A 113,578-nucleotide genomic window follows, 5' to 3' on the forward strand; every position below is an offset into this window, starting at 1 on the left:
CTTTTGCGTGTGGGGACACGGTGCGAGCGGAGCGCGATGTTTGCCGCGCTTTCGTGGCGGCCCCGGCGTGCCGCGACTTCGGCGTGCGGTAAACGTAGCGGAACGGTCTTAGTGGTTCATAAGCCATATACGGGCCTTGGATTTACAGGGTGCCTTATCTGTTGGATGTCGCGATTCTAGCGAAATGCGGATGACACTCTTGAGGGTCGATGCACCGTTTCTGTGCGAGGTTCATGGCACTCAGTGCCTAAGCCGCGCTGAACTGCCCATACTGCGGCTGGAGATGCCCGCGAGGTGGGGCGATGGACCTTGGAAAGGCAGGCAGTGCTGAGTAAGTTGCCTTGTCTGCCGCTTTCCTGGCGTTTTGGTGCAAGTGAGGCAAGCGCCACACCGCGAAATTGGGCACGGAGTGACCCGTAGTCTCCGGACCAGTGCTTTCTCTTGATCGACTTCCTATTTGCCTGTTTCGTTTACCGGTAACGCGGCCCACACGGGGTGTAGTCGGCGATATAAGCTGCAATTCCTTCGGAACGATCGTGCTCGACACCAGCTGGGGGCGCGAACGTCTTCACGGAAGCGGGACCGAATCCCGTGTGGCTATCGCTCCGGCAGGCGCGGTAGGAAGGGGACGGTCTTGAAGATCCTCATGGGGAAGATTCGAGATCGTTGGAAGAAGCACGTGGCACCCAAGATCACCGCACCGCGAGTATCGGCAGTCACGGCCGTCGGTCTGTTCGTGTTCGCGGTGGTCGACAGGGTGCCCAAGTGGTTCTGAGTACGAAAGGCCCCAGCCGAGTGATCGGCTAGAGCCTTTCGACAACGGTTCGTGAGGGGCTCCGCTCTGATCCCCCGAGTTCCAGCTCGGGAGGGCGGGGCTCCTCGCGCATATCACCCGTTCGGGTGACCGTGCACCGAAAGCTACCATCGCTAGTAGTTCCTCGGCGAGGGAACAATCCGACCTCATGGAGCCCTCGTGAGGCCCTTCTGGCTATCTGACCTGCGCTTTCCTTCTGACAAAATGGCAACAGTGAATCCACTCACGAGTGTGACGGGCCGAGACTATGTCTACTCGCAGGTCGACAGCGGTCGCGGACATGCATAGTCCCGCACGCACAGCTGCCGAGCCGGGTGCGGAGTGTTGGCTTGAGGTAACCGTCAACCGGGCAGCCGCGGCTCACGCCGGCTGCTGCGGTGGCTCGTCATACTCCGTGAACAGCTTGCCCACCAGCTCGCCGCGGCTCGACACGTTCAGCTTGGCGAAGATGGCCTTGATGTGGTCGCGGACCGTGTGTGGGGACAGGTGGAGTTCCTCGGCTATGCGGCCGGTGGGGAGGCCGCGGGCCACGCGTTGGGTTACTTCCAGTTCGCGTTCGGAGAGTTCGTAGGCCTGGACGATCAGGGGGGTGACCTCGGAGACCGGGGCGCGTTCGATGACCACCGCGGACACGCCGAGTCTGCCGTCCGCCTCGCGGAGGCAGGAGGCGTGGCAGATCAGCCAGTGGCCCGTGCGGCTGCGCATCCGGATGCGCGCCGTCCCGCGCTCGCGCTCCTCCGCTATCGCCCGCGCCCGCATCGCCGTGTTGTGCACCCACAGGGGGATGCGGATGCCCAGGCCCACCACGGCCGTCGGGCCCTCCGGCATCTCCTCCAGGTGGCGCCTCGCCTCGTCGTTCGCCGAGATCAGGGAGCCGTCCGTGCCGAAGAGGAGCAGGCCCGTCCCGGTCAGGTGCTCCGTGGTGCGTTCGGGGCGCTGCTTCGCGTACGAACGGAGCCTGCGGGCGATCGGTGTCGCGAGGCCCTCGATGAAACGGCGCTCCACCGCGCTGAACGGGGGCCTGCCCGCGACCCGGAACAGGCTCACGTACCCGTGCGGCCTGCCGTCCACCCGCAGCACCGCGCGCAGCTCGTCGTGCACCCCGCGCGGCGCGAGGAAACCCTTGTACAGGGTGGAACGGTTCAGCTCGCCGCCCGTGCTCTCCCACAGGGCCGCCACCGGCACCGGCGCCCGCACCAGGTCGCGGAAGAGGTTGATCTTCTCGCCGAACAGTTCGTACTGCCAGTACACGGCGCAGCTGCGGTCGTCGATGTTCTCCGCGACGATCGGCGACGTCATCATGCCCGTGTCCGGGTCCGTCGCACGCCAGACCGCCGCGTCGTACGGCACCGCCGTACGCAGCTGCGCCGCCAGTGTGCTGAACAGGGTCTGCGCGGACTCGGCGCGGCCGACACGTGAGATGAGTTCCTCGCGACCGTTCACAGTGGACATGCTCCGGAGCTCCGTTCCGGGGTCGCCTTCGGATGTCCGAGCCGCCACCGTTCTCCCGCACGCGTGCACGATCCCACGCCTGCGACAGCCTCAGTTTCAGCTCGGAACCTAGGCTCACGGTACGCCATCCGGCCATCCATGGCTGTGTTCGTCGCCACCAACATCCCGCCGTCCGCGTCGAGTTCACCGGAGGCTTCAGCTCCCTTCAGCGGCCTCCGCCCTCTTGCCGGCCTCGGTCCTCTTGCCGGCCTCGGTCCTCTCGGCGGCCTCAGTCCTCGTCGCGCGCCTCGGCTCCCGCAGTCGCCTCACCACACCTCGTCCGGTACCCATTGCGCCTGACGTTCCCCCGCGGTCATCAGCGGGCCGTAGTCGAGTACGTCAGCCGTCGGCATCTGCGGGCCGACGTACACCGGGTCGAGCCTGACGTCCACGATGCCCAGCGGGCGCAGCAGCGCCAGCAGGGCCGGCCTTGACAGCCTCGTCCACCGCTGGGTCTCGCCGAGCGCCGCGCGCAGGCGTTCCTCGTCCGTGAAGGCGAGGCCCACGCGCGGCTCCCCGGCACCCGGCCGTGCCGTGCGGACGGCGAACGCACCGGCCGCGTTGGTCTGTACGGGGACGCAGAGGAGTCCGTCGTCCGCCGGGCCTGACCCGCCCACTACGTCTCGAGGCAGAACTCGGCCAGCGGATAGCCGACGTGCCGGTCCTCGGTCGGCAGATATCCGAGCACCTTGTCGCCGGGCTTGAGTTCGGTGCTGTTGAGGACCTTGGCGCCCGGACCGAGGACCCGTACGTGCCAGTCGTCCTGGAGGATCAGGTTGGCCTCGCGGCCGTCGGCGGCGACGGCGTTCACCGAGATCAGCGGGCGGGTCTCGATCTTGACGCGGCCCACGGTGACGAGCCGGGTGCGGCCCTCCGTGTCGACGGCCACGATCTTGCTGCCCGCCTTCAGCTCGCTGAGGTAGTTGGTGCGGCCGTTCTGGGACATCGTGTACGAGTGGATGGCGCCCGCGTTCACGCGGAACGGCCGGGTGGGCATGTACGGCAGCGGGTGCGTCTCGCTGACGCACAGCACCATGCCCTTGGAGTGCGAGCCGACCAGGATGCCCTCGTCCTTGCGGAAGTAGGTGCAGGTGTCGACGCAGGCGCGCTCGCCCATGCCGACGTGCTCGGTGGAGACGACCTCCAGTTCCACCAGGCCCAGGTCCGGGGTCTCGGCCTCCACCACGGTCTTGAGGGCCGCCGCGTCACCGACCTTGCGCGGCGCCATCATGACTCCGTCGGAGCCGAGTTCGAGCACGCCGAAGATGATCTCGGCCTCCTCGACGTCCGCGGCCACCGTGATCAGGCTGCCGGGGGAGCCCGTGGACGCCGCGATCACGATCTCCAGCGGGATCTTGGTGGGGTCGCGGAAGAGCAGCAGGCTCCACCGCTCCGTACGGGCCGACTGGCAGGCGTCCTCCAGGGTCGGCGCGTCGATGATCTCCACGAACCGGCCGAACTCGATGTCGGGGTGGGCGATCGCCAGCTCGGCGGGGGTCACGCCGTGGAACGCCGGGTCGACGATGACCACGTTCGCCTCGCCGAAGTCCTCGGGCAGCGCCCGTCCGCGCGGGAACAGCACTTTCTTGACCGTCGGGGGCAGGCCCGCGAGGTCCGCCGGGTCCGCGGCGACGATGCCGTCGAGCCGGTAGTGCAGGGCCTCCTGGACGATGGCGTCCTTGGCCTCGCCGAGGTCCCGGATGTCCAGCCAGCTGAGCTTCATGAGGTCAGGGCTCCTAAGTTTCCGTGCGTTCAGGGGTTCGCGTGCGTTCAGGGGTTCGCGTGCGTTCAGGGATTCGAGTGCGTTCAGGAGTTCGCGTGCGTTCAGGGATTCGTGCGTGAGTGGGTGCCGCGCCGCGCGGTGAGCGGGGGCAGGCTGCGCGAGCCGGCCGGGCACCGCGCCCGGTGACGTGGTCACGTACCGGCGGACGTGGCGGACATGGTCGTACGCGTCACTCGCCATGAGTCAGGCGTCACACGCCGTGGATGAGGTCGGCCAGCTTCCCCGCCATCGCTCCGGGATCCGGCGCCTCGAACACGTTGCGGCCCATGGCCACGCCCGCGACCCCCGAGTTCAGCGCCTCGGCGACATGGGCGAGCACCTGGCCCTCGTCGTCGTTGCGCGGCCCGCCGACCGTGACGACGGGGACCGGCGCGCAGGCCACGATCTCCTTCATCTCCGCGACCGAGCCGACGTAGGGGGTCTTCACCAGGTCGGCCCCGAGGTCGGCGGCGACCGTCACCGCGTGCTGGACGAGGGCCGGGTCGCGCGGGTTGCTGATCCTCGGTCCGCGCGGGTACATCATCGCGAGGAGTGGGACGTTCCAGCGGTCGCAGGCCTCGGCGACGGCGGCCAGGTCGGCAATCTGCCGCTGCTCGCCGTCCGAGCCCAGGTTGACGTGGACGCTCACCGCGTCGGCACCGAGGCGCAGGCTCTCCTCGACGCCGGCGACCAGATACTTGGCGTCGGGGTCGGGGGCGAGCACGGTGCTCGCGCTCAGATGGACGATGAGCGAGGTGGCGCTGAACCACTCCGGGTCGACGTGCCTGAGGGCGCCCTTGTGCAGCACGATCGCGTCCACCCTGTTGGTGGCGAGCCGCCCCACCAGCGCGTCGATGCCCGTGCCGCCGGTGACCGGTCCCTGGGTCACCGAATGGTCGAGCGGCACGATCAGCAGCCGTTCGGAATCGTTTCGGTAGAGGCGTCGCAGGCGGAGTCGCCTGCCGAACGCACCATTGGAGATCATGGGGTTTCCGCTCCCTCCGTGCCTTTCCTGGGGCAACTCTGGGCCGGGCGCGCATTTTTGCTGTCTCGTCCGGATATCAGGCGTGCGCGAGAAGGGATATCGGTGGGAAACACCGGCTCTCAAGACTCTTGAGCAACCGGCGAGAAAGGTGTCCACCAGTGACCACCACCACCATTGACGGGCATGAACTGACCATCGGCGAAGTCATGGCCGCGGCGTCCCGTACGGGGTCGGAATTCGCGATCTCCGAGGACGCCCTGAAGGCGATGCACGCCTCCCGGAACCTCAAGCTGGAGATCCTGCTGACCGGCAAGCCCATCTACGGGGTGACCACCGGCTTCGGCGACAGTGTCATCCGGCAGATCTCGCCGGAGAAGACCGCACGGCTGCAGAGCGAGCTGATCCGCTACCACCTGAACGGGACCGGGCCGCTGGCCTCCGACGAGATCGTGCGCGCCACTCTGCTGATCCGCGCCAACTGCCTCGCCCGGGGCAACTCCGGCGTCAGCACCCCGGTCGTGGAGCGGCTCCTCGACTTCCTCCAGCACGACATCCTGCCGACCATTCCCGAGCGCGGCTCGGTCGGCGCGAGCGGGGACCTCGTACCGCTCTGCTATCTCGCGTACGCGCTGACGGGCGAGGGCAAGGTGCGCCACCGCGGCGAGGTGCGCGACGCCGCGGACGTGTTCGCCGAGCTGGGCCTCGAACCCGTACAGCTGGAGTCCAAGGACGGGCTCGCGCTGATCAACGGCACGTCGTTCAGTTCCGCGATCGCCTCCCTGAACACCGAGGAGGCAGCGCAGCTGGCCGAGGTCGCCGACATCTGCACCGCGCTCGCCAGCGAGGGCATGCTCGGCAACCGCGGGCACTACGCGCCGTTCATCCACGACGAGAAGCCGCACGACGGGCAGCGCGCGAGCGCCGGGTTCATCCACGACCTGCTCGACGGGTCGGCCCTGTCCATGACCCACGACCAGGTCGTCGACCTCAACGACCCGCTGGACGGCCGGCACTTCCAGAAGCTCACCCGCTCCATCCAGGACCGCTACTCGCTGCGCTGCGCGCCGCACGTCACGGGCGTCCTGCGGGACCTGCTCGACTGGACCCGCAAGTGGCTGACCGTGGAGATCAACTCCTCCAGCGACAACCCGCTGTTCGACCCGTCCACGGGCCGGGTGTACAGCGGCGGCAACTTCTACGGCGGCCATGTCGTCACCGCCATGGACTCGCTGAAGACGGCCGTCGCGGGCATCGCCGACCTGCTCGACCGGCAGCTCGCGCTGCTCGTGGACGAGAAGTTCAACAACGGCCTGACCCCGAACCTGATCGCCCCGGTGGCCGACGACGACACCGAGGCCGGGCTCCAGCACGGGTTCAAGGGCATGCAGATCGCGTGCTCGGCGCTCACCGCGGAGGCGCTCAAGAGCGCGGGCCCCGTCAGTACGTTCTCGCGCTCGACGGAGGCGCACAACCAGGACAAGGTCAGCATGGCCCCGATCGCGGCGCGCGACGCCCGTACCATCATCGAGCTGACCCGTGAGGTCGCGGCCATCCACCTCATCGCCGCCTGCCAGGCCGTCGAGCTGCGCGGCCTCGACGAGATGAGCCCGCGCACCCGGGCCGTGCACGACGTCGTCCGGGCGAAGGTGCCCTTCGCCGCCAAGGACCGGCAGATGGACGGGGACATCGCCGCCGTCGTCGCCCTGATCTCCTCGGGTGCGATCACCGAGGCCGCCCGGACGGAGGCCCTGGTGTGACCGTGTCCGTCGACACCGCGGTGAACGGCGACGCGCACACCGCGAGGACCCGCAGCGCCCTGCCCGCCCTCGGCGACTGGACCACCTTCGACGGACTGCGGGCTCTCCAGGAGGACCGGGTCGGGCCCATGCTCCGCGGGGCCGCGAACTCACCGTTCTACGCGGCCCGCCTGGACGGCGCGCGGGGCCTCGGCGACGTCGGGCTCACCAGCAAGGCGGACCTGCGCGCCAGCTACCCGTTCGGGATGCTCGGGGTGCCCAAGGAGCGGCTGGCGACCTATCACGAGTCCAGCGGCAGCACGGGCAATCCGACCCCCGCGTACTTCACGGAGGCGGAGTGGACGGACCTCGCCGACCGGTTCGTGCGCAAGACCGTGGGGATCGGGCCCGAGGACACCATGCTCGTGCGCATCCCCTACGGGCTCGTCCTCGCCGGGCACATGGCCCACTGGGCCGCCATGCGCAGCGGCGCGACCGTCGTCCCCGGCGACTGCCGTTCCCTCGCGGTGCCCTATCCGCGGGTGGTGCGGGTCCTGCGCGACCTGGAGGTGACGCTGACCTGGTCGACGCCGAGCGAGAGCCTGCTCTGGGTCGCCGCGGCGCGGGCCGCGGGCCACGGCGCGAACCCCTTCCCCGCGCTGCGGGCGCTGTACGTGGCGGGGGAGCCGCTCAGCGGGGCGCGCCGCCGCCGCATCGAGGAGATCATCGGGGCCCCGGTCATCGAGGAGTACGGCTGCACCGAGGTCGGCCCGCTGGGCAGCGACTGCGTGCACGGCCGGATGCACTTCTGGGCGGACCGGGTGCTGCCGGAGGTGTACGACCCGCAGACCGGGGAGCTCGCCCCCGAGGGCACCGGGCAGCTCGTCATCACCCCGCTGTACCGCGAGGCGATGCCGCTCCTGCGCTACAACCTGGAAGACCTGGTGGAGCTGCGGTACGACGACTGCCCGTGCGGCTGGAAACTGCCGACGGTACGGGTGCTCGGGCGGCTCGGACAGGGCTACACGGTCGACGCCAAGCGCCTCGGGCAGGTCCAGGTGGAGGAGCTCGTCTACCGCCTCCCGGCGGCGTACGGCGTGCTGTTCTGGCGGGCCAGGGCCGAGCACGAGCGGCTCGTCGTGCAGATCGAGGTACCCGGCGGGGGCGGCGGCAAGGCCGCGGCGCTGCTCGCCGAGATGATCGCGGGAGAGCTGGGGGTGCGCTGCGAGGTCGGCGTGGTCCCCGAGGGCACGCTCGTGCCCAGCGGCCTGCTGTCCCGGCGTCTGGACGCGATGAAGCCGCGCAGGCTGTTCGGTCCCGACGAGGACTGGGACAACGCCGTCGTCCGGGGCTGACGCCCGGTGACCGTGACCAACAGCCCGGCCGTACGGGAGTGCCCAGCGCGGGCCGCCCGCCGCGGCCGTACGGCGACGCCCTCTTCCGCCCCGTTGGGAGGCGTCGTCCCGAGGGGCGGCCGCCGGGTCCGGAACCCCGGCGGTCGCCCCCGCTCCGGTTGCTCCCGCTCCGCTTGACGCCTCAAACGAGGGATGTCGCCGGTGTGCCCGCGGTTGGCAGAGTCCGCAGCGTCTGGGCACACAGGTTCGGGGCCGGGGAGGACTGAGGATGACGACGAGCGAGGGCATCGCGCGCCCGGTGGCGGCAGACTCGTCCCGCGCACCGGGGCCGGCCCCCACCGGCCCTACAGCACCGCCCGGCCCTTCGGGCCTCGCCGCACCGTCCGGCCCTTCGGGCCTCGCCGCACCGTCCGGCCCTTCGGGCCTCGCCGGGCTGCTCAGAGGGCGTGGGCTGCGGCGCGGGCAGGACGACTTCGCGGTGGAGCTCGACGGGTTCAACCTGATCACCGAGCACGACCCGGACCTGATCGCGGTCGTCGCCGACGCCGCTGACGTGCGCGCCGCCGTGGCGTACGCCGCCGCCCGTGAGCTGCCGATCGCCGTCCAGGCCACCGGCCACGGCCCCTCCAACCCCGCCGACCGCGGGCTGCTGATCAGCACCCGCAAGCTGCGGGGCGTGACGATCGACCCGCTCGCGCGGTCGGCGCGGGCGGAGGGCGGCGTCCAGTGGTACGAGGTGGTGCAGGCGGCAGCCGAGTACGGCCTCGCCCCGCTCAGCGGATCGTCGCCGCTCACCGGCGTCACCGGCTACACGCTCGGCGGCGGCCTCGGCCTGCTGGCACGCAGATACGGCTACGCGGCGGACCTCGTGACCGCCGTCGAGGTCGTCACCGCCGACGGGCGGGCGCACCGGGCCACCGCGGACCGCGACACCGACCTGTTCTGGGCGCTGCGCGGCGGCACCGGCAACTTCGGCGTGGTGACCGCCCTGGAGTTCGGCCTCGTACCGGTGGCGCGGCTCTACGGCGGCGGTCTCTTCTTCCCGGGCGACGCTGCGGCGGACGTGCTGCACGCCTGGCGCGTCTGGACCGGGTCCGTGCCGGACGAACTGACCTCGTCGTTCGCGCTGTTGCGGCTGCCGGACATCGAGGCGGTCCCCGACTTCCTGCGCGGCCGGCTCACCGCGCACATCCGGATCGCCCACCTGGGTTCCGCCGACTCCGGGGCCGACCTGGTCGCGCCGCTGCGCGCGGCGGCGCCACTCGTCGTCGACACCCTCGCCGAGATCCCGTACACCCGCTCCGGCGAGATCCACACCGACCCGATCGAGCCGATGCCGTACCACGCGCGGTCGTTGATGCTCCGCGAGCTCGACGAGACGGCGGCGGACGGGCTGCTCGCGCTCGCGGGGCCCGGCGCCGACTGTATCGACCTGGTGGTGGAGCTAAGGCAGTTGGGCGGCGCGCTGGGCCGTCCCGCGCCGGTGCCGAACGCGGTCGACCACCGGGACGCCGCGTTCGCCCTGTCGACGGTGTCGCTGCCGGACGGCAGGCCGCCGCTGGTGGTCGACGGCATGGCGCCCTGGGGCACGGGCCGCAGGCTGCTCAACCTCCTCGCCAGCCCCGACACCGCGCACCTGGCGAGGACCGGCTACGAGCCCGCCACCTACGCCCGGCTCGCCGACGTCAAGGCCCGGGTCGACCCGAAGAATCTGTTCCGCTTCAACCACAATATTCCGCCACTCGCCCAGCCCGCCCGACCGCTGTGAATGCGGTGTGGACGGCTCGTGACGAGCAGCGCGCACACGACCGCGCACAGAGCTCTGAGCAGGTGCGACGGCCTTGATCCCGGCAATGTTCCGCGGCGCGGGCGGAGCGCTGGTAAAGCCGCGCGGTACCCGCGATATCCCGTCGATACGCCCCGCTCGCAAGCTAAGCGGGAGCCTTCGGCGACCCCTTGGTCGATGAGTACAGGAGGACGACAGTGAAACGACGCAACGTGGTGAAGGGCGTGGCCGGCGGAGTCGCCGCCGCCGCGGTCCCCTTCGGCATCATCGAGGCGGGCAGGGACCGGTTCGGCGCGCAGGACGGCGCCGGCGACAGCGCGGACGCCCAGGCGGCCGCGGCACCCGGGGGCCCGTACTCCGAGACGTACAAAGGCCGCACGATCACCGTGTCCGACGCCGACGACACGGTGCACATAGACGGCAAGCAGCTGCACCTCATGAAGATGGGCGAAGGCGCCTATCTGAGCGCGATGTGCCACTACCGCATGGCTCCCACCCCGCTGGCCGCGGGGCGGCAGGCGGTCGACGAGCTGCGCGGCGCCAATCTGCTGCCGGGGGGCGGCAGCCACCACGCCTGAACCGGGCCGCGTGCCCGCGCAGGCCACCACCGAGAGATCCGCGAGAACCGCAGGAGGGGAAGACCCCATGGTCCATGTGCGGAAGAACCACCTCGACATGTCCGCCACTGAGAAAAGACGATTCGTCCGCGCGCTGCGCAAGGTCAAGGAAGTCGGGATCTACGACGAGCTCGTCGGGATACACATCCGGATCAACTCGGGCGACTACCTGGACAAGGACAAGGGCAAGCGCTGGGGCCACATGAGCCCGGGACTCTTCCCCTGGCACCGGCAGTACCTGCTGCTCCTGGAGCGGGCGATGCAGCGTTTCGACCCCACCGTCACGCTGCCGTACTGGGACTGGACCAAGGACCAGAGCCAGGACTCGCCGCTGTGGGGCGACGACTTCATGGGCGGCAACGGGCGCCCCGGCGACCGCCAGGTCATGACCGGGCCCTTCGCCCGCGTCAACGGCTGGAAGCTCAACATCAGCGTCGTCCCGGTCGGTGACGAGCACCCCGCGTTCAACGGCCACTACACCGCGGACGACCGGGACTTCCTCGTACGCGACATGGGCACCGTGAATCCGAATCTGCCGACGGTCAAGGAACTGGAGGACACCCTCGCGCTCACCACCTACGACACTCCGCCTTTCAACTACACCTCCGGTTACGGCAGTGAGCCGCAATCCCTGCGCAATCACCTGGAGGGCTACGCGAAGTTCCCGCACGAGGCGGAACTCGGCAAGCTGCACGGCGCGGGACACACCTGGGTGGGCGGCCACATGCTGTACATAGGCTCGCCGAACGACCCCATCTTCTTCCTGCACCACTGTTTCATCGACAAGCTCTGGACGATCTGGCAGGAGACGCACCCCGACGTCCCGCAGTACCTGCCCGTCGAGAAGCACCCGGAGGTGCCGTCACTGCACACCAAGCTCGCCCCCTGGTACACCATGTCTCCCGCTGACCTGCTGAACCACAAGAAGTTCTACCGCTACGCCTGACCAACCCGTAGCGCAGCAGCAAATGGCGGCCGCGGTTTGCTTTTCGGCAGCCGTTCCGTGACGCCGATATAGTTTCCCGACGACTTCAGGACCGGTGGGAAGCTATATCGGCATTACCGACGTGCTCGTCCTTGCGCTTTTCCTTGAGTGGTTCAACGGGGGTTAATCAGAAATGCGTAATGACTATGCCTTCCGGATCTTGGGTCCGCTCGTCGTCATGAACGGCGACGAGCGGATCGAGATCAGTGGGATCCGGAGGCAGAAACTACTGGCAACGCTGCTCCTACAAGTGCAACAAGTCGTCAGTCTCGACCGTCTCGTCGACGCGATCTGGGACGACGAACCACCCGCGTCCGCCCACGGGCAGGTGCGGATCTGCGTGTCCGGTCTGCGCCGTCTGCTGCGGACCCACGAACGCGAAAGCGTCATAGAGACCCGGCCCTCCGGCTACCGCATCCGTGTGCTCGACGACGACGCCCTCGACCTCTTCAAGTTCGAGAAGCTGGTCGCGCGGGCGCGGGCCATGCTGCGGGACGACCATCTGGAAGCCGCCGAGGTGCTGTTCAAGGAGGCCCTGGAGCTGTGGCGGGGCCCGGTCGCGGCCGGCCTCGACAGCAGGGCGCTCGCCTCGCTGGCCGTGAAGCACAACGAGGACCGCCTCACGGTGAGCGAGGAGTACTTCGAAGTGGCGCTGAAGCTGGGCAGGCACCGGCAGATCATCGGTGACCTGACGGGCTTCGTCGCCGAGAACCCGTTCCGGGAACGCGCCTGTGCCCAGCTGATGCTGGCGCTGTGCCACTCGGGCCGCCAGGCCGACGCCCTGGAGACCTTCCGCCACCTCAGGCGGCGCTTCTCCGAGGACCTCGGCATAGAGCCCGCGCAGGACCTGCACGCCCTGCACCAGTCGATACTGGTCGGTGAGCTGACCTCGCTGACCCCGGTGCCCCGCGACATCCCCGCGCCGCGCCCCGCCCGCCGCCCTTCGGGGCTGCGGGGCCGCACGGCGAGGCTCGCCCTCGTCGAACCGGCCAGGCCCGCGGCGGTCAGGGCGGACTCGGTGGAGCAACTGCGGCTAGAGAACGATCTGTTGCGCATCGAGCGTGACACCCTCCGCCAGGTGATGCTGTTATGGCTGAACTCCGAGGAGGAGAGCCCCGGGGCCTGACTGACACAGGCCTCCGGCGCAGGCCGGCGCGACGGACTCGTCGCGCCGGCCTGTCCCCCGTTCCCTCGCCGTCGCCTCCCGGTCAGTCGTCCCCGTGGTCCCGGTCCCAGTGGTCGAGAACCAGTCGTCGGACGTGTTCCGGGTAGGCCTGGGCGAAGGAGCTGTGCGGCAGCCGGCTGCCGTCCGGGACGGGCTGGAGCCCGTCGTGGAAGACGATGGGCCCGTACTGCGCGGCGCGTTCCTGCGGGGTGTAGCAGTTCAGCAGGGGGTGGACGAAGCCTTCCCAGGCCTCGGCCTTGTCCAGCGGGTGGATGCGGGTGGCGAGCGCCCACAGCAGGTCGGTGTCGTCGGCCGGGTCGATGTCGTCGTCGAGGACGAAGGTGGCCGCGGTGGCCCGTCCCGAGTGGGAGTCCGAGAGGACCTGGCCGATGCGGTGCGTGAACTCGGCCGAGTCGACACCGGGAAGCCGCTCCCGCCAGTCCTGCGGGACGGTGACCACCATCCAGTGCGCCGCCGCGCGCAGCGGCGACCAGGCCGTCGTGATGGGCAGCCCGGCGGCGCGCAGCTCCGCGAGCACCTCGGCGGCCTGTCCGACGCCGGTCACGGTGTGGAACTCGTCCACGGGGCGGCCCTCGGCGACGATCGGCCAGATCGGGTCGTCCCGGTGGGTGATGGCCTCGACCGAGTACACCGGCTGCATCGAGGTGCGGGTGGTGGCGTAGCCCGCGAACTCGCCGAAGGGGCCCTCCTCGGCGTCGCGGCTGATCGACAGGTGCCCCTCGATGACGATCTCCGCGTCCGCCGGCACCTCCAGGTCGACGGTCTCGCACGGCACGACCTCGACCGGCTCCCCGTACAGCGCCCCGATGTATCCGGCCTCGTCCATGCCCGGCGGCAGCGGGATGCCCCCGACGAACGGGACGGCCGGGTCGCCGCCCTGCACCAGGGCGTACGGCATGGGCTCGCCGCGCTCGACCCACTCCTGCCAGATCATCCCGATGTGCTGGGCGGGTATCACCAGGCCCGTCATGTGCTTGCCGTCGACCATCATGATCCGGGCGATGGACCAGTTGGTCCACCGGCCGTCCGGGGTCTTCGCGACGATGATCCCCCACGTGTTGGGGTAGCGCCCGCCGTCGAAGTCGTGCACCCGCGGCACCGGGAAGCGGTCCAGGGTGGCGTCGTCGCCGAGCAGCACGTTCTGCTTGCAGGCGGCCTCGGCACGGCCGACGGTCTTGGGCGGTACGGGGGCCGCGTCGCGGGCCCGCGCCAGGTGCTCGACCAGTTCGGCGGCGGTCGTCCCGGCGGGCAGCCCCACCGAAAGGGCGACCCGCGCCAGCGGCCTGCCCGGCGCGGCGCTCAGCCCGGCGGGTGCGCCGAGCAGCCGGAACCCGGGCGCGACCCCCGGAACGTTCTCGAACAGCGGCGCGGGCGACTGCCGTTCGTAGGACAGCCGGGTGAAGGCCGCGGCCTCCAGGTCGGCGCTCACGGGCCGCCGGACGCGCCGGAGGTCGCCGAGGGCGTCCAGGGCGTCCAGATAGCTCCGCAGGTCCTTGTAGTGGTGCGGCCCGCTCGGGCCGCCGGGGCCGAGCACATCGGGTCCGGTCGTCGGAGAGGTCATGAACGGACGCTCCTTTGGTCCAGGCCGTGCTGGTGTTCCGGGGAAGAGGGAGAGGCTGGGGAAGAGGAAGGCGAAGAGGAAGGCGAAGTGGCGCGAGGTACGGAAGTGATCGGTGAGACCGCCGACACCGGGGCGACCGAGGACACCGGGGCGGCCGACGGCAGCGGGGCGGCCGAGGACACCGGGGCGACCGATGGCAGCGGGGCGGCAGAGGACACCGGGGCGGCCGAGGACACCGGGGCGGCCGACGGCAGCGGGGCGGCCGAGGACACCGGGGCGGCCGACGGCAGCGGGGCGACCGAGGACACCGGGGTGACCGACGGCGCCGGAGCGACCGACGGCAGCGGCGGCACGGCGGCCACCGGCGCCACAGGCCCCGCGGGCCCGCCCGGCGCACCGCCGGGCACCCCCGCCCCGCGCGGCAGCCCCTCCCAGCGCCGCGCCCCCGCGACATCGATCCCGAACTGGTCGAGGACCCGGGCCACGATGTGGTCGACGATGTCGTCCACCGAGGCGGGGTGGTTGTAGAAGGCGGGCATGGGCGGCACGATCGCGGCGCCCATGCGGGCGAGCGCGAGCATGTTCTCCAGGTGGATCTCGCTGAGCGGAGTCTCGCGCGGTACGAGGACGAGGCGGCGGCGCTCCTTCAGCGTGACGTCCGCCGCGCGGGCCACGAGCCCCTCCGCGTACCCCGTGCGGATACCGGCGAGCGTCTTCATGCTGCACGGCACGATCACCATGCCGTCGGCGCGGAAGGAGCCCGAGGAGATCGACGCCCCCTGGTCGCCGGGGGAGTGGCAGACGTCCGCGAGCGCGGCCACCTCGCGCGCGCTCAGCCCCGTCTCCAGCTCCACCGTGGCGCGGGCCCAGCGGGTGAGTACCAGATGCGTCTCCACGTCGGGGTGCCCGCGCAACTCGGTGAGCAGCCTGACGCCCAGAATCGCGCCGGTGGCGCCGGTCATGCCCACGATCAGCCGCATCAAGGTCCCCCAACCTTCCGTGTACGGAATATCCTTGTACTGAATACACTGCCATCATGACGAGCACAAGCCCCCGCCGCCGGCCGCATCTGGACGAGGCGCTGCCGCATCAGCTCCGCCGGGCCGCCCAGGCGTGGACGGTCATGTGGCAACAGCGCATTCCGGACCTGACCAATCCGCAGTTCGCCGTGCTGCTCGTCCTGGACGACCACGGCAGCCTCGACCAGTCCGCGCTCGGCGCCCTGACCGCGATCGACCGGTCCACGCTCACCCCGCTCCTGGACCGCCTCGAAGCCCTCGGCCTGGTGACCAAGGAGATCGACCCGGCCAACCGCAGGCGCCGCATCGTCACGCTCACCGAGCCGGGCCGCGAGCGCCTCGCGACGGCGGGCAAGGAGGCCCGCGCGCTGTTCGACCAGGTGCAGGCACTGCTCGGAGAACGCCAGTTGGGAGAGCTGATCGGCATGCTGCGAGCGGTGGGCGACATGTCGGGGCGGCCCGGCGCGCCCTGAGTCCCCGCGCCCTCGTCCGGCAGCCCCGGAACCCCCGCCCCCCCCCGCAAAGAGGGGGTATCCCGACTCCCCTCAAAGGGGGGATAGGTCCGGGCGGCGCCCGCTGGGAGTGTGATCAGCGACCCGAGTTGGGGTGGGCTTGGAGGGCTGACACATGTTCGAATCCGCAGTGGCGCGACGCCTCGTGGAACGCGTCACCGGACCGGTACTCGGACCGGACGACGACGGGTACGCGGCCGAGGTCGCGGGGTTCAACCGGATCGTGGAGCACAGTCCCGCGATCGCTGTAGGCGTGCGGGACGCGCTGGAGGTACGGGAAGTCATCGACTTCGCTGCCGAGGCCGTCGTACCGGTGGCGGTGCAGGGGACCGGACACGGTCCGTCGACCGCTGCCGAAGGCACCGGACTGCTTCTCAACACCCGCCGGATGACCGACGTGTCGATCGACCCCGGCGCCCGGATCGCCCGCGCCGGGGCCGGAGCGCAGTGGCGGCACGTCATCGAGGCGGCCGCCGCCCACGGCCTCGCGCCGCTCAACGGCTCGTCGCCGCTCGTGGGCGTGGTCGGCTACACGCTCGGTGGCGGCCTCGCGCTGATGTCACGCAAGTACGGCTTCGCCGCCGACCACGTCACCGCGATCGAAGTGGTCACCGCCGACGCCCGGTTGCGCATCGCCACCGCCGAGCAGAACGAGGACCTGTTCTGGGCGCTGCGCGGCGGCAAGGGCAACTTCGGCGTGGTCACCGCGATCGAGTTCGGCCTCGTGCCCGTCACGCAGATCTACGGCGGCGGCCTCTTCTTCCCCGGCGAGGCTGCCGCGGACGTGCTGCACGGCTGGCGCTCGTGGGTCGAGACGGTGCCCGACGAGATGTCCTCCTCGCTGGCGCTGATGCGGATGCCGGACATGGACCCGATCCCGGAGTTCCTGCGCGGCAAGCTCGTGGCGCACGTACGCGTCCTGCACCTGGGCCCCGCCGACGAGGGGGAGCGCCTGGTCAAACCGTTGCGGGAGGTCGCCGACGCGATGGTGGACACGCTCGCGGAGATGCCGTACACGCGCTGCGCGGAGATCCACAACGACCCGACGTTCCCGATCCCGTACCACGAGCGCTCGGTGATGCTGCGCGAGCTCGGCGACGACGCGGCGGCCGAACTGCTCGCCCTCGCCGGGCCCGAGAGCGGCTGCGTGGACCTCGCGGTGGAGCTGCGGCACATGGGCGGCGCCCTGACGCGACCGCCCGCCGTGCCCAACGCCGTCGACCACAGGGACGCCGCGTTCTGCCTGTCCACGCTCGCCCTGCCGGGACCCGGCGCGCGCCCCGCGCAGGTCGTGGAGGGCATGGCGGCCTGGACCACGGGCCGCCGCTACCTCAACTTCTGCGCGGGCGCGGAGATGGGCGCCCTCGCCGAAGAGGGCTACGGAGCCGACACCTACGCACGACTGCGCGACATCAAGACCCAGTACGACCCGGACAACCTCTTCCGGTTCAACCACAACATCCCGCCCCGCACGGACGCCTGACGCCCGGTGGAGCCGACAACCAGAGGACCACGTGGACCCGGAGGGTCCAGAGGATGGGGAGAACGACAGTGTCGATGACGACGGACGACGCGGTGCGGGCGCAGCCGCAGACCACACCGGGTGCGGGGCTGATCGGGCTCCGCCTTGGCGCCCTGTTCGGCCCTGTGATCTTCGGTGTCACCGCCGCGGGTGTGGCGCTGCCCGATGTCGCCATGGCGATGGAGGTCCGGCCGGCCGTCGCCGCCTGGGTCCTCACCTCCCACGCCCTCGCGCTCGGCGTGGGCACCGCGCTCTTCGGCCGGCTCTCGGAGAAATGGGGGGTGCGCAACACGGTCCTTGTCGGTTCGGCGCTCCTCGCCGTGGGCGCGGTCCTGATCCTGGTCGCGTCCGAGTTCGGGCTCCTGATCGCGGGCCGGTTCGTGCAGGCCGCGGGTTCCGGCGCCATCACGTCCAGCGCCCTCACCCTCGCCGCCGCGACCGCCCCCGCGATCCGGCCCAAGATCCTCGCGATCTTCGGCGCGACCATGGCGCTGTTCTCGTCCAGCGCCACGCTGATGGGCGGCATGGTCACCGACTGGTGGCACTGGCGGGTCACCCTGGTCCTGCCCGCGCTCTCCCTGGCCGTCGTGCCCTTCTGCCTGAAGCTCGCGGCCACCCGGCCCGGCTTCGGCAAGGCCGTCGACCTGGTCGGCGGCACCCTCCTCGGTACCGGCGCGACCTCGCTCCTGCTGCTGATCCAGGCCTCCACGCTCGACCTCTCGACCCCGCTCGTCATCACCCTCGCGGTGCTGCTCGCGGTGTCGGTGGTGGGCCTGTTCTGGCACATCAACCGGCGGCCCGACGGCTTCGTGCCGAAGCCCCTGGCCACCGACCGCACGTTCCTGATCGCCGCCGTGGTGGGTCTCGGCGGGTACGCGGGTCTGTTCGCGGCGATGTACGCGGTGCCGCAGATCCTGGCCATGCAGTACGGCTGGGGCGTCTTCAAGATCGGTGCCTGGCTGCTGCCCGGCGCGGTCGTCGGCGCCGTGTGCTCCCGCCTCGCCAGCAAGCTGACGCTGACCAAGGGCGGCAGCTTCCTGCTCTCGGGTGTCGCCCTCAGCTCCGCGGTGTTCCTCGCGATCGTCGGCATGGTCGAGGGCGGCATCGTCGTCATGCTGATCGGTACGTCGATGGGCATGGCCACGTTCGCCGTCACGCAGGTCGTCGCCACCGCGGTGCTCTCCAGCCGCCTTGAGCCGCTTCAGCGCGGCGGGGCCATGGGCGTCCTGAACCTGCTGTTCTTCGTCGGCGGCGGCATCGGCTCCGCGGCCGCCGGAACGCTCTCCGAGCACATGCAGATCACCAGCGCCCTCGCCTGGCTCGCGATCCTGCCGCTCGTCGGCGCCCTGTTCGCCCTCCTGCTGCCGCCCGCGCGGCCCCAGCAGGAGGCCTGACCCGGCTCGGCCGGCTCTCCACCCCCGGCGAGGCCGGCCGGCCGTCCAGTGGTGGGGTGTGGCCCGGGTCGTGTGCCCGGGCCATGCCCCACCCGTACCCCGTACCCCGTAGACGCGTCTGCCCCAGGCCCTGCAGACGCGTCTGCGGCCTTTTTGTGGCTGGTCGCGCAGTTCCCCGCGCCCCTTGCGGGGCGCATACGTGCGGCTACATCCACACCCCGCCCAGGAACGGATACGCGTCCGTCAGCTTGGTGGCGCCCTGGATGAGCTTGCCGGGGCTCACGATCACGAACTCCTCGCCCTTGACGAGGAAGAAGTGCATCTCGTCGTCGAAGGGGGCGGACGTGACCGTGTCCAGGCCGGTCAGGAAGTCGACGGGAGCGTGCTCCAGGCGGAACTCGCCGACGAGGTTGCCGCGCGGGTCGAGCAGCTTGGCGCCCTCGTCGTAGAACAGGGCGATCTTCTCGCCCTTGGTGTCGGCCGTGGTCGCCGCCCTGATCGGGCGGAACTCCCCCTCGTCCGTGGCAAGCGACAGCGAACTCCGGCTCGCCGAGCGCTCCGAGAACTCCACGAGCCCGTCGTGGATCACGGCCGCGTGCGTGTTGCTGCTCCCCTTGCGCGCGTTCAGGACGTCCTCCTTGCGGGAGAAGCCCGTCGGCAGCTGCGGGAACTGCTCACTGATCTTCTTCGGGCCCGACTCGATACCGAGGCGCGGCGAGAAGCGGATGAACTCGTCCCCGCGGAAGCCGTCGAACCGCAGGTAGGGCGCCCTCGGGTCCGGCACCGTCTTCGCCATCGTCTCGAAGACCCCGCCGCCCGCGTCCAGGATGCCCTTGAGCGCCGACGTGATCACGTGCCCCGGCGCCGACAGGGCCCCCGGCGACACGATCCTCGCCGTCAGCGCGTCGAACGCCTTCGACTCGCCCCGATCCTGCACCCTCTCCAGGGCCCACACCTGCGTGCCCCGGTCGTCCTCCTCCTTCGGCTCCGCCTGCTCCAGCTCCGCGTTCGCCTCCAGGCGCTCACCGCGCACCCCGAGGTGCTTCCCGCTGTTCACGTTCACCCACACGAACCGGTCCTCACCGACGTGCTCGGGCCGCCACAACTGCGTGAGCAGCAGGTCCTCCCGCGACTCCGGCGGGCACTGCTGCACCGCCGCGCCCGCCCTGCCCCTGTTCACCATGATGTCCATGCGCAGGGTGGAGTGGACGTTCTGGAGCGTCCACGCACCCTCCCTCGCGCTGTGCGGCTTCACATGCCAGAACTGCCGGTGCCGTTCCGCCCCCTCCGCCTGCAGTTCGGCAAGGACGACCTTCGCCCCCTGTTTCGCCCCTCCTCCCGGCTGCACCCCCGCGTACAGTCCACTCGCCTCGCTCTTGATGAGGTAGATGCCCTCAGACAGTGCCGCCACGGTCGACCTCCCGGAACGTCGGGTCGCGCACGCACCCGCGGTGCGTCGCGGCACAGCCTAGGAGCGGGTGCCGTGATCCCGATACGGCCCTGTTTCAGCCGTTATTGCCCCCTCAACTACGGGATCATCCAGTCACTGCCGTAGCGCGCCGCCTTCCGGCACAGCCACGTGTACATCTCGTGCTCCTCGACCGGTGTCGCCGGACGCAGGTCGTCAGCCTTGATCGTCGCCACGAAGTGGGTGAACCTGACCCGCCGGAAGTCGCCGTCCACGTACAGGACCTTGCCGGGCCCGTAGATGTCCGTATGCGCGTGCGCCACGTACGCGCCCTGCGCATGGTGCTGGATGGGGTCGTCCATCGTGCTGCCTCTCGCTCTGTGTGCCGTTCCGGTCACACAGTGCGGTCGGCGTCGCTACGCTCGCCAGTAGGCGCGGGGTGACAAGTGTTGTCGCACGTGAGGAGCTTGCCGGTGGCCATTGAGGACAACCCCGAGTCCCGTCTGCGGTACGGGGAGGAGCTCCGCGCGCGGCGCGAGGGCGCGGGGCTCACCCAGGAGGAGTTGAGTGTGCGGGCGATCATGTCTCGTACGCACATCGCCCATATCGAGGCGGGACGACGGCGACCTGCGGTCGAGGATGCGCGGCGTCTGGATGATGTTCTGGAGGCGGGGGGTGTGTTGGTCCGATTCCTTCCGTCCGTGGGTGAGGGGCGCGTAGCTGAGCGTTTCGCGGAGGCCATGGAGTTGGAGAAGCGGGCGACGATGCTTCGTACGTACGCTCCAAAGCTGGTCCCTGGCCTCCTTCAGACGAAGGCTTACGCCCACGGGATCTTGAGCACCTGGTTTCCCCCGAAGTCAGCCGATGAGCGGGACGCTCTGCGCGACACTCGGCTGGCGCGAGCCAAGATCTTCGACGACTTCGAGTCGCCCGTGGCGTGGTATCTGCTGGACGAGGCCGTGCTCCGCAGGCCAGTTGGAGGGCCCGCAGTGATGTGCGAGCAGTTGCGTCACATCGCGAACCTGGGGGACAGCGGGCGTATCCGGGTGCACGTGCTGCCGTTCGCGGTGGGCCCGCACAACCTCCTGGAAGGTTTCGTCACGCTGATGTGGTTCAGTGACCTGCCTCCAGTCGCGTACGTGGAGGGGCTGAACACGGGCATGGTGTTGGAGAACCCGAGCGTGGTGCGTAATTGCCAAGTCTCCTACGAGCACGCGTTGGGCGACGCGTTGTCGCACAATGAGTCCCTTGCGCTGCTCAGGTCGGTGGCGGACGATTACGAGCATGGTGAGCAATCGTGAGCGACGAATCAGCTTCCCGGATGCGTCGGTACTGGGCGCGTGGCGCAAGTCGACGTACAGCGGTGGTGACGGCGCCGACTGCCTCGAAGTCCACGATGCCTGGCACAAGTCACCGTACAGCGGAGGCGAAAGCGGGGACTGCGTCGAAGTCGGCTCCGCCCACAGCCAGGTGGCCTTCGTCCCCGTACGGGACAGCAAGAACCCCCACGGCCCCGCCGTCCTGGTCGGCGCCCCCGCCTGGCAGGCCTTCGTGACCCACCTGGCCGGGTAGCAGCTGCGCCCTACTTGGTGGTGTGCGTGGGGTACACCTCGACGTCGGTGTAGGCACCCTTGATGGCCCCCGCGCCCGCGGGCCAGTCGAGGGTCACGCTGTGGGTCTCGTTCGGGGGCGTCACGATGAGGTTCGTGGGGGACGCGAGGCTCTCGCCGGAGTCGTCGATGGTGTAGGCCAGGTTGAAGACGGCGGCGTCACCCGGCTTCAGGGTGGTGACGCGGGGCTGGGCGGGGCCGCGCTGGATAGGGCTGGAGGTGTTGTCGGCGTCCTTGATGTCGACGCCCGCGAAGCCCGTCGCCGAGCAGGTGGTCGAACCCCGGTTGACCATGGTGACGTCGATACGGCCGGCTTCCTGGTCCGGGGCGGCGTCGACGGCGTCGATGGCAAGGTCGGCCGTCTTGCAGAAGGTGACCTTGTTGCCGGTTGCCGCTGTCCCGGCGGGGGTGTCGCTGCCGGAGCCGGACGTGGAGCTGCCGGTGTCCGAGGGGCCGGTGCCCGAGCCGCCCTGCGGCTTCGAGCCGCTGTCGGAGGAGTCCGAGGAGTCCGAGGAGTCCGAAGAACCCGACGAGGAGGATGACGAGGACGAGGAGGACGACGAGCCCTTGGAGGACGACTTCTTCCCAGAGCCGTCGCCGTCGCCGCCGCAAGCGGTGAGAGAGAGGGTGGCGGCGAGGCTGAGGGCGGCGAAAGCGGAGACGCGGGTGTACTTCACGGTGATACCCCCAAGGAGTGACGCGGTGCGTGCTGTCGGAGATATTTGTATCCCGCACTGAGTTACAGGCCGTCTCCCGCGACGTCTTCGTTCGGTCACAGACACGTTCGACGCCGTACCCGGCTGTCCGAGGGGCTCCGGCTTGATGCGTCCACCTGTCCGGTCGGGCCGGAACACGCGTCGCCCGTCGCCGAGTTGGGTACGGTCCGACCGGCGGACCGGGTCCGGCTGCGGAGGCGAATCGTGAAGAGTACGCAGGCGGGGTTCGCGGCGTTCGAGGGCAGAGCGGGTCAGGCCGCCTGGACCTTGCTGCGCAACCAGGGGCACGACGGCGGGTGGGGCCTCACCCTGACCTCCGTTTCTTCGATCGTGAACACCAGCGAGGTCCTGCACGTGCTGCGGGCAGCCGGCATCGCAGGCCAGCCGGTGCGCCGGGGTCTCGACTTCCTCACCGGCGCCATCCCGGAGCACTCGCGGCCCCGACCCAAAGGCGGTCGTGGTGAGCACACCAGGTTCATCGCTTTCGGGCTGTCCGGGCTGCTGTCCCACCCTCGCTTCCTTCATCACAGCGGTGTCGCAGAGGCTGCGGCCTGGTGTGTCGGCTGGCTGGAGGACCATCAGGTCGACCATGGCTGGCCCGAGGTCCTCGGGCTGGACGACACCTCACTGCACCAGACCGCCCTGGTGGTGCACCGGCTCGCCGAGCTGCGAGGTGTTCTCCACGACCTGGGCCCCGGTCTCCGCCTGCCAGGCGGGGTGGGGACCACTGATCTGCTGGAGCGCGTCGGACCGCTGATCGACCATGGAGCACGCGGCTTGCTCTACCACCGGCGCCGCAGCGGTGCCTGGGGATGGCGCACCTATGTCGACACGGACCCGAGCCCGAGCAAGACCGCGCTGTGCCTGCTCGCGCTGTCGGCCGTCCGCGCCGGAACGGGGCCTGACGGCGGGCCCGCGTACCGGGACGACCCCCAGGAGACGGGCGGAGTGCACGGATCGGCGCAGCACAAGCGGCTGTCCGACGTCGTCGCCGAGGCCGGGCAGTGGCTTCTTCACAACCACCACCGGTGGGAGACGTTCGTCGAGGACGACAAGGACGTCCAGGGCACAGCCTGGGAACACATGGCGTACGCGCTCTGCGCCCAGGCCGCCGTCCGGGCCGGTGCGGGTCCGCGTGATCCCCGGCTCGCCACAGCATGGAAGCTGATGAACGGCTTGTGGGACACGGAGGCCGGCTTGTGGAACGAGCCGGGTGCCTCGGGCAAGCGGGCCACCATCCGGGCTGCGTACTACACGGTCTCAGCCTACGAGGAGGCGGTGCAGCGTCTGGCCCGGATGAGCCTCGCCGACAGCGCCTGTGCCGACGCGGGTGAGGCTTCGGCCGAGACGGTCATCACGCGCATCGCATTCGGGCGTGGCCGGACCGTCCTCGTCGACGCACGCGACAGCGAGGGAAGCGTGGCGTGTGAGTTGTCGGACCGCTTGTTCGACGTGGTGAAGGCTGTGCACGGTGCGCCCGAAGGCAGGCTGACGACCGAGCGGATCGCCGCGGCGCTCTTCGTCGCTCCCTCGTCGGTGCCCAAGTACGTCCAGCGCATCAACCAGGCCGTCTCCGCTGCCTTTGGCGGCGCCCCGGCCCGGCTGCTGGTCGCCTGCACGGTGGACGGGGTTGGCGGGTACCGCCTGGCGGGACGGTAGGCCGCCGCCTACGATGCGGCCCGCTCCCCGGCCACCGGATAGTTCGACAGGGCGAACCGGGCCAGAGAACGGACCTGGTCGAACGTCTTGAGGGTGTCGAGGTCCTCCGGACCGAACCAAGCGGCTCCGTGCACCTCTTCAAGCTGTGCCCGCACGGACTGCTCCCGGGCACCCGGTTGCCGCTGGACGTAGAAGAACTGCACCAGCGCCGGGGTGGCGAAACCCTCCCGCTCGATGTCGACGTAGAACGGCACCGGCTCGGGCGTGGCATTGGCGTCGGCGGGGTGGATCTCCGGCTGGCTCGAGACGGCCTCCACCAGCAGGCCGGTCTCCTCCTTGAACTCACGCACCGCCGTGGCGGCGAAGGACTCGCCCGGCTCGATATGGCCACCCGGCGGTACCCACCTGTCGAAGCGGTTGTGGTGCACGAGCAGCACCCTGCCGCGCTCTACGAGGTAGCCGGAGCAGATGAGGACGAAGCCGGTGTCCCGGGACGTCCGGCCGTCTTGGATCAGAATCGAGCGAGGCACGCTCGCCACGATAGCCCACCGCACCACGCCCGAACTGTGATGCGAATATCGCGACTTGGGGATGTCATCGTGTCGCCGATGACATGTCATCGCTCATGACAAGGCGATGTCATCGGGTGCACGTCACGGAGGGGCGGAGGGTGGTCGCATCCTGGTCCGCAGCTCTCCCGCTCGCAGCCGGGATGTCTCTGTCCGCTGAGGAGAGGACTCCGATGCGCTCTCACCCGTCCCCGTGGCGTACCCGGTACCGGCAGCGCTTCGCGGCACCGCAGACCGTGGTGGTCCAGCCCACGACGTGGTGCAACCTGGACTGCCGATACTGCTATCTGCCGTTGCGCAAGCTGAAGCACCAGATGCCGGTGGAGGTGGCCGAGACCCTGGCTCAGGCGCTGGCCCGGCTCGACGGCAGCGGCGGCGATGCGATCGGCCTCGTCTGGCACGGCGGGGAACCGCTCGCTGTCGGCCCGCAGAAGTTCGAGTGCCTGCTCGCGCCCTTCGAGGGCCTGCGCCGCACGGGCCGGGTCCACCACTACGTACAGACCAACGCGACGCTCCTCACCGGGAGGTGGTGCGAGCTCCTGACTGCGTACGGCGTCCGCGTCGGAGTGAGCATCGACGGACCTGCGGCCTTGAACGCGGAGCGCGTCGACCTCCGCGGCAAGCCCGCCTTCGACCGGATCATGCGTGGCATCGCACACCTGTGTGAGCACGGCGTCCCCTTCTCCGTCATCTCGGTGGTCGGCACCCTGGGCATCACGATGCCCGAGGAGCTGCTGGACTTCCTGTCCTCCCTGGGATGCCATTCGGTGGGCTTCAACATCGAGGAGATCGAAGGGGTCAACACCGGCAGACAGCCGCCCACCGCGGTCCAGGCCGAGGAGTTCTGGCGCCGCACTCTCACCTGGTCCCGCGAACATCCCGACGCGCCGGCGGTTCGGGAGGTGGTACGCCTCGCCGAGTACCTCCACCTGATCCGTTCCGGCCGCAGAGCCGAGTGGGAACGACGGCGCCTCGACCCCATCCCCACGGTCTCCTGGAAGGGCGACGTGGTCCTGCTCTCTCCCGAACTGGCGGACGCGAAGGCACCCGAGCACGCCGACTTCGTCGCCGGGAACATCCTCGAACAGTCCCTGGCCGAGATCCTCCGTGAGGCACACCGTCTGGGCTACGTACGCGACTTCCTCACCGGCCTGGACCGCTGCCAGGCCGGTTGTCAGTTCTTCGACTTCTGCCGCGGAGCCCAGGCCGCGAACCGCTATTTCGAGAACGGCAGCCTTCGGTCCACCGAGACCAACTACTGCCGGGTCTCCCGGCAGGCCCTGGTCAAGGCCCTTTCCGCGCTCGCAACGAAGGAGTCAGCCGCATGACCGCCCTGGACCGCCTCGCCACATCCGACACCCCCGTCGTGATGGAGTTGATGGCCACGTACGACGCCCCGGTCCCGATGCTCGTTGGAACGCTGTGGGACAACCAGCCCACATGGGACAACTGGGCGAAGACCCCAGCCCCCTTCGACAACCGTCCGACCTGGGACAACTGGAACAAGAAGGAGCCGCCCGGTGCTGTCGGCAACCCACCGGACGCCGACAGCACCCGGCGTCCGAGTCACCGTGCGCCCGGCGCCCGGGGCACCGCGCTGAAAGGCTGTTGATGGACACCCGCACGATCCGCCGTACGAGCGTCACCCTCCCCGCCCTGAACGCGTCGGGCTTCCACCTCTCCCACGTCACCTCGCTCGACGGTGGCCGGGGGCGGCTGGCGGAGTTCCAGTACGGCGACGCCGATCTGCGGGACCTCGATCTGGTCGACGCCCACCTCCTCGACGGGCGGATCACCGGTCTGAAGGCCCGGCGCACTCGCCTGGAGAAGCTTCGCGTCGACTCCGTGGAGTTCATCGGGTGCGATCTGCCCTCGCTGTGGTGGAGCGACAGCAAGATCTCACGGGCCGCTTTCCGCGATTGCCGGTTCATGGGCGCCACCCTCGAAGACATCACGCTCGACAACGTGCTGTTCGAGGACTGCAAGTTCGACTACAGCAGCCTCGCCCGGGTCCGGGCCACCGGTCCCGTGATCTTCTCCGGATGCTCGCTCCGCGAGACCACCTTCATCGCCGCCGACCTGGGAGCCGTCCTCATCGACGACTGCGATCTGCGGTTGACCGAGTTCGAGGGCGGGCAGTGCCGCGGCCTGGACCTGCGAGGCAACGACCTCTCCGGGCTCCGCGGCCTCGCCTCGCTCAAGCAGGTCGTCATCGGCCGGTCGCAGACGCTCCAGCTGGCCGAGGCCCTGACTGCCGAGCTGGACGTCACCTTCGGTGAGGACCGCGACGGGGAGTAGCCCTCCGTCCCCCTCCACGGCTCGACGCCGTACCCGGACTACCTGTCCAGGTAGGCCAGAACAGCCAGCACCCGCCGGTTCGCCGACTCCGAAGGGGGCAGCCCCAGCTTCATGAAGATGTTGCCGACGTGCTTGGCCACCGCCTTCTCGGTGATGAACAAGGACTCCGCTGTGCCCGCGTTGGACAAGCCCTGGGCCAGGCATTCGAGTACTTCGCGCTCGCGCGGGGTCAGGGAGGCGAGGGGCTCGTCGCGGGACTTGCCGGTGACGAGTTTGGACACCACCTCGGGGTCCATTGCCGTGCCGCCGGCCGCCACGCGCTCGATCGTCGCGATGAACTCCGCGCCGTCGGACACGCGTTCCTTCAGGACGTAGCCGATGCCTTCGGACCCTGTGGCCAGCAACTCGTGGGCGTACAGCGGTTCCACGTACTGGGACAGCAGGAGTACCGGGAGTCCGGGCACCCGCGTGCGGGCGAAGACCGCGGCGCGCAGGCCCTCGTCGCTGAACGTGGGCGGGAGACGGACGTCCACCACGGCGACGTCGGGGCGCAGGGACAGGAGCGCTTCGAGGAGGAGAGGGCCGGTGTCGACGGCCGCCAGGACCTCGTGGCCGAAGGCTTCGAGGAGGCGGGTGACCCCGTCCCTCAGGAGGAAGTGGTCTTCGGCGAGGACAACACGCACGGCAGCTCCAGGGTCATCAGGGTCGGACCGCCCGGCGGGCTGTTCACGGCGAGGACGCCGTCGAAGTGGGCGAGGCGCCGCTCGACACCGCGCAGACCGGTACCGGTACCGGCGCGGACGTCCGCGCCGCCCTGCCCGTCGTCGGTGACCGACACCCGCAGCGAGCCCCTCTCGTACCGCAGGTCGATCCAGCAGCGCTCGGCCCCGGAGTGCTTCGCCGCGTTGGTGAGGAGTTCGGAGACGGCGAAGTACACGGCGGACTCGACGGGCGGTTCGGGGCGGGCCGGGAGGTCGACGACGACCTCGGTGCGCAGCGGGCTGATCATCGCCAGGGAGCGTACGGCATCGGCGAGACCGCGGTCCGCGAGGATCGGCGGGTGGATGCCCTTCACCAGGTCGCGCAGCTCCTTGAGGGCGGCGGTGGAGGACTGCCGGGCCTCGACGAGCAGGTCGCGGACCGCCTCGGGGTCGGTCGCGAGCAGATGCTCGGCGGCGTTCAGGGTCATGCCCATCGCCACCAGGCGGGCCTGCGCGCCGTCGTGCAGGTCGCGCTCGATGCGGCGGATCTCCGACATCTGGGTGTCCACGGCGTCCGAGCGGGTCGTCCTGAGGTGCTCTACGCGGGCCGCGAGGAGCTCGGACTCGCTCGGGGCGAGGACGAGCCGGAGGTAGCGGGCGTGCAGGCGCAGGGTACGCCGGGGCGCCCAGAAGACAGCGAGAAGCAGGCACAGTACGCCCAGCGCACCTGCCAGGAACGCCGTGTCCGGGTCGCCGACCGGGACGAACAGGAACCAGACGCTGTCCCACTCACGAGGCAGCTCCGTACCGATCGACGCGGTCCACAGGCCCCACACGCCGGTCAGGCCCAGCAGCACAGGACCGGCGGCGATCGCGCCGCCCGCGAACCAGTCGATGTGCACCCAGCGCCAGTCGCGGTGCACCTGGTTGCCCTTGTCGAGGAGCTGGGACCGCAGGGCCTTGCCCCGGGCCCTGCCGGTCGCGGGCAGCTCCGCGTACACGGCGGGGACCTCGACGCCCGACCACCGGGCGGCCAGCTCGCGCTGCCGGTCGGCCAGGGCCCGCACCCTGCGCTCCGTACCCGGAAGCAGCTTCACGCCGAGCGGGCCGCGCAGCACGGAGGACACCATGACGCACCACAGCGACACGAAGAACGCGCGGTGGGCGAGACCCCACAGGGTCAGGGTGCGCCGGAAAGCGGTCGGGCCGCTCACGGGCGGCGGGGCGGCCCCCTCGGCCTGTCGTGTGGTGTTCATGCCGTCATTATCGAAAGCCGCACGTCGCGAAGGCAGTGGTGAAAACTCCCCTCTTCGCGGCGCCTCCGGCTGCCCACCGCGGCCCCGCACTACGGGAATTGGCGCAGCAACGCTGGTGCCGCGTCTCGTCTTCCGCCGCGCACCACCGCGCTTTAGCCTCGAAAGGAGAGCGCAAGTCCGCGCGGCGGCCGAGGCAGCGGCCGTGCGCCGGCGGACGCTCTCGGTCCCCAGCCCCCGGACGCGCACACAACACCGAGCTCCCGGGCCGCCCGATTCGGCCCGCGAGCGGGGCGGAGCCGCAGCACCCGCGCAGCTCCGGCCCGTGCCCAGCGGTTTGTCCAGCCGGGGCCGTCTCCCGCACGCCCCGACGCCGCACGGGCAGGTACGCGCCGGCATGCGGGTGCACCACGCGGCGCCGGCGCCGTCCCACGGCCACCGCCGGTACCAGCCGCCCCACGCCCCGGCGGTGGCCGCCACACCAGGCCCCTTGGGTGGCCGCCACGCCAGGCCCCTCGGGTGGCCCCGCGCCCTCAGCCGAGCCGGGCCAGCCAGTCGCGCACCGCCGCGTTGAACTCCTCGGGCCGCTCCAGGTTCGGCAGATGCCCCGCCCGCTCGACGACGCACAGCCGCGAGTCCGGGAGCGCCTCGTGCAGTGCCCGCACCCCCGCCACCGGCGTGTACACGTCGTCCCTGCCCACGACCACCAGGACCGGCACGGCCACCTCCGCCAACCCCGCCTCGTAGTCCGGGCGTTCGGCCCGCGCCCGCAGAGCCGCCGCCGCGCCGTCGGGCGACGACGCCAGCATCATCCGCTGCACCTTGACGGCGGCCTCCTCGTTGTACGGCGCCACCATCTTGTACAGGACCTCCTCGGTGTACCCCCGCATGCCCTCGGCCAGGAGCCGGTCCGCGAGTTCGTTGCGGGTCACCTTGCCCTCGGGCGTCTCGGCCTGCGGCGACGTGTCGGCGAGCAGCAGCCCCGCTATCCGGTCCGGGAAGCGCGCGTACGTGTCGAGAGCGATCTGGCCGCCCATGGAGACGCCGCCGAGCGCGCACCGCTCCACGCCCAGGTGGTCGAGGAGCGCCATCAGGTCCCTGGCGAAGTCCCCGAAGTCGGTCACGGGCGGCGCGTCCCGGGGGGCCGACGCCCCGTATCCCCGCAGGTCGAACGTGATCACGCGGCGTTCGGCGGCGAACGCCGCCACCTGTGCGTCCCAGGAGGACCTGTTGAAGGGGTGGCCGTGCACGAGAACGAGGGGGACCAGGGGGCCGGGGGTGCTCGTCTCCGGTCCCGCGTGGTCGTCGTAGGCGAGCTGGACTCCGTTGCTGAGCTGCGTAGTCGGCATGGGCCCCAGGTTAGGCGGGCTACCGGACCGGCTCTGGCCCGGCTCCCGGCCCGGCTCTCAGTCGGGCTACTGGCCCGGCTCCCGGGCGAGGAGTTCCCGCAGGGCCGCCGTGACCTCCTTCGGCGCCTCCTCCGCCATGAAGTGGCCGCACGACACCGTGCGGTGCGCGAGGTCAGGCGCCCACCTGCGCCACAGCTCCGCCGCGTCGAAGCCGAGCGCCGCGCCCCAGTCCTGCTGGAGGACCGCGACCGGCATCCGCAGGGCGTTGCCCGCGCGCCGGTCCGCCGTGTCGTGCTCGACGTCCGCGAACGCCGACGCGCGGTAGTCGGCCACGATGGACGGCACCGCCTCGCGGCACGCCCGCAGATACGCGGCCCGCACCTCGGCCGGGACCGCGTCCGGGGCGGCGGCCCACAGGTCGAGGAAGTGGCCGAAGAACGCGTCCGGGTCCGCGGAGATCATCCGCTCCGGCAGGCCCGGCGGCTGCGCCATCAGATACAGGTGGAAGCCGACCGCCGCGGTGGTGCCCCGCATGACGTCCCACATGTCCAGGGTCGGCAGGACGTCGAGTGACAGCAGGTGTGTCACGGTGTCCGGGTGGTCGAGGCCCGCGCGGATCGCGACGAGCGCGCCCCGGTCGTGCCCCGCGAGCGCGAACCGCTCGTGCCCGAGGGCCCGCGCGAGCGCCACCACGTCCGCGGCCATCGTCCGCTTGGCGTACGTGAGCCCGTCCGCCGCCTCCGCGGGCTTGTCGCTCGCCCCGTAACCCCGCAGGTCCGGGCAGATCACATGGTGGTCGGCGGCGAGGTCCGCGGCCACGTGCCGCCACATGAGGTGCGTCTGCGGGAAGCCGTGCAGGAGCACCACGGGGGTGGCCGCCGGGTCGCCGCCGACGGCCACGTTCAGATGGACACCGCCGTCGGCCACGGGCACACGGCGGTAGGAGAAGCCTTCGATACGGGGTTCGCGCTGAGTCATGACACCAAGCGTGTGGGGGGTGGATCAGTAACGGATCAGTGGACGGGTGCGGAGGTACGTTGAAGGGGTGCCGGAGGTGAATGAGGTCCCGCGGGGCGCCGGCCCCGGGCCAGGTCGCGACCCCGGGCCAGGTCCCGTCCCCGGGTCAGGTCCCGTCCTCGGGCCCGTGACGTTCGAGGTGCTCGGGGCGCTCGTCGCGCGTCGCGGTGCCGAGGGGCCGCCCCTGGACCTGAAGGGCCCGCGGCACCGGGCCGTCCTCGCCCGGCTCCTGCTCGCCCGCCGCCGCACCGTCCCGGTGGCCCGGCTCGTCGACGACTTCTGGGCCGATCCGCCGCCCACCGCCGTCGGCGCGATCCGCACCTTCGTCGGCGACCTCCGCAAGGCCCTCGAACCCGACCGCCCCCGGCGCGCCCCCGCCCGGCTCCTGGTGACGTCCGGGCCCGGCTACGCGCTGCTCGCGGGGGACGCGGAGGTGGACGCGTGGCGGTTCGAGGGGGCGGTGGGGGAGGCGGGGCGGCTGCTCGGGGCGGCTTCCGGTGGGGCGGGGGCCGGGTTCGGCGCTCGTGCGGGTGCGGGTGCGGGTGCCGGTGTCGGGCTGGGTGCCGGTGCCGGTGCCGGTGTCGGGCTGGGTGCGGGTGCGGGTGCGGGTGCGGGTGCCGGTCCCGGTGTCGGTGCCGGGCGCGGTGCCGGTGCCGCCGACACCGCGCTCGCCCTGCTCGACGGCGCGCTCGCCCTGTGGCGGGGGCCCGCCTACGCCGAGTGGGCGGACCACGACTGGGCCCGCGCGGAGGCCGCCCGCCTGGACGGGCTGCGGCTGCTGGCCGTGGAGCGCCGCGCCACCGCGGCCCTCGCCCTCGGCCGCCCCGCCGAGGCCGCCCTCGACCTGGAACCGCACGTCGAACGGCACCCGTCGCGGGAGGACGCGTGGGGGCTGCTCGCCATCGCCCTGCACCGCGCGGGGCGGCGGGGCGACGCCCTCGCCGTACTGCGCCGGGCCCGCGAACGGCTGGCCCGGGAGCTGGGGATGGAGCCGGGGGGCGGGTTGCGGCGGGCGGAGGAGGAGATCCTGACGTCGGGGGACGCGGTCGCCCCCGGTTCCGTGCCCGGGTTCGCGCCCGGTTCCGCACTCGGCCTCGCGCCGGTTCCCGGGTCCCCGCCCGCCCCGGCAACGCGCGGCAACCCGGCATCGGGCGGTACCCCAGCAACGGGCGCCCCGGCGCAGTCGCTGCCGCGTGAGGACGTCGCCCCGGGGCCGGGGCGCGAACTGGTCGGCCGGGAGCGGGAGTCGGAGGCCCTGGCCGCCGCCGCGCGTGCCGCCGTGCGGGACCGGCGGTTCACCCTCGCGCTGGTCGCCGGGGAAGCAGGGGCGGGCAAGACGGCCCTCGTGCGGGAGCTCGCGGTGCGGCTCGGCGCCGAGGGGTGGACGACGGCGTGGGCGCGGGTGCCGGAGCAGGGCGGGGTGCCTGCCGGATGGCCTTGGGGTGAGGTGCTGGGGGACCTCGGCCTCGCGGAAGGACTGGCGGGGGACTCGGGCCGCACTGGCGCGGGCGCCGCCGGAAGCGGAAGCGGAAGCGGGAACGGTAACGGTAACGGGAGCGAGAACGGGAGCAGGAGCAGGAGCAGGAGCAGGAGCAGGAGCAGGAGCGAGAACGGGACTGGGAGTGGGAGTGGGGACGGCGGCCGGTTCCGGTGGTACCGGTCGGTGGGCGACGAGATCGTGCGGGTCGCCGACCGCGGCCGGCCCCTGCTCCTCGTACTCGACGATCTGCACTGGGCCGACACCGGGACCCGGGAACTGCTCGCCGCCCTCGCGGACGCGCCGGTCGAGCGTGCCGTGCTCGTCGCCGTGACCTACCGTGACACCGAAGAGCGCCCCGGCGTACGGGAGTTCCTCGGCCGTGTCGCCCGCGCCGAACCCGCGCGCGTACGGGTCGGACCGCTGTCCGAGGACGCGGTGGGCGACCTCGTGCGGTCCCTCACCGGGCACGACGTCGGGCATGACGTCGGGCCCGCCGCCCTGCGCACCGTGCACCGCCGCAGCGGCGGCAACCCCTTCTTCGTACGCGAGATCGCCCGCCTGTACGCCACCGAGGGGCCCACCGCGCTCGACCGGGTGCCCGACGGCGTACGGGACATCGTCCGGCGGCGGGCCGGAGCGCTGCCGCCACCGGCCCGCGCCGTGCTGGGGCAGGCCGCGGTGCTCGGCGCCGAGGTCGACCTGGAGGTCCTGTCCCGGCTCGTCGGGGACGAGGACGCCGTCCTCGACGCGGTCGACGCGGGGGTGGCGGCCGGGTTCCTCGTGGGTGCGGACGCCGGTGCGGGCACGGGTGCCGACCGGGTCGAGTTCGCGCACGCGCTCGTACGGGAAGCGCTGTACGGGGACCTGTCCGGTCCCCGCCGCGCCCGCCTGCACACCAGGGCCGGGGAGGTCATCGAACGGTTGCGGCCCGACGCCGTCGAAGCGGTCGCGCACCACTATGTCGCCGCGGGCACCCGTGAAGTCGCCGCCCGCGCGGCCGACTTCGCCGTGCGGGCGGCACGGCGCGCCGAGGCCGCGTTCGCCCCGCACCGGGCAGCTGGGCTCTGGCGTGCGGCCCTCGACGCGTACGACCGCGTGGGTCCGCGGGGGCGGGTGCCCGGCGGCGCCCCGGAGTGGCTGCCCGATGGCGCCCCGGAGTGGCTGCCCGGGGGTGACGGGGAGTGGTTGCCCGGGGGTGACGGGGAGTGGTTGCCCGGCGGTGACCGGGAGCAAGTACCCGGCGGCGGACGCGAGCGGCTCGGGATCGTCATGGGGCTCGTCCGTACGCTCGCCGTCACCGGCGGCCTCGCCGAGGCCCGCCGGTACCGGACCGACGCGCTCGTCGCCGCCGAGGCCACCGGCGACCCCGAGCTGACCGCGCGCGTCATCGGCGCCTTCGACGTACCCGGCATCTGGGCCCGCAACGACGACGAGGCCCTCTCCCGCCGCATCGTCGCCGCCGCCCTGCGCACCCTCGACGCCCTCCCGGACGACGGGTCCCGCGCCCGCCGCGCCACGCGCTGCCGACTGCTCAGCACCGTGGCCATGGAGACCCGGGGCACCCGCACCGGCATCGGCGCGGACGCGGCACGGGAGGCGGAGACGCTCGCACGGGCGTTGGGGGACGCCGGGCTCGGCGGGTTCGCCGGGCTCGGCGGGGTCGCCGGACCCAGCGGGGACATCGGGCGTGGCGGGGACGCCGGACTAGGCGGGGTCGCCGGACCCAGCGGGGACGCCGGACTAGGCGGGGTCGCCGGACCCAGCGGGGTCGCCGGACTCGCCGGGGACGCCGGACCCAGCGGGGTCGCCGGACTCGCCGGGGACGCCGGGCCCGGCAGCGGTGACGGAGAGGGCGGCGACCCGGACCGGGGCGAGGACGCCGCGCTGCTCGCCTTCGCCCTCAACGGGCGCTTCCTGCACACCTTCCACCGCGCCGGGCTCGCCCCCGAACGCGCCCTCATCGGCGCGGAGCTGACCTCCCTCGCCGCCCGCCACGGCCTCGTCGCCTTCGAGGTGCTGGGCCACCTGATGCTGCTCCAGGCGCACGCCGCCCTCGCGGACTTCGACAGCGCCGACAAGGCCGCCGCCACCGCCGACCGGCTCGCCGAACTGCACGGGCTGCCCCTGGTGGGCGTGTTCACGGACTGGTACGCGGCGCTGCGTGCCGCCGTGGCCGGGCGGACCGCGGAGGCGGAGGCCGCGTGCCGGGCCGCGGCACAGCGGATGCGGGGCTCGGGCATGACCGGCATGACCGGCATCGGTGCCGAGGGCGGGCTCCTGGAACTGGCCCTGCTGTGCCTGCGGGTGCAGAGCGGGGACGCGGCGGACGAAGGCGGCGGTGGCGCGCGGGCGGGCAGCGGGCCCCTGCCCGGGGACCAGTTGCTGGAGGCCCGGTTGTGCCTGCGCGCACGCGCGGCCCTGCGGTCCGGAGCCGACGCTCCGCGCGACTCGGAGTCCCTGGCGGTATTGGACGGCCTCTACCGCGAACTGCTGCCCGCGTGCGGCGAGTTGGGCGGCGCGGGGAGCGGGGCGCTCACCTTGGAGCCGGTGGCCCGGTACGCGGCCCGGCTCGCGGAAGCCCTCGGCCGCCCCACCGCCGCGGCCACGCACCACCGCCAGGCCGACGCCCTCGCCGACCGGGCCCGCGCGCCCCACTGGCGGGACCCGGATGCGAGGATGCGCCGGTGACCGCAGCGACGAGAGTGACGAGTACAGACACGAGCACAGGCCCGGGTACGGACACGAGTACGGGCCCGAGTACGGGCACGAATACGCAGGCATACGTCCGGTTCGAGTCCCCCGAACTGCACGAACGCGGGCTCCGCCCCGGTGTGTTCTTCCTGGTGAACCGGCTCGCCCGCGAAGGCAGACTCACCCCGGAGCAGGAGCGCTTCCGGCGTGCCAACAACGACTGGTACGACGCCGCGTACACCACGCCCTCGCACGTGGACCCCACCGTCTACGACCCCGAGGTGAACCCGGGCGCCGTGGCCTGGTTCAAGTCCACCGCCACGCACCTCATCGAGCGCGTACCCGGCTACCTCGACATCCTCGCCGCCCACGGCGTCCCGTGCCACGCCGTGCACTCCGCCGACCCGGGCCGCGTCGTCTACGAGGACGACGTGCAGATCGTCGTCGTACCGCACGCGCGCAAGCCGTAGGGCACGCGGCGCGCCCCGCTCACGCCCCGGGCGCCCCCGTGCCGTCCCCCGTCGCGAGCCGCTCCAGGGCCGCCGCGTGCCGGGCCCGGAACCCGTCGCCCGCCGTGACCCGCAGCAGCGCCTCCAGGGCCTGCACCGCGCCCTCGTCGAAGCCCGTCGCCTCCGCGGCGCGCGCGGCCTCGTCGAGGCGGCGGATGCCCTCGGGTTCGTCGCCGAGGCCGAGCAGCGCCTCGCCGGTCGCCATGACGAGGAGGACACGGGACGCGCTCGGGGTGTCCGGCGGTTCGGCGGAGGCAAGGGCGAGGGCGGCGGTCGCCGTGTCCAGGGCCGAACGCCAGTCCCGCGCGGTGAGGCGGTGCCGTGCCAGGTGGTGCAGGGCGAGGCGTTCGGTGTGCGCGTCCCCCGCCGACCGGGCAAGCTCCGCGGCCCGTACGCAGCCGTGCACCGCCTCGTCCGTGTCGCCCGCGGCGGCCTGCGCGAGCGACAGGTTGACCAGGGCGGTCGCCTCCCCGCTCGGGTCGCCCGCCCGCGCCGCGAGCGGCGGCGCCGCCTCTAGGCACGCGAGGGCCTCCGCCGTGCGGCCCTCCTCGTTGAGGACCCAGCCGAGGAGGGCGAGCACCCGCGACTCGGCGTACGGGTCACCGGCGGTCCGCGCCGCCCGCAGCGCCGTCTGGAGCAGCGGCGTCCAGCCGTCCCTGGCCCGCCACACGACCAGCGGCCACAGGGCGAGGACGATCCGCCACGCACGGTCGGGCAGACCGGCGGCGGCCGCCGCCTCCGCCGCGAGCGCGAGGTTCTCCCGTTCGGCAGCGAACCAGTCCATGGCGGCGGCCCGGTCGCCGAACTCCCGTACCGTGTGCGGCGCCCGGAAGCCGTCGGGGAGCGCGAAGCACGCCTCGTCGCCCGGCTCGGCCGCCCGAGCCGCCGCGAGGGCGGTGGCCACGCACTGGTCCAGGACGCGGGGCAGCGCCTCCGGATCGGCGTCCAGGCTGCGGGCGTAGAGCCGCACCAGGTCGTGCGGCGTCCAGCGGTCCGCCGCGCACCGCGTCAGGAGGTGCGCGGCCCGCATCCGCTCCAGGGCGCTCTCGGCGGTGTCCGGGTCGGTGCCTGCCAGGGCCGCGGCGAAGTACTGGTCCACATGGGTGCCGGGGTGGCGGCCGAGCTGCGCGAAGTGGTGCGCGACGGCCGGGGGCAGATGCCGCAGCGTCAGCCTGAGGGCCGCCCTGACCCCGGTGTCCTCCACGTCCAGGAGCGCCAACCGGCGTGACTCGTCGGACAGTTCGGCGGCCATCGCGGCCAGCGTGACCTGGGGGCGGTCCGCGAGCCGGGCCGCGACCACCCGCAGCGCGAGCGGGAGTCCGCCGCACAGCTCCGCGAGGCGCCGCGCGGCCACCGGCTCGGCGTGCACCCGCTCCGTGCCGAGCACCCCGGAGAGCAGGGCCGTGCCGTCGTCCGGTCCGAGGACGTCCACGGGCAGCGGCCGGGCCGCGTCGCTGGCGATCAGACCGCGCAGCCGGTACCGGCTTGTGACGACGGTGACGCAGCGGGCCCCGCCCGGCAGCAGCGGCCTGACCTGCTCGGACTCCCGTACGTTGTCCAGGACGACCAGGAGCTGCCGGTCGGCGGCCAGGGAGCGGAAGAGGGCGGCCGCGCCGTTCGCCGTCTCGGGTATGCGGCGCGGCGCGACACCGAGGGCGAGCAGGAACTCGCGGAGCACGTCCAGGAGCGAGGGCTCGCCGGTGTCGGCGAAGCCGCGCAGATCGGCGTACAGGCGGCCGTCGGGGAAGGCCGCGCGGTTGCGGTGCGCCCACTGCACGACGAACGCCGTCTTGCCCACGCCCGCCGGCCCGGTCACCAGACACACCGGCGCCTCGCCCGCCGCCGCCCGCGACAGCTCCGTGAACTCGCCCGCCCGGCCGTGGAAGCCGCGGGGGGCGCGGGGGAGGAGGTCCGTGCCGGGGTACGTGGTGCCGAGGTACGTGGTGCCGGAGTGGGTGGTGCCGGAGTGGGTGGTGCCGGCGTGCGCGGGGTGGGCCTCCGCGCGGGGGGCCGGGACCGGTGCGGCCGGGTGCGGTGCGGCCGGGTGCGGGGGGTCGTCGGTCTCCCCGCGGAGCGCGAGCACGTACGCGTCCGCGAGTTCCGGGCCCGGGTCGAGGCCCAGTTCGTCGGCGAGGAGGCGGCGGGTGCGGTGGAACCAGTCGAGGGCCTCCGAGCGCCGGCCCGCCCGCCGCAGCGCCGTCACCAGAGCCGCCGACAGGGACTCGCGCAGGGGGTGCGCGGTGGCCTCCGCGCGCAGCAGCGCCGCCGCGCGCGCGTGCTCGCCCAGCTCCCCGTACCCGGCGGCCAGGCGCTCCACGGACGCGAGCCTGGTCTCCTCCAGGGCCTGCGCCGCCGCCTGGAGGACGGGGCTCGGGTGCGCCCCGGTCAGGGCGGGCCCCTGCCACAGCGCGAGGGCCTCCTCGTACATCGCCACCGCGTCGGCGCTCGCACGCTGCCCGCGGGCCAGGGCCACCAGTTCCTCGAAGCGGTGCGCGTCCAGGAGCGACTCCGGCATCCGCAGCAGATAGGCGGGGCCCTGGGTGACCAGCTCGACGCCGTACATCGCCGCGTCCGCCGCGACCAGCAGGGTGCGCAGGCGCGACACATGCCCCTGGATGACGCCGCGGGCGCGCGGCGGCGGCTCGTCGTCCCACAGGGCTTCGGTCAGCCGCTGCACGGGCACGGGATGGTTGGGGCGAAGGAGCAGAGCGGCGAGGAGGCTACGGCGCTTCGCGGGACCGAGAGCCAGATCACCGGCCTCGGTGGCCACGGACACCGCTCCGAGCAGCCGGAACTCCACTGGCGCGCGACCTCCCCGTACGAAAGATCCCAGAATAACCGGCGGCGGGCGTCCCGGTTGCGGGGCCAGTTGTGTGATTCCTGTCAGGGCCTCTCCGCGGCGGCTGTGGACGACGGAGGTCCACTTATGCTCGGGCGCATGTGCGCTTTTGTCCTGGTCGCGGAGGACGACGAGAAACAGGCCGAGCTCATCCGCCGCTACCTGGAGCGCGAGGGGCACACGGTCGGCGTCGTCCACGACGGCCGCGCCGCCCTGGAGCAGGTGCGGCGGCACGAGCCCGACCTGCTGATCCTCGACGTGATGATGCCGGAGGTCGACGGCCTCGGCGTGACCCGGGTGCTGCGCGCCGCCCCCCGGCCCGGAGAGTTCCCCCCTGCGTCCGGCGCGGCCCCCGGGCGCCCGCCGGGACCGAGCACACTCCCCATCCTGATGCTCACCGCCCGCTCCACCGAGGACGATCTGCTGCTCGGGCTCGACCTGGGCGCCGACGACTACCTCACCAAGCCCTACAGCCCCCGCGAACTCATGGCCCGCGTACGTACGCTGCTGCGGCGGGCCGGCGGCGGCGTCCACCAGCCGCAGCAGCCGCCGCCGGACCCGGACGCCCGGGTGCTGCGGGCCGGGGGGCTCGTCGTGGACGAGCGGCGGCACGAGGTGACGGTGGACGGGCGCCGGGTCGAGTGCACCCCCGGCGAGTTCGAGCTCCTCGCGACGATGGCCGCGGAGCCGGAGCGTGTGTTCACGCGGCCGCAGCTCCTCGACCGCATCCACGGCTCCTCCGGGTACATATCCGCGCGCACCGTCGACGTGCACGTCCTGAACCTGCGCAAGAAGATCGAGGCCAATCCGCGCACGCCGCGGCGGCTCGTGACGGTCTTCGGGGTGGGGTACAAGCTGGTGGCGCCGCCCGAGCCAGAGCTCGCGGAGGAGGCGGGGCGGCGTGGGGCGTGAGGGGCGTACTCGTGGCGGCGGGGACGGTGCGGGGGCGTCGCGTGGTCGCGTACCCGGTAGTCGCGTACCGGGTGGTCGCGAACCCGGTAGTCGCGTACCAAGTGGTCGCGAACCCGGTGGTCGCGAACCCGGCAGTCGCGTACCCGTCCGGAAGAGTCTCCTGACCCGGCTGCTCGTCGTCTCCGTCCTCGTCTCCGTCATGTCGATCGCCGCCACCGCCTGGCTCGCGGCGCAGACCACGTCGGGGGCGATCCGGCAGGAGCAGGGGCAGGTGCTCGCCGACGACGCCCGCATCTACGACAAGCTCCTCGACCTCGCCGCGACCCGCCCCAGTTGGCGCGGCGCCGACCGGACGGTGCGGGATCTCGCCGCCGAGACCGGCCGCCGGATCGCCCTCACCACCCAGGACCGCAAGGTCATCGCCGACTCAGCGGGGCGGGCGCCGAAGAGCGGGGCCCGCCTGCCGGCACGCGCGTCCGCCGTCGTCGACCCGCTCGCCGTCGACTCGACGCTCGCGGCGGCGAGTTCGCGTACGGCGCGATCCGGCTCCGGCGGCTCCGGCGGCTCCGGTGCGGGCGACTACGCGAGGGAGGGCGGGCTCGGCACCGGCACGGGCAGCGACGCCGTCGACCGCATCGACCCGCGCGCCGTCGGCCCCTTCCGGCTGACCGCCTCCGAACGCAAGGAGCTGCGGCAGATCGCGGACAAGTCCGTCGGCTGTCTGCGCGAACGCGGTGTCGACGCGAAGGTCGCCGTGGGCCCGAACGGCCGCCCCTACGTCACATCGCCCGACGACTCCGAGGTCACCGTCACCGAGTACGGCTGCGACCCCGGGCTCGTGAGCGGCTACACCCCCACCGAACGCAAGGCCCTCGACAAGATCAACACGCTCGCCGAGGCCTGTCTGCGCCGCAAGGGCGGCGACAAGCCCGTGAAGCTCGGCCTCAGCATCAGCCGCGACGGCACGCCCCGGCTGTACCAGTCCCTCGTCACGCCCACGCCGATGCCCGCACGGGACGAGGGCGCCGGCGGGGCGACGCCCCAGGAGCCGCCCGCGCCCACCACGACACCCGAGGAGGCCGTCGCCGGCGGGGCGGCTGAGGACCCGGCGGCGGAGGACCGGGCGGCGCTGGACGCGGCGGCGAAGAAGGAGGCGGCGGAGCGGGAGGCGGCCGCGAGGGGCGGAGCGGCGAAGGTCCCCGAGGGCGACCCGCGGCTCCTCGACGAAGGGGCCCGGCGCGCGGAGGCCGTGCGCAGGCAGGAACAGGCCGAGGCCGCCCAGGCGCTCGCCGCCAACTGCGTGGACAGCGCCCGCCGCGAGCAGCTCGGCCCGTACGTGTCCTCGCCCGCGCTCCTGTTCATCACCAGCCCCGACGGCTCCCGCCCCTCCGAGAGCGGATTCCGGCTCTCCGGTGCCAACACCACGCGCCTGGTGGGGCTCGCCGCGGCGGTCCTCGCCGTCACCGTCGCCGCCACCGCGCTCGCGGCGACCCGGCTGACCCGGCCGCTGCGGGCGCTGACCATGGCGACGCAGCGGATGAAGACCGGTGAGGCGACGGAGCCGGTGCCCGCGCGCTCGGCCGGTGAGATCAGCCAGCTCGCCGCCGCCTTCAACGACATGGCCGCGCACCGCAAGGCGCTGGAGGAGCAGCGCAAGGCGATGGTCAGCGACGTCGCGCACGAGCTGCGGACGCCGCTGTCCAACATCCGCGGGTGGCTGGAGGCCGCGGAGGACGGGGTCGTCGCCACCGACCCCGAACTCGTCACCTCGCTCCTGGAGGAGGCCCTGCTCCTCCAGCACATCGTCAACGACCTCCAGGACCTCGCGGCGGCCGACGCCGGGACGCTGCGGCTGCACCGGGAGCCCGTGTGCGCCGTCGACCTCGCCGAACAGGTCGTCGCCGCCCACCAGGCGCGCGCCGACGCCGCCGGGGTACGGCTCACCGCCGCCGCGGAGGGCGACCCGTGGCTGACGGCGGACCCCCTGCGGCTGCGCCAGGCCATCGGCAACCTCGTCTCCAACGCCATCCGGCACACCCCCCAGGGCGGCAGCGTGACCGTCCTGTGCCGACCGGTGGACGGATCGTCCGTGGTCATCGAGGTCACCGACACCGGCACCGGCATCTCCGCCGAGGACCTTCCCCATGTCTTCGACCGCTTCTGGCGCGCCGACAAGTCCCGCACCCGCGCCACCGGAGGCAGCGGCCTGGGCCTCGCCATAGTCCGCAACCTCACCCAGGCCCACGGCGGCACGGTCCAGGCAACCAGCACCTTGGGCAAGGGCACGAGCTTCACGGTGACGCTGCCGGTGACGTAGGAGCTTGTAGTTCAGCCCGTCCGGCGTTTGAGGACGAGCGCGCAGCGCGATGGGGCGGTGCGCGTCCGCCGCCGGAGGTCTGTGTTCAAGCCCGTCCGCTCCCGGGGACGGGTAGTTCAGCCCGTCCGGCGTTTGAGGACGAGCGCGGAGCGCGATGAGCCGGTGCGCGTCCGCCGCGCGGGGGCGGGTAATCCAGCCCGTCCGGCGTTCGAGGACGAGCGCGCAGCGCGAAAGAGCCTGGGCCCCGCACGGGATCAAACCGCACAAGGCCCAGGGGCCAGACCAGGTCCACGCAGGTGACACTCCCCCGAGCCACGCGTATGAACGCGAGCACCGGCGGGACCGGGTCCGATGTTGTGATCACATCAGGCCACGCCAACAGATGGCTAACATGTGGCCAACGCTCCCTCCGGCCCGCGCGCATGGCCGGAACCGAGCGGTCCGGGTGCGAAGGGGGAGTGGGGCGCGCATGACGGACGAGCTCCGCTTCGGGCTCCTCGGCGTGCCCGCGCTGTACGGGCCCGACGGCGAGCCGCACCCCGTACGCAGCCCCAAGGGCCGGGCCCTGCTCACCGCGCTGCTCCTGGAGCCCGGCCGTGTGGTCTCCGCGGACGCCCTGAAGGAGGCGCTGTGGACGGAAGGCCCGCCCGCGTCCGCGCACGCCTCCCTCCAGAACCACGTCACCCGGCTGCGCCGCCTGCTCGACGACCCCGGCAGGCTGCGCGCCGTGCCGCCCGGCTACCGGCTGCGGGTGGACGAAGGCGAGCTGGACGTACGCGTCTTCGAGCGCCGCTGCGCGCAGGCGCGGGCCGCGCACGCCGAGCGGGACTGGACCACCGTGGAGCGGGCGGCCGGTGCGGCCCTCGCGCTGTGGCGCGGCACCCCGCTGTCCGGCCTGCCGGCAGCGGCCGGGCACGCCCTCGTGCAACGCCTGGAAGAGGCGCGGCTGCTGCTCCTGGAGTGCCGTTTCGACGCGCTCCTCGCGGCGGCGGTGGACCCCCGGGGGGCCTCCGCCGTCGAGCTGGGCGCGCTCACGCCGGAGCTGACCTCCCTGGTGGCCGAGCATCCGCTGCGCGAGAACTTCCACCGCCAGCTGATGCTCGTACTGCACCGCACCGGCCGCCAGGCGGAGGCCCTCGCCGTGCACCGGGCCCTGCGCCGCCACCTCGTCGAGGAACTCGGCGTGGAGCCGGGCGGGGCGGTGCGGGAGGCGCACGAGGAGGTGCTCCGCACCGGGGCAGGGGCGGGTGAGGGCGGGTCGCCCGCACCGCCGGACGAGCACGGGGCCGACGGCGGCGCACCCCCCGCCCCGGCCCCGGGACCGCCCCCGGCCGTGGACGACACCGGCCCGCCCGCCTCCGCACCGGACAAAGCCCCACCCCGGATACCTGTGGACCCGCCCCCTGCGGGCGCCGCCTCTGCGGATGCCGCCCGTGCGGATGCCGCCCGTGCGGATGTCGCCCGTGCGGGTGCTGCCCCTGCGGGCGCCGCCTCTGCGGATGCCGCCCCCGTACCCCCGCTGCCCGCAGGCCCTCCAATACCCGTAGGCCCCCTGAGCCCCCTGAGCCCCCAGAACCCCACCCCTCCCCCGCGCACCCCCCGCCCAGCCCAACTCCCGCCCAAACCCCTGCACTTCACCGGCCGCACGGACGAGACCCGGCGGCTTCGGGAGCTGTTCGGCGAGGAGGGGGCGCGGCGCTCCGCGGCGCCGCGTGTCGCCGTGCTCGCCGGTATGGCGGGCGTCGGCAAGAGCGCGCTCGCCCTGCACGCCGCGCACGAGCTGCGGGACGTGTTCCCCGACGGGCAGCTCTACCTCAACCTGCACGGCGCCACCTCGGCGCTCACCCCCGGCCAGGCCCTCGCCGCGCTCCTGCGCGACCTCGGTGCCGGTGCGCGGCACACCCCCGACGACCCGCACGCCTCCGCCGCGCTGCTGCGCTCGCTGCTCGCCCCCACCCGCACCCTCCTGGTGCTCGACGACGCGGCCTCCGCCGCGCAGGTGCGTCCGCTGCTGCCCGGCGGTCCGGGCTGCGCCGTCATCGTGACCAGCCGCTCCCAGCTCACCGCGCTGGACGGCGCGGCCCGCTTCCCGCTGCGCCCGCTGTCCGACACGGACAGCGCCGCGCTGCTCCGCGCCGCGTCCGGGCGTACCGGCCTCGACGCGGCCCACCCGCTTGTGGCCCTCGCGGGGCGGCTCCCGCTCGCCCTGCGCATCGTCGCCGCCCGTCTCGCCGCGCGCCGCGCGCTCACCCCGGACGCCCTCGCCCACCTCCTCGCGGACCGCGGCGGACGGCTGCACCACCTGGAACACGACGACCTGAGCGTCCGCAGCTCCCTCGACGTCGCCCTCGCCTCGCTGCGCGACTCCGACCGCGCGGGCGACCGCGACGCCGCCCGCGCGCTGTGCGCCGTCGGCGCCCTCGACCTGCCGGAGTACGGCGCCCCGCTGCTCGCCCGGGTGCTGCGGCTGCCGGACCGCCGCACCCAGGCCGCCCTCGACCGCCTCGTCGACGTCGCTCTCCTCGACGAGACCGCGTACGGCCGCTACGTACCCCACGACCTGGTGCGCGCCTTCGCCCGCGAACACGCGGAGCCCTCCGCGGCCTCCGCCGACCGCTCGGCGCTGACCTGGTACGACGCGATGGCCCGCCGGACCCTCCTGGCGATCGTGCCGGACGGCAGGGACAAACAGGACCGCCTCGGGCCCGCCGCCCGGCCCGCGCCCCCGGCGGACGCCCCCGCCGAGGCCTGTGCCACCATCGGCGTCGTCACCCCCGCCTTCGCCACCGTCGAGGACGCCTTCGGCTGGGCCGACCAGGAACTGGCCAACATCGTCGTGCTCGCCGAGCGGAACCGGCACGACGCCACGGGCCTGGTGCCCGCCCTCGTCCGGCACCTGTTCCCCTACCTCCAGCGGCGCGGCCGCCTCACGGAACTGGCCCGGCTCGGGGCCGTCGCCGTGGCGGCGGCCCGGCGCGCGGGGGACCCGCGGGCGCAGGCGCAGGCCCTGACGGACCTCGCGGGGCACCGGTTCATGGCGGGCCGCGCGAGCGAGGCCCTGACCCTGAACGACGAGGCCCTCGCCCTGTGGTGGGCCCTCGACGAGGTGTCCTGCGTACGCCGCGGCCTGAACCACCGAGGTCTCCTCCTGGAGGGCCTCGGCCACCACGCCGAGTCCGCGGGCGCCCTCCACCAGGCCCTCGACCTGGCCCGCACCCTCGACGACCCGCTGAGCGAGGCCACCACCTACAGCCACCTCGGCAACCTCTACGAGCACACCGACGCCCGCACCGCCATCGCCCACCACGAACGCAGCCTCGCCATCGGCGACCGCATCGGGAACCTGATCCTCCGGCAGTCCGCGCACTGCAACATCGGCTACGCCCGCCTCACCCTCGGCGAACCCGCCGCCGCCCTCGCCCACTTCGAGAAGAGCCTGCGGCTGCACGGCGAGTACACCGACTGGCACGGCGAGTCCCAGTCCCGCCTCGGCCTGGTCAGGGCCCTGCGCGAACTGGCGCGACACGAGGAGGCCGCCCGCGAGGGCACCGTCCTCCTGGACCGCGCCGAACACCGCGGCGACACCCACATGGGCGGCCTCGCCCGCCACCAGCTCGGGCTTCTGCTGCATACGTGGGGCCGTACAGGGGAGGCGTACGCGCAGTGGGAGGCGGCGCTCGCCGCCCTGGAGTCCCTGGACGGCGTGAACGCCAAGGTCGTGGACGAGCTGAAGGGCCTGCTGGGCCCCCGGCCCTAGCCCTCCGGGCCCCCGGGCCCTAGCCCTCCGGGCCCCCGGGCCCTAGCCCTCCGGGCCCCCGGGCCCTAGCCCTCCGGGCCCCCGGACCTGGCCCTTCGCGCCTCAGGCCCCAGCCTCGGCGAGAACCTCCCGCAGCCGTCCGGTCGCCACGTCGAAGACGAAGCCGCGCACGGACTCGGTATGCGGGACGAAGGGGCTGCGCTCGATCCTGCGGACGGACTGCCGCACGTCCTCCTCCAGGTCGGGGAACGCCTCCGCCGACCACGTGGGCCGCAGCCCCGTCCCGTCCTCCAGGCGCTGCTTGAAGTCGGCGTCGGTGAACGTGAGCATCCCGCAGTCGGTGTGGTGGATGAGGATGATCTCGCGGGTGCCGAGGAGGTGCTGGCTGATCGCGAGGGAGCGGATCGCGTCGTCCGTGACGACCCCGCCCGCGTTGCGGATGACGTGCGCCTCGCCCTCGGCGACGCCGAGGACCCCGTACACGTTCAGACGGGCGTCCATGCAGGCCACCACGGCCACCTGCCGGGACGGCGGCAGTGGCAGCGGGCCCTTGAACGACTGCGCGTACTCGGCGTTGTTCCTGAGGTATTCGTCGGTCACCGACATGCCGTTCCTCGCCTTCCGAGCCTTCCGAGTCTTCCGGGCTTTCCGAGCCTTCCGAACCGCCTAGTGAACCGCTTGGCGTCAGCACCGTAGGGTCCGCGCGCGGATCCACGTAATCGAACAGTCCACATGTCCACACGCCTGCAACGCCCTGGCAACGTAGGGCCCTCGGACGGCCGCTGGACGTCGGCACGGCTACTTGGCGTCGGCGTAGCACTCCACCACGGCCACCGTGAACGGGAACCGCACCGGGGTCTCGCCGAACGCGATCCGCCCCGCGAGGTCCCCGGCCTCGCGCACCGCCGCGACGACGGCCTCCGCCTCCTCGTCGGGGCAGTGCACGATCACCTCGTCGTGCTGGAAGAAGACCAGCTCGGCACGCATCCCCGCGGTGGCCCTGCGCAGCGCGGCCAGGAGCAGCAGCGCCCAGTCGGCGGCGCTGCCCTGCACGACGAAGTTACGAGTGAAGCGGCCCCGGGCACGGGCGTCGGAGGAGGCGTACCCGGGGGTGAACTCGCCCTGGGCGGCGGACGCTTCGCCGAGGGGCGCCTCCTGGGGCAGCCCCGCTTCGCCGCCGCTGTCATCGTCGCCGCTGCCCACGGCCGGGGGACTGGTCCGCCCCAGCCACGTCCGGACGAGCCGGCCCTCTTCGCCCGCCTTCGCCGCGTCGTCCACGTACGCGACGGCGAGCGGGAAGCGGCGGCGCAGCGCCGCCAGGTTCTTCAGGCCGTCGCCGGAGGTCTGTCCGTACACCGCGCCGAGCAGCGCCAGCTTGGCGTGCTCGCGGTCACCGGCGAACGCCCGGTCGGACAGCCGCGTGTACAGGTCCTCCGAGCTGCCCGCGACGTCCATCAGGCCGCGGTCGCGGGAGATCGCGGCGAGGACGCGGGGCTCCATCTGGTCGGCGTCGGCGACGACCAGGCGCCAGCCCGGGTCGGCGACCACGGCCCGCCGGATGACCTTGGGGATCTGGAGGGCGCCGCCGCCGTTGGTGGTCCAGCGGCCGGACACGGTGCCGCCCGGGGTGTACTCGGGGCGGAAGCGGCCGTCGCGCACCCAGTCCTGGAGCCAGGACCAGCCGTGCGCGGTCCAGATGCGGTACAGCGTCTTGTACCGCAGCAGCGGCTCGACCGCCGGGTGGTCGATCTCCTCAAGCTCCCACTTGCGCGTCGACTTGAGCCGGATGCCGGCGCGCGCGAACGCCTTGACGACCTCCGCGGGCAGATCCGGGCGCACACGGTGACCGAACGCCGCGGACACCTCGTCCGCGAGCTCGGCGAGTCTGCGGGGCTCGCCGCTGCCGCCGTACCGGTCGCCGAGCAGTTCGTGCAGGACCTCCCTGTGGGTGTCGGCGCGCCACGGCAGCCCCGCCGCGTTCATCTCGGCGGCCACGAGCATGCCCGCCGACTCGGCCGCCGTGAGCAGGCGCATCCGGCCCGGGTGCGCGGTGGCGTCGTGCCGGGTGAGCTGGTCCGCGTACACCTCCAGGAGGGCCTCCAGGGGGAGGTGGGCGGACGGGGACGGCTCGAAGAGGGAGTCCTGCGCGCCCGGTTCGGCCGCGCGGGGCGGGGGGTCCTTCGGTACGGGTCTTCGGTGCAGTCTGGCCCAGGCCGCGGCGGCCGAGCGGGGTTCGCCGAGGCGGCCCTCGTGTCCGAGGAGCAGGAGCTCCGCCGTCTCCACGTCGTAGCACCGCTCCACGCGGACGCCCGCGGCGAGCAGCCTCGGATACACCGCGGCCGTCGACCGCCACACCCACCGGCCCACCTCCGGGCGCGCCCGCACCGCCGCGACCAGATCCGCCTCCCGGCGCACGTCCCCCACGGCCCGCCCGTCCTCCCCCACCGGCACGAGAGCCGCACCCCCACCCGCCTTCTCGACCACCACCCACCGCTCACCACCCATACCCCCGACGATGCCACCCCCCACTGACAACACCCCTCTCCCCGATCCTGGGGCTCCGCCCCAGACCCCGTATCGGCGCTCCGCGCCTCGTCCTCAAACGCCGGACGGGCTGGAAAACCCAGCCACCTGGGCTGGAAAACCGCGCTATCCGGGCTGGAAAACCTCGCCGCACCGGCGAAAGCCCGAGCCCGTCCGGCGTTTGAGGACGAGGCGCGGAGCGCCGACAGGGCTGGGGTCCAGGGGGCGCAGCGCCCCTGGTTACGGAGAAGGGGTGGGCCTGGGGCGCCCCGCGAGGCCCACGCCCAGCACCGCGGCGCCCACACCCACCACCCCGCACACCCCCACGCACACCCCCATCACCCCCCAGGGCACCACCACCCCCGCAGGAGCGGAAAGACGGGCCAGCCCGGCACTCAACCCCCCGAGCCCCACCCCCACCACCCCGAGCCCGAGCACCACCCCCACCCCCACGGCAAACCCGGCCTCCACCCCCACCACGACCCGGATCTGCCCGGGGGTGGCCCCCACGAGCCGCAGCGCACGCAGCTCGGCTCCCCGCACGGGCGCCGTCATGAGCTGCGTCCCGGCCAGCGAGATCGCCGTGTAGGCGAGGCAGATGCCGAGGAGCATGAGCAGCCCGAGCCGGGTCTGCCGCCGCATGCCGGGGTACTCGGCGGCCACCCACTCCCGGGCGGACCGCACCTCGCCCCCGGTGGCCTCCCGCAGCGCCGCCGCGACGGCAGCCCGATCGGCCCCGGCCCGCAGCCGTACGTCCAGGCGGTCGACGGGCGCGGCGGGCGCGTTGCGGGACGTGACGTACGCCCCGTTGTCACCGGTACCCCGCGCGAGCACCGCGACGATCCGCAGCCGCGCCCGCCGCCCGTCACCGAGCCGGACGTCCACCCGCTCACCGACGCGGTGCCGCTCCCACTCCTCGTTGACGACGAGGGAACGGTCGTCGAGGCGGCGCACGTCACCGGCGACGACGGGCAGCCGCGTCAGCGCGGCGAACGCCCGCGGGTCGGCCACCGCACGGGCCTCGGACCGTACGAGCGCGGTGCCGCCGTCCTCGCGTACGTAGACGGCGGTGGCCGCGGACGCGGTGACCACGGCCCCGGGGACACCGCCCGCGGGGACCGGCCGCAGCCGGTCACCGGTGACGACGAGATCCGCGGCGGTACGGGCCCGCGCCTCCTCGGCCTTGGCCCGCCCCACCGTCGCGGCGGACCCGAGCAGACACCCCGCCAGAGCCACGGTGACGAGCACCGGCGCGGCCACGGCACCGGTGCGCCGCACGGCCCCGGTCATGTTGGTCCGAGCCACCCGGACGAGGGCGCGCCATCCCCCGCGGGAAGCGGATCGACCACCCCGGGGGGCGGTGCCCCCGCAGGCCAGGGCGACCCGGTCCACGTACCGCACCACCACGGGCACGAGCGCCGCCGCCGCACCGGCGAGCACCATCCCCTCGACCACGTAGAACTTCCGTTTCATCAGCTCGGCGGGCGCGGCCCAGAGCGTCCACAGCAGCCACGCGCCCCCGCCGAGGAGCAGCCCGGCCCCCACCACCCGCCGGGCGAGCGGCATGACCCCCACGTCGAGCGAGGCCTCCCGCAGGGCCTCCACGGGACTGACGCGCCCGGCCCGGCGCGCCGCGGCCCACGCGCCGCCGACCGCCACCACGAGCCCGGACCAGAAGGCGACCTGGTACGGCCACCAGAACCACAGGGAGCCCGAGAACCCCTCGGCGACCGTGAACCACGGCGGCGCCACCCCCGCGTCCACGAGCGTCCGGGCGAGCACGGGCGCGGCCCACGCCCCGCCCGCACACCCCGTCGCCGACGCCACCGCGCCCACGGCCAGCGCCTCCCCGAGCAGCCACCGCCGCACCTGCCCCCGGCTCGCCCCGGCGGCCCGCAGCAGTCCGAACTCGCGCCGCCGCAGAGCCACCACGAACGCGAACGTGGACGCGGTCACGAAGGCGGCCACGAACGCGGCGACCGCGCCCGCCGTGCCGAGGAACGCGTTCACCGCCACCAGGGCTCGGGCGTCCCGCTCGGTGGCGGGGTCGACGAGGCGCCGGTCGGCGCCGGTCAGGATCCGCGCGCCGGTGCCGGACGCGGCGACGGCGGCCCGCACGGCCCGCACGGGAGCGTCCACACCCACCGCGTCCACGCCCGCAGAGCCCGCGGGTATGCCGCCTGTATTGCCCGTACTGCCCGTACTGCCCGTACTGCCCGTACTGCCCGTAGTGACTCGCCCAAGACGCCGAAGCTCGCGCAGCAGTTCGTTGTCCACAGGGTGTGGATGGGCGAGCTTCTCGGTCGCCCGCCCCGTCCCCGGCCCCCGCCGGACCGGCACCGTCAGCGTGTCCTGCCCCGCGACCACCACCGGCGAATCCGCGAACCGCACCGGCGCGCGCACCGGCGGATCCAGGCTCGCCGCCAGTCCCACCCCCATGGCGGCCACCAGGGTCACCCCGAGGGCGACGGCGACGAAGGCGCCGAGGAATCCGGCCCACCGGGCCCGTAGCGACGAAAGAACCATGCCCCCGAGCCAACCGCCCCGGGCCCTCGCGCTCACGACCACTGGCGGGCCGGTCGGGGGTAGGGCCAGGCCTACCCTTAGGGGTATGGAATCGGTGATCGACAGGGCGTTCGCGGCGGCGCTGTACGGGCCGGAGGCGGACGCTGGACCCGCGGGCGGGGCCACGCACGGCCTCGACACCGGCGCGTCCCTGCTGGCGGCCGACCCCACGGCGGACGCGGAACTGGCGAGGCGGGGCGAGGAGTTGGCGCGGCGGGCCTGGGAGCGCGGCTGGCAGCCCGCCGACGTCCTGCGCCTGGTGCGCCGCGACCTGGACGAGCCCCACGTACGCCTGGCCGCCTCCCTGATCCGCTCCGAGACCCGGGCGTACGTCCCTGAGGCGCTGCCCGCGCGCTGGCGGGCGCAGCTCGCCGACCTGGCCGCCCACGAGCCCTGGCGCGCGCCCGACCGCTTCGCCCACGCCACCGCCGTGCTCGCCCTCTACCGCCTGCTGCTGCGGCTGCCCCGAATAGAGGCCGTGGGCCCGGTCCCCGGCACCCCGGTGCACGCGCCCCCGCCGCGCCCCGGCGACGAACCGCGCGCCCTCACCCGTATCCGCGCCCTGCTCGCCAAGGCCGAGGCGACCGGGTACCCGCAGGAGGCGGAGGCGCTCACCGCCAAGGCGCAGGAGCTGATGGCCCGGTACAGCGTCGACGAGGCCGTGCTCGCCGCCCGCACGCACGCCGCCGACGTGCCCGGGGCCTGCCGCATCGGCGTGGACGCCCCGTACGAGACGGCCAAGGCGATCCTTCTGGACGCGGTCGCCGGCGCGAACCGCTGCCGCGCGGTGTGGAACGAGGCGTACTCCTTCTCCACGGTCGTCGGCTTCGACCCCGACCTGGAAGTGGTGGACCTCCTCTACACCTCCCTGCTCGTGCAGGGCACGGCGGCGATGACCAAGGCGGAGCAGGGCCAGCGTGCGGGCGGGCGCAAGCGTACGAAGACGTTCCGGCAGGCCTTCCTGATGGCGTACGCGCAGCGGATGGGCGCCCGCCTGGAGGCCGCCGCGGCCCCCGTGACCCGCTCCGGCACCGGCACCGACAGCCTGCTCCCGGTGCTCGCCGCCCGCGACGTCGCCGTCACCGACCGGACGGAGCGGATGTTCCCCGAGACGTCCACGACCCGGGTACGCGGGGTGCGGGACGGCGAGGGCTGGGAGCAGGGCGCGGCGGCCGCGGACCGTGCCCAGATGGCGCACCGCGCACCCGTGGAGGGCTGAGGGCCGATGCGCATCGGGGAACTCTCGGAACGCACCGGCACGTCCCGCAGGCTGCTGCGCTACTACGAGGAGCAGGGCCTGATCGTCGCCGACAGGGCCGCCAACGGCTACCGGGACTACGACGAGTTCTCCGTGGACCGCGTCGTGCAGATCCGCGGCCTCCTGGACGCGGGCCTGCCGACGAGGATCATCAAGCAGATACTCCCGTGCCTGGACAAGCCCCGCGCCATCCACTTCCCCGACGCCACCCCGGAGATGCTGGCGACGCTGGAGCGGGAGCTGGACCGCATGACGCACCGCGCCGAGTGCCTGCTGCGCAACAGGGACGCGATCGCCGAGTACTTGGATGCGGTACGGGTTACCCGGGACGTGGGAGGTCGGGGAGGCCGGAGAGGCCAGGGTCAAGGGATCGAGTGACCAAAGCAGCGCACCGATCCACCCCATATGCCCCGTACTATCACTGAATGACCTGGTGGCGAGCCCTGAAGCAGACGGGACGTTCGGGTCTGGCCGTGGAACGGCGGCGGCTCGAACCCCTGGTGGCGCTGCGCGGCGCGGTGGGTCTGGCGATCGTGATCGGGCTGAGCCTGACGCTGTTCGGCCCGGCGGTCGCGGCGAGCTCGGCGTTCGGCGCGTTCCAGGCGGCCATCGCCACGTTCCAGCGGAGCTGGCGCCCGCGCCCCGAGCTGGCCCTGGCCTCCGGCACCAGCCTGGCCGTCTCCACGTTCCTCGGCTACGTGACCGGCAGCCACCTCCTCCTCTTCCTGGCCCTGCTGGCCCTGTGGACCTTCCTGGCGGGCCTGAGCTGGGCGGCGGGGCCGACGATCGGCCTGATCGCCACCTCCAACGTGGCGATCATGCTGGTCACGATCACCCTGCCGACGTCCGTCGCCGCCGCGGCCGGGCACGCGGCGATGATGGTCGTGGGAGGCGCCGTGCAGGCCGTCCTGGTGATCGTCTTCCCGGTACGCCGCTGGGGCGCCCACCGCGACGCCCTCGCCGACGCGCTGGCCGCCGAGGCGGACTACGCGCGCAGGCTGCGCCACGACCCGGTGGCGCCCTTCGACCCGGTCCCGCTGATGACGGCACGCGCCGCCGCCCACATCACCCCGCGCCAGGCCCGCAAACGCCCCGCCGAACTCCACGGCGCCCGCGGCGTCGCCGAACGCATCCGCCCGGTCCTCGCCTCCCTGGCGGACCCGGCCCTGGGGGTCCCCGCGGACGGCCCGGAACGCGACCGGGTCCGGGAACTCCTGAGTGCCGCGGGCATCATCCTCGACGCGGCGGCCCGCGCCATCCGCCACGGCGACCCGGTGGACCTCACCCCGTCGGCGATCGCGGCCTTCCGCACCCCGGACACCGGAGCGGTCCTCTCGGGCCCGCCCCAGCGGGCCGCCCGCCGCCTCGGCACGCTCCTGCGGGACGTGGTGGAGGTGGCGGGCGGAACCTCGGACACGGACGACGACAGCGAGCCGGCCACGAACACCAACCTCGTCAGGCCCGGCCTCACGGCCCTGGTCCCGGCGGCCCTGAAGGCCATGCGCCAGGAGCTGAGGCAGCGGCACACGGCGGTGACCCGGCACGCCCTGCGCGTGACCACGGTGGCGGTCGCGGGCTACGTCCTCGGCACGTATCTGCCCCTCGGCCACCCCTACTGGGCGCCGATGGCCTCGGTCATGGTGATGCGCCCGGACTTCTCCCAGACCTACACCCGCGCGGTGGGCCGCTTCGCCGGAACCCTGGTGGGAGTGACCCTCGCCACCGCCCTGGTCCAGCTCACGCACCCGGGCACCCATCTGTCCGGCGCACTCGCGGTGACGTCGGCGGGCCTGATGTACCTCCTGATGCGCACGGGCCAGATCGCCGCCCAGGCCTGCGTCGCCGCGTATGTGGTCTTCCTCCTCGGCATGGGCGGCGAGCAGTGGACGCAGACGGTCCCCGAACGCGTCGTCCTGACCCTCATCGGCGGACTCCTCGCCATGGCGGCGTACGCCTCGTACCCGGCGTGGGAGACCCCGCGCCTGCGCACCCGCCTCGCGGACTGGCTGACGGCGGACGGCAAGTACGCGGCGGCGGTCGCCGCGCACTACGCGGATCCGGCGGGCGCGTCCTGCCCCGACGTCCGCGGGACCCTCCTCGCGGCCCGCGACGCCCGCGCCGCCTGGCAGGAGGCCCTGGAGCGGGCCGAGCACGAACCCGTGCGCCACCGCGGTCTCTCGCGCGCGGCGGCAGCGGAGGCCGAGGACGCCCTGGCCCAGTTCGGCCGCGTCGCCATGCTCCTGGAGGCACACCTGCCCGACCGCGACACACCGCCCGTTCCCGCCGCCGAGCACCTCGCCGAGGCCCTGCGCACGACCACCGAGCAGGGCGCGAAGGCCGTACGGGACCGCCGGGTCCCGCACTGGGACGAGATCCGCGAGGTCCTCGACGACTGGGAGCCCGAGGACGCCCCCGAGCGCGTGGTGCGCCGCGGCGGCACCCTCCTGCGCAAGGCCCTGGACGACCTCTCCGAGGCCCTGGACACGTCACCGCCACCGATGCTGGTGGACGGCGCCGACAGCCACGTACGCAAGGAGAACCGCGCCCGAGGGACAGGGACCCAGGGCACATGAGTCGGTCCGGGGCACATGAGTCGGTCCAGGGGACATCAACCCGCAGCGCATGAGCCCAGTGCGCATGCGCCGAGGGGAGGGTCCTCAGGACCGGGGCAGCCCGGCGGTGGCGAGTCCCTCAGGCAGCTTTCCGCCCTCCGTCTTCAGGAACTCGTCCTTCCCGAAGCCCTGCCAGGCGACCTTCAGCGTCTTGTCGTCGACGGACTCGACCCGCCCCTGCGAGCGGTCCATGTCCCCGTCGGCGCACTTCAGCTCGATCGTCCGCGAGCCCGCCTTCTCACCGGCGGAGCCGTTGCACACGTGCTCGCCGACCAGCGTCGCGCGCTTGCCGCTGACGACGAGCGCGACGGGCTTGCCGCCGGTGGTGGCGACCCAGCTGCCCTCCAGGCTGCCACCACCCGCACCACTGGAACCGTCCGCACCGTCGGAGTCGCCGGAACCGGAACCCCCGGGCGTCCTGGACGCACTGTCCGAGCCCTTGTCGGCCTTGTCCTCGCCGCCGGCACTGTCACTGTCACCGTCACTGCTGCAACCGGTGAGAACGAGGCCGACGGCCACCGAGGCGCAGATGGCCATGGAACGGACACGCATACGCACTGAAGTCCCCCTGTGTGGAGCGCTGTGCCGGGCCCGGGGCCCGCTGAATCGCGCGCCAAGCTACCAGGAGGATTTGCGCACGCCGGGCAGGAAACCGGCGTGCGCGAGCTCGCGCAGTCGCACCCGGGAGAGCCCGAAGGCCCCCACGTAGCCGCGCGGCCGCCCGTCGACGCTGTCGCGGTTGCGGACCCGCGTGGCGCTGGCGTCCCGAGGCTGACGAGCCAACTCCTTCCGGGCGGCGATCCGTTCGGCCTCCGGCGTCGAGGCTCGCCGGAGGACTGCCGTCAACTCGGCCCGCCGGGCCGCGTACCGGGCGACGGCAAGACGCCGCTGCTCGTTCTTCGCGATCTTGCTCTTCTTCGCCATCAGACCTTCACCCCGCGCGCACGGATCCTGGCCACGGCGGCCTCGATCCCGATGCGGTCCACGGTCTTGACGGCCCTGGCGCTCAGCCGCAGCCGGACGTGGCGGCCCTCGCTGGGCAGCCAGTACCGCTTGCGCTGGACGTTCGGGTCGAAGCGGCGCGAAGTGCGCCGGTGCGAATGGGAGATCTGCTGGCCGAACCCCGGTTCGGCGCCGGTGAGCCGGCAGTGGGCGGACATGGTGACGCACCTCTCGGTCGGATTCGCTCCCGCTCATTTGAAAACGGGATTCATTTTCATACACTACTCGTATGGCCCGCAACGAACTCCGCCCGATCATCAAGCTCCGGTCCACAGCCGGAACCGGCTACACGTACGTGACCCGAAAGAACCGCAGGAACAACCCCGACCGCCTGACGCTGCGCAAGTTCGACCCGAAGGCGGGCAGGCACGTCGACTTCCGAGAGGAGCGCTGAACCTCATGCGATCCGGTATCCACCCGCCGTACGGCCCGGTCGTCTTCCGCGACAAGGCCGCGGACTTCGCCTTCCTCACGCGCTCGACCGCGACGAGCGAGAAGACGGTCCTCTGGGAGGACGGCAACACCTATCCGGTCATCGACGTCGAGGTCTCGTCCGCGAGCCACCCCTTCTACACGGGGCAGCAGCGCGTACTCGACACGGCCGGCCGCGTGGAGCGCTTCGAGCGACGCTACGGCGGAGCCCGCTGATGGACGTGGCGATCGTGGCCGGGCTGCACGCGGAGGCCAGGGCGCGAGCGGTCGCCCGGCTCCTCGCCACGGTGCCCGGCAGCGTGGCACTGCACCACGACCTGTCGAGCGCGGCACGCGGCACGGTCGCGCGGACGGTGCGCGACGCCGGCGGCCTGCTCTCCACGGGCGAGGCGCCGCTGGTCAACGACTGCGCGTGCTGTGCGCTGCGGGAGGACCTGGTGCCCGAGCTCGAGCGCCTGGCCGAAGGCGGGCGCACCCGCCTCGCGGTGGTCGAGCTGTGGGACTCCGTCGAGCCCAAGGCGATGGCGGAGGTCATCACGGGCCACGGCTCGCAGGCGCTGCGCCTGACGGGCGTGATCACGGCGGTGGACCCGGCCCTGCTCCTGGCCTACCTGGCGAACGGCGACGACCTGGTGGACGCGGGGCTAGCCGCGGCGGCCTCCGACCAGCGCACGGTCGCGGACACATGGGCGCGCCAGCTGGAGTACGCGCCGGTCCTCGCGCTGCTGGACGACGCCGACGGCAGCGGTATCGACGCCGTCGTCGGCATCGACACCGCTGCCGACGCCGAGGACCGGGCGATGCTGCGGCAACTCCACCCGACGGCCCGCCAGGTCCCGATCGGTCACGGCGACCTGGCGGGCGCGGCCCTCGCGGGCTTCGACGTGGAGGCGGCGGCCGCGGCCCAGCACCCCGCGTGCGCGCTGCTGCCCGCGGAGGCTGAGGAGAGCGGGGTCGCCACCTTCGTCTGGCACCGCGAGCGGCCCTTCCACCCGGGGCGGCTCTTCGCCGCGCTTGAGGACCTGACCTGCGCCGCGGCCCGCAGCCGGGGCCGCTTCTGGCTCGCCGACCGCCCCGACACGCTGCTCGCGTGGGACGCGGCGGGCGGCGCGCTGTGCGTGGAGAACGCCGGGCCGTGGCTGGTGTCCCTGCCGGACGCCGCGTGGGAGATGGTGCCGCCGGTACGGCGGGCCGCCGCCGCCCTCGACTGGCACCCCGAGCACGGGGACTGCTGCCAGCACCTGGTGTTCACCTCGCCCGGCCTGGACCGGGACGGCATCGCCGAGGTCCTGGAGTCGTGCCTCCTGACGGACGAGGAGTACACCGCGGGCCGCGCCGCCTGGAAGACCCTGCCCCCCGCCTTCGACGCCCTCCTGGAGGTCTGACGATGTCCCCGCGCCGCCCCGATCGGGCCAAACCTCTCACGTCCCGGCCAAATCCTCTGGACGCGGCAGGAATCACGTACATCGACTACAAGGACACCGACCTGCTCCGGAAGTTCCTCTCGGACCGCGGCAAGATCCGCAGCCGCAGGGTCACGCGGGTGACGGTGCGGCAGCAAAGGCAGCTCGCCGAGGCGATCAAGAACGCCCGCGAGATGGCGCTGCTGCCACAGGCGTCCCGCTGAGTCACGCGCGGCATACGCCGCGCAACGCCGCCGCGCGGCGGACCCTCCCCGTCCGCCGCGCGGCGGCGTTCGTTTTCCGTCTTCGACTCGTCTTCAGCTCGTCTTCGGCCGAAAAGAGCAGCCGGAACCGCGCACTTTGCGTCTGTCATAGAGACGGGACGGTGTTCGTTCCGGTCATCCCGGGTCTGTAACCAGTTCACCACGCCGCGTGCACGTGCATCTGCCCATGCATCGGCACATGAACACAGCTATGATCCGGGACAGTTGACAGCTACAACAACAGCCACGGCACCACCGGGGAGCGACCTGTGCACCACGTGTTCAACGGCATGGCGGCCACGGAGCTTCACGGGGTGGTCTGGCGCAAGAGCAGGCACAGCAATTCGCAGGGTGCCTGCGTGGAGTTCGCGAAACTGCCGGGCGGCGACGTGGCCGTCCGCAACTCGCGCTTCCCGGAGGGGCCCGCGCTCGTCTACACGCGGGCCGAGATCGAGGCCATGCTCCTCGGCATGAAGGACGGCGAGTTCGACGACCTCATAGGCGGCTGACCGCCCGGCCCCGACGGAGTCGCGGGCTCGGGCGGACGGAAGGCCGCAGCCGGGCGGGAACCCGGGCGGTCGGCCTCGCCGGTAGAGGTCTCAGGCCGACCGGAAGCGTTTCTACGCCAGAGCGTTGCTAGGCCAGTTGGAAGAGCGCCCACACCACTTTGCCGTTCAGCGCGCCGGCCAGCGGGTGCCAGCCCCAGCCGTCGCTGAACGAGTCCACCAGGAAGAGGCCGCGGCCCGACTCCGCGGAGAAGTCCTCCTCCGCCTCCTCGCGCGCCACCGGACTGTCGTCGCTGGGGTCCCGTACCGCACACACCAGACGCGAGGTCCAGCGCATCATGTGCAGACGCACGGGCGCGTCCTCCGTGGTGCCGACGGGACACGCGGCGCGCGGAGTGTCCGCGGGCAGCGCGTGCCGCAGAGCGTTGGTGACGAGTTCGGAGACGACGAGCGCGATGTCGTCGAACCGCTCCTCCAGCTCCCAGGACACCAGTGTCCTGCGAGTGAACTGGCGGGCGCTGCCCACGGCTTCGTAGCGTGCGGGAAGTGCGCAGGAGGCGGCGCTGGAGACCGCGGAGGGGTCGAGCGGAGGAAGGCCCTGCCGTAACGGCTCGAGCATGGTCGATCCATTCGTCCCCATGCGAGGCACTCCCCGGTTTTCGCGGTTCGCGGTACAAAGCGATCGAGCGGTGGCGCGGTCGGTACAGCCGGGCGGCACAGCGATGGCGCAGCAGTGACGCGCGGACCATGCTTCCGAATGCGTACAGCAGATGCAAGGGCAGATGCACGTGCACGCGCCGGACTCGACCGTTCCTGGGATGTTTCTTGCCTATTTCTTCCGGCGACTTCTTGCGGAGACCTTCCGGAGCCTTTCCCTTTCCGTAACCGAACGAGCACGGCCCGGAGCGTTTAATGGCAGACTTCGGGGTCTCACACCTTGGGGAGGACTGAGCGAAGTGACCGCTGGGGAGTCGAGCGGCTCGGTGGTACGGCGCATTCTGCTGGGGTCGCAACTGAGGCGCCTGAGGGAGTCGCGGGGCATCACCCGTGAAGCGGCCGGATACTCGATCCGCGCCTCAGAATCGAAGATCAGCCGCATGGAGTTGGGACGGGTGAGCTTCAAGTCGAGGGACGTCGAGGACCTCCTCACGCTCTATGGCGTCATGGACGAGTCGGAGCGCAGCGCTCTCCTCTCCCTCGCCAAGGAGGCCAACCTGACCGGCTGGTGGCACAGTTACTCGGACGTGCTGCCCGGCTGGTTCCAGACATATATCGGTCTCGAAGGCGCTGCCTCCCTGATCCGTGTCTATGAGGTCCAGTTCATCAACGGTCTGTTGCAGACGGAGGCCTACGCCCACGCCGTCGTCGAGCGCGGCATGAAGGCCGCCGCAGGCAAGACGGCCGGCGGCCGCAAGTCCGGTCGCGGCAGCGGGGTCAACCAGGCCGACGTGGACCGCCGGGTGGCGCTGCGTCTGGAGCGCCAGAAGCTGCTCGTGTCCGAGCGGGCACCGAAGTTCGCCTGTGTCCTCGACGAGGCGGCCCTGCGCCGCCCGTACGGCGACCGTGAGGTGATGCGCGGCCAGATCCAGCACCTGATCGACATCTCCGAGCGCCCGAATGTGACGTTGCAGGTCATGCCGTTCACCTTCGGTGGTCACGCGGGCGAGTCCGGTGCCTTCACGATGTTGAGCTTCCCTGAGTCCGACCTGTCGGACGTCGTGTATCTGGAGCAGCTCACGGGCGCGCTGTACCTGGACAAGAACGAAGAAGTCGACCAGTACGAACGGGCGATGGCCGAGTTGCAGCAGGACTGTCCTGATCCGGCCGACAGCCGTGACCTTCTCCGTGGTCTACTCCAACTGACCTGAATCGTCAGTAGGATGACGTGAAATCAGGTGTCTGCACTCTGCGGCAAGGGGTCTCACGTCATGTCCTTCTTCACCGATCTGGCTCACCAGTACATCGACGGTGAGTGGAAGGCCGGCTCCGGTTCCTGGGACATCATCGACTTCAATCCCTACGACGGGGAGAAGCTGGCGTCCATCACGGTCGCCACGGCGAACGAGGTCGACCAGGCCTACCGCGCGGCGCAGCGCGCCCAGGAGAGCTGGGGCGCCACGAACCCCTACACCCGGCGCACCGTCTTCGAACGCGTCCTGCGGATCATCGAGGACCGCGAGGCGGAGATCACCGAGGCGATCGTCGCGGAGCTCGGCGGCACCCTGGTCAAGGCCGGCTTCGAGCTGCATCTGGCCAGGGAGTTCCTCCGTGAGGCGATACACCTGGCGCTCGCCCCGCAGGGCCACATACTCCCCTCGCCCGACGACACCAAGGAGAACCGCCTCTACCGCGTCCCGGTGGGCGTCGTCGGTGTCATCAGCCCCTTCAACTTCCCCTTCCTGCTCTCGCTGAAGTCGGTGGCCCCGGCCATCGCCCTCGGCAACGCGGTCGTCCTGAAGCCGCACCAGAACGCCCCGGTCCTCGGCGGCAGCCTGATCGCGAAGATCTTCGAGGACGCGGGCCTGCCGCCGGGCGTCCTGAACGTCGTCATCACGGACATCGCCGAGATCGGCGACGCGCTCATCGAGCACCCCGTGCCGGGCGTCATCTCCTTCACGGGCTCGGACGCCGTCGGCCGCCACGTCGCCACGGTCTGCGCCCAGAACTTCAAGCGCTGCGTCCTCGAACTCGGTGGCAACAGCGCCCTGATCGTCCTCGACGACGCCGACGTGGACTACGCGGTCGACGCGGCCGTCTTCAGCCGCTTCGTGCACCAGGGCCAGGTCTGCATGGCCGCGAACCGCATCCTCGTGGACCGTGCCGTCCTCGCCGAGTTCACGGAGAAGTTCGTCGCCAAGGTCAAGACCCTGAACGTCGGCGACCCGGCGTCCCCTGAGACGCACATCGGCCCGCTCATCAACTCCTCGCAGGCCGACGGCGTGACCTCGCTGGTCGCGCAGGCCGTCCAGGGCGGTGCCACGGCCCTGCTGCACGGCCGCACCGAGGGCAACCTCGTCGCGCCCTCCATCCTCACCGACCTGCCCGACGACGCTCCGGTCCTGCGCCAGGAGGTGTTCGGCCCGGTCGCGCTCATCCTGCCCTTCGACGGCGAGGACGAGGCCGTAAAGATCGCCAACGACACTCCGTACGGACTGAGCGGCGCCGTCCACACCGGAGACGTCGAGCGCGGGGTGCGGCTCGGCAAGCGCATCAACAGCGGCATGATCCACATCAACGACGGCACCGTCCACGACGAGCCGATCGTGCCCTTCGGGGGTGAGAAGCACTCCGGCGTCGGGCGCCTGAACGGCGAGGCGACGGTGGAGGCGTTCACCACCCACAAGTGGATCTCGGTCCAGCACGGCCGCTCGCGCTTCCCTTTCTGACCTGATCCTTCCTTCTCGCGGACTTTCGCGGGCTCTCGCGGACTTTCGGGGGCTCTCCGGCTCTCGCGGACCCTTGAGGACAGACCCTGTCCGCAAGGGTCCGTAGCGTTTGTGGTGTCGGAGAGGCCGACGGCCCGAACCGGGCGCAGAAAGGCGGACACCATGGTCACTCACGTCAACGCGGAAGCTCACGGCGACGAGCGCGGCGCACTGATCGCCTTCGTGGACGCCCAGCGCGGCGGCCTGCGCCGCGCCGTGCTCGGCCTGAGCGACGAGCAGGCGTCCGCCCGCCCGAGCGCCAGCGAGCTGACCCTCGGCGGTCTGGTCAAGCACGTCGCGGAGACCGAGCTGAACTGGCTGCGCATGGCCCAGCAGAAGCCGAACGAGCGGCAGCGGACCCAGGAGACCTGGGGCGACAGCTTCCGGCTCGTCGAGGACGAGACGCTCGCCGGCGCCCTCGCGTTCTGGGAGGAGGTCGCCGCGGAGACCGAGGAGTTCATCCGCGCGGTGCCGAGCCTAGACGACACCTTCCCGCTGCCCGAGGCGCCCTGGTTCCCCAGCGACGGCGCCGTGTCGATGCGGTGGCTGATGCTGCACCTGATCGAGGAGATCGGCCGGCACGCCGGGCACGCCGACATCATCAGGGAGTCCCTCGACGGCAAGACGGCCTTCGAGCTGGTGGCGCTGGCGTCGGGGGAATCGTGGGGATGAGCGTGTCGCGGGGGCGAGCATGGCGCGGGGGCGAGCATCAGGCCCCGTATCCTAGTCAAAGTTGATGAATGAGATCGGCTGAGGCGACAACAAGCGACTGAAGGGTGCGGTGGATGTCAGCGATCCGGCTGCTGGTGCTCGGGGCCGTCCGTCAGCACGGGCGGGCGCACGGCTATCAGGTGCGCAACGACCTGGAGTACTGGGGCGCCCACGAGTGGTCCAACGCCAAGCCGGGCTCGATCTACCACGCGCTCAAGCAGATGGCGAAGCAGGGCTTGCTGCACGAGCACGAGACCGCGCCGTCCACGGCGGGCGGCCCGCCGCGCACCGAGTACGAGATCACGGAGAAGGGCTCCGAGGAGTTCCTCGCCCTTCTCCGTGAGGCGCTGACGTCCACGTACAACCAGAAGCCCGACATGCTCTCGGCCGCGGTGGGCTTCATGGTCGACCTGCCGCGCGAGGAGGCCGTGGCCCTGCTCAAGCAGCGGATCCAGAACATCGAGGACTGGCGGACCTCCGTCACCGAGTACTACACGCCCGAGGACGGCCCCGAACAGCTCGGCCACATCGGCGAGATCATGAACCTGTGGCTGCACTCGGCGGACGCGGGCGCGGCGTGGACCCGCGGCCTGGTCGAGCGCGTCGAGGGCGGCGCGTACACCTTCGCCGGTGAGGGGGAGCCGTTCGTGGCGGTGCTCGCGGAGGGCGAGGAGAACCCGTACGCGACGGGGGAGCGGCACGCGGGCGACGACGCCTGAGGCGGACCAGTAATCAAGTTTGACGAGCCTGCGGCGCGGGCAGTACCTTCATCTCGCTGCTCTGCTAGTCAATCTTGACTAATGACCTTGACCAATGGCATTCGGAGGGAGACGGATGACGGACGCGATCATCGTCGAGGGCGTACGGAAGCGGTATGGGGAGAAGCGGGCCCTGGACGGGCTCGACCTGGTGGCCGCGGCGGGCACGGTGCACGCGGTGCTCGGGCCGAACGGGGCGGGCAAGACCACCGCGGTACGCATCATGGCCACGCTGCTCCGCGCGGACGAGGGCCGCGTGGAGATCGCGGGCTGCGACGCGCGGCGGCAGGCGGGCGAGGTCCGCCGCCGGATCGGCCTCCTCGGCCAGCACGCCGCGGTGGACGAGGAGCTGAGCGGCCGGCAGAACCTGGAGATGTTCGGGCGCCTGCACCACCTGGGCGCCCGCCGCGCGGGCACCAGGGCCGACGAGCTCCTGACCCGCTTCGGCCTCGCGGACACCGGCCGCAAGGCCGTCAAGCAGTACAGCGGCGGCATGCGGCGCCGCCTGGACCTCGCGGCATCGCTGATCACGGAGCCGCGGGTGCTGTTCCTCGACGAACCGACGACCGGCCTCGACCCGCGTGGCAGGGCCGAGGTGTGGGAGTCGGTGCGCTCCCTGGTCGGCGGCGGCACGACGGTGCTCCTGACCACGCAGTACCTGGAGGAGGCCGACCAGCTCGCCGACCGCGTGTCCCTGGTCGACCGCGGCCGGGTCATCGCCGAGGGCACCACGGACGACCTGAAGGCCCGGCTCGGCGGCGACCGCATCGACGTGGTGGTGCGGGACGGGGCCCAGCTGGTGCGGGCGGGACGCCTCCTTCCGGGCGCCGGGGGCACCGCGGACGAGGTGACGGTCGACGCGGACCGGCGGCTCGCCAGCGCGCCGGTCGCCGACCGCATGGAGGCGCTGACCCGCGTGGTGCGCGCGCTCCAGGAGGAGGGCATCGAAGCGGAGGACATCGCGGTGCGCAGGCCCACGCTCGACGAGGTGTTCCTGCGCCTCACGGGCCGCACGGAGGACGACCGGGACCGCGTGAAGGAGGGGGTGTGAGCATGGTGAGTCCGACGAGTCCGACGAGTCCGACGAGTCCGGCTAGCACGGCGAGTACGGCGAGTACGGCGAGTACGGCGAGTACGGCTAGCACGGTGAGTACGGCGACGGGCGGGACCCCTGTGGGTCCCGGGCAGGGCCGGTCGCGGACCGCCCTGGCCCTCACCGACTGCTGGACGATGACCCGGCGCGAACTCGCCCACTGGGCGCGCCAACCCGTCCAGGTCCTGGTAGGGCTCGCCTTCCCCGTGATGCTGATGCTGATGTTCAACTACCTGATCGGCGGCGGCAAGGGCATCACCGGCGACTACGCCGAGTTCCTGGTGCCCGGCATGTTCGCGCTGACCATGGTGTTCGGCCTCGACGCGACGATGGTCGCGGTCACCACCGACCTCAACAAGGGAGTGGTGGACCGCTTCCGGTCCATGCCGATGGCCAACGGTGCCGTCCTGGTGGGCCGTTCCGCCGCCGACATGCTCCAGTCCTTCGTCTCCCTGATCGTCATGATGGGTGTGGGGCTCGCCATCGGGTGGCGCTGGCACGGGTCCCTCGCCGAGGTGGCCGGCGCGGTCGGGCTGCTCATGCTGCTGCGGTTCGCGATGCTCTGGCTCGGCATCCACCTCGCGATGATCGCGGGCAAGCCGGAGCTGGTGACCGCCGTGCAGATCCTCGTCTGGCCGGTCGGTTTCCTGTCCAACGCGTTCACCGTCCCCGAGAACATGCCGGGGTGGCTCGGTGCCGCCGTCGAGTGGAATCCGATGTCCGCGGCGGCCACCGCGGTGCGGGAGCTCTTCGGCAACGATCCCGGGGTGGTCGGGACGTCCTGGGCCGCCGAACACGCGGCGCTGCTCGCCGTTCTGTGGCCGGTGGTGCTCGTGGGGGTGTTCCTGCCGTTGGCTGTGCGGAGGTTCGGGGGGTTGAGCAGGTAGGCGGTGGGCGGTAGGCGGTTGCGGGGCGCTCCCCGGTCCCGCCCTCCCCGGTCCTGGGGCTCCGCCCCAGACCCTGCTCCTCAAACGCCGGAGGGGCTGAGATTCTCGCCGGTGCGGCAGAGTCATTGCGCGCGCGGCGAAGTATTCAGCCCGTCCGGCGTTTGAGGACGAGGCGCGGAGCGCCGACAGGGCTGGGGTCCAGGGGGCGCAGCGCCCCTGCCCGCGGCGGAGCCGCTGAACGGCACAGCGGGAGAGGGGCGGGCCTGGGGCGCCCCGCGAGGGCCCCGGGCCCACCGCCTAGTGCTGTGACCGGGAAGGTTCGCCGGGTTGGTGGTCGGGGCGGTTGGATGGGGGTGACGTCCGTTCCGACCGCTGGAGGTGTGGTGGCCGAGCCTGTGCGAGTGCGCAGACTGACCAACCAGGAAGGGCAGAAGCTGCAGCAGGTCGTCCGCCGGGGCAGTACCGGTTCCGTGCGCTACCGGCGGGCGATGATGCTGCTCGCCTCCGTCGGCGGGAACCGCGTCCCGGTGATCGCCCAGCTGGTCCAGGCCGACGAGGACACGGCGCGGGAGGTGATCCACCGGTTCAACGAGATCGGCCTGGTCTGCCTGGACCCTCGATGGGCGGGAGGCCGTCCCCGCCTGCTCACCCCTGAAGACGAGGACTTCGTCATCCAGACGGCCACCACCCGCCCCACCAAGCTCGGCCAGCCCTTCACCCGCTGGTCGATCCGCAAACTCGCCGCCTGCCTGCGCCGCGTACACGGCCGCATCATCCGTATCGGCCGCGAAGCCTTACGGTGCCTACTCCGGCGCCGCGGCATCACCTTCCAGCGCACCAAGACCTGGAAAGAGTCCCCCGGCCCCGAACGCGAGGCCAAGCTGGACCGCATCGGAGAGGTGTTGGAACGCTTCCCCGACCGGGTCTTCGCCTTCGACGAGTTCGGCCCTCTCGGGATCCGGCCCACCGCAGGCTCCTGCTGGGCGAAGCAGGGCAAGCCCGAACGGCTGCCGGCGACCTACCGCCGCACGCACGGCGTCACCTACTTCCACGGCTGCTACTCCGTCGGCGACGACACGCTGTGGGGCGTCAACCGCCGCCGCAAGGGCACGGCCAACACCCTGGCCGCGCTGAAGTCGATCCGCGCCACCCGACCCGACGGCGCCCCGATCTACATCATCCTGGACAACCTCTCCGCCCACACCGGCGCGGACATCCGCCGCTGGGCGAAGAAGAGCAAGGTCGAGCTGTGTTTCACCCCGGCCTACGCCTCCTGGGCCAACCCGATCGAAGCGCACTTCGGACCGCTGCGGCAGTTCACCCTGGCCAACTCCGACCACGCAGCCACCCCGCACAGACCCGGGCCCTGCACCGCTACCTGCGCTGGCGCAACGCCAACGCCCGCCACCCCGACGTCCTGGCCGCCCAGCGCAGGGAACGCGCCCGTATCCGCAGCGAAAAAGGCATTCGCTGGGGCGGACGCCCCCTGACGGCTGCAGCCTGATCCAGAACGGAGAAGACTGGACACGCCCGCGAACGATCGAATCGGTGCGGTAGGACCGGTTTGACGCCGGCCCTGCTACGCAGCGCAGCCGAAAATCTCTTGCGGAGCCGTCTGAGTACTCGATACCCAGCATCGAGACGACAAGGAGCACAGGATGACGACCCGTCTGGGTTCAACGAACGAGTTCTGCTGGATGGACCTCAAAACCCGTGACTTGGCCGGCACCGCCACCTTCTTCTCGAAGACGCTGGGCTGGCGCTTCGCGGTGGACGAGAAGGACTGGCGAAAGGCCACCAAGATAGCCATCGACGGCCACCTGATCGGTGGCGTGAGCGACCTGGCGAACCCGGTCTACCCGCCGGGAACACCCGCCCACATCGCCTACTACTTGGCAGTCGACAACGTCGACCGTCGCGCCGAAGTGGCGACGGTGAACGGCGCTCGTCTTGTCGTACCTCCCTTCGACGCGGGCGATCAGGGGCGCATGGCGACATTGATCGATCCGGTAGGTGCCGCTTTCTCCCTGTGGCAGCCGCGCAACTTCACCGGATGGCAGTTCCCGCCCCACTTGGCGGGTGCCCCGCACCGCATGGTCCTGACGTGCGACCAGCCTGAGAAAGCCCGGCACTTCTACGACAAGACGACGGGGACCCCTCTGAACTGCGCCGATTTCATCGCTACACGTGGACCCAGCGCATCCCTTCCGCAGTGGGAACTTGCGGTCGACGTCGAGGATTTGGACAGCGTCGTCGTACGCGCACACGAACACGGCCATGACTCGGCCACCTGGTCCGAGAAAACCGGTCGTCGTGTTGTGCGGTTGAGCAGCCCGGAGGGACTGGCATTCCTGGTTCGCTGCCTTGAGCAGTGACTCGGCCGTCGATCAGGCGGTGGTCGCAGCCTGGACCAACCCGGCGGACCTATGCGGTCACAGCACTAGTGGTGGAACCCGGTCGCCGCCCCCCGGTCCCGGGTGAGGGGCCCGCCCTGGCGCCGCAGCTCGGGCAGCAACCGCCCGAGATCCTCGGTGAAGAGCTCCGCGAGATCGGTCGAGAACCCGTTCCGGCACACCACGCGCAGCACGGCCAGATCCTCCCGGTGCGCCGGGAACGTGTAGGCGGGCACCAGCCACCCCCGCTCCCGCAACCGCCGGGCCACGTCGAAGACGTCGTACGCGGTGACGTCGTCCCCCGTGGTGAAGGCGAAGACCGGCAACTCGTCCCCCCGGGTGAGCAGCCGGAAGTCCCCGAGGTCCGCGATCCGCCCGGCGACCCCCCGCGCCACGTCCCGGGAGGCCTGCTGCACCGCCCGGTACCCCTCCCGGCCGAGCCGCAGGAAGGTGTAGTACTGCGCCACGACCTGCGCGCCGGGCCGGGAGAAGTTCAGGGCGAACGTCGGCATGTCGCCGCCCAGATAGTTCACCCGGAACACCAGTTCCTCGGGCAGCTCGGCGGGCGTGCGCCACAGGGCCCAGCCGACGCCGGGGTAGACCAGGCCGTACTTGTGGCCGGAGGTGTTGATCGACGAGACGCGCGGCAGCCGGAAGTCCCAGACCAGGTCCTCGTCGAGGAACGGGGCGATCATCGCCCCGGAGGCGCCGTCGACGTGCACCGGCACGTCGAGCCCCGTGCGCTCCTGGAGGGCGTCGAGGGCGGCGCAGACCTCCGCCACCGGCTCGTACGACCCGTCGAAGGTCGAGCCGAGGACGGTGACGACACCGATGGTGTTCTCGTCGCAGAGCTCGGCGGCGGCCTCGGGGGAGAGGTGGTACCGCTCGCCCTCCATGGGCACCTGGCGCGCCTCCACCTCCCAGAAGTCGCAGAACTTCTCCCAGCAGACCTGCACGTTCACGCCCATCACCAGGTTCGGGCGGGCCTCCCGGGAGGGATAGCGGTCGGCGTTCCGCTTCGCCCAGCGGCGCTTGAGCGCCATCCCGGCGAGCATGCAGGCCTCACTGGAACCGGTGGTGGAGCAGCCGACGGCCGTCGCCGGGTCCGGGGCGTTCCACAGGTCGGCGAGCATCGCCACACAGCGCCGCTCCAGCTCCGCCGTGCGCGGGTACTCGTCCTTGTCGATCATGTTCTTGTCCCGGCACTCCGCCATCAGGACACCGGCCTGCGGCTCCATCCAGGTGGTGACGAAGGTGGCCAGGTTGAGCCGTGCGTTCCCGTCGAGCATCAGCTCGTCGTGGACCAGCTGGTACGCCGTCATGGGCGGCATCGGGTCCTTCGGGAGCCGGTGCTTGGGCGGGGCGTGCGTCATGCCGCCGACGGGGTTCGCCTCGCCGTAGAACGGATTGACGGACAGCGGACGGTCGTCGTGGTGACCGTCCGCGCCACGGTGCAGCGACATGGCGGTGCCTCCGTTGCTCTCGCCGTCACTGTAAGCGGGCAAACAGGACATGACATCCCGGGAACCGGACAGGGCGCCCCGGAACATCGGAACGTCGGACCAGGTCAGGGCACCCCGGAACACCGGACTTGCACCTCACGTGGCGTGAGGTCCCAGGCTGTGACGCGTACCGAGCTTGAGAAGCGGGGGCCGAAGCCCCGAGAGGCAGGACGGGCGGAGCCATGAGCCATTCCGTGGGACAGGTCGCCGGGTTCGCCGGGATCACGGTGCGCACGCTGCATCACTACGACGAGATCGGGCTGCTCGCGCCGAGCGAGCGCAGCCACGCCGGCCACCGGCGCTACAGCGACGCGGACCTGGACCGGCTGCAGCAGATCCTGTTCTACCGGGAGCTGGGCTTCCCCTTGGACGAGGTCGCGACGCTGCTCGACGACCCGGACGCGGACCCGCGCGCCCACCTGCGCCGTCAGCACGAGCTGCTGTCCGCCCGCATCACCAGGCTCCAGCAGATGGTCACGGCCGTCGAGACCGCCATGGAGGCGAAACGCATGGGCATCAACCTCACCCCCGAGGAGAAGTTCGAGGTCTTCGGAGACCACGACCCGGACCAGTACGCCGAGGAGGTGGAGCGCCGCTGGGGCGACACGGAGGCGTACGCGGAGTCGCAGCGCCGCGCCGCCTCGTACACGAAGGAGGACTGGAAGCGGCTGACCGCAGAGCTCGACGCGATCCACGCCCGGATGGCCGGCCTTCTCGCCGCCGGCCACGCCCCGGACTCCCCGGAGGCCATGGACGTCGCCGAGGAGCACCGCCTCTTCATCACGGCCCGCTACTACGGGTGCGGCCACGAGCTGCACACCTGTCTCGGCGACATGTACGTGTCCGACCCGCGCTTCACGGCAACCTATGAGGCCGTCCGCCCGGGGCTCGCGGTTTACCTCCGCGACGCCATCCACGCGAACGCGGCCCGCGCGAGGGTGAAGGGGGACTCCGGGGCCGAAGGGGCCGAGGGGGCCAAAGGGGCCTGAGTGGGCTCAGGGGGCGCCCGGGGGGGGCGTACTCGCCCTGGAACCTGTCCGTGTCACCTCGCGTTGGTAACTTTGGGCGGCGACCGCTGTCATCACATCGCACGGCCGCCCCCGAAGCCCGCCGCACTTCCTCACACCCTCAGGAGCCCGGAACCGTGACGACGCTTGCGCTCGGACCAAGCTGGCTGGATCCGGACTACCTGCTGAACCAGTTCGGTCTGTGGGGCCTGCTCCTGATCGTCTTCGCCGAGTCGGGCCTGCTCATCGGCTTCTTCCTGCCCGGTGACTCGCTCCTCTTCACCACCGGCCTGCTGATCACGACGAACAAGCTGGACACCCCGCTGTGGCTGGCCTGCATCCTGATCTGCATCGCCGCGATCGCCGGTGACCAGGCGGGCTATCTCTTCGGCAAGAAGGTCGGCCCGTCCCTGTTCAACCGCCCGGACTCCAAGCTGTTCAAGCAGGAGAACGTGGTCAAGGCCCATGAGTTCTTCGAGAAGCACGGCCCGAAGTCCCTGGTCCTGGCCCGCTTCGTGCCGATCGTGCGGACGTTCACGCCGATCATCGCGGGCGTCAGCGGCATGCGGTACCGCTCGTTCATCACGTTCAACATCCTCGGCGGCATCCTGTGGGGCGCGGGCGTCACGCTGCTCGGCGCCTGGCTCGGCAAGCACGAGTTCGTCCACAAGAACATCGAGGCGATCCTCATCCTGATCGTCCTGATCTCGGTGGTGCCGATCATCATCGAGTTCCTGCGGGCCCGCGGCAAGGGCAAGAAGGCGGCGACCTCCGGATCCGACGACCAGGCCTCCTCGGCCCAGGCTTCGGCGCAGGCTTCGGGGCAGTCCTCCGCGCAGCCCTCGGCTCAGGACGACGGCCACACCGGCGGTCAGCAGTACCAGGCGCAGCAGCAGCCGCAGTACCCGTACCAGGGCCAGTACGGCGATCAGCAGTACCAGAACCCCCACCAGCCCCAGACCCCCCACCAGCCCCAGTACCCGGGCCAGCAGCAGTACCAGGCCGGTCAGTACGGCAGCCAGCAGCAGCACCAGGGCGGTCAGCAGTACCAGGGCCAGTACGGCCAGCAGCAGTACCGGGGCCAGTACGGCGATCAGCAGCAGTACGGGGGCGACCAGCAGCACGGGGGCGACCAGCAGTACGGCGGGCAGCAGCAGTACGGCGGGCAGTACCAGGGACAACCCCAGCACCAGGACGGCCAGGGCCAGTACCCCGACCAGCAGACCCAGTTCCTGGGACAGCAGCCCCTGTATCCGAACCAGCAGGGTGTGAACCAGCAGGGTGTGAACCAGCAGGGCGCGAACCAGCAGGGCGCGAACCAGCAGGGCGCGAACCCCCAGGCCCCGGACCCCCAGGCCCCGGACCACCAGACCCAGTACCTGCGGCGGCAGCCTCCCGGCCCCGACGACTCCGAGCAGCAGCACCGGAACAGGTACTAGCCGCGTCGCTGGAACAGGTACAGGTACAGGTACAGGTACAGGTACAGGTACTGATACTGGTACTAGAAGCCACGCGTCCGCTTGGCCGCGCGGCGCCCCCGCTGGTCCTGCGCCGACGGCGCCTTGAGGAAGAGGCGGGACAGCTCACCGCCGAGGTTCACGCCGATCGCGATGGCCAGGGCGAGCGCCGCCGCCTTGGAGAGCGAGGCGAGACCCGGGTTCAGGTTGTTGCGGGCGATCTCCAGGAGCCCGAAGTACGTCGCGCTACCGGGAAGCAGCGGCCCGATCGCCGCCGTCACGAACGGCAGCGCGGACGCGAACCGGTAGCGCGAGAGAAGCTGTCCGAACAGGCCCACGAGCCCCGCGGCGACCGCCGTGGCCGCCACCGGGGAGATATCCCCGGCCCGCGCCAGCGCGCCGTAGACCACCCAGGCGACCCCGCCGTTCAAGGTGACAAGCAGCACGGTTGAACGTTCCTGCTGAAGCAGTATCGCGAAGGCGAGGCTCAGCGACATGGACGCGGCGGTCTGGATCCACGGCCGGTCGCTGGTGTGGATCGACGTCTCCGGGTTGAGGCCCGCGTCGAGGGTCACGCCGAGATAGAGCACCATCAGGACGCCGCAGACGATGCCGACGATCAGATACCCGACTTCCAGGAGCCGGGCGGCCGCGGTGATGTAGTAGCCGGTCAGACCGTCCTGGACGCCCGCGACGAGGGCCCGCCCGGGGATCAGCGCGAACAGCCCACCGGTGATCACCGCGGACGCCTTCACGTCCGGCAGGTCGAGCAGGCTGATCGCCACGCCCATGGCAGCGGGCGGCATCGCCGCGACGACGAACTGGTAGAACTCCGGCAATCCGCGCCCGGCGCACAGCCACGCGAGCCGGTCGCCGAGCATCGCGCCCACCGCGGCCGCGACGAACACGAGCACGTCACCGCCGACGAGCACGGACGCGGAACCAGCGAGGAGGCCCGCCGCCGCCGTCAGGGCCCAGCCCGGGTAGGGGTGCCGGTTGCGGCGCACCTCGGCGAGGCGCCGGTAGGCCTCCTCCAGGGAGACTTCGACGTCCTCGGAGCTGATGTCGTCCACGAGCTGGTACACGGCCGCGAGCCGCGTGTAGTCGGTGCCGCGGCGACGGACCGTGCGCGACGCCGTCACCGGGTCGTCGACCAGGGACGGCTGGTACGAGATGGCGATCAGCGTGAACGTGACGTTCGGCTCGCAGCGGTCGAGGCCGTAGGAGTGCGTGACGGCGAACATCGCCGCCTCCACGTCCTCCGCGCCCTCGCCGCCGGCCAGGAGCAGCTCGCCGATGCGCAGCGTCAGGTCCAGGACGCGGGGCACGGCGCGCCCCTCGTCGTCCTCCTGCTTCTGCGTGGGCTCCGGCGCAGGGCGCTCGGCGACCGGGGTGCGCAGCATCGTGCGCATCCGGTCCTGCCAGGGCGCCTCCTTGGTCAGCCGGATGATGGGCACCCCGCCGGCCGGAGTGAAGGCGGGTGGCTGCTGCCGGGAGTCGTAGGTCTCCGGCGGGGTGAACGCCGAGGACTCGCTCTCCTCGGGCAACTGCGGGATCCTGAGGCCCGTCGGGATCGTGAACTCGGAGGACGGATGGTCCTCCTCGGCCACGGCCACGGCCGTCTGGTCCACGCCGCCCACCGGGGCGAAGGCGCTGTGCGCCTCGTCCGACTGCGGCTTGCGGTCTTCCTCCTCCGGTTCAGCCACCGGTGATGCCTCGCTCCTATGTGCGTACGTGTCGTTGCGCGCCCTACGTACGTCAGTATGCGCACGACGTGCGTAGGTATGCGTCTGCATCCGCGGCGCATACGCGGACGGGCCGCGTGACCTGGTGGAGGTCACGCGGCCCGTCGGTTACGGCTTTGGGGATGCTCAGTGGCCGCCGTGCGCCTCGAAGCGCTTGTACGAGGCCTCGATCTCGGCCTCGGCGTCGGTGCGGCCGACCCAGTCGGCGCCCTCGACGGACTTGCCGGGCTCCAGGTCCTTGTAGACCTCGAAGAAGTGCTGGATCTCCAGGCGGTCGAACTCGGACACGTGGTGGATGTCGCGCAGGTGCTCCACGCGCGGGTCGGAGGCGGGCACGCACAGCAGCTTGTCGTCGCCGCCGGCCTCGTCCGTCATCCGGAACATGCCGATCGCGCGGCACTTGATGAGGCAGCCGGGGAAGGTCGGCTCGTCCAGGATGACCAGGGCGTCCAGCGGGTCGCCGTCCTCACCCAGGGTGTTCTCGACGAAGCCGTAGTCCGCCGGGTAGCTGGTGGACGTGAAGAGTCGACGGTCCAGGCGGATGCGGCCGGTCTCGTGGTCGACCTCGTACTTGTTCCGCGAACCCTTCGGAATCTCGATGGTGACGTCGAACTCCACGGGTGGCTCCTCCATGATCAGCACATACTTCGGGTGGTTAAGTGTCCCTCACGCAGATGTGTGATCGCGAAAGGGGCAGGTCGTCGTGGACGAGCGCAAGCCTGGGCAGCAGCTTCACAAGCTGCTGGTGCTTCTGAGGCGGCTTGCCGTCAAGCCTCCCGCGAAACTCAGGACCTGGCAGCTCACGGCCGTCTCGGCCGCTGCCGGCCTCGTCGTCGCGGCCGTGGCGATTGCCGCGGCCGGCCCCTGGGACTCCTCCGGTCAGCGTACGGCCGAGCGGCAGCTCGCGGCTTCCCGGGAGGCCGGGGGTGGCGGAGATCACGCCGGGGCGCCGGGCGGCGAGGCGTCCGACGCGGCGCCAAGCGCCCCCGCCGTGCTCGCCGGACTCAGCCGTTCCGCCCGTACCGGCGACGGGACGGGCACCAAGCCTCTCGCCGCCGTGCTCGACCCGCTCATGGACGACTCCAAGCTGGGCCCCGAGCGCGCCGCGGTGGTCGTGGACGTGGCCTCAGGCAAGCGCGTGTACGGCAAGGGGTCGGGGCGCGAGCTGACCCCCGCGTCCACCACGAAGATCGCCACGGCGGTCGCCGCGCTGTCCGCCCTCGGCCCCGACCACCGGCTGACCACGAGAACCGTCGTCGAGCCCGGCTCCCGCGATGTCGTCCTCGTCGGCGGCGGCGACCCGACGCTGACCGCCCGCGGCGAGGGCCGCTACGTGGCCGAGTCCGCGAGCCTGCGCGAGCTGGCCGACGCCACCGCGGAGGCCCTCAAGAAGCGCGGCACCGACCAGGACGTATCCCTTTTCTACGACACGTCCCGCTATTCCGGTCCGCCGCAGCACCCCATCGGCCCCAACGAGAACATCGCCCCCGTCAGCGCCCTCATGGCCGACGAGGGCCGCCTGGACACCTCCTCGTCGGGGACCGCGCCGCGCACCGCCGAGCCCGCCGGCGACGCCGCCCGGAACTTCGCCAACCTGCTGCGCGAACGCGGCATCGGCATCAAGGCCGACCCGGACGCCAAGAAGGCGGGCGCGCGCGCCGAGCACCTGGCGAGCACCCGGTCCCAGCCCCTGTCGGCCCTCGTCGAGCGGATGCTGACGCACAGCGACAACGACATCGCCGAGGCCCTGGCACGCGAGACCGCCGTGGCCGCGGGCGAGCCCGCGAGCTTCGAGGGCGGCGCACGGGCGGTGCGGGCCCAGCTCGGCAAGCTCGGCCTGCCGCTCGACGGGGCCGTGTTCGACGACGGCAGCGGACTCGACCGGGACGACCGGCTCAGCGCACAGCTCCTCACCGCCCTCCTGAAGCGGGCCGCGGGCCCCGGCCACCCCGAGCTGCGCCCAGTGATCACCGGCCTGCCGGTCGCCGGATTCACCGGCACCCTGGTCAGCCGCTACCCGGACGCGTCCGCGGGCACCGGCCTCGTACGCGCCAAGACCGGCACCCTCACCGGTGTGAACAGCCTCGCGGGCACCGTGGTCGACGCGAACGGCCGACTCCTGGTCTTCGCGTTCATGACCACGGGCACGACGGACCCCCAGGGGGCCCAGTCGACGCTGGACGCCATGGCGACGGCTCTCGCGGTCCGCGGGTCGTAGCGCGCACCGCCCCGTGCGGAACGGACAACGGCACCCCCATCCCCGTACGCGGGAGCAGCGGACCCCGTACGGTTGACGGCATGACGAGCCTCGGTGGTGCGGAGATGGTCGACTGGAACCTCGCGGTGGCGACCGCGACCCGGCTCGTGCGGCCGGGCCCGGAGGTGAGCCGGGACGAGGCCCGCGCGGTGGTCGCGGAGCTGCGCAAACACGCCAAGTCCTCGGAAGGGCACGTCCGTTCCTTCACCCGGATGGGGACGGAGGACATCCACGACACCCCCGTTCTGGTGGTGGACCGCGCGGGCTGGGTGCGGGCCAACGTCGCGGGCTTCCGCGAGGTGCTCAAGCCGCTCCTGGAGAAGATGAAGGACCGCCGCGGCGGCGGCCCCGGCGGTGCCGTGCTCGGCGCGGTCGGCGGCAAGGTGACGGGCGTCGAACTCGGCATGCTGCTGTCCTTCCTGGCCTCCCGCGTCCTCGGCCAGTACGAGACCTTCGCCCCCGCCACCCGCGACCTGCCGGCCGGCGCGAACGGCGGCGGGCGGCTCCTGCTCGTGGCGCCCAACATCGTCCACGTGGAGCGCGAACTCGACGTGGACCCGCACGACTTCCGGCTCTGGGTGTGCCTGCACGAGGAGACCCACCGCACCCAGTTCTCGTCCGTGCCGTGGCTGCGCGACCACCTGGAGGGCGAGATCCAGGCCTTCCTCGGCGAGACCGACGTCGACCCGATGACCGTCCTGGAGCGCATCAGGGAGGCCGCCCAGTCGCTGGCGGGCGGCCGCTCCGACGGCGCGGAGGACGACGAGGGCACGACCGGCGGCGGCCGCTCCTTCGTGGAGATCGTCCAGACCCCGGCGCAGCGCGAGATCCTGGCCCGTCTGACCGCCGTCATGTCCCTGCTCGAAGGCCACGCGGACTACGTCATGGACGGCGTCGGACCCGATGTCGTGCCGTCCGTCACGGAGATCCGGGAGAAGTTCAAGGAGCGCCGCCAGCGCGGCGCCAGCCGCCTCGACCAGGCGCTGCGCAAGCTGCTCGGCCTGGACGCGAAGCTGCGGCAGTACCGTGACGGCGAGCGGTTCGTACGGGCGGTCGTGGACGAGGTCGGCATGGACGGCTTCAACCGCGTGTGGACCTCCCCGAACACGCTTCCCACCAAGGCCGAGATCGCCAAACCGGCGGACTGGGTCGCACGGGTGCACCGTAGGGCGGACTGAGCGAACCGCTGCGGCCGACGGCAGAGGAACGCCTCCGCAATCACCCGTCCGAGGGACCGTGAGCCGTGGGTGGGCGTGCAATGCTCGGGTAATGGCTCGGTTCTGTCACCATCGACACACTCTGAGTGACTGATCCGAGGCTCACCCCCCGAACTTCATGAAGGGAACCAACCGGAATGGGTCCCCATCCTGCGGTCGCGGCGATACGCCTGGCGGTCCGCCGCGTACTTCACGACGTACTGACCGACACCTCCGCGCACCGCGAGCTCACCCCGTCGCGCTCTCCCCACCCCGCACCCTCCCCGCCTCCCGCGCCGCCGCTCGTGCTCGTGGCGTGCTCCGGCGGCGCCGACTCCATGGCGCTCGCCTCCGCGCTCGCGTTCGAGGCCCCCAAGCTCGGCATCCGCGCCGGCGCGGTGACCGTCGACCACGGCCTTCAGCCCGGCTCCGACCTGCGTGCCGCCGAGGTCGTCACCCGCATGACCGCGCTCGGCCTCGACCCCATCGAGTCCCTGGTGGTGCACGTCGGCCGTGACGGCGGCCCCGAGGCCGCCGCCCGCGACGCGCGCTACGCCGCCCTGGATGAGGCGGCCGAGCGCCACGGCGCCACCGCCGTGCTGCTCGGCCACACCCGCGACGACCAGGCCGAGACGGTGCTGCTCGGGCTCGCCCGCGGCTCCGGCATCCGCTCGCTCTCCGGCATGGCCGCGGTCTCGGGGGCCGGCGGCCGCTACCGCAGACCCTTCCTGCACCTCGACCGCCAGACCGCCCGCAAGGCGTGCATGGTCCAGTCGCTGCCGGTCTGGGACGACCCGCACAACGCGGACCCGGCCTACACCCGCTCCCGCCTGCGGCACGAAGGCCTGCCCGCCCTGGAGAAGGCGCTCGGCAAGGGCGTGGTGGAGGCCCTCGCGCGCACCGCGCAGCTCTCCCGCGACGACGCCGACGCGCTGGACGCCTGGGCCGCGCAGGCCGAGTCCTCGGTGCGGGACGCCACGGGCCTGCTCGAGTGCGCCAAGCTGTTCGCGCTGCCCCCCGCGGTGCGCCGCCGCATCGTGCGCCGCGCGGCCATCGAGGCGGGCGCCCCCGCGGGCGCGCTGTTCGCCCGGCACATCGAAGAGGTGGACCGGTTGATCACGGGCTGGCGGGGCCAGGGAGCCATCAATCTCCCGGGCAAAGTCGTCGCACAGCGGCAGGGTGGCAGACTGGTCATCCGGCAAGGCTGACCCGGGACCGTTTTTCCCGACCGGCCGGTGGGACGACCGAAAGTGATGCGGGTGGACGCGAAAGACATGGGCACCGACCTTCAGTCGGTGCTCATCACCAAGGAAGAGATCGACGCGAAGCTGGCCGAGCTGGCCGCGAAGATCGACGCGGAGTACGCGGGCAAGGACCTGCTGATCGTCGGGGTCCTCAAGGGCGCCGTGATGGTCATGGCGGACCTGGCGCGTGCGCTGTCCACGCCGCTCACGATGGACTGGATGGCGGTGTCCTCGTACGGCGCCGGCACGCAGTCCTCCGGTGTGGTCCGCATCCTCAAGGACCTCGACACCGACATCAAGGGACGCCACGTCCTGATCGTCGAGGACATCATCGACTCCGGCCTGACGCTGTCGTGGCTGCTGTCCAACCTCGGCTCGCGCGAGCCCGCGTCCCTGAAGGTGTGCACGCTCCTGCGCAAGCCCGAGGCGGCGAAGGTCGCCATCGACGTGGAGTGGGTCGGCTTCGACATCCCGAACGAGTTCGTCGTCGGGTACGGCCTGGACTACGCGGAGAAGTACCGCAACCTGCCGTTCGTCGGCACCCTCGCCCCGCACGTCTACGGCGGCTGACGACTTGCGCCGGACGGCTCGGGCGGCGTAGGACGCCCGGGAACCCTCAGCCGTCTCCCGCCGTTGGAGCATGCGAAGGCGGTACAGGCAGCCGTCCCGTGCGGCTTCGGGTGACAATGCTGGGGTACCGTCCGAAGAACAGTCTTTATCAAACTCACTATGGCAGGAGGTACGGAGCGGCATCGCTCCGTGTGGATGGACGTGAAGCGATACTTCCGTGGGCCAGTCATGTGGATCGTGCTGGCCGTCCTTGCCGTGGTCGTGTTGATGCAGGTCGTCGGTTCGTCCGGCGGCTACAAGACAGTGGACACCGGCCAGGTCGTGCAGGCCATCGACGACAACAAGGTCGAATCGGCCAAGCTCACGACCGGCGACGATCACACCATCAAGGTGGAGCTCAAGGACGGCCAGAAGGTCAAGGGCAGCAGCAAGATCCAGGCGAGCTATATCGGCGACCAGGGCGTCGAACTCGCCAAGACGCTGCAGGCCAAATACGAGGACAAGCAGATCCCGGACGGTTATACCGTCTCGCCGTCGAAGCAGAACCCCTTCGTCGGCATCCTGCTGTCCCTCCTCCCCTTTGTTCTCATCGTCGTCGTCTTCCTGTTCCTGATGAATCAGATGCAGGGCGGCGGCAGCCGGGTCATGAACTTCGGCAAGTCCAAGGCCAAGCTCATCACCAAGGACACCCCGAAGACGACGTTCAGCGACGTCGCGGGCTCCGACGAGGCGGTCGAGGAACTCCACGAGATCAAGGAGTTCCTCCAGGAGCCGGCGAAGTTCCAGGCCGTCGGCGCCAAGATCCCCAAGGGCGTGCTGCTGTACGGCCCGCCCGGAACGGGCAAGACGCTCCTCGCGCGCGCCGTCGCGGGCGAGGCGGGCGTGCCGTTCTACTCCATCTCGGGTTCCGACTTCGTCGAGATGTTCGTCGGTGTCGGTGCCTCCCGAGTGCGTGACCTCTTCGAGCAGGCCAAGGCGAACGCCCCGGCGATCGTCTTCGTCGACGAGATCGACGCGGTCGGCCGCCACCGCGGCGCCGGCCTCGGCGGCGGTCACGACGAGCGCGAGCAGACGCTCAACCAGCTGCTCGTCGAGATGGACGGCTTCGACGTGAAGGGCGGCGTCATCCTGATCGCCGCCACGAACAGGCCGGACATCCTCGACCCGGCCCTCCTGCGCCCCGGACGCTTCGACCGGCAGATCGCCGTCGACCGCCCGGACATGCAGGGCCGTCTGGAGATCCTCAAGGTCCACCAGAAGGGCAAGCCGGTCGCACCGGACGTCGACCTGGGCGCCGTCGCGCGGCGCACGCCGGGCTTCACCGGCGCGGACCTGAGCAACGTCCTCAACGAGGCCGCCCTGCTCACCGCGCGCAGCAACCAGAAGCTGATCGACAACCACATGCTGGACGAGGCCATCGACCGCGTCGTGGCGGGCCCGCAGAAGCGGACCCGGATCATGTCCGACAAGGAAAAGAAGATCACCGCGTATCACGAGGGCGGTCACGCCCTGGTCGCGGCGGCCTCCCCCAACGCGGACCCGGTCCACAAGATCACGATCTTGTCGCGCGGACGTGCCCTCGGCTACACCATGGTCCTGCCGGACGAGGACAAGTACTCGACCACGCGCAACGAGATGCTCGACCAGCTCGCGTACATGCTGGGCGGGCGCGCGGCCGAGGAACTGGTCTTCCACGACCCGACCACCGGTGCCGCCAACGACATCGAGAAGGCCACGGCCACCGCTCGCGCGATGGTCACGCAGTACGGCATGACCGAGCGTCTCGGCGCGATCAAGTTCGGCGGCGACAACAGCGAGCCGTTCCTCGGGCGCGAGATGGCGCACCAGCGGGACTACTCCGAAGAGGTCGCGGCGCTGGTCGACGAAGAGGTCAAGAAGCTCATCGAGACCGCGCACAACGAGGCCTGGGAGATCCTGGTCGAGAACCGCGACGTGCTCGACAACCTGGTCCTGCAACTCCTGGAGAAGGAGACGCTGGGCAAGGAGGAGATCGCCGAGGTCTTCGCCCCCATCGTCAAGCGTCCGGCCCGACCGGCCTGGACGGGCTCCACGCGGCGTACGCCGTCGACGCGCCCGCCGGTGCTCTCGCCGAAGGAGCTCTCGCTGACGAACGGTGCGAACGGCGCCACCCCCGCGGTGACCGCCGGTACGACCGGGACGGGGGAGACCCAAGGCATCGAGGTGGCCCCGGAGGACCGCCCCGAGAGCTGAGTCACTCCCCGCACCGGATGCCTCACCAGGCCCGGAATGGATGCCGCGCCCCCCAGGTTCTAGCCTGGGGGGCGCGGCTCTTTTCAGCCGCCCGCAGGACACTGGAACCAGGAACGAGGCACAGATGACCGACCCCGTGACGCTGGACGGCGAGGGCTCCATCGGTGAGTTCGACGAGAAGCGGGCCGAGAACGCCGTGCGCGAGCTGCTCATCGCGGTCGGCGAGGACCCGGACCGCGAGGGTCTGCGGGAGACGCCGGGCCGGGTGGCGCGGGCGTACAAGGAGATATTCGCGGGCCTGTGGCAGAAGCCCGAGGACGTCCTGACGACGACGTTCGACCTGGGGCACGACGAGATGGTCCTGGTGAAGGACATCGAGGTCACCTCATGCTGTGAGCATCACCTGGTGCCCTTCAGGGGCGTGGCGCACGTCGGCTACATCCCGGCCGCCACCGGCAAGATCACCGGCTTGTCGAAGCTCGCCCGGCTGGTGGATGTCTACGCTCGTCGGCCGCAGGTACAGGAGCGGATGACGACGCAGATCGCCGACTCCCTGATGGACATCCTGGAGCCACGCGGGGTGATCGTCGTGGTGGAGTGCGAGCACATGTGCATGTCGATGCGCGGTATCCGTAAGCCAGGCGCGAAGACCATCACGTCCGCGGTCCGTGGCCAGCTGCGGGACGCGGCGACGCGGAATGAGGCAATGAGCTTGATCATGGCGCACTAGCCGGCTTGTCAGTGGCACCCCGTAGGGTCCCGTTCAGCGAGGTGATCGCTGGTCAAGGGGGATCACGATGGGGCACGGGCTTCCGAGCAAGCAGACCGTGAACGCCGTGGGCGGACGTCTGCGGGCACGCGAAGTTCAAGTGGGGTGCGAGTTATGGACGTTGCAGGACGAGCGGTCGGTCCGGACGACTGTTGTCGAGGTGGCTGATCAGGCAGTACGTCGGCGGCGACGCACACCATATGCGGCAGCGTTTTCCACGGGTGGTGTTACGGGACCGAGAGACGTCCGAAGGTTTTCTGGACGGCTACACGGACGGTGACGGCTACCGGAGCAGCCACTGGTCGGCGAGGCTTCTCGTCAGCGCCAATGTGCCTTTTCTCGCGGAGCTTGCCCAGGTGGTCGGGGCGCGTTTCACGCCCAACAAGCAGGGGGCAGCCTCACGCCTCGCCGTGGCCGACACCTGGCCCTCGCGCCGGACATTTCCCGCCGAGCACCATCCGCTCGAGCTGCGGGAGGCGGCGTGGGCCGAAGTGCGTGAGGTGCGTTCACGCACCTCCGGGGACAAGCCGTTCACCCTGTACAGCTTCCGTCTCGACCCTTGTCCCAGCTTTTTGATCAACGGCCATCTGGCCAGGCAGCCGTGGTGACGGGGACGACTTCCTCCCTGCCTCCGGTGCGGCGGCTCACGCCGCGGGAGCCGTCCCGCCGTGTTCGTCGTCGCTGTCCTCGGGGAGCTTGCAGACCCGCTCCAGGAAGAACGCGGCCGCTATGACGCCGATGCCCGCGAGGACCGAGAACCCGGCGTAGTACGCCTGGTCCCGGCGGGCGGGGATGTCCAGGAACTCCAGCATGAACACGCCCACACCGCCGTACATCCCGCAGACGAGGGCGGCGACCAGCGCGCTGGCATGGCCGAAGACGACCGCGCGGGCGGCCATCAGCGGCTCGACGCCCTTCGCGCCCGGCCGCCGCTCACGCTGGGCGCGCAGCCGGGCGCGCAGGGAGATCGCCGTGGCGAGCAGCACCACGGCGATCAGGGCGAGGACGATGGGCGCGGCGAGCGGCACACGCGGCAGCGTGCCCACGGAGTCCCACAGCCGGGCCGCGGCCCAGGACAGCACTCCGGCGACGGCGAAGAGGCCCGCCAGCATCCCCACGCGCAGTTGCTTCATTCCGGCGGTCGCCCCTCATGTCCCTGTCCGTGCCTGCCGGGAGGGTCCCTGGCCTGCTGTGTGGTCCCTGTGGACCCTAACGATTACTCGGGCAGCCGGAGTTCCAGGTCGGCGCGCGGCGCGACGCCCTCACGGGTGACGTCGTCGAGCAGCCGGGCCACGGGTCCGTGTCCGGGGAGCTGCGCCTGGGGCTCGACGTCGTGCCACGGGGCGAGTACGAAGGCCCGCTCGTGCGCCCGCGGGTGCGGCAGCGTGAGCACGGGGTCGTCGGAGACCACGTCGGCGTACGCGACGATGTCCACGTCGATCGTGCGCGGGCCCCAGCGCTCGTCCCGTACGCGGTGGAAGGCCTCCTCCACGGCTTGGGCGCGCTCCAGGAGCGAGGCCGGGGGGAGCGTGGTCCTCACGACCACCACGGCGTTGAAGTACGCGGGCTGGGAGCCGGGCTCGACGCCCCAGGGCTCCGTCTCGTACACGGGGGAGACCGCCTTGACCCGCAGGCCCGGAGTGTCCTCCAGGGCGTCCACGGCCCCCTGGAGGGTCTCCAGACGGTTGCCCAGGTTCGACCCGAGGGAGATCACGGCGCGCTGCGGGTTGGACAGTGTCGTGTCGGCGGCGTCCACCTGCTCCACCACGGACGTGGGGACCGGCTGGACGGTGGGGTCGCTGTGGGCGGTCATACGCGGCTCCGGGTGATGGTGACGGTCACGTCGTCGAACGGGACGGTGATCGGGGCGTCCGGCTTGTGCACCGTGACCTCGACTTCCAGGACTCCCTCGTGCTTCAGGCAGGCCTGGGCGATGCGCTCGGAGAGCGTTTCGATGAGGTTCACCGGCTCGCCCTCGACGACGGCCACGACCTCCTCCGCCACGATGCCGTAGTGCACGGTCTTCGCCAGGTCGTCGTCGGCCGCGGCCGCACGGGTGTCCAGGCCCAGGACCAGGTCCACGATGAAGGTCTGGCCCTCCTCGCGCTCCCGCGGATACACACCGTGGTGCCCGCGGGCCTTCAGGCCTCGCAGCGCGACACGATCCACGCGAATCACTCCTGACAGTCGTCGGTAACGGCCGGCTCTGCCGTGTGCGGACGGCACACCGGCCTCGATCGAATCTACCTGCGAGCACCGACAGTGTTCGCCCGCGGGGCTGCCGGACGACGCTCCTGCGCGGGCTCGCGGGTCCCCTTACCCACCGAGAAGCAGTCCGAAGAGGGCTACGAGGAAGGCTCCTCGTCCTCGTCGTCGCCGGTCTCCGCGAGCACCGGGGACGCGTGGTGCGACCACAGCTTCCAGCCGTCGGGTGTGCGGCGGAACACATTCGTGGCGACCACGAGCTGCCCGACGAGAGGGCCGAGCTCGTCGCCGTCCTGCGGCGCGGGGCCGCCGCTGAGGATGTTCTCCGTGCAGGTCACCAGGGCGGTGTCGCCGGCGACGCAGACCCGCAGGTCGGTGAGGAAGAACTGGATGTACTCGGTGTTGGCCATGATCAGCGCGTACGACCTGAGGACCTCGCCGCGGCCCGTGAGCACCGGCCAGCCGGGGTGGACGCAGGAGATGGCGGGTCCCTCCGAGGCCGGTTCCGGGCCGGCGGTGCTGCCGGGGTCCGCGGGGTCGTCGAGGTCGATCTCCGGCAGGCCGCCCTCGCGGACCGTGCCGGGGCCGCCCGTCTCCGGTGTCTCGCTGTACGTCGCCGCGTCGGCGAGGTCCGCGGCGTCGAGCCACAGGTCCGACACGCCGTCGAAGTCGCCCCGCTCCAGCGCTTCGTAGAAGGCCGTGTTGGCGAGTTCGACCTGCTCGACGTCCGTCTGCGCGCGCGTCACTGAGCGCCAGCCTCCCCGGCCGATTCCGGTCCGGCGACACCGCCGGCACCGCTGTTCCCACCCTTGTTCCCACTCTGTCCCGGTCCGGCGGCGTCCGTGACGGCCCGCGCCACCCGTACCGCGTCCGCCGTGGCCCGCACCTCGTGCACGCGCACCGCCCAGGCGCCCTGGTGCGCCGCGAGCGCGGACACGGCGGCCGTCGCGGCGTCCCGCTCGCGTGCGGGCGGCGGGGAGCCCTCGGGGCCCGCGAGGACCCGGCCGAGGAACCTCTTGCGGGAGGCGGCGACCAGGACGGGTCGGCCGAGCGTGCGGAGCCGGTCGATGCGGGCGAGCAGCGCCAGGTCGTGCTCGGCGTTCTTGGAGAAGCCGAGGCCGGGGTCGACGACGATCCGCTCCGGGGCGATGCCCCCGGCGACCGCGGCCTCCACGCGCGCGTGGAGCTCGTCGACGACTTCGGAGACCACGTCCTCGTACACCGGCCGGGCGTGGATGTCGGTGAGGAAGCCGCGCCAGTGCATGACCACGAAGGGCGCCTGCGCGGCCGCCACGGCCGGCACCATGCCGGGGTCGGCGAGGCCTCCGGAGACGTCGTTGACGAGGACGGCGCCCGCCGCGAGCGCCTGCTGTGCCACGCGGGCGCGCATGGTGTCCACGGAGACCGTGACGCCTTCGGCCGCGAGGCCCCGTACGACGGGGACGACGCGCCGCAGCTCCTCGTCCTCGTCGACGCGCGCGGCGCCCGGCCGGGTCGACTCGCCGCCCACGTCGACGAGGTCGGCGCCCTGCGCGACCAGGTCGATGCCGTGCTTGACGGCCACCGTGGTGTCGAACCAGCGGCCGCCGTCGGAAAAGGAGTCGGGGGTCACGTTCACGACCCCCATGACGGCACAGCGGTCCCACCGGGGGAGCCCGGCCACCTCACCCCCGCGCCGCCCGCCGCCGCCCCCTGCCGGGATACGCAGCCCGTCGTCCTCGCTGTCCCCGCGCACCGTACTCATGCCTCAAGCCTAGGCCCGCGCGGGCTGCCGCTACGCCGCGCGGACCTCACGCTCGGCGGTGTGCGCCGACTGGTGCGGGCAGGGGCGGCGCTGCACGGTGGCGCGGCGCAGAAAGCGCGGCAGCGCGAAGGTGACGAAGCCCTCTGCCTGCATCGCGGCGAAACCGATCCGCGGCAGGTCGCGGCTGGAGCGGTAGACCACGAAACGGGGCTCCCAGCGCGGCCGGAACTTCGCGTTGAACTTGTACAGCGACTCGATCTGGAACCAGCGCGAGAGGAACACGAGGAGCCCGCGCCAGGCACGCAGGACCGGGCCCGCGCCGAGCTTCTCGCCGCGGGCGAGCGCCGCGCGGAACATCGCGAAGTTCAGGGACACGCGCGTGATCCCGAGCTTCGGCGCGGCCTGGAGCGCGGCGACGATGAGGAGTTCGTTCATGCCCGGGTCGGCCGACCGGTCGCGGCGCATCAGGTCGAGCGAGACGCCGTCCTCGCCCCACGGCACGAAGTGCAGTACGGCCTTCAAGTCGCCGTACTGTCCGGCCTTCTCGTCGGCCTTGTGGGCCGTCGCGATCAGGCAGTCGCCGTCGTCGGGGTCGCCGATGCGGCCGAGCGCCATGGAGAAGCCGCGCTCGGTGTCGGTGCCCCGCCAGTCCTCGGCGGCGCGCTGGATGCGCTCCAGTTCCTTCTCCCCGAGGTCACGGATGCGCCGTACGCGCGTCTCGTAGCCATTGCGCTCGATCCGCTTGACCATCTGGCGCACGTTGCGCATCGCGCGCCCGGACAGGGAGAAATCCGCGACATCCACCACCGCCTCGTCGCCGAGCTCCAGGGCGTCCAGGCCGGTCTCGCGGGTCCAGACCTCACCGCCGGTCTCGGAGCAGCCCATGACGGCCGGGGTCCAGGAGTGCGCCTTGGCCTCGTCCATGAAGCGCTCGATGGCACCCGGCCAGGCCTCCACGTCGCCGATGGGGTCCCCGGAGGCGAGCATCACGCCGGACACCACGCGGTAGGTGACGGCGGCCTTGCCGCTGGGGGAGAAGACGACGCCCTTGTCGCGGCGGAGCGCGAAGTGGCCGAGGGAGTCGCGGCGGCCGTGCTTGGCGAGCAGTTCGCGCAGCCGGCTCTCGTCGTCCTGGGTGAGGCGCGCCGCCGGGTGCTCGGGGCGGAAGGCCAGGTAGATGGTGGTGAGCGCGGTCAGCATGCCGAGGGCGCCGAGGGAGGCCCCGACGGTCCAGGAGGTGTTGCCGGTGTAGCCGACGGGGCCTTCGAGGCCGAAGAGGCCGTACAGGACGTGGGTGAGGCGGTCCGCGATGCCCGGGTCGCCGATGACCTTGTTCGGGTGGACGCTGACGATCACCAGGCCGAGCGCGATGGAACCGGCGCCGAGGAGCACGAAGTTGGCCAGGGCGCGCCAGCGGCTGCGCGGGTCGGGCAGCGCGGCGAACTCCTTGCGGTGCCGCAGCAGCAGCGCGAGCAGCGCGAGGGAGATCGCGGCGCCGATGAACGAGTGGCGGTACGCGAACTGCGCCACCGCGCCCGCGGGCAGCAGCACGACGGCGGCCCGCCAGGCGCGCCGCTTGTGCCTTCGCAGGCCGTGCGCGAGCAGGAGCAGCAGGACGCCGCAGCTGAGCGCCAGGGCGGCGGCGAAGGGGCCGAGCGCGCCCGGCAGGACCTCGGCGAAGGTGTGCAGGCGGCTGCGCCTGAAGCGCGGGAAGACGGCCGCCGCGATGTTCAGGAGCCCGACGAGGGCGCAGATTCTGGCGGCGAGGACCGGGACGGCCTCGGGGCGGGGGCCGCGCAGGATCCGGCGCAGTCGGCCGTCGCCGCCGTCCTGGCCTCCTGGAACCGCACCCGACATTTCGCCATCTATCCTGACAGACATCGCATCCCGTAGTTCTGCGAGAGAGCTTCGAACCGGCGCCAAAGGCGGCATCCGGTGATATTGCGCCCTCTAGGACGGTCCATCGGGGAGCGGGGTTCACTCCCCACTGCAAAACCGGCGGAAAGTCGGCGGAAAAGGTATGGAACGGTCCATACCTGGAGTTTTCGCCCTCCGTATCGGCCGCCCGAGGGGCGGACACGCAGAAAGCGCAGGCAGGATCATCCCATGGGTCTCACGAGCAACAAGGTGCTTGCACTTGCCGTAGTGCTGGCCGTGCTGCTGTTCATCGGCACGGTCTGGCTCTGGCCGCGCCTCGCCCGCCGCAGCTGGCAGGCGGTCACCGGGCGCGTCGGGCTGCTGCTCGCCACGCAGCTCGCGATCTTCGCGTCCGTCGGCCTCGCGGCCAACCAGGCCTTCGGCTTCTACGCCACCTGGGCCGATCTCTTCGGCCAGGAGACGGCGCAGGGCGTGGTCGTCGACCACGACGCCATGAAGGGCGAGAAGGGCCCCGTCAGGGTGGTCGACACCCAGTCCGTCGACGTGCCCGGAGGCGGCATCCCGCGGCTCGGCGGCCAGATCCAGAAGATCGACGTCCAGGGCCGGAACTCCAGGATCGCCAGCCCGGCGTACGTGTACCTGCCGCCCGAGTACTTCCAGCCGCAGTACAAGCACCGCACGTTCCCCGCGGCCGCCGTCCTGACCGGCTACCCCGGCACCGCAGAAGCCCTCATCAAGGGCCTGCACTACCCGCAGACCGCCCACAAGCAGGCCAAGGACGGCAAGATGCAGCCGATGATCCTGGTCATGCTGCGGCCCACCGTGGCACCGCCCCGGGACACCGAGTGCGTGGACATCCCCGGCGGCCCGCAGTCCGAGACGTTCTTCGCCAAGGACCTCCCCGGCGCCATCAGTGACCACTACCGCGTCGGCAGGAAGGCCGAGAGCTGGGGCATCATCGGGGACTCCACGGGCGGCTACTGCGCCCTGAAGGTCGCCATGCACCACCCGCGCGTGTACGGCGCCGGAGTCGGCCTCTCCGCCTACTACAAGGCCGCCCAGGACGTGACGACCGGCAATCTGTTCCACGGCGACAAGGAGCGGGAGCGGCGCGCGAACCTGCTGTGGTACCTCGACCACATGCCGCCGCCCAAGACCTCCCTGCTGGTCACCACCAGCAAGAAGGGCGAGGGCAACTACAAGGACACCAAGAAGTTCATCGAGAAGGTCAAGTCCCCCACCCGGGTCTCCTCGATCACCCTCGCCAGCGGCGGCCACAACTTCAACACGTGGCGGCGCGAGATCCCGGCGTCGCTGGTGTGGATGAGCGGGCGGCTGACCGGCGGGTCGGACGTGCGCTGACCCTCCGGGAGGCCCGGGTGGGCGCGAGGACCGGGCCTTCGGGGCGTCCGGAACGTCACGTCGCCGTGATCGACGCCACCGTCTCCAGGTCCACGTCCTCCCGCGCGATGTCCCGCGCGTCCGCGGCCGTCGAGCGGCGCAGCGCCTCGTGCAGCCGGGCCGGGGTGAGGACGCCCAGGAAGCGGCCCTCGCTGCGCTCGTCGATGACCGCGATCCAGCCCGCGTCGTGCTGGAGCATCGTCGAGAACGCCTGCTTCAGGCTCGCGCCCACCGGCAGCCACGCCTCCATGCGGCGGGCGTGCTCGCGCACCGTGCCGGTGCCCGCGCGCGCGTGCTCGGCGGAGATCCAGCCGTGCAGGTTGTTCTCGCCGTCCAGGACGACGGCCCAGCGGGCCCCGGCCCCTTCGAGGTCCTTGGGCAGCGGGTCGTCGAGGTGGACCACCGGCGGCTGCTCCAGGTCGCCCTCCTCGATGGGCGTCACCGAGAGCCGCTTCAGGCCGCGGTCGGCGCCCACGAAGTCGGCGACGTACTCGGTCGCGGGCGCGCCGAGGACCGTGGACGGGGTGTCGAACTGCTCGACGCGGCCCTGGCCGTAGACGGCGATGCGGTCACCGAGACGGACGGCCTCCTCGATGTCGTGTGTGACGAACAGCACGGTCTTGCGGACGGCCTGCTGGAGGCGGAGGAACTCGTTCTGCAGATGCTCGCGCACCACCGGGTCGACCGCTCCGAACGGCTCGTCCATCAGCAGGACGGGCGGGTCGGCCGCCAAGGCGCGGGCCACGCCGACGCGTTGGCGCTGGCCGCCGGAGAGCTGCTCCGGATAGCGGTCGCCGAAGGTCGCGGGGTCGAGGCCGACGAGGTCGAGCAGCTCGGCGGCGCGCTCGCGGGCCTTCGCGCGCTTCACGCCGAGCAGATGCGGGACGGTCGCGGTGTTGTCCAGGACCGTCTTGTGCGGGAAGAGGCCGACCTGCTGGATGACATAGCCGATTCTGCGCCGGAGTTGGACGGGGTCGATTCCGGATATGTCGTCGCCGTCGAGGAATATCCGCCCCTCAGTCGGCTCGATGAGCCGGTTCACCATTTTCATCGTCGTGGTCTTGCCGCAGCCCGACGGGCCCACGAGCGTGACCAGTTCACCCTCCGCCACCTCGAAGGACAGATCGTCGACGGCTGTCGTACCGTCCGCGTACCGCTTGGTCACGTTCTCGAACCGGATCATGATTCCCCATTGTGGCGCGTGTTCTGTGAAGACGGTGTTGCGCCCGCACGAAGAGGGCCCCCGCGTCTCGGAGATTGTCAGTGCTCGGGGTTAGGGTCGCCAGTCAGATGGACATGTGGGTTTCGGCACGTGTCCGAGCCGGCATGGCGACGGGGTTTCGGGGGAGGCGGGGCGGGTGAGCAAGCGGGACTGCCTTGTGGCGAACGACTGGATCTGCGGCGAGTACATCCGCTCGCGCAGCCAGGAACTGACCGACGCGACGCTGGAGCACGTGGCGATCACGGGCGCGTCGGTGCTGATAGGCGTGGCGGTCGCGCTGCCCCTCGCGCTGATCGCGCGGCGCTGGCGCTTCCTGGCCGCCCCTATTCTCGGCGTGACGACGGTGTTGTACTCGATCCCGTCGCTCGCGATGTTCTCGCTCCTGCTCCCCTTCTTCGGCCTTTCCGCGTCCCTGGTCGTCACGGGCCTCGTGCTCTATTCGCTGACGATTCTGGTGCGGAACATCCTCGCGGGCCTCCAGGCGGTCCCCGAGGACGCCAGAGAGGCCGCCAAGGGCATGGGGTACGGCCCGCTGCGGCTGCTGTGGGAAGTGGAACTGCCGCTCGCGCTGCCCGCCCTGCTCGCCGGTGTGCGGATCACCACGGTGTCCACGGTGGCCCTCACGACGGTCGGCGCGATCGTCGACTACGGCGGCCTCGGCACGCTGATCCTCGACGGCCTCGACACCCAGTTCAAGGCGCAGGTGCTCACCGCGTCCGCGCTCTGCGTCGTCCTCGCCATCGCCGCCGACCTGCTGCTCCTCGCTCTCCAGCGGCTGCTCACGCCCTGGACCCGAGCCCATCGAATACGACCGGGCCGCTTCTCGCGCAAGGCGGGCGCGGCCAAGAGCGTGGCCAAGGTGGCTGAGCCCGTATGAACGCGATATCCGGTGCCTACGACTGGCTGACCACGTCCGCCAACTGGCAGGGCGAGAAGGGGGTGTGGCACCGGCTCGCCGAGCACCTCTACTTCAGCGGCGTCTGCCTCGCCGTGGCCTGCCTGATCGCGCTCCCCGTCGCGCTGTACCTCGGCCACATCGGCAAGGGCGGCGCCCTCGCGGTCAACATCTCCAACGTCGGCCGCGCGGTGCCCACGCTCGCCGTCCTGATCCTGCTCACGCTCACCCCGCTCGGCGAGCACGGGGACGTGCCCACGCTGATCGCCCTCGTCCTGTTCGCCGTGCCGCCGCTGCTCACCAACGCCTACATCGGCATGCGCGAGGTGGACCGCTCGGTGGTGGAGGCCGCGCGCGGCATGGGCATGAGCGGACGTCAGCTCTTCGCCCGGGTCGAGCTGCCCCTCGCGTACCCGCTGGTCATGACCGGCGTGCGGTCCGCGGCCGTGCAGGTGGTGGCGACGGCGACGCTCGCCGCGATGGCGGGGGAGGGCGGCCTCGGGCGGATCATCACGGCCGGGTTCAACCTTCAGAACACCCCGCAGGTCGTCGCGGGCGCCTTCCTGGTGGCGCTGCTCGCGCTGCTCGTGGAGGGCGTCCTGGTCCTCGCGGGACGGTTCTTCGATCCGATGCGGGGGCGGTCCCGGGTGTCCTCCTGACGCTCGCAGTGACGACTGCTTGAAGTGGCAACGGCTCGTAGTGGCAACGGCTTGTAGCGGCAACGGCTTGTAGTGGCAACGGCTTGTAGTGGCAACGGCTTGTAGTGGCAACGGCTTGTAGTGGTATCTCTCGAAACGGTTCTCGAAATGGTGGTTCACCGATGAACAGCAGGACGCGTCGCGCACGACGGATGGCAGGGGCGGCCACGGCCGTCGTGGCGCTGACCGCGGGGCTCTCCGCGTGCGGCGGGGACAGCCTGGAGGACGACAAGGGCTCCGACGGCGGCGGCAAGGGCAAGATAGTGGTGGGCTCGGCGCGGTTCACCGAGCAGAAGGTCCTCGCCGAGCTGTACGCGGGCGTCCTGCGGGACGCCGGTTACGACGCGTCGGTCAAGACCGTGCAGAACCGCGAGGTGTACGAGCCCGAGCTGAAGAAGGGCACCATCGACGTCGCCCCGGAATACGCGGCCACGCTCACGGAATTCCTCAACCTGAAGAAGAACGGCGCCGACGCGAAGCCGGTCGCCTCCAGCGATCTCGACGCGACGTACGGCGAACTCACCGAGCTGGCCGAGCCGCGCGGCCTCAAGGCGCTGCCGCCCGGTGCGGCCGTGGACCAGAACGCCTTCGCGGTGACCAGCGAATACGCGAAGAAGCACAAGCTCAAGACGCTTTCCGATCTTGGAAAGTCGGGCGAGAAGGTGCGCATCGCCGCCGGTGACGAATGCGAGACACGGCCGTTCTGCGCCCCGGGCCTGAAGAAGAAGTACGGCATCGACGTCGCCGGAATCGATCCCAAGGGCGTCGGTACCACGCAGTCGAAGCAGGCCGTGAAGAACGGCACGGACCAGCTGGTCCTGACGACCACCACGGACGCGACGCTGAAGAACTTCGGCCTCGTGATCCTGGAGGACGACAAGAAGCTCCAGAACGCCGACAACATCCTTCCCGTCGTGAACGCCAAGGAGGCGGGCGACAAGAAGCTGGCCGAGGCCCTCGCCAAGGTCACCAAGGCGCTCACGACGGACGATCTCATCGAACTGAACCGCAAGGTCGACGAGGAGCGCCAGAAGGAAGCGGATGTCGCGAAGGAGTATCTGGAGTCGAAGGGCCTGATCGAGAAGTAGGCCCCGCGCCGGGTTGCGGAATCCCGGCGGAGGGAGTGGAGTGACGCTTCGTGGAAGAAGAGGCTCACTGGGGTGGGGAGTTGCGGTGGGGGCACCGGGAATTTGGCGGGCGGGGCACCAGACTTCGCCTACGCGCGGTAAGTTTCTGGCCATGCCACGTGGACGTCACCGCCATTCCCCACCTCTTCACCGGCTGCTTCCTCCGTCGGCGGTCGCAGGTTTCTCCCTCGTCTGCGCCGGCGGCGCCTGGATGTTCGCGGAACCCGTCGTGCTGCGCGGCCTCGTCGCAGCCGCCGCGGCCAGTGCCGTCGTGGGCTCGGTCGTCATGCGGCAGTGGGACCGTGCGGCGGGCAAGCGGGTCGCGGAGCTCGGGCGCGCCCGCGCGGGCGACGAGTGGCGCTACGAGGAGCGGATAGCCGAGGCCGAGTCCGACCTCGACGAGTCCCGTGAGCTGCGTGCCAAGCTGGAGGCCAAGCTGCGCTCCAAGCGGGCCGAGCTCGCGGCGCTGCGCAACGAGCACGCGGCACTGCTGCGGAGGTACGCGACGGCGGAGACGGAGCGGGCCGACGCCCTGGAGGGGCGCAGGCTCCTCGCCATAGAGGCGGCGACGCCCACGCGGGCCGCGCTGCCCGCGGGGGGCTCCTCCGAGGGGGAGAAGCCCGCCGGAGCTTCGGGTTCCGCCGACGCCTCGGGTGCTTCTGGCCCCTCCGGTTCCTCCGGTTCCTCCGGTTCTTCTGGTCCCTCCGAGTCCTCCGAGTCCTCCGACTCCTCCCGTGCTTCGGGTGCGGGAACGTCTCCGCAGGAGGACGCGGGCGACTCTGCCGAGGCGGGGAACGTCCCCGGCGGTGCCGCTCCGGCCGCCGAGCCGCGGGTGGCGGTCAGGCCGGGCGCGAGCCCCACGCCCTCGCTGTACGGGCGGGCCAATGTCGCGCTGGACCGCCTGGCGCGTCCGGCGTCGACCGCCCGGCCTGCGGTGGCTGCCGCGGGCGCGGACGCGGTGGCGGCAGACGACTCCGGCTCCGGCTCCGAGCCGGGCTCCGGCGACGCCGACGACCCCGGAGACCCGGGCGACATGGGTGCCATGGGTGACATGGACGACATGGGCCACGAGCGCGCGGTCGGGGCGCACTTCACCGTTCCCACCGCCGCGGCCGTGGTGCCGCCCGTTCAAGGACGGCGGTTCCCGGGCGAGGGCGGTTTCGACTTCTTCGGTACGAAGGGCACGTCCGCGAAGAGCCTGGCACCTGCCGCGCTGGAGACCGTACAGAACGAGGACCTCGCCGACGTCGTGGGTGAGGAGGCCCTCGCGGTCCACAAGGCGGAGACCGAGGCCGAGTTCAAGCCGTCGGACGCCATGACGGACGCGGAGCGCGGGGTGGGCCAGGTCATCGACCTGACGGCCCACGACGAGACGGAACAGATCGACATGGAGGGCCTGCGCACGGCGCTGCGCGCGTAGCCCAGGAACCGCGCCCCGCGCGCTCCCGGGCTCAGGCCATCCACCGGTCGGGCCGGGCCTCCCGGCGCCCCGTCCGGGACCGCTCGGCCTGCGCCAGCAGAAGCCGCGAGGCCTCCGAGGCGGGCCGCAGCCGCGCGGCCACCGTCTTGTTGGCCCCCGTGTCCACGTGCACGTCGGCCACGCCCTTGAACCGCTCCCAGGGCCCCTGCCGGACCCGCACGCTCTGCACCTTCGCGTGCGGCACCAGGGAGAGGCGGCGCCGCAGCAGACCGTGCCCGGCGGCGAAGACGGCGTCGGTGACCGCGAGTCCGTAGCCGTGCCACCACACGGGGACGCACCAGGCCGCCCGGGACGGCGGCCGCGAGAGCTCGCTCGCGGCGGGCACCCGCACCCCGGGCAGGATCTGCGAGATCACCGACTCGGCGACCGCCCTCGGGGCGACCGGCACCAGGACGCTGTTCGACGACCCCGCCACGTCCAGCTCGACCCGCACCCACCCCGGCCGCCGCCACAGCAGCGGCTCGACGATCCGCACGGTCTGGACCCGCCCCGGCGGGACCGTCTCGTGCGCCTTGTCGAGGAGGCCGTGGTCGATGCGCAGGCCGTCGGGGGACTCGCCCACCCGCCAGTCGTACTCGGCGACGAACCGGCCCACGCTGCTCGCGAAGGCGCCGCCCAGCATGGGCAGGGCGGTCGCGATGACGGTCCACGCGTTGTGCGTGATCAGCCACAGGACCGTCGGCACGACGAGGGCGGCCACCAGGAGCACCCAGGGGGCGCCGGTGAGCAGCAGGGACACGGCGAGCATCCGGGGCTGTACGTGCAGCAGGTTGCGGACCGGCGCCTCGCCGACGTCCCGGGCCGTCTCGGGGGCGAATCCGGCGGCCCGCGCGAGCAGTTCGGCACGCAGCGCGGCGGCGTCCTTCTCGCCGAGGTAGGCCAGCTCGTCCTTCTTCTCCGTGCCGACGACGTCCAGTTTGAGCTTGGATACGCCCACGATGCGGGCGGCGAGCGGCTGGGTGACGTCGACGGCCTGGAGCCGGTCGAGCCGGATGTGCGCGGTGCGCCGGAACAGCAGTCCCGTACGGATCCGCAGCTCCGTGTCCGTGACGGCGAAGTGCGTGAACCACCAGCTCAGAAAGCCGTACAGGGCACCGCCGACGATCACGGCGGCGGCGCCCACGGCGAGCGTGAGGGCGGTCAGTTCGGACAGGCGGCGCTGGGTGCCGTCCGGGTCGTGGAAGGCCCAGCCGACGAGGATGGCGACGGGCGCCCAGGCGCGGCGCAGCGGCGTGACGGGGTGCAGCCGCCGCTCCCGGAGGCCGCCGGGAGCGGGGGCACCCTCGGCTCGCTCCGGGGCACCTCCGGCTCGCTCCGGAGCACCCCCGGCTCGCTCCGGTGCGCCGCTCGACTCCGGTGCACCGCCCGGCTCCAGCGCACCCTCGGCCCCCTCCGGGCCCCGTACGCCCCCCGTCGGCGCGCCGCTCACAGCCCCGCCGATCGGGCCTCGCCGAGCTCCGTGAGCCGGTCCCGCAGCCGCTCGGCCTCGCTGGGCACGAGGCCCGGGATGCGGGCGTCCGTGGCTGCCGCGGCCGTGTGCAGCTGGACGCCCGCCAGGCCGAAGTACCGCTCAAGTGGGCCCGATGTGACCTCGACGAGCTGCATCCTGCCGTACGGCACGACGGTCTCCTCGCGCCACAGGACGCCCCGGCTGATGAGGAGGTCGTCGGCCCGCTCCCTGTACCGCCACGAGCGCCAGTTGCGGCCGAGCAGCACCCAGCCCCAGGCCGCGAGTGCCAGCGGCAGCGCCGCGAAGACCGCCCACGCCGGGCCCGCGAAGAGACCGAGGAGCACGCCGAGAGCCACCGCGGCGGGCACCAGCCACACCAACAGGAGCATTCTGCGCATGGTCAGCACCCCGCGCGGCAGCCCGGTCCACCCGGACGGCACACCGCTCTCCCCCGTGGATCCCTCTGGCCCCGCCGCCGTCCCCGTCTCCATGCCCCAAGCGTACGTACGGCATCTGACACCCGCGTGTCCGCGTGCGTACGACAGACTGGGACCATGAGCCCCACGACGGAGCACACGCCCACGACGCGGCCGCCGCGGACGACCGAGCAGGCCGAGACCACCTTCGGCATCGGCGGCGCCGCGGAGAGCACCGACATGGTGCTGAACATCGGCCCCCAGCACCCGTCCACGCACGGTGTGCTGCGGCTGCGCCTGGTCCTCGACGGCGAGCGGATCGAGCGCGCCGAGCCGGTGATCGGCTATATGCACCGCGGCGCGGAGAAGCTCTTCGAGGCCCGTGACTACCGGCAGATCGTGATGCTGGCCAACCGCCACGACTGGCTGTCGGCGTTCTCGAACGAGCTGGGTGTCGTCCTCGCCGTGGAGCGGATGCTCGGCATGGAGGTGCCCGAGCGCGCGGTGTGGACGCGCACGCTGCTCGCCGAGCTGAACCGGGTGCTCAACCACCTGATGTTCCTCGGCTCGTATCCGCTGGAGCTCGGCGGCATCACCCCGGTGTTCCACGCCTTCCGGGAGCGCGAGGAACTCCAGAACGTCATGGAGGAGGTCTCCGGCGGCCGCATGCACTACATGTTCAACCGTGTCGGCGGCCTCAAGGAGGACCTGCCCGCGGGCTGGACGGGACGCGCGCGGGGAGCCGTCGCCGCGGTGCGTTCGCGCATGGACGTGTACGACCGGCTCGTGCTCGGCAACGAGATCTTCCGGGGCCGCACCCGCGGTGTGGGCGTGCTCTCCGCCGAGGCGGTGCACGCCTACGGAGTGAGCGGTCCGATCGCCCGTGCCTCCGGAGTGGACTTCGACCTGCGCCGCGACGAGCCGTATCTGGCGTACGGGGAACTCGGCGACGTCCTGAAGGTCGTGACCCGGCAGGACGGCGACTGCCTGGCCCGCTTCGAGTGCCTGCTCGAACAGACCCACAACGCCCTGGACCTCGCCGACGCCTGCCTCGACCGCGTCGCCGACCTGCCCCAGGGGCCCGTCAACCAGCGCCTGCCGAAGGTCCTCAAGGCCCCGGAGGGCCACACGTACGCGTGGACCGAGAACCCGCTCGGCATCAACGGCTACTACCTGGTCTCCAAGGGCGAGAAGACCCCGTACCGCCTCAAGCTCCGCTCGGCCTCGTACAACAACATCCAGGCCCTTGCCGAGCTGCTGCCGGGCACGCTGGTCGCCGACATGGTGGCGATCCTCGGGTCGCTGTTCTTCGTGGTCGGCGACATCGACAAGTAGGGCGGCCGGTCGGGGGCGGTCACGGCGGCGGTGCGTCCGCCGGCATGCCGGCCGGTACGTCCGCCAGTACGTCGGCCAGGTCCAGCCGCACCGGCTGCGCCAGCCAGCCGAAGTCCCCGAGGCCGCCCGGTGCCGTCAGCTCCGCCGCCTCGCCCGCGCGGGCGAGGGCCCGTACGTAGGCGGCCGGATCGCCAGCGGCGAGCGTGAGAGGCGGCCGGCCGCCGTGGACGCCGAGGGCGTGCAGGGCCGCGCGCTGGGTGCACAGGCGGGCGCCGGGCAGCGCGCAGGAGTCGAGGGCCACATGCGCGGTGACATCGCGGCTGCCGTCCGGCACGGGCGGTTCCGCACGGCCCGCGCGGAAGCCCGCGAGGGTGCCGAAGGGCGGCCGGGCATCCCGGGTGTGGGCGTAGTCCACGGCGACCGCGAGACCGCGCGTCAGGGTCGCCGCCGCGGCCGCCCACGCCTCGTCCCGGGGGCGGCCGATCTCCGCGCGCAGGCCCGGCTCGGCGCCGAGCGGCCACCAGCGCGCCAGCCACGCCGAGTCCCGGCCTCCGACCGGGCCGCCGAGCTCCTCGGTGCCGTCGGCGTGCACCAGGACGCGGCGCAGCGTCCCGTCGGGTGCCCGCTCGGCCACGTCGAGGGGCACGTTGTCGAGCCACTCGTTGGCGAACAGCAGACCCCGCACACCGGTGGGCGGCGCGGCGCACCACCGGACGCGGTCGTCGAGCCCCTCGGGGCGTTCGGCGCGCTCCACCGCGTACGCGCGCGTGCGTGCCGCCACCTCGCCGGGCAGCGCCGCGAGGACGCCCGCCGTCAGTTCGCCGCGGCCCGCGCCCATGTCCACGAACGCGAGCTCCCCGGGGTGGCCGATGGCGGCGTCGACCCGGCACAGGAGCCGGGCCACGGCGTCCGCGAACAGCGGTGAGGCGTGCACGGAGGTGCGGAAGTGCCCCGCGGGCCCCTCGGGTCGGCGGTAGAAGCCGCGGGGGCCGTACAGGGCCCTCTCCATGGCTTCCCGCCAGCCGCTCGGCGCGCCGGTTTGCCCCGCGCGAGCTCCTCCTGCCTCGTTCGTCACATCCCGAAGGCTATGCGGGCCTCCACCTTGGGGAGTACGAGAGGGACGCACGGATCGGACCTCCGGTTGACCCGAGGGGCCTGACGGGTTGCCTACGCTGGGTTACGTGCAGCGCCTCTATGACTTTCTCCGCAGACACCCGACAGGAGTCGACGTCTTCTGGGCGTTCGTCCTGCTCGGGATCTCCGGGCTTGGACTGGTGGCCGTCGCCGACGCCCAGGGCCACAGGCAGGTCCTGCTGTCGATACCGACCATGCTCGCCCTCGGCGTCGTGGTGGCCCTGCGGCGCCGGGCGACCGAGCGGATGCTGATCCTCGCCGCGGGCATCGGCGTCCTACAGATGATCTTCGACGTGGAACCGAGCCCGGCGAACTTCGCCATGCTCGTGATCATCTACACGGCGGCGGCGGACGGCGCCCCCTGGGCCTCGCGGTTCGCCCTGGTGGGGGGGCTCGTGGCGGCGCCCCTGTCGCAGGCGCGCTGGCCGGAGAGCAACGCGGGCGTCTGGGGCAACGTCCTCCTGATGGCCTTCCTGGTCGTGCCGTTCGCACTGGCCTGGGTCCTCGGCGACTCCATCCGCACCCGCCGGGCCTACTTCGCCCAGCTGGAGGAGCGCGCCAACCGCCTGGAGAAGGAGCGCGAGGCGCAGGCCAAGGTCGCGGTCGCGGCCGAGCGCGCCCGCATCGCCCGCGAGCTGCACGACGTGGTCGCGCACAACGTCTCCGTGATGGTCGTGCAGGCCGACGGCGCCGCCTACGTCCTGGACGCGGCGCCAGACCAGGCCAAGCAGGCCCTCGCCACCATCTCCGGCACCGGACGGCAGGCCCTCGCCGAGATGCGCAGGCTCCTCGGCGTGCTGCGCACCGGCGAGCACGAGGAGCACGGCGAGTACGTCCCACAGCCGGACGTCGAGCAGCTCGACGAGCTGATAGAGCAGGTGCGCGGCGCGGGCCTGCCGGTCGACTTCAAGGTCGAGGGCACCCCGCGCCCGCTGCCCAGCGGCGTCGAGCTCACCGCGTACCGCATCGTCCAGGAGGCGCTGACCAACACCCGCAAGCACGGCGGCGAGAACGCCGGCGCGAGCGTCCGGCTCGTCTACTTCGACGACGGCCTCGGGCTGCTCGTGGAGGACGACGGCAAGGGCGCCCCGCACGAGCTGTACGAGGACGGCGGCGCCGACGGCAGCGGGCACGGCCTGATCGGCATGCGGGAGCGCGTCGGCATGGTCGGCGGCACCCTCGACGCCGGGCCGCGCCCCGGCGGCGGATTCCGCATCAGCGCGCTGCTCCCACTGAAGCCCGCACACTGACACCTGTCACTGCCCGACCGCCCGCACCGCACCCCGAACCGTCCGCGATGATGTCGCCCGCACCGCACCTCGAACCGTCCGCGACGATGTCGCCCGCACCGCACCCCGAACCGTCCGCGATGATGTGCTGACGGACCACCCATGAAGGGACCCCTTGATGTCGATCCGCGTGATGCTCGTCGACGACCAGGTGCTGCTGCGCACCGGGTTCCGGATGGTGCTCGCCGCGCAGCCGGACATGGAGGTCGTCGCGGAGGCCGGGGACGGCGTGGAGGCGTTGCAGACGTTGCGGGCCACCGCGGTCGACGTGGTCCTGATGGACGTCCGCATGCCGAAGCTGGACGGTGTGGAGACGACCCGGCGCATCTGCTCCGACGACAACCCGCCGAAGGTGCTCATCCTCACCACCTTCGACCTCGACGAGTACGCCTTCTCCGGGCTGAAGGCGGGCGCGTCCGGGTTCATGCTGAAGGACGTGCCGCCGGCCGAGCTGCTCGCCGCCATCCGGGCCGTGCACAGCGGCGACGCGGTCGTCGCGCCGTCCACCACCCGGCGCCTGCTCGACCGCTTCGCGCCGATGCTGCCCGCGGGCGCGGGGCAGCCCCGGCACAAGGAGCTGGAGCGGCTCACCGAACGCGAGCGCGAGGTCATGGTGCTCGTCGCGCAGGGCCTGTCGAACGGCGAGATCGCGGCACGCCTGGTCCTCTCCGAGGCGACCGTGAAGACCCATGTGGGCCGCATCCTGACCAAGCTCGGCCTGCGCGACCGGGTGCAGGTGGTCGTGCTCGCGTACGAGACGGGTCTGGTGCGGGCGGGCGGCGGCGGGGCCTGACCCACTTCTGGGGCGCGCCTGCCGGTGCAGGGCGCTCGCCGTCAGCGCAGGACGCCCTCGATGAACTCGCTGCCGATCCGGGAGACCACGGTCAGGTCCAGCTGGTGCTGTACGTATCTGCCGCGGCGGCGGGTCGTGATCAGCTCGGCCTTCTTCAGGACGCTCAGGTGCCGGGATATCTCCGGTGCGGTCATGCCGTGGGCGTCGGCCAGCTCCCCCGTGGTGTACGAACCCCGGGCCAGATGGCGGCACAGGCGCATCCGGACCGGGTGGGAGAGCGCGGCCATGCGGCGGGTGAGCTGCTCCACGGAGGCGGGGGCGGCCAGGCCCGGGGAGTTCACGGGGTAGGTGATCGAGGACTGCCAGCCGTGCCGGTGCAGGACGAGCAGGTGGGGCCAGCCGAGGCTGGTGGGCACCAGGACCAGGCCGCCCTCGCCGGTCCGGGTGTGGCCCATGGCCATCTTGTCGATGGTGATCCTGCGTGCGCCCTCGTCCAGCTTCAGGGCTCCGGAAGTGGCCCTGAGCGCCTCTTCGAGGCCCTTGCGGCGCAGCAACTCCGTCTTGTGCCGGGCGTCGGCGGCGAGTTGATGGCTCACGCGGGACCAGGTGTCCGCGAAGAACGCCTCGTCGCAGTCCTCCAGGAACTGCCGGAGCCAGGCCCGCACCGCGGGCGGGTCGTCGAGCAGCCGCTTGGTGAAGCGCACCTGGTGGTCGCCGCGGGCGGCGGCCAGGTCCAGGGCGTGGCGGCGCGTGTCCGGGTCGTTCAGGGGGTCCGGCGGGCGCTGGACGTCGTACTCCAGTGGGCAGGTGAACTCCAGGGCGGCGTCGACGAACTGCTCGTCCGTCAGCTTGTCGAGCAGGTCGAGCTCCTCGGCCAGCGTGGCGCCGGGCAGCGTGCTCTTGCCGGGGATGCCTGCGAACGGGGCGAAGACGTCGGAGAACGTCGTCCGCCACAGGAAGTCCGCCTCGCACAAGCGGTCCGCGAGGCACGGGTCGAGGCGCGTGGAGACGGCCGTCGCCCAGCCCTGGAGCCCCGGGTGGTGGCCGGGCTCGGACAGCGCGTGCAGCGCCATGCCCAGCTCGGCGAGGGGCGAGGGCACGACATGGATGCGGTCCGGCGTCAGGCCGGTGATGTCGATGCTCACGCTCATGGTCCCCATGGTGCACCGTGCCTCTGACATCGCCGCCGTCGATTGACGCGGGGCGTCAATCGGGGAGACCTGGCCCCTGGGCCCTGTGCAGGGTGGAGGCATCGCCGGGGGCCGCGAAGGTGCGGCCCCTCCACAGATGGGGCTGCGCCCCTTTCCCCCCTTGTCGGCCCTCCGGGCCTCGTCCTCAAACGCCGGACGGGCTGAAACCCCCTCGCGCGCCGGACGGGCTGAAACTGCCCTCGTGCGCCGGGTGGGCTGAAACCCCCTAGCGCGCCGGGTGGGCTGAAACTGCCCTCGCGGCGCCCGTTAAGTACCATTTGACATGAAAGGTCGTACGTCATGAGCGTCACCCAGCAGTACCTGCTCGACGCCTACCGCGCCGCCCAGCACGGTGAGGCGGCGCCACCCGCGCCCGGGGCCCACGACTGGCAGGTCGTGCGGGAGGTGCGCGACTACGGGCGCTTCCACGCCGTGGTCGCGGGGCGGCCCGCGCGGGGCCGTGTCCGTGCCGCCGTGCTGCGCCACCTCCGGTCGCTCAGGGGAGGCGGCGCACGAATTCCGCGACCGCTGCCCTGACGTCACCGGCGGTCCACGCCAGGCCGGGGCCGTTCACGGTGACCTCCGTGACGGACAGGCCCGGCGGGCCCTCGGGGAACCAGCGCCAGAACAACTGGGTGCCGGTCTCCTCGGCCTGCGTGAGCGTCGCCTCGTTCAGGACCTCGGGCGCGTACGGAAGCCAGCACTGGAACTGGTGGGTGTGCGGCGGATCGGGGTGCACGCGCGACCACGGCACCCGCGCGGACGCGAAGCCCTCGCGCAGCGCGTCGGCGACCACGCGCGCGTGGGCGACGTACTCCGGGAGCCGCGGCAGCACGTTCCTGAGGCCGAGCAGCGCCGAGAGGGCCGTAGGGAACTGCTGGAACATCAGCCCGCCGTACCGGTGCCGCCACGCGCGGGCCTCGTCGGCCAGGGACAGCGGGCCCGCGAGCGCGGCGCCCGCGATGCCTTCGAGCGACTTGTAGAACGACACGTAGACGCTGTCCGCGAGAGCCGAGATCTCCGTCAGCGGACGGCCGAAGTGCGTCGTGCACTCCCACAGGCGCGCCCCGTCGAAGTGCACCACGGCGTCGCGCTCGCGCGCCGCCGCCACCACATCCGTGAGCTCCTGCCACGAAGGCAGCACGAAACCGGCCTCCCGCTGGGGCAGTTCCAGCATCAGCGTGCCGAACGGCTCCTCGGAGTCGAGGACCTCGTCGGCCGTGGGCTGGCGCGGCGCGTCCGTGGGGTGCACGGTGCGCAGCCCGCTCACCACGGAGAGGGCACCCGCCTCATGCACCTCCGGGTGCGAGCGCGGGTGCAGGGCCACCGTCGCGCTGCCGGTGCGCCCCGCCCAGCAGCGCAGCGCGACCTGCTGGGCCATGGTGCCGGTGGGGAAGAAGACGGCGGCCTCCTTGCCGAGCAGCCTCGCGACCTCGTCCTCCAGGTCGGCGACGACCTCGTCGCCGTACACGTCACCCGGCCGCCCCAGGTCCGCGACCTCCGCGGCGCCTGTCGTCAGGGCGGTGAGGCGCTCGGCCAGGGTCACCGCCATCGGGGGCAGCGCCAGGATCCGTTCGGCGTCACGGGCGGCGGCGAACCGCCGTGCGCGGTCGTCGGGAGGGCTCGGCTCGCCGGTACCGCCCTGCTCGCCGATGCTGCCTCGTGCGCCGGTACCGTCCGGCTCGCCGGTACCGCTTCGTGCGCCGATACCGCCCCGTGTGCCGGTACTGGCACCGCCCTGCTCGTCGGCGCCTTCGCGGTCGTCCCGCGGGTCGTGTGCGGTCATCCACAGATCATCGCGCGCGGTCCTACGAATGCCCACAGCCTGTGGACGGCCGACCGCGTGGCGCGCGGCGATAGCGTTAGCATGACGAGAAATCGTCCGGTACCCCGAGCGGACTGGAACGGAAGGCGTCATCGCGTGAACGCATCTCACGGTCCCGAGCAGCAGCCGGAGGCCCGGTCGGACCCCAGGAACCGCCCCGCCCGGCTCTCCGTGGGCGTCGTCGGAGCGGGCCGTGTCGGCCCCGCGCTCGCCGCGTCGCTTCAGCTCGCCGGGCACCGCCCGGTGGCCGCGTCCGGCGTGTCCGAGAGCTCACGGCGGCGCGCCGCCCTGCTGCTGCCCGACGTGCCGCTGGTCTCGCCCTCGCAGGTCCTCGAACGCGCCGATCTTGTGCTGCTCACCGTCCCCGACGACGCGCTTCCCGGCCTGGTCGAAGGCCTCGCCGAGACAGGTGCGGTGCGACCGGGCCAGCTCCTGGTGCACACCTCCGGGCGGTACGGCACGAAGGTCCTCGACCCCGCACTCCGCGCGGGCGCGCTGCCCCTCGCTCTGCACCCCGCCATGACGTTCACCGGCACCCCCGTCGACGTACAGCGCCTGGCCGGGTGCTCCTTCGGCGTGACCGCCCCCGAGGAGCTGAGGCTCGCCGCGGAGGCCCTGGTCATCGAGATGGGCGGCGAACCCGAGTGGATCGCGGAGGAGGCCCGCCCGCTCTACCACGCCGCCCTCGCCCTCGGCGCGAACCACCTGGTCACGCTGGTCGCCGAGGCCATGGAGCTGCTGCGCGACGCGGGAGTGAACGCCCCCGACCGGATGCTCGGCCCGCTGCTCGGAGCGGCGCTCGACAACGCCCTGCGCTCCGGGGACGCCGCCCTGACGGGGCCCGTCGCGCGCGGGGACGCGGGCACGGTCGCCGCGCACGTCGCCGAGTTGCGCAAGCACGCCCCGGGGACCGTCGCGGGCTATCTGGCGATGGCCCGCGCGACCGCCGACCGCGCGCTCGCCCACGGCCTGCTCAAGCCGGAACTGGCCGAGGACCTGCTGGGCGTGCTCGCCGGTGGCGTGCCGGGGCCGGGCGGTCCGGGCGGATTCCGTGACGGGGGTCCGGGCGGGTTTCCTGACGGGGGTCCGGGCGGGTTTCCCGACGGGGGCCCGGACGGGTCCCGCGACGGGGGTCCGAGCGGGTTCCCTGACGGGGGTCCGGGCGGCCTCGGCGACGGGGGCCCGGACGGGTCCCGAGACAGCGGCCCGGACGGGCCCCGCGGCAGCGGCCCGGACGACGGGGAGCAGCGATGAGTGTCTCCCTCCTGCACACCGCCAAGGACCTGCGCGCCCGTACGCACAGCGGCCGACGGGTCGTCGTCATGACCATGGGCGCCCTGCACGACGGCCACGCCACGCTGATCCGCACCGCACGGCGCACGGCGGGGACCGGCGGCGAAGTCGTCGTCACGGTCTTCGTGAACCCCTTGCAGTTCGGCGCGGGCGAGGACCTGGACCGCTACCCCCGCACCCTCGACGCCGACGTCGAGATCGCCGCGCGGGCCGGTGCCGACGTCGTGTTCGCCCCCGACGTCGACGAGGTCTACCCCGGCGGCGAGCCGCAGGTGCGGGTCACCGCGGGCCCCATGGGCGACGTCCTCGAAGGGGCCACGCGCCCCGGGCACTTCGACGGCGTGCTGACCGTCGTCGCCAAGCTCCTGCACCTGACCGCGCCGGACGTGGCGCTGTTCGGCCAGAAGGACGCCCAGCAGCTCGCCCTGATCCGCCGCATGGTCCGCGACCTGAACTTCGACGTGGAGATCGTCGGCGTGCCGACGGTCCGCGAGGACGACGGCCTCGCCCGCTCCAGCCGCAACCGCTACCTCTCGCCGGACGAGCGCCGCACCGCGCTCGCGCTGTCCCACGCCCTGTTCGCGGGCCGCGACCGGCACGCCGCGCAGGAGGCGCTGCGCGCCCGCGCCGCCCTCGCGCCCGCCACGCACGCGCGCGTGGACGGCCTCAACGCGCTCGGCGAGGCCCGCGCCGCCGCCGACGCGCACGCCGTGGCCGCCGCCCTGCCGACCGGACCCGTCGGCCCCGACGCCGTGCGCGCCGCGGCCCGGCAGATCCTCGACGAGGCCGCGCGCCTGCGCCCGCCGCTGGTCCTCGACTATCTGGCCCTGGTCGACCCGTCCGACTTCCAGGAGATCGGCGGCGGCCACCGCGGCGACGCCGTCCTCGCCGTCGCCGCCAAGGTCGGCACGACCCGCCTGATCGACAACATCCCGCTCACGTTCGGAGCCCCCGCATGAGTGCTACCGGCATACGCCTGTACGCCCCCGCTCCCGGCTGGTCGCTGGATGCCGACGTCGTGGTCGTCGGTTCCGGAGTGGCCGGCCTGACCGCCGCCCTGCGCTGCTCGGCCGCAGGCCTGACGACCGTCGTCGTGACCAAGGCGCGTCTGGACGACGGCTCCACGCGCTGGGCCCAGGGCGGCATCGCGGCGGCGCTCGGCGAGGGCGACACCCCCGAGCAGCACCTGGACGACACCCTCGTCGCGGGCGCCGGGCTGTGCGACGAGGAAGCGGTGCGCACCCTCGTCACCGAGGGTCCCGACGCCGTGCGCCGCCTCATCGAGACGGGCGCCCGGTTCGACGAGTCCGCCGCCGGGGACCTGGCGCTCACCCGCGAGGGCGGCCACCACCGCCGCCGCATCGCGCACGCGGGCGGCGACGCGACCGGCGCGGAGATCTCCCGCACCCTGGTCGAAGCGGTCCGCGCGCGCGGCATACCCACCGTCGAGAACGCCCTGGTCCTCGACCTGCTGACGGACGAGGAGGGGCGCACGGCCGGCGTCACCCTGCATGTGATGGGGGAGGGCCAGCACGACGGCGTCGGTGCCGTGCGGGCGCCCGCCGTGGTGCTCGCCACCGGCGGCATGGGCCAGGTCTTCTCCGCGACCACGAACCCCTCGGTGTCCACCGGGGACGGCGTCGCGCTCGCCCTGCGCGCGGGCGCCGAGGTGTCCGACCTGGAGTTCGTGCAGTTCCACCCGACCGTGCTCTTCCTGGGCGCGGACGCCGAGGGCCAGCAGCCGCTCGTCTCCGAGGCGGTGCGCGGCGAGGGCGCCCACCTGGTGGACGCCGACGGTGTGCGCTTCATGGTGGGGCAGCACGAACTCGCCGAGCTGGCGCCGCGCGACATCGTCGCCAAGGGCATCACGCGCCGCATGCTGGAACAGGGCACCGAGCACATGTACCTGGACGCCCGGCACTTCGGCCCCGACATGTGGGCCACCCGCTTCCCCACGATCCTGGCCGCCTGCCGCGCCCACGGCATCGACCCCGTCACCGAGCCCGTCCCGGTCGCCCCCGCCGCCCACTACGCCTCCGGCGGCGTCCGCACCGACCTGCGCGGCCGCACCACCGTCCCGGGCCTGTACGCCTGCGGTGAGGTCGCCTGCACCGGCGTGCACGGCGCGAACCGGCTCGCGTCCAACTCCCTCCTGGAGGGCCTGGTGTACGCGGAGCGGATCGCGGACGACATCGCCGCGCTGCACGCCACGGGCGCGCTGCACGCGGAGGGCGCCTCGCAGGCTGCGGAGGGTGCCCCGCAGACTTCCAGCACCTCGCACGCGCGCACCTCGCACGCGCGCGTGCCCGCCGAACGGGCGCGGGCCCGGGGCGAACAGGCACCGCACACCTCCCACGCGCGCGTGCCCGCCGACACCACGCCGCCGGAGCACCCGGCCCACCCGCTGCTGCCCCCAGAGGCCCGCTTCACCATCCAGCGCGTGATGACCGCGGGCGCGGGCGTGCTGCGCTCCGCCGAGTCCCTCGCCGAGGCCGCCGAACGGCTCGCCGCCGTGCACGCGGACGCCGCGGGCGCGCTCGCCGAGGACGGCAAGACCGCCGAACCCGGCGTGGACACCTGGGAGACCACCAACCTGCTGTGCGTCGCCCGCGTCCTGGTGGCGGCGGCACAGCGGCGCGAGGAGACTCGTGGCTGCCACTGGCGCGAGGACCGCGCGGACCGCGACGACGCGGCCTGGGGACGGCACATCGTCGTCCGTCTGAACCCCGACAGGACGCTCACCACCCGTACCACCGACAACGCCCGTTTCCCGAGCACCCAGGAGCAGTGACCGACGTGAGCACCCCAGACCTCCCCCTCGCCGACGGCAACGGCGGCTGCGGCGACGCCTGCGGCTGCGGCGACGCGACGCCCGACGCGATGGAGTGCGGCCTCGACCCGTCGCTCGCCCGGATGCTGGCCGACGCGGGCCTCGACCCCGTCCAGATCGAGGACGTCGCGCACCTCGCCATCGCCGAGGACATGGAGTTCTCGCCGGACGCCGTGGACGTCACGACGGTCGCCACCATCCCCGAGGACGCCGTCGCCACCGCCGACTTCACCGCCCGGCAGGCGGGCACCGTCGCGGGCCTGCGCATCGCCGAAGCCGTCCTCTCCGTGGTCTGTGAGGACGAGTTCGAGGTCGAGCGGCACGTCGAGGACGGCGAGCGCGTCGAAGCCGGGGACGTGCTCCTGAGCATCACCACGCGTACCCGCGACCTGCTCACCGCCGAGCGCAGCGCCCTGAACATCCTGTGCCGCCTGTCCGGCATCGCGACCGCCACGCGCGCGTGGGCGGACGCCCTGGAGGGCACCGGCGCCAAGGTCCGCGACACCCGCAAGACGACGCCCGGCCTGCGCTCCCTGGAGAAGTACGCGGTCCGCATGGGCGGCGGCGTCAACCACCGCATGTCCCTCGCCGACGCCGCCCTCGTCAAGGACAACCACGTGGTCGCCGCGGGCGGCGTGACCCAGGCCTTCAAGGCCGTACGGGAGATGTTCCCGGGCGTGCCGGTGGAGGTCGAGGTGGACACCCTCCACCAGCTGCGCGAGGTCGTGGACGCGGGCGCCGACCTGATCCTCCTGGACAACTTCACGCCCGGCGAGACGGAGGAGGCCGTCGCCCTCGTCGCGGGCCGCGCACTCCTGGAGTCCTCCGGCCGCCTCACCCTGGAGAACGCCGCCGCGTACGCGCGCACCGGCGTCGACTACCTCGCCGTGGGCGCCCTCACGCACTCCTCGCCCATCCTCGACATCGGCCTCGACCTGAGGGAGGCCGCCGAGGCCCCCGCGCGCGAGGCGGAGTAACCCGCCATGCTGTTGACGATCGACGTAGGCAACACCCACACCGTCCTCGGCCTGTTCGACGGCGAGGACATCGTCGAGCACTGGCGCATCTCCACCGACGCCCGCCGCACCGCCGACGAACTCGCGGTGCTGCTCAAGGGCCTGATGGGCATGCACCCGCTGCTCGGCGGCGCGCTCGGCGACGGCATCGACGGCATCGCGATCTGCTCCACGGTCCCCTCCGTCCTGCACGAGCTGCGCGAGGTCACCCGGCGCTACTACGGGGACGTGCCCGCCGTCCTCGTGGAGCCCGGCATCAAGACCGGCGTGCCCATCCTCATGGACAACCCCAAGGAGGTCGGCGCCGACCGCATCATCAACGCGGTCGCCGCGGTGGAGCTCTACGGCGGACCCGCGATCGTCGTGGACTTCGGTACGGCCACGACGTTCGACGCGGTGTCCGCGCGCGGGGAGTACGCCGGCGGCGTCATCGCCCCCGGCATCGAGATCTCCGTGGAGGCGCTCGGCGTACGCGGCGCGCAGCTCCGCAAGATCGAGCTGGCCCGGCCGCGCAGCGTCATCGGCAAGAACACCGTGGAGGCCATGCAGGCGGGCATCCTGTACGGCTTCGCGGGCCAGGTCGACGGCGTCGTACGGCGGATGGCGCGCGAACTCGCCGGTCCCGGCGGGGACCCCGAGGACGTGACCGTGATCGCCACCGGCGGCCTCGCGCCGATGGTGCTCGGCGAGGCGTCCGTCATCGACGAGCACGAGCCCTGGCTGACGCTGATCGGACTCCGGCTCGTGTACGAGCGGAACGTGTCCCGCGGCTGAGCATGATTTTGCGCCGCGGAGCGCGGCTCGTCGCCAACTTTTCGCTTACGTCGGACAATCTGTGTCCGTCTCCAACAGTCTGTGCGGGGACGGATGGTGACCGGGATTCTTGTGCGGGTTTCGTGTGCGGGTGTTCGAGTGGGCGTGGGGCGGATGAGGCGCAGGGCGCGGCTGGGCGTGGTGGCGGCCGCAGTGGTGGTGGCGTGGGCGGGTGCCGGTGCGGGTACCGGGGCGGCCGGTGCCACCGCGGCCGCGACGGCACCCCACGGGGTGGCCACCACCGCCGCGCCTCCCGCCACCCCCGCTCCCACAACCGCGCGGGACGCCCCGAACGCGCCGGACACCCCGAACGCGCCGGACGCCCCGAACGCCCAGGACGCCCCGAACGCCCCGCGCGACCGAATGGCGGACACCGGAGCGGGCGTCGTGCCCTGGATCGTGGCCGGGGCGGCCGGGGCCATCGGAGTGGGAGCGGTGGCCTTCGCGACGACGCGCCGCCGCCCGGACTGACCCCGCCCAGCCCTGCCCGCCCTTTCGGGGAACCTGGGCAACCCAAGGCCACGCCAAAGCATCCGTTAAGCAGATTTTGTCCCGTTTGCGCTTATCGTCGGTTCATGCCCACGCCATACGGATCCCGGGGCGGCATGGCCTTCGGTGCGCAGGAGCTGCGAGTGCTCCGCCGTGCTCTGGCCCACGCCCTGCACCCCAGTACCGTCCGCGCCCTTGACGACCAGGCCGTGCAGGAATGCGTGCGCCTCGCCGACGACATCGACGAGGCGGTGCGCGAGGGCGCCCGGCTGCGCGCCTTCCTGGTGGCCGACCTGGCCCGCTACCGGGCCGCGCTGCCCGGCACCGCGACCGGGTACCTGGCGCTCCTCGACGACGTGCTCGGGGCCGGGTACCAGCCCGACGCCGACGACCTCGCGGCCCTGCGCGCCCTGCGCGGCAACCCCCGCGCGGCGGTGCTCCTCGGCCGCTGCCGGACGCTCGCCGAGCAGGCCGTACGGGACCGCCTCGCCGCCGCGGCGTCGCGGGAGAGCGCCGCCACGGCGTTCCGGGAGGGCGCCGACACGGCGTCCCGGGAGAACACCCCGGCGGACAGGCCCGTCGTGGTCCGTCCCCGTGTGCCGGTCTCCCGGACCCGGCTGCTCGCCCTGCCCGGCGGGCGCACCGCCGCGGACGACAAGAGGCCGGGACCCCGCGCGAGGCCGCCCGCCGAGCGCCCCGCGCCCGCGCAGGACCCGCAGGAGCGCCCCCGCCCGACGCCCACCCCGGCCGAGGTGTTCCCGCCCAAACGCCCGGCACGACCCGCCGCCCCCGCGCAACGCGCCGCCGCGGGCTAGCTACGCTGGGGGCATGGACTACGTCTCCGCGCTCGTGCCCCCTGTAGTGATGGCCGTGTTCTTCGTCGGCCTCATCGTGACGATCGTCAAGACCCAGGGCGGCGCCAACAAGGCCAAGGAGGACGCCGCCGTGGACGCGGCGATCGCCCGCGCCGAGTCCGCGCAGCAGACCCCGAGGACCGGCGACGCCTGACCCGTACGACCGCTGCATCGGCGTACGGCCCGACACTCGGGTCGTACGCCCTTTTTGTTGTGAAAGTGACCGGTATGCCACGTCCATCACGTCATGAGTGGCATCGCGCACTATCGTTCCACTGTGCCTCGCCCCTTGGGAGAACTCGAAGACGCAGTGATGACCCGGGTGTGGAAGTGGAACCGCCCCGTGACCGTTCGAGAAGTCCTGGAAGACCTTCAGCAGGAACGGTCCATCGCGTACACGACTGTCATGACCGTTTTGGACAATCTCCATCAGAAGGGCTGGGTGCGCCGCGAAGCGGAAGGCCGGGCCTATCGATATGAGGCGGTCTCCACCCGTGCCGCGTACGCCGCCGCACTGATGAACGAAGCATGGTCGCAGAGTGACAACCCGGCGGCCGCACTCGTCGCGTTCTTCGGCATGATGTCGCCGCAGCAGCGGCAAGCACTCAGCGACGCCGTTCGCATGGTCGAAGGCGACACGCTTCGCACGGCTGAGGACGGCACTGTTCGCACGGCCGAAGGCGGTGTGCTTCGCGGCGAAGGCGAAGCCCGAGCGGCGGCGGAAGAGGCGCAGAACCCCGCGGGCCCGGAGTCCGGGCCCGAACGATAGCGTCCGCTCATGCCAGCACAGCCCGACGAACTGTCCCAGCCACCCGGCGAACCCACCGCACCCAGTGAACTCGGCGCGCCCGGCATGCTCCAGGCAAATGCGGTCTCGGTGCGCAGGGCCCGTACCGCCGATGTGCCCGCCGTGCGGGCCCTGCTCGACCCCTACGTCCGGCGGGGCATCCTGCTCGACAAAGCGACCGTCACGCTTTACGAGGACATCCAGGAGTTCTGGGTGGCGGAACGCGTCTCCGGCCAAGGCAAAGCCGGGCCCGTGGTGGGCTGCGGCGCGTTGCACGTGATGTGGGAAGACCTCGCCGAAGTGCGCACCCTGGCGGTGAATCCACAGGTCAAGGGCGCGGGTGTGGGGCATCGGCTGCTCGGTGAGTTGCTGCGGACCGCGCGCTGGCTCGGCGTACGACGCGTTTTCTGCCTCACCTTCGAAGTCGACTTCTTCGCCAAGCACGGCTTCGTGGAGATCGGCGAGACGTCCGTCGATACCGTCGACCGAGATGTCTACAGCGAGCTGCTCCGTTCCTATGACGAGGGCGTCGCCGAGTTCCTCGGCCTCGAACGAGTGAAACCGAACACCTTGGGCAACAGCCGGATGCTTCTGCATCTGTGATCGTGACCGAGCTATTCCGGGCAGTCACCTGCCCGGGTGGGCTATGTCCGAAACGCGCATGTTTCCCGGGATCCCGTCGAGCCGGTCTCTCCCAGGGGTTTGTGTTTTTCCAGGAAAAGCGGTTTGCTTTCCGACGTACTGCAGTGCTGCATATAACAGGGGGCGGCGAATCGGCGGCTCATGCCGCATGGTCCGGCCCTGAAGTTATCGATGAAAGGAAATCCGGTGGCACAGAAGGTTCAGGTCCTTCTTGTCGATGACCTCGACGGCGGCGAGGCGGACGAGACCGTGACGTTCGCGCTGGACGGCAAGACGTACGAGATCGATCTCACCACCGCCAACGCAGACAAGCTCCGCGGTCTCCTCGAGGCGTACGTGAAGAGCGGGCGTCGGACGGGCGGCCGCTCCAGCGGCCGCGGCAAGTCCCGGGCCGCGACGTCCGGCGGCAGCCAGGACACCGCGCAGATCCGCGCGTGGGCGAAGGACAACGGCTTCGAGGTCAACGACCGCGGCCGCGTCCCCGCGTCCATCCGCGAGGCCTACGAGAAGGCCAACGGCTGACTGCTCTGGCGCCGCAGGCGGATCCGGTGGCACTGCGTTGCCGCCGTGTCCACGAGGCGTACGAGGTCGGAGCCCGCGGCGGAGCCGGAATGGGGGTCGGTTCCGCTGCCGTCCGCGCACGGGGCCGGGCTCGGCACCGGGGCGGACGGCGCCGTCGGCGGCGCTGACGGCACCGACGGCGTCGTGAACGACGACAGCGTCAGCGACGGCAACGTCGCCTCCACCTCACAGCCGGGCTCGGGGGCCCGCAGCCACACGGCGGCCCCCGGTCGGCCGACCGCGCCGGGAGGGGTGGGCGCGTCCACGAGGCCGCCCGCGCCGATCCCCCCGAGGTCCAGGGGAATGTCCCCCCACTCCAGCCAGTCGAGCAGCCCCGGCAGCTCGTCCGCGCTGCCCGCGGCCACGAAGAGCCGCATCGTCCCGCCGTGCAGGGCTACGGGCGCCTTCGGGCCCGCGTGCCGCAGCGCCGCGAAACCCGCTTCCGCCGGCAGTTCTACGACGTCGAAGCGCAGCCCCGTCAGCAGCCGGAGCCCGGCCCCCGGGGCGCGGTCGGAATCGGGAGCCACGGCCCAGCCGAGGCCGTTCTCGTACCAGCACCGCTCCGCCGCCGGATCCCAGGGACCGGCCGTG

General features: G+C 72.1%; 102 protein-coding genes and 2 pseudogenes (1 of these 104 only partly in view). 66 read left to right on the top strand and 38 right to left on the bottom strand.

The annotated features are described in order from the left end of the window. Window positions 1-634: 634 nt before the first annotated feature. Window positions 635-775, top strand: coding sequence for a hypothetical protein (locus tag GPA10_RS18310; protein ID WP_157166431.1), 141 nt, complete (start codon window positions 635-637; stop codon window positions 773-775). A 399-nt stretch (window positions 776-1,174) separates the two neighbouring features. Here the strand turns inward: GPA10_RS18310 and bagY are convergent, their stop codons facing one another. The 4 genes from bagY to bagB form a co-directional block, all read right to left on the bottom strand. Next, complete coding sequence (bagY, locus tag GPA10_RS18315; RefSeq protein WP_157166432.1) at window positions 1,175-2,266, bottom strand: LuxR family transcriptional regulator BagY/FevT; 1,092 nt, start codon at window positions 2,264-2,266, stop codon at window positions 1,175-1,177. A 305-nt stretch (window positions 2,267-2,571) separates the two neighbouring features. Then, the gene (locus GPA10_RS18320) at window positions 2,572-2,922 is read right to left on the bottom strand and encodes an SAV_915 family protein (protein ID WP_058850241.1); all 351 of its coding nucleotides are present in this window, start codon (window positions 2,920-2,922) and stop codon (window positions 2,572-2,574) included. After that, the gene (bagC, locus tag GPA10_RS18325; RefSeq protein ID WP_058850242.1) at window positions 2,922-4,028 is read right to left on the bottom strand and encodes a bagremycin/ferroverdin biosynthesis 3,4-AHBA synthase BagC/FevH; all 1,107 of its coding nucleotides are present in this window, start codon (window positions 4,026-4,028) and stop codon (window positions 2,922-2,924) included. The genes GPA10_RS18320 and bagC overlap by 1 nt, the downstream gene beginning before the upstream one ends. Before the next feature lie 250 nt (window positions 4,029-4,278). After that, window positions 4,279-5,052, bottom strand: coding sequence for a bagremycin/ferroverdin biosynthesis DhnA-type aldolase BagB/FevI (bagB, locus tag GPA10_RS18330; RefSeq protein WP_058850243.1), 774 nt, complete (start codon window positions 5,050-5,052; stop codon window positions 4,279-4,281). 158 nt (window positions 5,053-5,210) lie between these two features. Here bagB and bagA point away from each other — a divergent pair, with 158 nt between their 5' ends. The 6 genes from bagA to bagI all read left to right on the top strand — a co-directional run bounded on the left by bagA (window position 5,211) and on the right by bagI (window position 12,657). After that, window positions 5,211-6,809, top strand: a complete 1,599-nt coding sequence (bagA, locus tag GPA10_RS18335; protein ID WP_343041054.1) for a bagremycin/ferroverdin biosynthesis tyrosine ammonia-lyase BagA/FevW — start codon at window positions 5,211-5,213, stop codon at window positions 6,807-6,809. Beyond that, on the top strand, window positions 6,806-8,143 hold the full coding sequence (gene bagE, locus GPA10_RS18340; RefSeq protein ID WP_343041056.1) for a bagremycin/ferroverdin synthetase BagE/FevW: 1,338 nt from the start codon (window positions 6,806-6,808) through the stop codon (window positions 8,141-8,143). Before bagA ends, bagE begins: the two co-directional genes overlap by 4 nt. A gap of 268 nt (window positions 8,144-8,411) precedes the next feature. Further along, window positions 8,412-9,911, top strand: a complete 1,500-nt coding sequence (gene bagG / locus GPA10_RS18345) for a bagremycin/ferroverdin biosynthesis FAD-dependent oxygenase BagG/FevA2 (RefSeq protein ID WP_157166433.1) — start codon at window positions 8,412-8,414, stop codon at window positions 9,909-9,911. Between the two features lie 215 nt (window positions 9,912-10,126). Beyond that, the gene (gene bagZ / locus GPA10_RS18350) at window positions 10,127-10,507 is read left to right on the top strand and encodes a bagremycin/ferroverdin biosynthesis copper chaperon BagZ/FevE (RefSeq protein ID WP_157166434.1); all 381 of its coding nucleotides are present in this window, start codon (window positions 10,127-10,129) and stop codon (window positions 10,505-10,507) included. A gap of 67 nt (window positions 10,508-10,574) precedes the next feature. Then, window positions 10,575-11,492 (top strand): bagremycin/ferroverdin biosynthesis o-aminophenol oxidase BagH/FevF, encoded by a 918-nt coding sequence (bagH, locus tag GPA10_RS18355; RefSeq protein WP_157166435.1) that lies wholly within the window; start codon window positions 10,575-10,577, stop codon window positions 11,490-11,492. A gap of 172 nt (window positions 11,493-11,664) precedes the next feature. Next, window positions 11,665-12,657: an AfsR/SARP family transcriptional regulator BagI/FevR gene (gene bagI, locus GPA10_RS18360; protein ID WP_157166436.1), complete on the top strand. Its 993-nt coding sequence runs from the start codon at window positions 11,665-11,667 to the stop codon at window positions 12,655-12,657. Window positions 12,658-12,739: 82 nt separating this feature from the next. Here the strand turns inward: bagI and bagN are convergent, their stop codons facing one another. Then, complete coding sequence (gene bagN / locus GPA10_RS18365) at window positions 12,740-14,278, bottom strand: bagremycin/ferroverdin biosynthesis UbiD family decarboxylase BagN/FevL (protein WP_058850247.1); 1,539 nt, start codon at window positions 14,276-14,278, stop codon at window positions 12,740-12,742. A 422-nt stretch (window positions 14,279-14,700) separates the two neighbouring features. Continuing rightward, a pseudogene (locus GPA10_RS18370) lies at window positions 14,701-15,258 on the bottom strand (non-oxidative hydroxyarylic acid decarboxylases subunit B); the annotation flags it as partial. Window positions 15,259-15,314: 56 nt separating this feature from the next. Here GPA10_RS18370 and bagL point away from each other — a divergent pair. The 3 genes from bagL (at window position 15,315) to bagJ (ending at window position 18,725) form a co-directional block, all read left to right on the top strand. Next, window positions 15,315-15,770 carry a MarR family transcriptional regulator BagL/FevM gene (gene bagL / locus GPA10_RS18375; protein ID WP_058850248.1) on the top strand — a complete coding sequence of 152 codons (456 nt, stop codon included), beginning with the start codon at window positions 15,315-15,317 and terminating at the stop codon, window positions 15,768-15,770. Between the two features lie 154 nt (window positions 15,771-15,924). Further along, window positions 15,925-17,292: a bagremycin/ferroverdin biosynthesis FAD-dependent oxygenase BagK/FevA1 gene (gene bagK / locus GPA10_RS18380; protein ID WP_157166437.1), complete on the top strand. Its 1,368-nt coding sequence runs from the start codon at window positions 15,925-15,927 to the stop codon at window positions 17,290-17,292. Window positions 17,293-17,345: 53 nt separating this feature from the next. Further along, window positions 17,346-18,725: a bagremycin/ferroverdin transporter BagJ/FevB gene (gene bagJ, locus GPA10_RS18385; RefSeq protein WP_241845301.1), complete on the top strand. Its 1,380-nt coding sequence runs from the start codon at window positions 17,346-17,348 to the stop codon at window positions 18,723-18,725. A gap of 205 nt (window positions 18,726-18,930) precedes the next feature. Here bagJ and GPA10_RS18390 read toward each other — a convergent pair whose 3' ends face one another. Both GPA10_RS18390 and GPA10_RS18395 read right to left on the bottom strand, forming a co-directional pair. Further along, window positions 18,931-20,136 carry an RICIN domain-containing protein gene (locus GPA10_RS18390; RefSeq protein WP_157166438.1) on the bottom strand — a complete coding sequence of 402 codons (1,206 nt, stop codon included), beginning with the start codon at window positions 20,134-20,136 and terminating at the stop codon, window positions 18,931-18,933. A gap of 116 nt (window positions 20,137-20,252) precedes the next feature. Next, the gene (locus GPA10_RS18395) at window positions 20,253-20,495 is read right to left on the bottom strand and encodes a hypothetical protein (RefSeq protein WP_157166439.1); all 243 of its coding nucleotides are present in this window, start codon (window positions 20,493-20,495) and stop codon (window positions 20,253-20,255) included. Between the two features lie 111 nt (window positions 20,496-20,606). Here GPA10_RS18395 and GPA10_RS18400 point away from each other — a divergent pair, with 111 nt between their 5' ends. Next, window positions 20,607-21,434: a helix-turn-helix domain-containing protein gene (locus GPA10_RS18400; RefSeq protein WP_343041057.1), complete on the top strand. Its 828-nt coding sequence runs from the start codon at window positions 20,607-20,609 to the stop codon at window positions 21,432-21,434. Next, entirely contained in the window at window positions 21,418-21,705 is a 288-nt protein-coding gene (locus tag GPA10_RS18405; protein ID WP_157166441.1) for a DUF397 domain-containing protein, read from the top strand. Before GPA10_RS18400 ends, GPA10_RS18405 begins: the two co-directional genes overlap by 17 nt. A 10-nt stretch (window positions 21,706-21,715) precedes the next feature. On the opposite strand, the gene GPA10_RS43720 is transcribed toward GPA10_RS18405, so the two are convergent. After that, the gene (locus GPA10_RS43720; RefSeq protein ID WP_343041058.1) at window positions 21,716-22,420 is read right to left on the bottom strand and encodes a DUF4232 domain-containing protein; all 705 of its coding nucleotides are present in this window, start codon (window positions 22,418-22,420) and stop codon (window positions 21,716-21,718) included. Between the two features lie 243 nt (window positions 22,421-22,663). On the opposite strand from GPA10_RS43720, the gene GPA10_RS43725 reads away from it, so the two are divergent. Next, window positions 22,664-24,118, top strand: coding sequence for a prenyltransferase/squalene oxidase repeat-containing protein (locus tag GPA10_RS43725; protein WP_343041059.1), 1,455 nt, complete (start codon window positions 22,664-22,666; stop codon window positions 24,116-24,118). An 8-nt stretch (window positions 24,119-24,126) separates the two neighbouring features. Here the strand turns inward: GPA10_RS43725 and GPA10_RS18425 are convergent, their stop codons facing one another. Next, on the bottom strand, window positions 24,127-24,648 hold the full coding sequence (locus GPA10_RS18425) for an NUDIX domain-containing protein (protein WP_157166445.1): 522 nt from the start codon (window positions 24,646-24,648) through the stop codon (window positions 24,127-24,129). A 212-nt stretch (window positions 24,649-24,860) separates the two neighbouring features. Between GPA10_RS18425 and amcB the strand changes: the two genes are divergently transcribed. The 3 genes from amcB to GPA10_RS18440 are packed head-to-tail and all read left to right on the top strand — an operon-like array spanning window position 24,861 to window position 26,985. Beyond that, on the top strand, window positions 24,861-26,015 hold the full coding sequence (gene amcB / locus GPA10_RS18430) for a cyclophane-forming radical SAM peptide maturase AmcB (RefSeq protein WP_157166446.1): 1,155 nt from the start codon (window positions 24,861-24,863) through the stop codon (window positions 26,013-26,015). Continuing rightward, window positions 26,012-26,299: a multiple cyclophane-containing RiPP AmcA gene (gene amcA, locus GPA10_RS18435; RefSeq protein ID WP_157166447.1), complete on the top strand. Its 288-nt coding sequence runs from the start codon at window positions 26,012-26,014 to the stop codon at window positions 26,297-26,299. Before amcB ends, amcA begins: the two co-directional genes overlap by 4 nt. Beyond that, the gene (locus GPA10_RS18440) at window positions 26,299-26,985 is read left to right on the top strand and encodes a pentapeptide repeat-containing protein (protein WP_157166448.1); all 687 of its coding nucleotides are present in this window, start codon (window positions 26,299-26,301) and stop codon (window positions 26,983-26,985) included. The genes amcA and GPA10_RS18440 overlap by 1 nt, the downstream gene beginning before the upstream one ends. 38 nt (window positions 26,986-27,023) lie before the next feature. On the opposite strand, the gene GPA10_RS18445 is transcribed toward GPA10_RS18440, so the two are convergent. The 4 genes from GPA10_RS18445 to GPA10_RS18460 all read right to left on the bottom strand — a co-directional run bounded on the left by GPA10_RS18445 (window position 27,024) and on the right by GPA10_RS18460 (window position 31,266). After that, window positions 27,024-27,668, bottom strand: a complete 645-nt coding sequence (locus tag GPA10_RS18445; RefSeq protein WP_343041061.1) for a LuxR C-terminal-related transcriptional regulator — start codon at window positions 27,666-27,668, stop codon at window positions 27,024-27,026. Then, window positions 27,632-28,942, bottom strand: a complete 1,311-nt coding sequence (locus GPA10_RS18450) for a sensor histidine kinase (RefSeq protein ID WP_157166449.1) — start codon at window positions 28,940-28,942, stop codon at window positions 27,632-27,634. Before GPA10_RS18450 ends, GPA10_RS18445 begins: the two co-directional genes overlap by 37 nt. 530 nt (window positions 28,943-29,472) lie before the next feature. Beyond that, a complete protein-coding gene (locus GPA10_RS18455; RefSeq protein WP_157166450.1) occupies window positions 29,473-30,288 on the bottom strand; it encodes an alpha/beta fold hydrolase in 816 nt (271 codons plus the stop codon). 66 nt (window positions 30,289-30,354) lie between these two features. Beyond that, entirely contained in the window at window positions 30,355-31,266 is a 912-nt protein-coding gene (locus GPA10_RS18460; protein ID WP_157166451.1) for an alpha/beta fold hydrolase, read from the bottom strand. A gap of 166 nt (window positions 31,267-31,432) precedes the next feature. Here GPA10_RS18460 and GPA10_RS41720 point away from each other — a divergent pair, with 166 nt between their 5' ends. Both GPA10_RS41720 and GPA10_RS18470 read left to right on the top strand, forming a co-directional pair. After that, window positions 31,433-35,473 carry a BTAD domain-containing putative transcriptional regulator gene (locus GPA10_RS41720; protein WP_198351634.1) on the top strand — a complete coding sequence of 1,347 codons (4,041 nt, stop codon included), beginning with the start codon at window positions 31,433-31,435 and terminating at the stop codon, window positions 35,471-35,473. Window positions 35,474-35,589: 116 nt separating this feature from the next. Further along, window positions 35,590-35,946 (top strand): hypothetical protein, encoded by a 357-nt coding sequence (locus GPA10_RS18470; protein ID WP_058850356.1) that lies wholly within the window; start codon window positions 35,590-35,592, stop codon window positions 35,944-35,946. Window positions 35,947-35,965: 19 nt separating this feature from the next. On the opposite strand, the gene GPA10_RS18475 is transcribed toward GPA10_RS18470, so the two are convergent. Next, window positions 35,966-38,785, bottom strand: coding sequence for an AfsR/SARP family transcriptional regulator (locus GPA10_RS18475; RefSeq protein WP_343041062.1), 2,820 nt, complete (start codon window positions 38,783-38,785; stop codon window positions 35,966-35,968). Between the two features lie 138 nt (window positions 38,786-38,923). Here GPA10_RS18475 and GPA10_RS18480 point away from each other — a divergent pair, with 138 nt between their 5' ends. From GPA10_RS18480 to GPA10_RS18490, 3 genes are all read left to right on the top strand, one after another. After that, entirely contained in the window at window positions 38,924-39,736 is an 813-nt protein-coding gene (locus GPA10_RS18480) for a response regulator transcription factor (RefSeq protein WP_157166452.1), read from the top strand. A gap of 199 nt (window positions 39,737-39,935) precedes the next feature. Further along, entirely contained in the window at window positions 39,936-42,053 is a 2,118-nt protein-coding gene (locus GPA10_RS18485) for a sensor histidine kinase (RefSeq protein WP_198351635.1), read from the top strand. A gap of 469 nt (window positions 42,054-42,522) precedes the next feature. After that, window positions 42,523-45,810 carry an AfsR/SARP family transcriptional regulator gene (locus tag GPA10_RS18490; protein ID WP_157166453.1) on the top strand — a complete coding sequence of 1,096 codons (3,288 nt, stop codon included), beginning with the start codon at window positions 42,523-42,525 and terminating at the stop codon, window positions 45,808-45,810. A gap of 102 nt (window positions 45,811-45,912) precedes the next feature. Here the strand turns inward: GPA10_RS18490 and GPA10_RS18495 are convergent, their stop codons facing one another. The 3 genes from GPA10_RS18495 to GPA10_RS18505 all read right to left on the bottom strand — a co-directional run bounded on the left by GPA10_RS18495 (window position 45,913) and on the right by GPA10_RS18505 (window position 50,859). Continuing rightward, complete coding sequence (locus tag GPA10_RS18495; RefSeq protein ID WP_157166454.1) at window positions 45,913-46,416, bottom strand: beta-class carbonic anhydrase; 504 nt, start codon at window positions 46,414-46,416, stop codon at window positions 45,913-45,915. A gap of 192 nt (window positions 46,417-46,608) precedes the next feature. Then, window positions 46,609-48,315 carry a bifunctional 3'-5' exonuclease/DNA polymerase gene (locus tag GPA10_RS18500; protein ID WP_157166455.1) on the bottom strand — a complete coding sequence of 569 codons (1,707 nt, stop codon included), beginning with the start codon at window positions 48,313-48,315 and terminating at the stop codon, window positions 46,609-46,611. 258 nt (window positions 48,316-48,573) lie between these two features. Next, window positions 48,574-50,859, bottom strand: coding sequence for an ABC transporter permease (locus tag GPA10_RS18505; protein WP_157166456.1), 2,286 nt, complete (start codon window positions 50,857-50,859; stop codon window positions 48,574-48,576). An 85-nt stretch (window positions 50,860-50,944) separates the two neighbouring features. On the opposite strand from GPA10_RS18505, the gene GPA10_RS18510 reads away from it, so the two are divergent. The 3 genes from GPA10_RS18510 to GPA10_RS18520 are packed head-to-tail and all read left to right on the top strand — an operon-like array spanning window position 50,945 to window position 54,729. Continuing rightward, window positions 50,945-52,117 carry a DUF2786 domain-containing protein gene (locus tag GPA10_RS18510; RefSeq protein ID WP_157166457.1) on the top strand — a complete coding sequence of 391 codons (1,173 nt, stop codon included), beginning with the start codon at window positions 50,945-50,947 and terminating at the stop codon, window positions 52,115-52,117. A gap of 6 nt (window positions 52,118-52,123) precedes the next feature. Next, entirely contained in the window at window positions 52,124-52,534 is a 411-nt protein-coding gene (locus GPA10_RS18515) for a MerR family transcriptional regulator (RefSeq protein ID WP_157166458.1), read from the top strand. Between the two features lie 47 nt (window positions 52,535-52,581). Then, window positions 52,582-54,729 (top strand): FUSC family protein, encoded by a 2,148-nt coding sequence (locus GPA10_RS18520; RefSeq protein ID WP_157166459.1) that lies wholly within the window; start codon window positions 52,582-52,584, stop codon window positions 54,727-54,729. 84 nt (window positions 54,730-54,813) lie between these two features. Here the strand turns inward: GPA10_RS18520 and GPA10_RS18525 are convergent, their stop codons facing one another. From GPA10_RS18525 to rpmB, 3 genes are all read right to left on the bottom strand, one after another. Next, window positions 54,814-55,320, bottom strand: coding sequence for a hypothetical protein (locus GPA10_RS18525; protein WP_157166460.1), 507 nt, complete (start codon window positions 55,318-55,320; stop codon window positions 54,814-54,816). Between the two features lie 66 nt (window positions 55,321-55,386). Beyond that, window positions 55,387-55,692, bottom strand: coding sequence for a 30S ribosomal protein S14 (gene rpsN / locus GPA10_RS18530; RefSeq protein WP_157166461.1), 306 nt, complete (start codon window positions 55,690-55,692; stop codon window positions 55,387-55,389). Next, window positions 55,692-55,928, bottom strand: a complete 237-nt coding sequence (rpmB, locus tag GPA10_RS18535) for a 50S ribosomal protein L28 (RefSeq protein ID WP_157166462.1) — start codon at window positions 55,926-55,928, stop codon at window positions 55,692-55,694. The genes rpsN and rpmB overlap by 1 nt, the downstream gene beginning before the upstream one ends. 71 nt (window positions 55,929-55,999) lie before the next feature. Between rpmB and rpmG the strand changes: the two genes are divergently transcribed. The 5 genes from rpmG (at window position 56,000) to GPA10_RS18560 (ending at window position 58,377) form a co-directional block, all read left to right on the top strand. After that, window positions 56,000-56,164: a 50S ribosomal protein L33 gene (gene rpmG, locus GPA10_RS18540; RefSeq protein WP_058850277.1), complete on the top strand. Its 165-nt coding sequence runs from the start codon at window positions 56,000-56,002 to the stop codon at window positions 56,162-56,164. Between the two features lie 5 nt (window positions 56,165-56,169). Further along, window positions 56,170-56,418: a type B 50S ribosomal protein L31 gene (locus GPA10_RS18545; RefSeq protein WP_157166463.1), complete on the top strand. Its 249-nt coding sequence runs from the start codon at window positions 56,170-56,172 to the stop codon at window positions 56,416-56,418. Beyond that, entirely contained in the window at window positions 56,418-57,587 is a 1,170-nt protein-coding gene (locus GPA10_RS18550; RefSeq protein WP_157166464.1) for a CobW family GTP-binding protein, read from the top strand. Before GPA10_RS18545 ends, GPA10_RS18550 begins: the two co-directional genes overlap by 1 nt. Window positions 57,588-57,589: 2 nt before the next feature. After that, entirely contained in the window at window positions 57,590-57,829 is a 240-nt protein-coding gene (rpsR, locus tag GPA10_RS18555; protein ID WP_157166465.1) for a 30S ribosomal protein S18, read from the top strand. A 308-nt stretch (window positions 57,830-58,137) separates the two neighbouring features. Beyond that, window positions 58,138-58,377, top strand: coding sequence for a DUF397 domain-containing protein (locus tag GPA10_RS18560; protein ID WP_058850281.1), 240 nt, complete (start codon window positions 58,138-58,140; stop codon window positions 58,375-58,377). A 127-nt stretch (window positions 58,378-58,504) separates the two neighbouring features. Here GPA10_RS18560 and GPA10_RS18565 read toward each other — a convergent pair whose 3' ends face one another. After that, on the bottom strand, window positions 58,505-59,014 hold the full coding sequence (locus tag GPA10_RS18565; protein WP_079086707.1) for an ATP-binding protein: 510 nt from the start codon (window positions 59,012-59,014) through the stop codon (window positions 58,505-58,507). 316 nt (window positions 59,015-59,330) lie between these two features. Here GPA10_RS18565 and GPA10_RS18570 point away from each other — a divergent pair, with 316 nt between their 5' ends. The 8 genes and pseudogenes from GPA10_RS18570 to GPA10_RS18605 all read left to right on the top strand — a co-directional run bounded on the left by GPA10_RS18570 (window position 59,331) and on the right by GPA10_RS18605 (window position 67,623). Further along, the gene (locus GPA10_RS18570) at window positions 59,331-60,242 is read left to right on the top strand and encodes a helix-turn-helix domain-containing protein (RefSeq protein WP_343041080.1); all 912 of its coding nucleotides are present in this window, start codon (window positions 59,331-59,333) and stop codon (window positions 60,240-60,242) included. Between the two features lie 60 nt (window positions 60,243-60,302). Further along, entirely contained in the window at window positions 60,303-61,760 is a 1,458-nt protein-coding gene (locus GPA10_RS18575) for an aldehyde dehydrogenase family protein (RefSeq protein WP_157166466.1), read from the top strand. Between the two features lie 162 nt (window positions 61,761-61,922). Beyond that, on the top strand, window positions 61,923-62,471 hold the full coding sequence (locus tag GPA10_RS18580) for a DinB family protein (RefSeq protein ID WP_157166467.1): 549 nt from the start codon (window positions 61,923-61,925) through the stop codon (window positions 62,469-62,471). A gap of 113 nt (window positions 62,472-62,584) precedes the next feature. Next, entirely contained in the window at window positions 62,585-63,229 is a 645-nt protein-coding gene (locus GPA10_RS18585; RefSeq protein WP_058850286.1) for a PadR family transcriptional regulator, read from the top strand. Between the two features lie 115 nt (window positions 63,230-63,344). After that, complete coding sequence (locus tag GPA10_RS18590) at window positions 63,345-64,319, top strand: ATP-binding cassette domain-containing protein (RefSeq protein WP_157166468.1); 975 nt, start codon at window positions 63,345-63,347, stop codon at window positions 64,317-64,319. Window positions 64,320-64,414: 95 nt separating this feature from the next. Next, window positions 64,415-65,248, top strand: a complete 834-nt coding sequence (locus tag GPA10_RS18595) for an ABC transporter permease (RefSeq protein WP_425505769.1) — start codon at window positions 64,415-64,417, stop codon at window positions 65,246-65,248. A 383-nt stretch (window positions 65,249-65,631) separates the two neighbouring features. Beyond that, a pseudogene (locus GPA10_RS18600) lies at window positions 65,632-66,752 on the top strand (IS630 family transposase). Between the two features lie 154 nt (window positions 66,753-66,906). Next, on the top strand, window positions 66,907-67,623 hold the full coding sequence (locus tag GPA10_RS18605; protein ID WP_157166469.1) for a VOC family protein: 717 nt from the start codon (window positions 66,907-66,909) through the stop codon (window positions 67,621-67,623). A gap of 65 nt (window positions 67,624-67,688) precedes the next feature. On the opposite strand, the gene gad is transcribed toward GPA10_RS18605, so the two are convergent. Continuing rightward, a complete protein-coding gene (gene gad, locus GPA10_RS18610; protein ID WP_157166470.1) occupies window positions 67,689-69,104 on the bottom strand; it encodes a glutamate decarboxylase in 1,416 nt (471 codons plus the stop codon). Window positions 69,105-69,325: 221 nt separating this feature from the next. Here gad and GPA10_RS18615 point away from each other — a divergent pair, with 221 nt between their 5' ends. Together GPA10_RS18615 and GPA10_RS18620 are read left to right on the top strand one after the other, a co-directional pair. Further along, window positions 69,326-70,132: a MerR family transcriptional regulator gene (locus GPA10_RS18615; RefSeq protein WP_157166471.1), complete on the top strand. Its 807-nt coding sequence runs from the start codon at window positions 69,326-69,328 to the stop codon at window positions 70,130-70,132. Window positions 70,133-70,287: 155 nt separating this feature from the next. Next, on the top strand, window positions 70,288-71,589 hold the full coding sequence (locus GPA10_RS18620) for a DedA family protein (RefSeq protein ID WP_343041063.1): 1,302 nt from the start codon (window positions 70,288-70,290) through the stop codon (window positions 71,587-71,589). 62 nt (window positions 71,590-71,651) lie between these two features. Here the strand turns inward: GPA10_RS18620 and GPA10_RS18625 are convergent, their stop codons facing one another. Further along, window positions 71,652-73,403 (bottom strand): threonine/serine exporter family protein, encoded by a 1,752-nt coding sequence (locus GPA10_RS18625; RefSeq protein WP_425505771.1) that lies wholly within the window; start codon window positions 73,401-73,403, stop codon window positions 71,652-71,654. A gap of 75 nt (window positions 73,404-73,478) precedes the next feature. Continuing rightward, complete coding sequence (locus tag GPA10_RS18630) at window positions 73,479-73,970, bottom strand: inorganic diphosphatase (RefSeq protein ID WP_030361059.1); 492 nt, start codon at window positions 73,968-73,970, stop codon at window positions 73,479-73,481. Between the two features lie 85 nt (window positions 73,971-74,055). Here GPA10_RS18630 and dacB point away from each other — a divergent pair, with 85 nt between their 5' ends. From dacB to GPA10_RS18665, 7 genes are all read left to right on the top strand, one after another. Continuing rightward, the gene (dacB, locus tag GPA10_RS18635; protein WP_343041065.1) at window positions 74,056-75,570 is read left to right on the top strand and encodes a D-alanyl-D-alanine carboxypeptidase/D-alanyl-D-alanine endopeptidase; all 1,515 of its coding nucleotides are present in this window, start codon (window positions 74,056-74,058) and stop codon (window positions 75,568-75,570) included. Between the two features lie 80 nt (window positions 75,571-75,650). After that, a complete protein-coding gene (locus GPA10_RS18640) occupies window positions 75,651-76,787 on the top strand; it encodes a zinc-dependent metalloprotease (RefSeq protein ID WP_058850297.1) in 1,137 nt (378 codons plus the stop codon). Between the two features lie 176 nt (window positions 76,788-76,963). Continuing rightward, window positions 76,964-78,013: a tRNA lysidine(34) synthetase TilS gene (gene tilS / locus GPA10_RS18645; RefSeq protein WP_058850298.1), complete on the top strand. Its 1,050-nt coding sequence runs from the start codon at window positions 76,964-76,966 to the stop codon at window positions 78,011-78,013. 45 nt (window positions 78,014-78,058) lie between these two features. Beyond that, window positions 78,059-78,619: a hypoxanthine phosphoribosyltransferase gene (gene hpt, locus GPA10_RS18650; protein WP_016643984.1), complete on the top strand. Its 561-nt coding sequence runs from the start codon at window positions 78,059-78,061 to the stop codon at window positions 78,617-78,619. Between the two features lie 195 nt (window positions 78,620-78,814). Continuing rightward, window positions 78,815-80,851 (top strand): ATP-dependent zinc metalloprotease FtsH, encoded by a 2,037-nt coding sequence (gene ftsH / locus GPA10_RS18655; RefSeq protein ID WP_157166561.1) that lies wholly within the window; start codon window positions 78,815-78,817, stop codon window positions 80,849-80,851. 124 nt (window positions 80,852-80,975) lie between these two features. Beyond that, on the top strand, window positions 80,976-81,581 hold the full coding sequence (gene folE, locus GPA10_RS18660) for a GTP cyclohydrolase I FolE (protein WP_157166473.1): 606 nt from the start codon (window positions 80,976-80,978) through the stop codon (window positions 81,579-81,581). Window positions 81,582-81,820: 239 nt separating this feature from the next. Next, window positions 81,821-82,228 (top strand): hypothetical protein, encoded by a 408-nt coding sequence (locus GPA10_RS18665; protein ID WP_157166474.1) that lies wholly within the window; start codon window positions 81,821-81,823, stop codon window positions 82,226-82,228. Between the two features lie 36 nt (window positions 82,229-82,264). Here GPA10_RS18665 and GPA10_RS18670 read toward each other — a convergent pair whose 3' ends face one another. From GPA10_RS18670 to GPA10_RS18700, 6 genes are all read right to left on the bottom strand, one after another. Next, entirely contained in the window at window positions 82,265-82,753 is a 489-nt protein-coding gene (locus GPA10_RS18670) for a DUF3180 domain-containing protein (protein WP_157166475.1), read from the bottom strand. Between the two features lie 83 nt (window positions 82,754-82,836). Beyond that, window positions 82,837-83,433, bottom strand: coding sequence for a 2-amino-4-hydroxy-6-hydroxymethyldihydropteridine diphosphokinase (gene folK / locus GPA10_RS18675; RefSeq protein WP_157166476.1), 597 nt, complete (start codon window positions 83,431-83,433; stop codon window positions 82,837-82,839). Beyond that, a complete protein-coding gene (gene folB / locus GPA10_RS18680; protein ID WP_030679955.1) occupies window positions 83,430-83,789 on the bottom strand; it encodes a dihydroneopterin aldolase in 360 nt (119 codons plus the stop codon). Before folB ends, folK begins: the two co-directional genes overlap by 4 nt. 176 nt (window positions 83,790-83,965) lie before the next feature. Next, a complete protein-coding gene (locus GPA10_RS18685) occupies window positions 83,966-84,571 on the bottom strand; it encodes a nuclear transport factor 2 family protein (protein WP_343041068.1) in 606 nt (201 codons plus the stop codon). Further along, the gene (gene folP / locus GPA10_RS18695) at window positions 84,568-85,452 is read right to left on the bottom strand and encodes a dihydropteroate synthase (RefSeq protein WP_157166564.1); all 885 of its coding nucleotides are present in this window, start codon (window positions 85,450-85,452) and stop codon (window positions 84,568-84,570) included. The genes GPA10_RS18685 and folP overlap by 4 nt, the downstream gene beginning before the upstream one ends. Window positions 85,453-85,599: 147 nt before the next feature. Beyond that, entirely contained in the window at window positions 85,600-87,426 is a 1,827-nt protein-coding gene (locus GPA10_RS18700) for a phosphatidylglycerol lysyltransferase domain-containing protein (protein WP_157166477.1), read from the bottom strand. A gap of 249 nt (window positions 87,427-87,675) precedes the next feature. Here GPA10_RS18700 and GPA10_RS18705 point away from each other — a divergent pair, with 249 nt between their 5' ends. Beyond that, the gene (locus GPA10_RS18705) at window positions 87,676-88,809 is read left to right on the top strand and encodes an alpha/beta hydrolase (protein WP_157166478.1); all 1,134 of its coding nucleotides are present in this window, start codon (window positions 87,676-87,678) and stop codon (window positions 88,807-88,809) included. 55 nt (window positions 88,810-88,864) lie between these two features. On the opposite strand, the gene GPA10_RS18710 is transcribed toward GPA10_RS18705, so the two are convergent. Further along, window positions 88,865-90,031 carry an ABC transporter ATP-binding protein gene (locus GPA10_RS18710; protein ID WP_157166479.1) on the bottom strand — a complete coding sequence of 389 codons (1,167 nt, stop codon included), beginning with the start codon at window positions 90,029-90,031 and terminating at the stop codon, window positions 88,865-88,867. Between the two features lie 175 nt (window positions 90,032-90,206). On the opposite strand from GPA10_RS18710, the gene GPA10_RS18715 reads away from it, so the two are divergent. The 4 genes from GPA10_RS18715 (at window position 90,207) to GPA10_RS18730 (ending at window position 94,210) form a co-directional block, all read left to right on the top strand. After that, entirely contained in the window at window positions 90,207-90,947 is a 741-nt protein-coding gene (locus tag GPA10_RS18715) for an ABC transporter permease (protein WP_343041069.1), read from the top strand. After that, window positions 90,944-91,624: an ABC transporter permease gene (locus GPA10_RS18720; RefSeq protein ID WP_157166480.1), complete on the top strand. Its 681-nt coding sequence runs from the start codon at window positions 90,944-90,946 to the stop codon at window positions 91,622-91,624. Before GPA10_RS18715 ends, GPA10_RS18720 begins: the two co-directional genes overlap by 4 nt. 161 nt (window positions 91,625-91,785) lie before the next feature. Beyond that, window positions 91,786-92,751, top strand: a complete 966-nt coding sequence (locus GPA10_RS18725; protein WP_058850309.1) for an ABC transporter substrate-binding protein — start codon at window positions 91,786-91,788, stop codon at window positions 92,749-92,751. A gap of 151 nt (window positions 92,752-92,902) precedes the next feature. Further along, complete coding sequence (locus GPA10_RS18730) at window positions 92,903-94,210, top strand: coiled-coil domain-containing protein (RefSeq protein WP_198351636.1); 1,308 nt, start codon at window positions 92,903-92,905, stop codon at window positions 94,208-94,210. Window positions 94,211-94,241: 31 nt separating this feature from the next. Here GPA10_RS18730 and GPA10_RS18735 read toward each other — a convergent pair whose 3' ends face one another. Together GPA10_RS18735 and GPA10_RS18740 are read right to left on the bottom strand one after the other, a co-directional pair. Further along, window positions 94,242-95,645: a PH domain-containing protein gene (locus tag GPA10_RS18735; protein WP_425505777.1), complete on the bottom strand. Its 1,404-nt coding sequence runs from the start codon at window positions 95,643-95,645 to the stop codon at window positions 94,242-94,244. Between the two features lie 50 nt (window positions 95,646-95,695). Next, entirely contained in the window at window positions 95,696-96,211 is a 516-nt protein-coding gene (locus tag GPA10_RS18740) for a PH domain-containing protein (protein ID WP_058850311.1), read from the bottom strand. A 165-nt stretch (window positions 96,212-96,376) separates the two neighbouring features. Between GPA10_RS18740 and GPA10_RS18745 the strand changes: the two genes are divergently transcribed. Next, entirely contained in the window at window positions 96,377-97,471 is a 1,095-nt protein-coding gene (locus GPA10_RS18745; protein WP_246259408.1) for an NADH-quinone oxidoreductase subunit D, read from the top strand. A gap of 19 nt (window positions 97,472-97,490) precedes the next feature. Here GPA10_RS18745 and GPA10_RS18750 read toward each other — a convergent pair whose 3' ends face one another. Next, window positions 97,491-98,480, bottom strand: a complete 990-nt coding sequence (locus GPA10_RS18750) for an SAM-dependent methyltransferase (protein ID WP_157166566.1) — start codon at window positions 98,478-98,480, stop codon at window positions 97,491-97,493. A gap of 172 nt (window positions 98,481-98,652) precedes the next feature. On the opposite strand from GPA10_RS18750, the gene GPA10_RS18755 reads away from it, so the two are divergent. After that, window positions 98,653-99,855, top strand: a complete 1,203-nt coding sequence (locus GPA10_RS18755; RefSeq protein WP_058850313.1) for a sensor histidine kinase — start codon at window positions 98,653-98,655, stop codon at window positions 99,853-99,855. A 157-nt stretch (window positions 99,856-100,012) separates the two neighbouring features. Continuing rightward, window positions 100,013-100,687 (top strand): response regulator transcription factor, encoded by a 675-nt coding sequence (locus GPA10_RS18760; RefSeq protein WP_058850314.1) that lies wholly within the window; start codon window positions 100,013-100,015, stop codon window positions 100,685-100,687. Window positions 100,688-100,728: 41 nt separating this feature from the next. Here GPA10_RS18760 and GPA10_RS18765 read toward each other — a convergent pair whose 3' ends face one another. Continuing rightward, on the bottom strand, window positions 100,729-101,838 hold the full coding sequence (locus GPA10_RS18765) for a DUF5937 family protein (protein WP_157166483.1): 1,110 nt from the start codon (window positions 101,836-101,838) through the stop codon (window positions 100,729-100,731). Window positions 101,839-102,177: 339 nt separating this feature from the next. On the opposite strand from GPA10_RS18765, the gene GPA10_RS18770 reads away from it, so the two are divergent. After that, window positions 102,178-102,414 (top strand): hypothetical protein, encoded by a 237-nt coding sequence (locus GPA10_RS18770; RefSeq protein ID WP_157166484.1) that lies wholly within the window; start codon window positions 102,178-102,180, stop codon window positions 102,412-102,414. Here GPA10_RS18770 and GPA10_RS18775 read toward each other — a convergent pair. Beyond that, entirely contained in the window at window positions 102,374-103,663 is a 1,290-nt protein-coding gene (locus GPA10_RS18775) for a threonine aldolase family protein (protein WP_157166485.1), read from the bottom strand. The genes GPA10_RS18770 and GPA10_RS18775 overlap by 41 nt on opposite strands. A 210-nt stretch (window positions 103,664-103,873) precedes the next feature. Between GPA10_RS18775 and GPA10_RS18780 the strand changes: the two genes are divergently transcribed. The 11 genes from GPA10_RS18780 to GPA10_RS18830 all read left to right on the top strand — a co-directional run bounded on the left by GPA10_RS18780 (window position 103,874) and on the right by GPA10_RS18830 (window position 112,948). Next, a complete protein-coding gene (locus GPA10_RS18780; RefSeq protein ID WP_343041083.1) occupies window positions 103,874-104,956 on the top strand; it encodes a Rossmann-like and DUF2520 domain-containing protein in 1,083 nt (360 codons plus the stop codon). Then, window positions 104,953-105,954 carry a pantoate--beta-alanine ligase gene (gene panC, locus GPA10_RS18785; protein ID WP_157166487.1) on the top strand — a complete coding sequence of 334 codons (1,002 nt, stop codon included), beginning with the start codon at window positions 104,953-104,955 and terminating at the stop codon, window positions 105,952-105,954. Before GPA10_RS18780 ends, panC begins: the two co-directional genes overlap by 4 nt. After that, window positions 105,951-107,786 carry an L-aspartate oxidase gene (locus GPA10_RS18790; RefSeq protein ID WP_157166488.1) on the top strand — a complete coding sequence of 612 codons (1,836 nt, stop codon included), beginning with the start codon at window positions 105,951-105,953 and terminating at the stop codon, window positions 107,784-107,786. Before panC ends, GPA10_RS18790 begins: the two co-directional genes overlap by 4 nt. 5 nt (window positions 107,787-107,791) lie before the next feature. Continuing rightward, window positions 107,792-108,802 (top strand): carboxylating nicotinate-nucleotide diphosphorylase, encoded by a 1,011-nt coding sequence (gene nadC / locus GPA10_RS18795; RefSeq protein ID WP_343041070.1) that lies wholly within the window; start codon window positions 107,792-107,794, stop codon window positions 108,800-108,802. A 6-nt stretch (window positions 108,803-108,808) separates the two neighbouring features. Then, on the top strand, window positions 108,809-109,615 hold the full coding sequence (locus GPA10_RS18800; RefSeq protein WP_157166489.1) for a type III pantothenate kinase: 807 nt from the start codon (window positions 108,809-108,811) through the stop codon (window positions 109,613-109,615). Window positions 109,616-109,768: 153 nt separating this feature from the next. After that, on the top strand, window positions 109,769-110,125 hold the full coding sequence (locus GPA10_RS18805; protein ID WP_157166490.1) for a hypothetical protein: 357 nt from the start codon (window positions 109,769-109,771) through the stop codon (window positions 110,123-110,125). A gap of 134 nt (window positions 110,126-110,259) precedes the next feature. After that, window positions 110,260-110,958, top strand: a complete 699-nt coding sequence (locus GPA10_RS18810) for a hypothetical protein (protein WP_157166568.1) — start codon at window positions 110,260-110,262, stop codon at window positions 110,956-110,958. Window positions 110,959-110,971: 13 nt separating this feature from the next. After that, window positions 110,972-111,151 (top strand): hypothetical protein, encoded by a 180-nt coding sequence (locus tag GPA10_RS18815; RefSeq protein WP_058850322.1) that lies wholly within the window; start codon window positions 110,972-110,974, stop codon window positions 111,149-111,151. 123 nt (window positions 111,152-111,274) lie between these two features. After that, window positions 111,275-111,766, top strand: coding sequence for a BlaI/MecI/CopY family transcriptional regulator (locus tag GPA10_RS18820; RefSeq protein WP_343041084.1), 492 nt, complete (start codon window positions 111,275-111,277; stop codon window positions 111,764-111,766). Between the two features lie 84 nt (window positions 111,767-111,850). Further along, on the top strand, window positions 111,851-112,387 hold the full coding sequence (locus GPA10_RS18825) for an amino-acid N-acetyltransferase (RefSeq protein WP_157166569.1): 537 nt from the start codon (window positions 111,851-111,853) through the stop codon (window positions 112,385-112,387). Between the two features lie 225 nt (window positions 112,388-112,612). Beyond that, a complete protein-coding gene (locus tag GPA10_RS18830) occupies window positions 112,613-112,948 on the top strand; it encodes a histone-like nucleoid-structuring protein Lsr2 (protein ID WP_058850323.1) in 336 nt (111 codons plus the stop codon). Here the strand turns inward: GPA10_RS18830 and GPA10_RS18835 are convergent. Further along, on the bottom strand, window positions 112,927-113,578 hold the 3' portion of the coding sequence (locus tag GPA10_RS18835; protein WP_157166493.1) for an SCO3374 family protein. 47 nt of this gene lie beyond the right edge of the window; 652 of the gene's 699 nt are visible here — the last part of the coding sequence; its start codon lies beyond the right edge, outside the window; its stop codon occupies window positions 112,927-112,929. The genes GPA10_RS18830 and GPA10_RS18835 overlap by 22 nt on opposite strands.

Origin of the sequence: Streptomyces typhae (genome assembly GCF_009755605.1) — a bacterium.
GTDB lineage: Bacteria > Actinomycetota > Actinomycetes > Streptomycetales > Streptomycetaceae > Streptomyces > Streptomyces typhae.

What these genes read in the sequence shown, in the direction of transcription:
- bagY (WP_157166432.1), bottom strand. Translation starts at nt 2,266, where the DNA reads ATGTCCACTGTGAACGGTCGCGAGGAACTCATCTCACGTGTCGGCCGC.
- bagC (WP_058850242.1), bottom strand. Translation starts at nt 4,028, where the DNA reads ATGAAGCTCAGCTGGCTGGACATCCGGGACCTCGGCGAGGCCAAGGAC.
- bagB (WP_058850243.1), bottom strand. Translation starts at nt 5,052, where the DNA reads ATGATCTCCAATGGTGCGTTCGGCAGGCGACTCCGCCTGCGACGCCTC.
- bagG (WP_157166433.1), top strand. Translation starts at nt 8,412, where the DNA reads ATGACGACGAGCGAGGGCATCGCGCGCCCGGTGGCGGCAGACTCGTCC.
- bagH (WP_157166435.1), top strand. Translation starts at nt 10,575, where the DNA reads ATGGTCCATGTGCGGAAGAACCACCTCGACATGTCCGCCACTGAGAAA.
- bagI (WP_157166436.1), top strand. Translation starts at nt 11,665, where the DNA reads ATGCGTAATGACTATGCCTTCCGGATCTTGGGTCCGCTCGTCGTCATG.
- bagN (WP_058850247.1), bottom strand. Translation starts at nt 14,278, where the DNA reads ATGACCTCTCCGACGACCGGACCCGATGTGCTCGGCCCCGGCGGCCCG.
- bagL (WP_058850248.1), top strand. Translation starts at nt 15,315, where the DNA reads ATGACGAGCACAAGCCCCCGCCGCCGGCCGCATCTGGACGAGGCGCTG.
- bagK (WP_157166437.1), top strand. Translation starts at nt 15,925, where the DNA reads ATGTTCGAATCCGCAGTGGCGCGACGCCTCGTGGAACGCGTCACCGGA.
- bagJ (WP_241845301.1), top strand. Translation starts at nt 17,346, where the DNA reads ATGGGGAGAACGACAGTGTCGATGACGACGGACGACGCGGTGCGGGCG.
- GPA10_RS18395 (WP_157166439.1), bottom strand. Translation starts at nt 20,495, where the DNA reads ATGGACGACCCCATCCAGCACCATGCGCAGGGCGCGTACGTGGCGCAC.
- GPA10_RS18405 (WP_157166441.1), top strand. Translation starts at nt 21,418, where the DNA reads ATGGTGAGCAATCGTGAGCGACGAATCAGCTTCCCGGATGCGTCGGTA.
- amcB (WP_157166446.1), top strand. Translation starts at nt 24,861, where the DNA reads ATGCGCTCTCACCCGTCCCCGTGGCGTACCCGGTACCGGCAGCGCTTC.
- amcA (WP_157166447.1), top strand. Translation starts at nt 26,012, where the DNA reads ATGACCGCCCTGGACCGCCTCGCCACATCCGACACCCCCGTCGTGATG.
- GPA10_RS18440 (WP_157166448.1), top strand. Translation starts at nt 26,299, where the DNA reads ATGGACACCCGCACGATCCGCCGTACGAGCGTCACCCTCCCCGCCCTG.
- GPA10_RS18450 (WP_157166449.1), bottom strand. Translation starts at nt 28,942, where the DNA reads ATGAACACCACACGACAGGCCGAGGGGGCCGCCCCGCCGCCCGTGAGC.
- GPA10_RS18455 (WP_157166450.1), bottom strand. Translation starts at nt 30,288, where the DNA reads ATGCCGACTACGCAGCTCAGCAACGGAGTCCAGCTCGCCTACGACGAC.
- GPA10_RS18460 (WP_157166451.1), bottom strand. Translation starts at nt 31,266, where the DNA reads ATGACTCAGCGCGAACCCCGTATCGAAGGCTTCTCCTACCGCCGTGTG.
- GPA10_RS18480 (WP_157166452.1), top strand. Translation starts at nt 38,924, where the DNA reads ATGTGCGCTTTTGTCCTGGTCGCGGAGGACGACGAGAAACAGGCCGAG.
- GPA10_RS18485 (WP_198351635.1), top strand. Translation starts at nt 39,936, where the DNA reads ATGTCGATCGCCGCCACCGCCTGGCTCGCGGCGCAGACCACGTCGGGG.
- GPA10_RS18490 (WP_157166453.1), top strand. Translation starts at nt 42,523, where the DNA reads ATGACGGACGAGCTCCGCTTCGGGCTCCTCGGCGTGCCCGCGCTGTAC.
- GPA10_RS18495 (WP_157166454.1), bottom strand. Translation starts at nt 46,416, where the DNA reads ATGTCGGTGACCGACGAATACCTCAGGAACAACGCCGAGTACGCGCAG.
- GPA10_RS18500 (WP_157166455.1), bottom strand. Translation starts at nt 48,315, where the DNA reads ATGGGTGGTGAGCGGTGGGTGGTGGTCGAGAAGGCGGGTGGGGGTGCG.
- GPA10_RS18505 (WP_157166456.1), bottom strand. Translation starts at nt 50,859, where the DNA reads ATGGTTCTTTCGTCGCTACGGGCCCGGTGGGCCGGATTCCTCGGCGCC.
- GPA10_RS18510 (WP_157166457.1), top strand. Translation starts at nt 50,945, where the DNA reads ATGGAATCGGTGATCGACAGGGCGTTCGCGGCGGCGCTGTACGGGCCG.
- GPA10_RS18515 (WP_157166458.1), top strand. Translation starts at nt 52,124, where the DNA reads ATGCGCATCGGGGAACTCTCGGAACGCACCGGCACGTCCCGCAGGCTG.
- GPA10_RS18520 (WP_157166459.1), top strand. Translation starts at nt 52,582, where the DNA reads ATGACCTGGTGGCGAGCCCTGAAGCAGACGGGACGTTCGGGTCTGGCC.
- GPA10_RS18525 (WP_157166460.1), bottom strand. Translation starts at nt 55,320, where the DNA reads ATGCGTGTCCGTTCCATGGCCATCTGCGCCTCGGTGGCCGTCGGCCTC.
- rpsN (WP_157166461.1), bottom strand. Translation starts at nt 55,692, where the DNA reads ATGGCGAAGAAGAGCAAGATCGCGAAGAACGAGCAGCGGCGTCTTGCC.
- rpmB (WP_157166462.1), bottom strand. Translation starts at nt 55,928, where the DNA reads ATGTCCGCCCACTGCCGGCTCACCGGCGCCGAACCGGGGTTCGGCCAG.
- rpmG (WP_058850277.1), top strand. Translation starts at nt 56,000, where the DNA reads ATGGCCCGCAACGAACTCCGCCCGATCATCAAGCTCCGGTCCACAGCC.
- GPA10_RS18545 (WP_157166463.1), top strand. Translation starts at nt 56,170, where the DNA reads ATGCGATCCGGTATCCACCCGCCGTACGGCCCGGTCGTCTTCCGCGAC.
- GPA10_RS18550 (WP_157166464.1), top strand. Translation starts at nt 56,418, where the DNA reads ATGGACGTGGCGATCGTGGCCGGGCTGCACGCGGAGGCCAGGGCGCGA.
- rpsR (WP_157166465.1), top strand. Translation starts at nt 57,590, where the DNA reads ATGTCCCCGCGCCGCCCCGATCGGGCCAAACCTCTCACGTCCCGGCCA.
- GPA10_RS18565 (WP_079086707.1), bottom strand. Translation starts at nt 59,014, where the DNA reads ATGGGGACGAATGGATCGACCATGCTCGAGCCGTTACGGCAGGGCCTT.
- GPA10_RS18575 (WP_157166466.1), top strand. Translation starts at nt 60,303, where the DNA reads ATGTCCTTCTTCACCGATCTGGCTCACCAGTACATCGACGGTGAGTGG.
- GPA10_RS18580 (WP_157166467.1), top strand. Translation starts at nt 61,923, where the DNA reads ATGGTCACTCACGTCAACGCGGAAGCTCACGGCGACGAGCGCGGCGCA.
- GPA10_RS18585 (WP_058850286.1), top strand. Translation starts at nt 62,585, where the DNA reads ATGTCAGCGATCCGGCTGCTGGTGCTCGGGGCCGTCCGTCAGCACGGG.
- GPA10_RS18590 (WP_157166468.1), top strand. Translation starts at nt 63,345, where the DNA reads ATGACGGACGCGATCATCGTCGAGGGCGTACGGAAGCGGTATGGGGAG.
- GPA10_RS18605 (WP_157166469.1), top strand. Translation starts at nt 66,907, where the DNA reads ATGACGACCCGTCTGGGTTCAACGAACGAGTTCTGCTGGATGGACCTC.
- gad (WP_157166470.1), bottom strand. Translation starts at nt 69,104, where the DNA reads ATGTCGCTGCACCGTGGCGCGGACGGTCACCACGACGACCGTCCGCTG.
- GPA10_RS18615 (WP_157166471.1), top strand. Translation starts at nt 69,326, where the DNA reads ATGAGCCATTCCGTGGGACAGGTCGCCGGGTTCGCCGGGATCACGGTG.
- GPA10_RS18625 (WP_425505771.1), bottom strand. Translation starts at nt 73,403, where the DNA reads ATGCAGACGCATACCTACGCACGTCGTGCGCATACTGACGTACGTAGG.
- GPA10_RS18640 (WP_058850297.1), top strand. Translation starts at nt 75,651, where the DNA reads ATGACGAGCCTCGGTGGTGCGGAGATGGTCGACTGGAACCTCGCGGTG.
- tilS (WP_058850298.1), top strand. Translation starts at nt 76,964, where the DNA reads ATGGGTCCCCATCCTGCGGTCGCGGCGATACGCCTGGCGGTCCGCCGC.
- hpt (WP_016643984.1), top strand. Translation starts at nt 78,059, where the DNA reads ATGCGGGTGGACGCGAAAGACATGGGCACCGACCTTCAGTCGGTGCTC.
- ftsH (WP_157166561.1), top strand. Translation starts at nt 78,815, where the DNA reads ATGGACGTGAAGCGATACTTCCGTGGGCCAGTCATGTGGATCGTGCTG.
- folE (WP_157166473.1), top strand. Translation starts at nt 80,976, where the DNA reads ATGACCGACCCCGTGACGCTGGACGGCGAGGGCTCCATCGGTGAGTTC.
- GPA10_RS18665 (WP_157166474.1), top strand. Translation starts at nt 81,821, where the DNA reads ATGCGGCAGCGTTTTCCACGGGTGGTGTTACGGGACCGAGAGACGTCC.
- GPA10_RS18670 (WP_157166475.1), bottom strand. Translation starts at nt 82,753, where the DNA reads ATGAAGCAACTGCGCGTGGGGATGCTGGCGGGCCTCTTCGCCGTCGCC.
- folK (WP_157166476.1), bottom strand. Translation starts at nt 83,433, where the DNA reads ATGACCGCCCACAGCGACCCCACCGTCCAGCCGGTCCCCACGTCCGTG.
- folP (WP_157166564.1), bottom strand. Translation starts at nt 85,452, where the DNA reads ATGGGGGTCGTGAACGTGACCCCCGACTCCTTTTCCGACGGCGGCCGC.
- GPA10_RS18700 (WP_157166477.1), bottom strand. Translation starts at nt 87,426, where the DNA reads ATGTCGGGTGCGGTTCCAGGAGGCCAGGACGGCGGCGACGGCCGACTG.
- GPA10_RS18705 (WP_157166478.1), top strand. Translation starts at nt 87,676, where the DNA reads ATGGGTCTCACGAGCAACAAGGTGCTTGCACTTGCCGTAGTGCTGGCC.
- GPA10_RS18710 (WP_157166479.1), bottom strand. Translation starts at nt 90,031, where the DNA reads ATGATCCGGTTCGAGAACGTGACCAAGCGGTACGCGGACGGTACGACA.
- GPA10_RS18720 (WP_157166480.1), top strand. Translation starts at nt 90,944, where the DNA reads ATGAACGCGATATCCGGTGCCTACGACTGGCTGACCACGTCCGCCAAC.
- GPA10_RS18725 (WP_058850309.1), top strand. Translation starts at nt 91,786, where the DNA reads ATGAACAGCAGGACGCGTCGCGCACGACGGATGGCAGGGGCGGCCACG.
- GPA10_RS18730 (WP_198351636.1), top strand. Translation starts at nt 92,903, where the DNA reads ATGCCACGTGGACGTCACCGCCATTCCCCACCTCTTCACCGGCTGCTT.
- GPA10_RS18740 (WP_058850311.1), bottom strand. Translation starts at nt 96,211, where the DNA reads ATGGAGACGGGGACGGCGGCGGGGCCAGAGGGATCCACGGGGGAGAGC.
- GPA10_RS18745 (WP_246259408.1), top strand. Translation starts at nt 96,377, where the DNA reads ATGGTGCTGAACATCGGCCCCCAGCACCCGTCCACGCACGGTGTGCTG.
- GPA10_RS18750 (WP_157166566.1), bottom strand. Translation starts at nt 98,480, where the DNA reads ATGGAGAGGGCCCTGTACGGCCCCCGCGGCTTCTACCGCCGACCCGAG.
- GPA10_RS18760 (WP_058850314.1), top strand. Translation starts at nt 100,013, where the DNA reads ATGTCGATCCGCGTGATGCTCGTCGACGACCAGGTGCTGCTGCGCACC.
- GPA10_RS18765 (WP_157166483.1), bottom strand. Translation starts at nt 101,838, where the DNA reads ATGAGCGTGAGCATCGACATCACCGGCCTGACGCCGGACCGCATCCAT.
- GPA10_RS18770 (WP_157166484.1), top strand. Translation starts at nt 102,178, where the DNA reads ATGAGCGTCACCCAGCAGTACCTGCTCGACGCCTACCGCGCCGCCCAG.
- GPA10_RS18775 (WP_157166485.1), bottom strand. Translation starts at nt 103,663, where the DNA reads ATGACCGCACACGACCCGCGGGACGACCGCGAAGGCGCCGACGAGCAG.
- panC (WP_157166487.1), top strand. Translation starts at nt 104,953, where the DNA reads ATGAGTGTCTCCCTCCTGCACACCGCCAAGGACCTGCGCGCCCGTACG.
- GPA10_RS18790 (WP_157166488.1), top strand. Translation starts at nt 105,951, where the DNA reads ATGAGTGCTACCGGCATACGCCTGTACGCCCCCGCTCCCGGCTGGTCG.
- GPA10_RS18800 (WP_157166489.1), top strand. Translation starts at nt 108,809, where the DNA reads ATGCTGTTGACGATCGACGTAGGCAACACCCACACCGTCCTCGGCCTG.
- GPA10_RS18805 (WP_157166490.1), top strand. Translation starts at nt 109,769, where the DNA reads ATGAGGCGCAGGGCGCGGCTGGGCGTGGTGGCGGCCGCAGTGGTGGTG.
- GPA10_RS18810 (WP_157166568.1), top strand. Translation starts at nt 110,260, where the DNA reads ATGGCCTTCGGTGCGCAGGAGCTGCGAGTGCTCCGCCGTGCTCTGGCC.
- GPA10_RS18815 (WP_058850322.1), top strand. Translation starts at nt 110,972, where the DNA reads ATGGACTACGTCTCCGCGCTCGTGCCCCCTGTAGTGATGGCCGTGTTC.
- GPA10_RS18825 (WP_157166569.1), top strand. Translation starts at nt 111,851, where the DNA reads ATGCTCCAGGCAAATGCGGTCTCGGTGCGCAGGGCCCGTACCGCCGAT.